Here is a 115,343-nt window from a genome sequence, read left to right on the forward strand (position 1 = left end):
CGGTTCATCCAGAGCGTCAAGGTCGAGTGGTGCATCCCATATTGGCTTAAGATCTCCCTACGGGGAACCCCCGATTCCATCATGCCCACTATCTTAATGATTTCCCGTTTGTCGAATGGAACATGTTTGTCCGTTCTTGACGACTTCCCCTTACTTCTTTTGTCTTGCATACACAGTTAATTTGTGTATAGCTTTTTTAGGAATGGACACTACAGCACCTCATCCACCATGCCAAACTCCTTGGCCTCCCGTGCGGTCATCCAGTGGTCGCGGTCGGATAACTTATCCACCAATTCATAATCCTGCCCACTGTGGGAAGCGATGATTTGGTATAGCTCCTCTTGTATCCGCAAGGTCTGCCGGATATTGATATCCATATCGGCTGCCGTGCCCTGCATGCCGCCCGAGGTCTGATGAATCATCACGCGGGCATGAGGCAGCGCCGCGCGCTTCCCTTTCGCACCGGCGCACAGGAGCACCGCACTCATGGACAGCGCAATGCCGGTACAGATGGTGGCCACATCCGGACCGATGTACTGCATGGTGTCATAAATGCCCAGTCCGGCATAGACCGACCCCCCGGGTGAATTGATGTACAGCTGGATATCCTTCTTCGGATCACTCGACTGCAAGAAAAGCAACTGGGCCTGAATGATGTTGGCCACGCGGTCATCCACCGGCTCGCCCAGGAAGATAATGCGATCGACCATCAGCCGGGAAAATACGTCCATCTGCGCCACGTTGAGCTGCCGCTCCTCGGTGATGTAGGGGGTCATGGCCATGGGTGCCGCATAAGCCGCCAATCGTGAGATATGGTGGTCTACGTACATGCCGTTGATACCGTGATGTTGCACGGCGTAGCGGCGAAATTCATTGCTGTTGGTATTCATATGGTTGTTTTTTTGATTAAACACGCTTGGCGGTTGAACATAGTTATCCCTGCACACCCTACCACGGGGGCGTGCCAATGCTTGTTTCTGAATAAAAATCAGTGGTTACTGACGGAAGAAGGCTAATACTTTCTCACGGAACGACCGATGCTGCAGCGTGGTGAACAGCTCACGGTGCACGTGTTCCAGCTCATGCCGCAGCTGTTGGCGGCCATGATCACGAATGATGCCATAGGTCTTGCGCTGCCAGCGGGCCGCTTCCTGAAACGCCGGATCTAACAACAGCTGGGCTTCAAAAAGTATCCGCTGCTCGCCGGAGACATGGCCCAACAGCCCATCTTCCATCCATTGCAGTTCATTCAACGAAGTCTTCATATTGGAGCGATTTTTCTTTGACCACCTGTTTCACCTTTTGCAGGCATTTGAATTTTTGGACGGTTGCCGAACGTTTGCCCGAAAAACCGAAGCGCGCTGCCACCTCATCCATATCGAGCTTTTCGTAGTAAAATGCCGTCAGCAGGTGCATGCATTTCTGCCCGGCGATCTGCAATATGCGTACAATACGTTCATTGATGGGGGTGATCTCCACCTGCAGATTATCTGCTGCCCACTCCCTAGCCGAGTCTTCGTCTCCATAACCGATCATCAACTGGTCGATCGATTCATATCGCCGGTTTTCGGTATACTTCTTGGTCCACAGATGCCGCGCTACACCAAAGATGTAAGCCTCTTCGCGCTGCTGCAAATGCAGGGATTGGCTGATCGTTTTTTCGTAGTAGACCACCAAGGCATCGTGGAATACATCTTTGGCTTCTTCAAATGTGCCGCCCCGTTTGGCCACATGACGGGCCACCACAGGGAACACCTGTTGATAAAGCGCCAGAAAACCGGCTTCACGACTTGTGTGCTCAGGTGATTTACCCCGTATTTTCATCGTCATGGCAATATCCTTTTATTACATGTGCTTTTTCTGCGCCTGATATCACCCAAATTTACCGTATATTTACGATATCCCACAATTGGTCAGCTTTTCTGACCAAACAATAATCCGGATTTGGCTGTTAGCATCTACGGTTAGGAGAGAAAGACACTGCGACCTGCGTAATGCATAATGATAATATATACAGCTGAATGAGAATAGCATATGTTTCCACCTGCCAGCCCCGGGAATGCGGTTTGGCCACATTTAACGAGAATTTGGTTCAAGCGGTCGATCGCCATATCCCGTTTTCCGCATCGGGTAGTTTTATGGTCGCACTCAATGACTCGGATGATAAACGTCAGTACGACTATGACCACCGGGTGAAATTCATCATCAATCAAGAGCAGCTAGCGGACTACCAATCTGCGGCGGCGTTCATCAACCGGAGCGGCGCAGACATGTGTTGCATTCAGCACGAATTTGGTATATTCGGCGGCAGCAGCGGCGCCTATCTATTGGCGTTGACCCGCGCCCTACAGATGCCTTACACGGTCATCTTCCACACGGTATTGGAGCGCCCTGATCCGATGCAGCTTTCAATCACCAAAACGCTTGCCGCCGGTGCCGCTCAAGCGGTGGTGATGAGTAACAAGGCCATCCAGCTGCTGCGCGACATTTATGGCATTCCGTTGAGCCAGATCAGGTCCATCCCCCATGGGGTGCCTGACTTTCAGAAGCCGGATGTAAAGACGATCAGGCAGTCGTTGAATCTGCCAACGGGCAAGACACTGCTGACTTTTGGTTTGCTAGGCCCCAACAAAGGGCTGGAAACCGCCATCAGCGCATTACCGGGCATCTGCGAGCACCATCCGGATGTGCGGTATGTGATCTTGGGAAAAACCCACCCCCGCATCCGGAAAGATTTTGGTGAGGGTTATCGGGATAGCCTGCAACGGTTGGCCCATCAATTGGGGGTTGAAGATCATTTGGTGTTCGTCTCCGAGTTCGTGAGCGAAAAGGACCTGCATGCTTATCTATCTGCCTGTGATATCTACCTGACCCCATACCCCAACGAAGCCCAAATCACCAGCGGTACGCTATCGTATGCGGTAGGCGCTGGCGCTGCGGTCGTTTCGACCCCTTATTGGCATGCCAGTGAACTGCTGAGTGGCAATCGCGGCAAGCTGTTTGATTTCAACAATCATGTGCAACTGTCGACCATCGTCAATGAGCTGCTAAGTAACCCGGGTGAACTGAATAAACTAAGGCAAAATGCCTTCCGTTTTGGTCAGTCGCTCCGCTGGCCGAAAATCGGAAAGCGGTACGCGCAGCTGTTTCAAGCGCATGCGCAACGTGCAGCGCCGTCTCTTCTTTCGGAAGGTACGTTGATGCAGGTCACCTCATCGTTGGGCCAACCTCTTTCTTGGAAAACCTATTAGGCGAACCCGATACAACAAAGCCCGCAACATTCGTCTGCGGGCGTGGTTAAACATTGATAATGCTTCGGATGGCTAGGGCGTTATCCGTTGTATCGTCGTGGTATCCGTCGGGTCCATGCTGTCACGCAACACCTTCGCCTCTTCGTGATGTTTTTTCAACGTGGGTAGGGTCTTCGTCGCGAAAGCCTTCAAGTCCGCGTTCGCTGCGTTAGAAGCGGCTTTCTCAAACAAGGAAACCACCTTGTCATGATCTTTTACCATCAGGTCGACGTATTCCCGGTCAAACTCGGTGCCTGACTTATCCCGGAGTTTCCGTTGTTTGTCAACATGCGCTTCGCTGATCACCGGAGGCAGCGTGATGTTGTGCCGGGTGGCAATGGTCATCAGCTCATCATTGGCTTTCTGATGGTCATCTGCCATTCGTTGGGCAAAGTCTTTGATGCGTTGATCGGTTGCTTTTTCTACCGCCAATTTCCCCAGTTCGACTTCAGCCAGGCCGGCATCTGCCGCCTTTACCGCAAAATCCGCATCGGCATCGTTGGTCATTGCAGTCGTATCATTCACATCTTGTGCCTGGTCTACGCTGTCGTCAGCCGCACGTTGATTGGCGCCATTGCACGCCGCCAAGGCTGTCGCGATGATTGCTATAAAATATAACCTTTTCATGATGTTTCCATTTGATAAGCTTGTAATGTATTAACCATTTAGCTGTCGCTATTGTTTATGGTTCTTTTACTAAACCGGCTACCAGGCTTTTCCATTGCGGATACGAAAGCCCCAGCTTGGCACCTGCGCCTACCATCGCATTCCGCGCGTTGTCCAGTGCCGAGTCGGTATCGGTATTGATTACCTCATTCCTGCCGTGATACCGCGCGATCACTTCGTTTCCACGCCGTTCGACAATCAAGGTGGAGCTGGCCACATCCTGAAAGAAATGAGCGGTATCGTCATTCAATTTCAGGGGATTGGCTGTTGGTCTTAACGTCATTGCGCATTGCTCACCTTCCAGGGTCTCTGCCTCGGTAATGTCTTCAACCTGCACCCAGTCGTATCCGTCGCCGACAGATGGACCGGGACCGGGAATGTCGATCCGTATGTGATCCCCTTCCTTTGGACGGGATTTCACCGCTTCGCCGCCATATTCATCGGTAAGTACAAAGGTAGACATCGGCATCTCCGCGATTTCGTACCAGTGGCTCACATCAAACAGGCGTCGCTTCGCTAAGGCGAAGAAATCACGTGCCCGGTCTTCATCCGGCAATGTTATTTGTGAATCTAAATCGACCTGTTTTCCCGTACGCTGGGGAGGAACGATAAGTGGATCCTCCGGTGTCTCTGCAAGCTGCGCATCGGTTTCATCCAACTGGGTCAAGCGATCATCCGTGACTTTAGCATCCAACTCTCCCAATTCACCGTTAAGCTCACGCTGTTTATCACGGTATTCATCGGGTGTATACTGATTCTCTTCGTCGTAGGTAGAGTTGTCATCTTCACCCTGGGGAGCAGCCGTATCATAGGGGTCGGGGTGCTGGTACTCGGCATCAGCTGTTTCCGAGTCTAATTCAAAGCTGTCTTGATTTTCATTGTACCGCAGATCCTCGCCTGTCGGTTCACGCGTTTCATCGGTATTCTCCACATCGAGTGGGATTTCCGGATGGTTTTTCTTATTGTCTAATACCATGCTTCTATTTTTTTTTATTCACAATTTATATACCCTGTAAATCACATATTGCGCCATTCATCAGAAATATCCAAACAATATAGCATGCCAGGGTTTTAGGTGATGTGGCTGGTCGATGCGTGATGTATTACATACAATGCTGTTCGCTTTTGTAGTGTAATTGTTTGCAAAAACGCACACCTCAGCTCAATGCCTTAATCGCTTGCAGTAACTTCTCCTGCACCGACAAACGGGTATCGGGATAATCCTTTTCGTCTACCCAGACACCAATCGATATCCGGTATCCGTCTGGCTCCAAAAGACTGATCCCGATGAGGTATTCCGTGCTTACGAATAAATCCTGCGTATCATGCAGGGCGTCAGTCAATACACGCTTCGCGTTTTCAAAATCTACTTGATAACTTACTTTCAGTTCCATATCAAGCCTGCGCTTGCCGGCTTGGCTCAGGTTGATGATGACCTCATTGGACAGTTTGCTGTTGGGCACGATGACCGTCCGATAGTCACGGGTCAAGATGACGGTATAAAACAATTGGATGGACATCACTTCTCCTTCTTGGCCTTGGGTAAGGATCTGGTCGCCTACCCGAAAAGGCTTGAGCATCAGGATGAGTACACCGCTGGCAAAATTCTGCAATGTACCCGATAACGCGAGTCCAGCTGCCACACCGAAAGCGCCCACCAATGCCGCAAACAGCGTCATCTGCAACCCCATCACCTGTATAACCAATAAGATCAGCAGCACCCGAAGGGCCATGACAACCAAGCTGGAAAGAAAGACTTCCAAGGTCGGATCCCAATCTTTCTGCATCACTTTCTTCCTGATCCAACCGGAGACGAGTTTAATCAACCACAATCCCACGATGAAGAGGAGGACGCCCAATAGGATGCGCGGTGCCTGGTGAATCAACCAGTCCGTGAGACGAGAATAGAACTTTTCGATATCCATGGTGTATGCTGCGTTTCAAACCTTATCCAGTTGATCCTGCAAAAAGTCTTCCGATGATTCCGGCACTGTCGGAATCGTGGCATCGTCTATGCAAGACATAGCGATACGATCTTGCAACTAATGGTTAAGCCAACACATACCAAGCAATTGAGCAATGTATTTCTCTTCCAGGGAGTCTATTTTTTAATTACAGGCATTTGGCCTTTGCTGGGTATGGAGAGTTTTATGGTGGCTACTGGCCCCAAACAGGACACGTGGTTGGTAGAGATGGTGGGGCTTTTGGCGGCATCCATTGGCCTCACCTTCATCGTATCGAGCCTGCGCAACCGCCACCTGCCGATCGTATTGGGTTATGCCACGGCATCAAGTTTCCTGCTGATGGATGTCGTGTATGTGGCTAAAGATGTCATCAGCCGCATTTACCTGCTGGATGCAGCTATCCAGTTTGCATTTATCACCGTGATGACCATCTTCGTGATCAAACAAAAACAACAGATCGAGGTGTCGAAGTAGTTCAGTTCGTCATGCTCCATGTACTAAAAACCATACTTCTTGTCTGTTTCTCAAAAGTATCTTAAAAAAACTAAAACCTTTCCAACCATTGAAACGTATATCTTAACGAATGAATGAAAAGAATCGCAGTTAAGATCGAAGGAAAGATTATGGAAAATTCAGCAAATATCATTTGGGCTTCACCTCGGACACTGGCCCGTGACGGCATTATAGCGCTTTTGGACCAAGAGCCCGATTTTACTTTTGCGGAAATCGTTTCCACTCGGGAGGATATCATACCGGCGCTGTCAGCCAAACCGGCAACCAACTTACTGGCCGTAGACCATGTATTTCTGGAAGATGACCGGTACTTGAGTACCGTAAAGCAACTCGCCCCGCAAATCCGGGTACTGGTGTTGTCGGGGATCGAATACAATGAGGATATCTTAAGTTTGGTAAAATCGGGTGCCGATGGATACATTGTCAATGAAGCAAACAAGGATGAGCTTGTCTTTGCGATCAAGCATATCCTCGCAGGCAATACCTACATCTGTACCGCGCTGTATTTAAAGGTATTGGAATCCATCGCCACCACGGATTTCGGCAGGAAAGGTCAGGCGGTGGAATTTTCGCCGCGGGAGGAGCAGATCCTGAAGCTCATTTTGGAAGGGTATTCCAACCAAGAGATCGCCTACCAATTATTCACCAACAAACGCACCATCCTGAAATATCGGGAAAGCCTGCTTCAAAAGACCGGCGCGCCGGATATCGGAACAGTCATACGCATCGCACTTCAACAGGGGGTATTAAACTGATCGTCAAAACGACTTATCATGGAAAAGTCTGGAGAAGTTTTCGAAATAAGCATAGACGGGTATTTTATGGAAAAACCCTTGCTGATCCAGCCGGAACAGACGACAGATGGTGTCCCCATCTACCATTGCTACTTAGAGGGGACCTCCGTAAGCCAACTTCGCCGGGAACCTTCCGGAGACTGGACACAGCTGTGGGGCGATTTGCCGAGGGACACGGTGCAGCGTCTCGGTGACGCCATCGCGAACCGTATGGAGTAGCGTCATTTGAAAACGGGCACCGTTCATATTGGCACATCGGGCTGGCACTATAAGCATTGGAAAGGTATTTTTTATCCTGACGGCCTAAAAGATGCGAGTCAATTGCAGTATTACGTACAATCTTTTGGCACGGTAGAAATCAACAACACCTTTTATCGCATACCTACGGAGGCTACCTTCGGCAAATGGGCAGCCACCGCATCGGATGGCTTCTTATTCGCAGTGAAAGCAAACCGCTACATCACCCACCTGAAGAAACTTCATGATGTGGATACCTATGCGGATGATTTTATCCAGAAGGCTTCCCTATTGGGGCCATCGCTAGGCCCTATCTTATTCCAGTTGCCCCCGTTCTGGAAGGTGGATACCCAGCGGTTAGCCGACTTTGTGAAGGCGCTGCCAAAAGGCCCCCGTTATGCGTTTGAATTCCGGAATCAAAGCTGGTATAGCGATGCGGTGTATGAGATACTCCACCGGCATCATTGCGCTTTTTGTATCTATGAACTGGCCGGCCACTTATCACCCATGGAGATAACCGCCCAGTTTGCGTATGTACGGCTGCATGGTCCCGGTGGCAAATACCAAGGCAAGTATACCGATGCCACGCTTTCGGAGTGGGCGGAGCGCTGCCGCCAGTGGCAACAACGCGGAAAAGATGTGTTCATTTACTTCGACAACGACCAGCACGCCTACGCGGTGGATAACGCCAAAGAGTTGACCGAGTTGGTTACCTGATCATTCGAAAAATTTCCACTGCAGATAGGCACAGAGTCCCTCCAATTCCGGAAAGATGCTGAACGCGTCGACCCCCAAACTATGCAAATCGTCCACAATGGATTCTACTTGAGCATGAGGTATTTTGATCTTGACCATTTTTGAGCGGTAATGCTCCATGTCTTCAAACCGTTGCCGATTTTCAAGCGCACCCGTTGAATGCACCGAAAAGACACCGGATTGGTTATTGATCCGTTGCTTAATGATCCGCGGCCGGAATAGCTTGCTCTCCCGGATATCAAAAGGATGTGTATGGTCGTCATTTTCCAGAAAGTCGCCTGCGGCGGCGACAAGCACCCACACGATGGCACAGGATTCAGCCCCTTCGTCGTTGAGGGCTGCGCTTGTTGCAAACCAAAGGGCCGCCAACGCATTGTCCGTCCAATCCAGAAAGCGCGTAGGGAGTCCGTAGTGCTGCCCCAAGGTCAGGCAATCCCAATCGTTTTTTACTTGGTAAGGGTCGATCAGCAAGGGATTGGCCCGCTTGAACTCCTCCAATAGTTCACGCTCGGCGCGCAGCAGATCGCCGTCGCGTGGGTCAAACCGTAAAATTTTTGGAATGAGCGGCGTGTCACTCGCCTGGCCGCGGTACAGGAAGTCGCCCCTCGCTTGCTCCGACCAGTGTCGTCGCTTGAGCTCCTTCACATAGTGTATGTAATCCTCCAATGTCGTAATGGTCTGTTCCATGCTGATATCACCGAGTAGAAATATACTGCCAAAACATTGGAGTGGGTTTGCCGACGAATGAAGAATGCGTATCAACCGCGACTGATCAAAAACAGGAAATCAAGTCGGCAGAAGCAGACAGCCATACCATGAAACAGGACACTAGCCACGCCCCTGTTTTTTCGCCATCCGGTCACTGCACTGCCAAGATGTGCCCATACGCGCTGCAATCAACTGCTGCTTTATTTCCCTGAAAATCCGTTGGCACGGACACCGATAGCGGCATAGAAAATGACGTATTCCTACTGAACCAACTATTTAAATATTATGGCAAATACAGCAAGAAATCATTCGAACATGCCAAATGGGCATTTACACGAACTATTTGTAGATGAGCTCCGGGATGTACTAGGTGCTGAAAAGCAGTTACTCAAAGGTCTAAAGAAAATGGCGGCCAAGGCGAACGGAGAAGGTTTGAGAGCCGCTTTCGAAGAACATCACGGGCAGACGGAGGAACATATTGAACGACTGAAAAAGGTATTCGCGTCGATTAGCATGTCGCCCAGGGCCAAGAAGTGCAAAGCCATGGTGGGCCTGTTGGATGAAGCTGATGAGATCATCGAAAGCTTTGAGGATGCCGAAATACTCGATGCCGCGCTCATTTCGGCGGCCCAAAAAGTGGAGCACTACGAGATTGCCAGTTATGGTTGCTTGGTCACCTATGCCAGTCTGATGGAACACCGAGAGGCGGCTGACTTATTGAACCAGACATTAGCGGAGGAAAAGGATACCGATGCACGATTGACGGAAATCGCCATGGCGGAAGCCAACGTGGCGGTATGACGACGGTTGATTAAAATCCCGCCCCTTTTGCGTCCTCTCCATTGAATACACACAGGAACATCATTACGCAAAGGGGGCTTTTTTATGCATCGACTAACCGCTCCACCTCCGATATCAATAGCTTGATATCAAACGGTTTGCTCACGAACCCTTCTGCTAAGCACGCATTTTTATGGCGCTTGTAATCCTCATAGGCTGACATCAGCAGTACGGGAATGTGGCTCGTAGCGGGGTGGTCTTTCCACGCTTGGCAAACGTCCAGGCCGCTGCCATCTGGCAGCATCACGTCAATCACCACTAATGCGGGCGACGGTTGGTCTGTCTGGTTACGAAACGATGCGATATTGCTGAATAACGATACCTCATAACCGTGTTCGGTCAATAAGAAAGCGACGAGTTCGCCGATATCAGCATCATCCTCTAAAACATAAATCGCCTTCTTCATCTGCGGAAAATTAAAAAAATCGATCAGTAATCACCATTTGGTTCTTGCACACGCGGAATAGAAAAATAAAAAGTGGATCCCTTTCCCAATTGGCTATTGACACCAATGTGGCCACCATGTCGCTCTACGATCTCCTTACTCAAGTACAAGCCGAGCCCGAGTCCTGTCATCTTCGAGGTCCCCTCTACCTGGTAAAAGCGGGTGAAGACTTTTTCCTGTTGATCGCGGCTCATGCCCAATCCTTCGTCGGTCACCTGCACATTCACTTCATTCGCGGACGATTCCAGTGTGACGTATACTTTATTGGCATCTGGCGAATATTTGATCGCATTGGTGATCAGATTGATAAAAACCTGTTCTATCCGCTGACGGTCTGCCTCCACGAGGTAATCTCCATGGATGTTATTCACCATAATGGTATGCGTTTGGCTGCTGAAATGAAATGTTTCTACGATGTCGAGCACCATCTCACTCATGTCAAATGTTTCGAAATGGAAACTCAGCTTGCCTGCTTCGATCTTCGAGATGTCGAGCAACTCGGCGATCAGGGAATTGATCCGTTCTAACTGCTTCAGTGCTTTGGTCAGAAACCGGCGCCCCAACTGGTCTATTTCCGACCGCTCTAAAATCTGCAGGTATCCCTTGACCGTCGTCAATGGCGTTTTCAGCTCATGGCTGGCCAATGCGATAAATTCATTCTTCTTCTGATTGAGGGTATTCACTTCTTCGAATAATCGAGCATTATCCAGTGTTACCGCCACTAACGAAGCGATGCTTCTCATCATGTCTTCGTCTGCCGTGTTGAACACGTCAGCATCGGCATATCCAAAAAACATCGCCCCGATCAATAGCTGATCTGCCGAGCGGATAGGGATGGCCAGGCAATGTTTTATCGGGGGCGCTTCGGAGCCTTTCGGCATATCGAACAGCGAACGGATATGGGGCTCCTCTTGCACGTTTTCGAACTTCACTACATTCCCCCTGACAAATATCGCATGGATGACGCCTTCTTCCAGGTGTCCAAGACATTCATTATTTGCTGAGTCTCCGGGCATGGCAACCGCAACCGATAAGTTGGTTTTCCCCTGTTCGTCCGCCATCCGGTAAAAGCAAAGGCCCACATCAGCGGCTGCCAAGTGGGTCGTTGAGTCGATGACCGTTTGGATAATGGACGGAGTGTCCAATTTTTCGGAGATCAGCTTTCCGATTACATGCAGCGTTTCCAGTTTTTGTTCATGGAACTGAATGGTTTGTTCGTGCTGAATTTTGTCTGAAATATCCCTGGCTATCTTAGAGGCGCCGATGATCTGGCCCTGTTTATTGCGCATGGGGGATATCGTGAGGGAAATCGGCACCTCCTTTCCGGATTTGGTCACCCGGATGGTTTGGTAGTGGTCTACCCGCTTGCCTGCTTTGATTTCCCTGATGATGTTATCCTCTTCGCCTCGCAGGTAAGAGGGTATCAGCATGTTGATCGATTTGCCGATAATTTCTTCTTCCGTATAGCCAAAGATGCGCGCCGCGCCGGCATTCCAGCTCATGATGATGCCATCCAGGTTTTTGCTGACAATCGCGTCATCCGATGACTCTACGATTTGCGAGAGCATGGTCTGCTTTTCTTCTTCCTGCCGATGGGGTGTCACATCGACCAAGGTGTTATAAGCCCCGGTGATCATTCCAGAGGTATCCCTGATCACTTTTGGAAACGCCAGCACATGCCGGCGAGTCCCGTCTGGCTGTCCAATGATGATCTCTTCGCCCCCGCTCACCTCCAATCCACGCATCACCCTGGCTAAGGGATATTCTTCCGGCGGCCTTCTTTTTCCGTTTTGATGATAAATGGCGAATGCTCCGGACCACCTGTCTTTACCGATCTCCGGCGTTCGCCCCCAAAGCGAAGCTGCTGCGTCATTAAACGCTATCAGATATCCCTCTTTATCGCAGACATAGCTTGCTATCGGCGATGCCAAAAACAGTTCCTCGAAAACGCGGTCGTTAACCTCGGCATGCAGTCCTTTCATTCAGATAGCTGGTTTCAACAAAGAAAGAACAGGCCATACTCCATCGCCCTTTCTTCGTGGCAAAACAAAGTTACGATTGTTTTATAAATTGACAATTTTTTTGGATGTCAATGTCGGCAGATGAAAGCAGCTTATTTAGGCAAGCTGGTGGTTTTTATACAATTGTTTATATTGGCGGTAAAAGGCCGTCAGCTCACGTCGTTGCAAGGCGATCAACTCCCTAGCCGATGGTATGATGTCGGATTGCTTCTGAGCAAACCGATAAGCCTTGAGCAACGCACGCTCCCCTTTATCAAAAAACTCGGTTGCCGATAGCGAACCCTTGTTGGAGAAAGCGGACTTGACGAGGTTCCACGCCCTCAGGATGATACCCGAGGGACTGCCTCTTGCCGGAAGATCATGCGCCAGCTCCACATATTTCAGTTCCAGCTCATCCTGCAGCCGTTGGCCCTGCGTGATCATTTGCTCAAATACCCCATTAAGCGCTGCATCGGTTTGGTCGCCGGGGCCTTCAAGCATCGCTTGATAACTCCATATGCGTTCTCCATTCACCTCAATCAGGTCGTTGAGTACTTCCAATGTCAATGCCTTCTGGTCCATGTCACTTCCCGTTTCAAATATTACAAACTAGCAGCCAACAGCTGTCCCGCGGATTTGTGGTCAAGCTCCTCAAAATGCGCAATCCAATCACGCGCAGCGATTACCTCCCGTTTTTGCCGGTTGACCAAAAGCCTGATGGACGGCGCCAGTCCATCTGTTCTTTCCACGCTGTGGTAGGCGATTAACAAGGCATTTTCACCCGACTTACATTTATCCAATGAGTAGCTGGGCATCCGGCTAGAAAAAACGGCCTTGACCATCGACCAAGCTAAACCCAATTTGCCGTGGTGTTCCAATGCTGACTGATCGATACCCCATAGCACCCCTAGTTGCGCCAGTTCTTCTTTCATCGTAGCGCTTTGCTTGATAAACGCGTCAAATAACGTGGCCAAACGCTGCTCTTCCGGCCGGAGCCGGGTGAGCAAGGCGTTATAGCCATTGATTCGCTCGGTATGGAATGCCGCCAGGTCCCGGAGGCATTCCATTGTTAAACTTAGGTTTTCCATATGTTGATTATTTCGACCGTTTGTTGCCTGCTAGACGACCCCTTCCCGATCTCTCAGTTGCTTTATGTGGTCGTGCGAAGCCAACAACTGCGTCTTTTGGCTGACAATCAGCGCTCTTGCACCTGTGGATATATCTTCTTCTTCCGCTGCTTGGCGATATGCCTTTTGCGCGGCATCTTCCCCGTATTCGCAGCTTTCCAACACCGCTTTTCGATCATCTATGGCGAATGTTTTTCTGACGTCCATCCATGCCCGGTATATCTTACCGGACGTGCTGGTCTCATCATCCACCTTGTTTTCCCATGCACCGATGTGCTGCTGCAGCTCGGTCTTCAACCGTTGGCTTTGTTCAATCAAGCTACTGAATAACGCTTTCAGGTCTACATCCGCTACAGGTAGCTCTGCTATTGCTTTTTCGTAGCCTGCTATTCGATCGTTGTTGATCCGAATCAAATCGTTCAGCACTTCGGCTGTTTTCCTTAAATCTTCCATAATTTTCCCTTTCTTATCACGGTATAACCAATTATTTATATACTAACTAATTCTTGAAAAGCATCCTTTGGAGTTGACAACTGATGCACCTCGTTTGTTTGAAAAATTAACTAAAACAACCCATCAAACAACATGCTTTTCAATGGAATACAATTCAATCCCGGTTATGTTTTTCTTGTTTCATATAAAAAGTGCCCAGGAAAAAAATGATGCGTAGGATCTTAAGTGCCAACCAATGCATAAGGCGATTCAGCGGCTTGTTTTTGGCCTCAAAATCACTTTCGTGTATACGTACACATTGATTATTCATAATGTGCTCGAGTTCACGGATGGTTCGCTGCACGAAGGAGCTGCCTTGCATATCCAGATTCAGTTCGACACTTACCCGCGCACTCAGATCATTGACGTTGAATGAGCCAAGGGTCATCCATTCTTCGTCGCAGGTAGCGAGTTTGCCATGAAGCATATTTCCGGAATACTCATAAATTTCGACCCCGTGGCGCAACAGCCAACCATACATGGAGCGCTCGGCGTCCTTCACCAAGGGGACGTCCATACGGCTGCAAATGATCAGCTGTATGCGCACACCGCGCTTGATGGCCGCGCTGATGTCGCGGCGGACAGCAGTACCCGGCAGGAAATAACTGGACAACAGCACCACGCGTGTGGTCGCCTTGCGGAAAATTTCCTTGTAAGTGCGCGTAATGTCGTATTTACGCCGCACCCAATCGTTGCGGCGTATGCGCACAGCACAGCGATCTTCATGTCCGAAATCGAACGTTGCGGACCCCGGTTTGCAGCGGACATCCGAAGGCTTGACACGTGGCACGCTTTTCCAGGTGGTCCAGCATAGTTCGCATAATTTTACAGCCGCCTCGCCCTCCAGGCAAAGGGCAAAATCCAGCCAAGCGGGTTGTCCCGGCTTATCATTGTACCGATCGCCGATATTTGCCCCGGTGACGATCGCATAGCGCGCATCGACAACCAATACTTTTTGATGCATACGGCGACCGATGTAAAAGCGCTTGCTCCTAAATAAGGGCTCAAATACCCGAAAGTGCACGCCGTTTTCCTTCAATTTGGAGATGAGCGATTTTTTGAGGGTCTGAGAGCCGTAGCCATCTACCAGCACATATACTGCCACGCCACGCCTCGCAGCGGCGATCAGCGCATCGGCAACCTGCTCACCCGTCTCATCCGACTCGTAGATATATACCTGCAAGTGGATGCTTTCTTGAGCATGCCCAATGAGCTGAATAAGCAAGGAAAAAAACGTCCGGCCACCGGTGAGCAACCTGACGGGATGATTGGGAAGGAAGACCACCAGCTAACCGTTAAAACCGATTGATAGAAGCTGCTCCGGTCTCCGAGGGCATTTTGTCTTTGGGTATAACCCATACATCGCCGCCATAGTGCAACACCAGCTCGGCTAAATCATTCAATAGGTCATCTGCGGGATGGTCTATGTTTTCGGCATGAACAATGACATTATTCCGGTCGACGACGCGCCCTGGGACCATCCGATTTTCCTCCAGTAGTAGCGTGGCTACCTTACCATCATAGGCATCCTTCACGATTTCATCGATTTGATCCGCTCCGAGCCGTTTCGTGGTAGCGTGTCTAAATTCACCGATTATCGCATTCAGCTGCGCGTCATACCGCGGCTGGAATACCTCCCACGCCAATTTTCGGAGTGCCTCCTTGGATAACGCCATTGCATTGATTTTGATCCCCTCGTCTAACAGCTGCTTATTGCGGGTGATGCGCTGGAATAGGTGGTGATGTTCGGGCAAGGCAGCCAGTATTAGCGGTAGCCGCGTTGGGATGGAATACTTGAGGATAATGCCCCGATCTACTGCCCTGAAAAATTGTTCAATATCATTGTCGATATCGGTCTTTTTTAGCCCGTGGTTTTGAGCAACATCCCATCGTTCGCCGGTGGTGGTGCGGTAGGCGGCCAGTGTCGCATGTAAATCCCGCAGTTCATGATCAAGTGCGTCAATCATCGCATCCGGAACATCCTGCTGCGTCAAGTCGATCTCGTCTAACTGATACCGATCGCCTTCATAGAGTTGGGCGGTGTCGGTGCTGAGCACCAATACGTGATATCGATCGCTGGCTTGCAGGTACTTCAATAATGGTTTGATATGGGCACTGTCTGCCACTATCGCCAACGGCTGAACGGGTCTCCGCAATCGGTACACGTCAAATGTAGCCCGAGTAGCAAAAACGGCCAACCCTTCCCGGTTGTGTTGCCAAAACTGATAATCATCCGATAACGCCTCAAACTTGGAGAAAATCGTTTGGATATCTTTGTCCTTCGCGTATTTTTCCCGCGCTGGTTCGAACTGCTGTACCAGCTTCCTGAAGATGTAAGGATCCTGCGCATTGTCCGGATGAGCGCGATAAGTAGGCATATATACCGAAAAAACAGGCGCTTCGTGATAGCCCAACACGGTATTCAGTTGTTTTGCAGTTAACGTTTCCATAAAACTCATGCTAAGCGTGAAACATATCTGAAGCCGACCGCGGCCCCTAACTGTTAAACAGTCTATCCGCTCAATTGTTGGGTGGTTGGGAGAAAACATTTCAACCGAATGGGTTGTATATGTAGGGTATCTCGATGGCGACATATATGGATTGGAAAAACATCTTCCTGCAAGACCTCGACAGCTCTTTTGCCCTGGAAATTATCTTCCGCACGGCATTGATGTTTATCTTCATCATGGTGGTTCTCCGGCTATCGGGCAAACGGGGCGTGCGTCAGCTGTCGATCTTTGAATTGGCCATCATCTTGAGTTTGGGCTCAGCGGCCGGCGATCCCATGTTCAACGAGGACGTCCCAATAGTGCCCGCCATACTGGTATGCATCACGGCGATTGGCATCTATCGCCTGGTCACGTGGTTGATGGCCAAGAACGAGCGATTTGAGCAACTGTTAGAAGGCGAGCCGGTATACATCGTGGTAGATAGCGTGATGACGATCAAAGACAATATCAAGAACAACCTAGCCAAAGACGAGTTTTTTGCCGAATTGCGCGAGAAAGGCGTCGAGCACCTCGGCCAGGTACGGGTAGCGATATTGGAAACAAGCGGCACGATGAGCGTGTTTTTCTATCCAGCAGATGAAATCAAGTACGGACTGCCCATCTTACCTCACGAATACAATAAACATTCGAACACGATCGCCCAACAGGGCCTGTACGCCTGCATTTACTGCGGAACACTGGCGCAATTGGAGTCCGGCCCCCACCAATGCGGCCGCTGCCAGCATCGTGAATGGGTGCCAGCCATCAACACCAAGCGCCTGAGGTGATCACAGCCTAATCGTCAATCCATCATGGGCACAGGGGTGGCTCTGGCTCACCTGATCGAGGTGTTGCAGCATCTCGGTGCCAAAGTGCGTCAGCAGCAACTGCTTATAGGCAAGTTGATCGTTATATGCTTGCAGGGTCTTATAGTTCAAATGACCATCTACCTCCGAATCAAAAAAATTGCACTCGCAGATAAACAGATCGGCATTCCTGGCCAACTCAATCAGTATGGGTGTCCAGGCCGTATCACCCGAATACGCGATAACCTTTCCCCCAATTGCTATTTGCAGTCCGTGCGGCAAGCTATCTACGGCATGCAGCACCGGGTATGCGGTGATCTCTAAATGATCTGCTTGCACGATGCCGTCCGGCATATAGGTCTTGAACATCAGGTTGAGCTTATCCAATACGCTGCTGCCCGGATACAGTTGGTCCAGAAGCCGTTCGATTCGATCCTTTCCCGTAGGTGGACTAATAATGGTGAGTGGTTCTTGCCGGTGCTGGATGGCTTCTTCCATCAGCAAAAAGGGTACGCCTCCGTAATGGTCGCCATGGAAATGGGTGATGACGATGGTATCGATATCCCGGATGGCCAGGCCTTGTTTCTTGATTCCATAGTACGCCGTCGCACCGCAGTCGAGCAGCAGGCTGGAATGGGGTGTCTGTATGTGAAAACACGTATGCAACCGTCCCCCGCTCGCAAAGGCGTCGCCGCAGCCGATAATGTTTATGGTGATGTTTTCCATCGGATTCACGTATTACGCACTTGATTGCCCTGCCGCTTTTTGCCAGCAATGCCAAAGATTATCCAAAAAGTATCAACAAACCGAGGTGCTAAGTGTTGGTACGAATAGTGAAAAATTGGAAAAACTTCATCAAGCGCTGGTTTACCATCCTGAAAAATACGTTTATCATATTCATGGATGTCAAGGGGCTCAAATTCAGCGCCTCTCTGGCATACTACACCGTGTTTTCGTTGGCTCCATTACTGGTGTTGACGATTTCACTGGCTGCCCTGGTTTTTGATCAAGAGGTCGCCGAAGGCAAGGTGTTTGATGAAATCAATGGATTGGTGGGCAATAACGTAGCCGCTCAGATACAGCAAATGCTCAGAAACGTACAGCTCAAAGAAGACAGCGCATTTGCCCTCATCGTCGGTATCGGCACGCTGCTCTTAGGCGCCACCACGGTATTCGGCGACATGCAACATTCCATTAACAAAATCTGGGCGATCAAACCGAAGCCCCGGCGGGGATGGGTCAAACTGATCATGGATCGGCTGCTTTCGTCGTCGCTGGTTCTCTCGTTGGGCTTTCTGCTGATTGTCTCCTTGATCATCAATGGTCTGTTGATGGTCTTCATGGACTATTTCAAACGGGTGTTTTCTGACGTTGCCGTCTACCTATCCGCCGCGCTGGATCTCGTGATCAGTTTTGCTGTCATCAGCACCCTGTTTGGTGTAATTTTCAAATTTTTGCCCGATGTGCACATCCGATGGAGGAATGTGCGTGCAGGTGCTTTTTTCACGGCCATATTGTTCATGATTGGTCGCTTTCTGATCGGCTTTTATATCCAGACGACGGGACAGGAATCGACGTATGGTGCTGCTGGTGCGATCATTGTATTGCTGCTTTGGGTGTATTATACGGCAGCCATTCTCTATATCGGCGCTTCGTTTACCCGAGCCTATGCGGAGTACCACGGTGCACACATTGTGCCGGCTGAATTTGCGGTACACGTAGAGGAGCGGGAAACGGAAATAGAAGTGAATGAACTACCTCCTGCAAAGGGCACTGAACAGCCGACGGACCAAGACAAATTAGAATCGGCCGATTAGACGCTATTTTTTTTCAAAAAAAGCAAACAAATTTCGGCCTGTGTTGTTCCTATTCTACAAGCGAACGCGGAAACAAACCAAACGGTTCATAACACGTTTTACGATAAACGCAATAAATTATGAATAAGATTGAGTTTAACACCAAAGTTGTACAGGAAGTCAACACGTTAAGCAATCACGCTTATTATTTCACACGTGATGAGGAAAATGCCAATGACTTGGTACAAGATACGATGTTAAAGGCGTTTTCTTATTATACCAAGTTTAGAGAAGGCACCAACCTGCGCGCATGGCTTTATACGATATTAAAAAACACCTTCATCAATTACTACAGGCGGAAAGTCCGCACCAACGCTGTCATCCTCAAATCGGATACCATTTCATCGTCAGACCTATTCAAAAGTGCCGAGCGTAATGGTGCCGAGGGAAAGTTCGTAATGGAAGATATCGAGCGTGCCTTGTCCAAGCTTTCCGGAGACTACTACCATCCATTCTCTATGTACTACGAAGGCTATAAGTACCATGAAATTGCCGATCATTTCCAAATCCCGATCGGCACGGTAAAGACCCGAATTCACGTAGCCCGGCAGCAGCTAAAGAAAAAGCTCAAGCCATATGCCAAAGGGAACTGAACGGATTCTACTGATCTTCGTATTATCGGTTGCCGGCTTGTACTTCGCCGCGCCCTTTCTCATCCCCATTGTCCTTGCGGCGTTACTCGCCATGTTGCTAAACGAGGGTAGCGAACGATTGGAAACCGTTGGGATCAACCGCGCGTTATCATCGCTCATTCCCGTATTATTATTTGTCGGCGTGCTCGTGCTCATGGGCGTTATTCTTTCTTGGCAACTCAATCGGCTGGCGGCGGATTTTGATCAAATGGAACGCGAGGTGAGCGCTAAAGTGGGGGTCCTTCGTGAATGGGTAAGCGACACGTTTGGCATTGCCGTCGACGAGCAGGAGAAAATGCTGAAAGCAGGAGAAGCTTCCGGCCAAGCAGGCAGTATGCTTTTCACCTTGGTCAATACCCTGGCCGGGGTGGGCATCAATACCATCCTGATCATCGTATATACCTACCTGCTGATCTATTATCGCTCCCATCTGAAAAAATTCATCCTCCACGTGGTACCCGAAAATAGGCGACAGCAAACCAACCGGATCATCCTCAAATCGGTCGCTGTTTCCGGCCGCTACCTGATCGGTCTATTCAACATGATCGGCATCCTGTGGATCATGTACAGCATTGGGTTCAGCATCGTCGGATTAAAGGGCGCGGTATTATTTGCCATTATCTGCGGGTTATTGGAGATCGTGCCTTTTTTTGGAAATTTCGTAGGCAACTTAATCGCCATTTTGGCGGTGCTTGCCCAAGGGGGTAGCTTACGCATGGTCATCGGTATCGTTGCCGTATACCTCACCATCCAGTTTCTGCAAACCTACGTATTGGAACCGCTCATCGTGGGGCAACGGGTAAACATCAATCCCCTGTTTACCATTATGGGATTGGTTGCCGGTGAGCTGCTCTGGGGGATTGCAGGCATGGCGCTGGCAATACCGCTGATCGGCATTATGAAGATTATCTGCGACAATGTACCCGCACTTCAAGCATATGGCGCGCTCTTCGGTCCCGCTGATCACCAAAAAGACCGGTCCACGGTGCTGCGATCGCTCAAAAAACGCCTTCAACGAAAATAAGCATTACACGGGGTGTGCGATGGCGCGCCGGAAGAACGCCAGCAGTTGGGTTTCGGCTTTTTTAGTAGCCGGTATCCCGCTACTGCTAAGGCTTTTACCCAGATAGGGCAGCAGCGCGCCACTCCTGTATGCGCAGATTAAACTGTCGGGCACATAATATTGTTTGCAGACCGCCCGTGTATTGCCCAAGCGCTGGGATACAGCATCCAATACCGATACGATGTTGGTTTGACACTCCTGCTCATTTTCGTAAACGGCCTGCTTCGCAAACAGGCGGAACGCCCACAGTCCGGCATACCACGTACGGAAGTCTTTCGACGAAAAGTTGGCCTGCGTGTACTGTTGGATGTAGGCATTGATGTCGGCGGCGTAAAGCCGGGAGCGTCCCCCTTCCCCGTTGCGGTATTGAAAAACATATGCCCCCGGCCATGCACACAGATCCGCCAACGTTGCCGCCAACTTCGCATCACGTACAGCGATTTCCTGCCACACCCCTTTTTTCCCACGGAAACGGAAGACCATCGTGCCTGCGGAGATGGTTACATGCTTTTTCTTTAACGTGGTTAAACCGTGACTGCCATACCGGCGAAGGTATTGCTCATTCCCGATCCGTATCAAGGTCTCCTCTGTTACCCTAAGGGCTACTGCTATCGCCTTTTCTTTTGTGAATGTCTCGCGGCGTAGGTCTTTGGCCACCTGCCGCCGGATCAGTGGCAAGGCCTGTCCAAAGGCAACCATCCGTTTCAGCTTCTCGTCCTGCCGTTCTTTCGTCCATTCCGGATGATAACGATATTGCTTCCGGCCGTCTTCATCGATGCCCGTGGCCTGGAGGTGACCTTTCTTGCTCGGACTTATCCAGACCTCCTTCCAAGCCGGTGGGATCACCAGTGCACGAAAGCGTTCCAACTGATCATGGTCGGTAACGCGGTTACCCTCGCTGTCTACGTAGCAATACCCCCTGCCGCGCCGTACACGCCGATAGCCCGGCACGACATCGGGCAAATAACGAAGCGTTGAGGTCTTCGCCTTCGTCATCCGTTTGGTTGATCGTTGTTCATTTGACCTTGGAGCCAACTAAAAAACAATGCCATTCTAAGATTTTGCAGCGCCCTGAAACTCAATACCTCCTTGGAGTTTTCATCCCCTGCTTTCGCCTCTTTGTCAAGAAGGAATCCTTGGTAAGGGGTGGATGGGATCGCTGTTCCCCGTTTTACTTTACTCCTTTTCATTGTTCATTGGTAAAATGCGTTAAGGTCCCATACCTGCCCGCCATAGGCGGGAACGTGTGTTTACTTGGTTAACATTACTATCTGGAATCGCGCCGATGCTTTTCTGCTTCCTCGGGCACCGTGTGAAGTTGTTCGTCTTGGGGGTCTATGCCGGCTTCGTAATTCTTTTGCTGCTTTTTATCCTTTAAATCGTGCCGCACGCGAATGAGGTCTTCGGCCTTTTTATCACGCAGCTTATTACTATTGGCAGAAACCTGTGCACTTTCTTTTTTGATTGCCATAACCGGGTTGAATTGTTCCTCGTCTTTATTACAATCGCCGCGCTGGAATGTTTAACAACCTGCCTATTTTTCTTTTTCCACGATTTGGCCGCTTTGTTTGTCCTTAAGAATGAGTTTCACGGCACCATAATGCGTTAACTCTTCTTTGATTAAGTAGTATTTTTCATCGTATTCCGTGAAAAGACTGTCTTTTCCAACGGCTGTTTGACCACGCCACTCCTCCAACACAACCGGTTCCCAACGCTTGGTGGTTGCCGACTCGTATGCGGCGTCCATCACGGCGTTGACGATGTAACCATCGTAGAACGTTTCTTCGGGTTTCGTGTGTTGTTCCATGGCGTCGAGCATATCGGTAAACATATGGCGGTAGCCCAATTCATGTACTTCGTCGCCAACGGGAAATAGCCATCCCTGATTGCTCTCCGCTTTCTCGGCCACGTATTGGCTGCCCTTGCCGGAACGATACATTTCAAAACCGGTGCGTAAAAAATTGTTGATCCAGATGGTTCCCTCTGATCCCATCACCTCGTCGCGCAGGTCGAGTCCGCCCCGAAAAGTCCAGCTGACCTCAAACTGGCTGATCGCCCCATTTTCATAGCGGATCAGCCCAATGGCATTATCCTCTGCTTCAATGGGTTTTACTAGCGTATCTGCCCAGCACATCACTTCCAGCGGGCGGATATCTTTACCAATATATCCCCGGCCTATTTCAATACAATGACAGGCCAGGTCAATGATGGCTCCACCCCCTGCGGTAGCCTTGTCCCAAAACCAGTCGCTATGTGGACCGGGATGTGCCTCGCGAGATCGGGTCCACAGCACCTTTCCGAGCGCTCCCTTTCTCACCTCGCTTATCGCTTTCAGGGTTTTGGGGGTGTAAAACAAGTCTTCCAGGTATCCGTGAAAAATACCGGCTTCTTCCACCGCACGGAGCATGCGCAACGCTTCTTGCGCGTTCCGGCCAAGCGGCTTGGTGCATAGCACGGGTTTCTTCGCCTGCACGCAGGCCATTACCGCCGCTTCATGCAGGTGGTTGGGCAGCGCAATAATGACAACTTCGGCTTCCGGATCGTTGACTGAATCATCAAGGGATGTGGTCCAGCGGGGCAGTCCGTACTCCCCGGCGAGTGCTTTTGCACTTTCTTCTTTGCGCGCATAGACGGTGCATATCCGGTCCCTGCTTCTCAATGATCGGATAGCATCTGCATAAAACCGCGCAATAAACCCCCCTCCCAATAACGCTATTTGTGCCATAAGTTATTGTTGTTAATTAGCTAACTCTTTGTCGTCTAGTGCAAGATAAGCACTTATATCGGCGACCTCCTGCTCCTTTAAGGGGAGGTGATGCGGAGGTGGCATAATACTGGTATTTAAGCGCCTTTTCGCGGCTACTGTAGCAGCATCCATGACATATTGTTTGCCGTAGGTGTCCATCACGGTGACAACCGGACCATCTGACAGCAGTAAACCGTAAAGCGCCGCGCCGTTTTTTAGGAGAATTAAATACGGTTCAGAACCGAATGCAACCGCCGCCGCCGGATGGATAATTCCGTCAAGTATCGCATTCCGGTCAAACCGGGTGTGGATGTTGGTCAGGTCGGGACCGATTTCCTGGCCCACGGCACCTATTTTATGGCATACTATGCAGTTTGCAATGAATAGGCTTTTTCCCCTATTGGGATCCGCGGGCAACTTTGCTACCTCATCCACACGGAAGGAAACGGTGTCAGCTGTATCAAAATAATGTGCCGCCAACGCCCTGAAATTCCGGTCATCGTCGGTCAGCATCCGTTCCTTTAGCGCTTTTTTCAAGGGTTCTTCTAACAGTCCGCTGGCAGCAAGCTCGATCAGGTATAGCCTTCCCGTTTTGCTTTCCGCTAGCCCTAATGCCGCAGTCCTTTTGGTATTTGCATTCGCGGTGCTGTCTTTGAATTGACCATAATACTTCAATGCTTCGGGCTGCCCTGCCAATGTCTTGTCGGCGGGCGATTGCCAGCCGCCGAGGTACGGTCCCCAATCATTTGTTTTTCGGAACTGTAGCCACCACTGCGCCGACCCCGCTATTTCTTGGTTGTCCGTGTTGAGCAAATCCAACATGGATACCGCTGCCTCCCTGGTGGGGATAAAGCCTAAGGCCACTAATGCCTTTTTGCGGTCATCCATATTCAGTTGTTCGTCCGTCACCCGTTTTTTCAGCGCCGTGGCGGCTTGGTGAGGATGCAATTCCCACATGATTCCAGCAAAAGCGTTGGACCATTTTTCCGGTGCTGGATTTCCGGCTTGACGGATCAACGCCGGATACGCTTCCTGCTCTTTACCTTCCAGGGCGATACCCAGTGCATTCAAATACGTGGGGTCCGTTCCGTTAAATCCTGCAGTCAGTTTCAGGATAACCGCCTTGCTTTGATCAAATGGTACATCCCGCAAGGCGATGGCCACTTCTCTTCTCACCGCGGGCGATTGATCGTCTGCTAGGTTGCTGGCATAGTCCATCAGGTGATACGGATCGGCTTGCCGCAATGCCCGGAAGGCCGTCAGTCTGATCTGTGGGTCCTCGTCATGCAGCAGTTCAGCCGTTTCGATGACTCCTTCCTGACCCAGTTGAGCCATCAGCCAAACGGTGCGGGCGCGGTGATAGGGATTTTCTGACGATAACAGCTTCGTCAATTCTGGCAGGATCTTCGGCCCCTGCGCCTTTAATCGCTCCATGCCCTGGTTCCTGATATGAATGGCTGGATTCAAAAACGCCTCAAGCTGACCTTCCGTCTGATCCAGGTCGATTTTCGGTACAGCAAGTTTCTTGTTTTTCGGTGCTATCCGATAGATGCGGCCATAACCGGTGGAGTCCATCATCTGGTGCCCGCCTACGATGGGATCATACCAATCTGCCACATAGATGGCCCCGTCCGTCCCGATAACGACGTCACTCGGCCGAAACCATTTTTCGGTATTTTCATCGACGTCGTTCCAACGGTAAGCTGCGTTGTCCGTGCGGGTTGAGGAAATGAACGGACTGCCGTCCGACAGGTCATACCCCGCTCCGTCCGGCTTTGGGCGATAGCCAAAAATCGTATTTCTCCCCGCGTCGGCGCTTAGCAGCATTCCCCGGTAGGCCTCTCCGAGTGCATCGCTCTCGTTCACTACAATTCCCGTGGGTGCCCCTGCCCCATAAATTTTGCTGACCGGCATGACCCCGGGGTCTTCCTGGTGCCAATGCGCGGTTTGAATAGGTTGGCCTGGCCTCCGCTCCGCACGCCAGGTGCGTATTCCTGTGCGGCTGAAAAACCCGGCGTTTCCGCCTTCCATGACCCAGCTGGTGCGGCAGGCATCCACCTCATCATCGTTATCGCTCTGCCACATATTCCCGTAAGAATCGACTGCTACCTCATACGAGTTTCGGAAATTATGCGCCAGCACTTCCATTCCCGTGCCGTCCGGATTGATCCGGAATACCAGTCCCCCTGTCCATACCTTCCCATCATCACTTTGTTGGGCAGGCGTATTGGTGTTGTTATGCGGCGACCCTCCGGTATATACGCTTCCCGCTCGGAGGGTCCATCCGCTTTTGTCTGTAACGATATGTGGACCCGCATTGCCGACGATAAAATACCACTTGCCATCCGGACCGGCTATTCCGGTATGCAAGCCGTGATCATGGTCCAATCCGCCGAATCCGGTAAGAAACAGTTCCTTGCTGTCGGGCTTATCATCTCCGTTATCATCTGTATAGATGATCACAGCAGGAGAACAGGACACGATGATTTTATTGCCGATCACCGAAATGCCCAGCGGGGATACGATGTCCTGATCCTGAACAAACACCTTGGAACTATCGGCAGCGCCATCGCCATCGGTGTCTTCCAGAATGATGATGCGGTCCCCGGCGGGATGCGAAAGATGTTTCGTCGAATCGTTGTTGAAGTTCCGGTAATTCACCGCTTCCGTCACCCAGATGCGCCCCCGGATGTCCACATCCATATTTGTCGGGTTGTAAAATTGGGGGGATTCGGCCCAAACCGTTGTTTCCAGATCATCCGGAACGAATAAGCGGGACTCCGTTTGTGGTTCCCGGCCCGAACGGCAGGAAGCCAACGCCCATGTCAACAGGAACAACTGGAGTCCAAAAAAACTTCTGTTTATCATCGTGAACTATTTTTCTTCATTTTGAAGCGATTGCACATACCCTCGCCTTAATCGAATACCGAGCGGATATACCGTGTATTCGCTAAATACGCGTCCTTCAAATCCATCCCGCTGGGCACACCGCCTTCCAAAACAATCCATCCGTCATAACCGATTTCATCGAGCGTATTTCGCACGTTTACAAAATCGATCTTTCCCTGGCCGAGCAAAACACCGTTTTCCTTCGCATGGACTTCACAGATATGTTTCTTGCCGAGCTGCCGCATCTCCTCATAGATATCATAGCCCATTTCGCTAGCATTTGCCACGTCGTAGTATACCTGCACCTGTTTTGAACCGACTTCGTCAATAATAGCCAGCAGTTCACCAGCGCTGAGCCAAGATTCTATTCCTAGAATAACGCCTTCTTTCTCCGCTTTCGGCACAATTTTTTTGAGCCGCTTTATCACTTCCCTGATACCCGCCGCATCACCTTTGATATCTCCCTTGCTGAAAAAAGCAAGCAATACAACCCGGCATCCCATTGCCCGTGCCACGTCTATGCTGTCACTCACCCATGCTTCCGTTTCAGGAGCCGATTTATAAGGGACGTTGTTCAGCTCGCCGATCGCCAGGCTGGATATCGTCACCCCATGTGCTGCGGCTTCTTGCAAGTATACATCCTGCACAGCTTTTTTACGCAGGTGCATGTCGTTTTGTACCGTGCCCAGGCTTACCTGCACACCGTCCAAGCCCAGGGTCTTTGCCAGTGCTAACGCCGCCGTGTCGCATGGCTTGCCGATCGACCAGTCGCATGCGCTGATTTGATACCGCCGTTTGCTGCTCGACATCGCGGGCACCCACGAGATATGCACGGCCGCCAAACCCGCCAGCGCAGCGAGTCCTTTTAGTATATTCCTTCTGCTGTATGGATGATTATTCACCGTTCTTTTCAATTGGTTTGCTACCCTCAAATATATGAAAGCGGCAAACCTTGTTTTGATACTTTTTGATCGGTTCGTGCAAATATTTTAACTTATGTAGCCGGTTATCGGAGAATGTGTTATTTTAGTGGTGAATACCAATTATGAGACGGCTATGAAACCGAGGCATGAAAAATTGATTCTGGATCCGAATTACTCGTTTGTACTGCAAAAGGACGTTTATCCTTATTACCCAACACCTTGGCATTGCCATCCGGAATATGAGCTGGTACTGGTCGTCAAAAGCACGGGTAAACGGACGGTCGGAAATCACGAAGAGGCATTTATCGATGGCGATCTCGTCTTGCTGGGTCCCAACCTGCCCCATTGCTATCAAAATGATCCCGAATATTACGAAAACAACCCCTCGCTTACGGCCGAAGCCATTGTCATTCACTTCAGTGAAGACTTTTTGGGGAGGGATTTTTTCAATATCCCCGAGATGTCACCCGTCAGAAAGTTGTTCAATAATTCGAGGTTTGGTTTAAAAATTCTTGGGGATACCCGGCAACGCGTGACCGATATCATGCATGAAATGCTCGGCATGAATGGGTACAAGCGAATCTTGCAATTGTTGAATATACTGGAAATACTTGCGCTAAGCGATGAAACCACCGTATTGGCAAGTGCGGGTTATGTGCAGCAGCATGCGGTGACACATAATGACCGCATCACGAAAGTTCATGAATACATCATAGCCAACTTCAGAAGAAATATCGGGCTGGCCGATGCAGCCAAAGTAGCTAACATGTCCGTTCCCACCTTTTGCCGGTTTTTTAAATCGTGTACCCGGAAGGCATTTTCCAGTTTCCTGAATGAAGTCCGGATTGGTTACGCCTGCAAACTATTGGTGGAGGAGAATTATAATATTTCTCAAATTTGCTACGAAAGCGGATTCAACAACATGTCCAACTTCAATAGGCAGTTCAAGCGAATAACTGACAAGTCTCCCCTGCAATACAAACAGGATGCACTCACGGACATTACGTATCTGACCAGTGCCTAGCGCCGGCAAGTGCCGTCAGTCCTCTTTAATCAGGATATCCTTGAATAGCACATTCATCTCCATGTTGCCGTGCAGCTGCAACCCGATCAGGCCTTTCGTTCTCCCTGGATCATCATGAAGCTCCGCAGTTTTGAAACCATTGAGGTAAACAGTAACGTCCTTGCCCTTACAGATGATCACCATTTCATTCCATTCATTGGGTTTATACCATTTCTTCACGTTTTCAGGCGTAGGCTGAACCACCCAGTTGCGCCCTCCCGTTTCATAGAGACCGCCCGCATCTTTCTCCGGATCTATTTCTGCCTGGAGTCCGTAAACATGAACCGGATCGTCTACCTCGTCAACCCGAAAATATACTCCGCTATTTCCTTTTATAGCCTTGTAAACCACCTTCAGTTCAAAATCATCGTACACACCGTCGTGCAACAGAATCCCGTGCAACGGCTCATCTGCTGGACTGGTGCCGACAATGTATCCATCCGATACCTTCCAGTTCCCTCCTGGCGAAGCATGCCATCCTTCGAGGTTCTGATGATTGAAAAGCGGTTTCCAGCCAGAAGGCGTGTCGCCTCCTGTTTGCTGACCGCACGCATACGATACCAGTAGCGCGGCGATCGAAAAAAAGACCCTAAATTTCTGCATGATATTCTTCATTTTGTACATTTTTCTAATCAGTTAACGAAGGTGTAGAGCTGCGCAGGATTCCGGACAAATAGCTGCTCATAGTACCGCCCCAGACCCATGGCCTCCAAATCCCGCTTAAATACCGTAAGCAAAAAATCCAGTCCGGGTGCACCACCGTAAGACCTCCAGTAGGTGGTTTTCGCGGCATCCATTCCCATGGTGATCTGATCGGGAAAGTCGGCAAGCAGGACTTCCAACAGTTTATACGTCCAATTGGGCTTTTCTTTCCACCGAAACGCACTGTCATATTCCACCCTCACGCCGGTTTCGAGCACGGCCCTGTTGTATCCGATGTCCTGATACCGGTCTACATGAGAGATCACCACATGTGTCAGGTCTGCACCCAGCTTTTCAAACATCACTGCCTGGTCGATCGCGTGTTTTCCGGCATTGGTATGTGTCAGTATCGGCACACCGGTTTCGCGGTGCGTATTGACCACGGCATGAACTATTTTTTCCTGATGTGCGGTGATGTTCTCGTCCCCGGTAGCCAGTTTGATCATGCCCGCTTTATGCGGCGTGCGCTCCACGAAGGGACCGTTGTAGTCGTGCACATCAATGCCCAGCATGACATCATCTATAAAAAGCTGGGTCAGCTGCTCCTCGGTATAGCTGTACCGCCAATGATTTGGCAGGTAATACATCTCCAGGTGGATGCCGGTTGCGGCAATGATGTGCACGCCAGTGTTGCGGGATATGGCGGCGAGTTTTGCGACGTTCCTGCCGCAATCTGCCGGCATCGTGTCAACCATCGTTCTCCCCCCGGCGTTATAAAAAGTTTTCAGCTCCGTCGAAATCCGATCCACATCACGCAGCAAAAACAACGGGTTCTGCACCGTGGGAAAACTCTCATCGATCACAATATGTTCATGCGAATAGGTAAGTCCCATGTTTTCAGGAGCGATATCACCCAGTACCGTCCGGACAAAACGTTGCGTTTTCATATGCGATCTGCTATTTATTATTAGCCCAGCCATTGCGGGTCGTATCGGCCATTTTCTCCGGCATTTCCAGTATCGCCCCCAGTTCAAGCAGCTTCTCTCGCAGCACGGATATATCCATTTCATTTGCCGCGATATCCCGATCCAGCGCGATCGTAGCAGCCAGACCAGCGGCCTGCCCCATGGACATCGTCTGCGCCATGGAGCGGCATGATGCGTGAGCATCATGGGTGGCCGAAAAGCAACGCCCCACAACCCATACCTGTTCGCTTCCCAGGGGCACGATGGTGCCATAGGGAACACCATAGACGCCGCTATCCGGGATATACTGCCAGCGTGTTTCCGCTTCGCCCTGGTCACTCTTTCGGTGATCTTCGATGGGCGCGCCACACAAGAAAATACTGTCATTTGGGACGCGTGCGGCCATGCAGTCCGCTTTGGTGAGACGGGCTTCCCCATAAACACGCCGGGTTTCCCGCACACCGATCTGATGGGATAATCCGATGATGTTGGATGCCTCATAACCCGGAATCTCATTCCTGAAAAAATCCTCGTAAATAAAGGCCTGTGCCCTTCCGGCAATTTCGGCCAGGGTCAGTTCTTCCGCATTCAGCGCCCGTAAATCGGACACTTTTACAGCAACGGTCGATACACAGCCTTTCTGGCACATTTCATGTGCCGATCCTTCTTTCCTGGGCAGCCGGTACGTCCCTGATTCATAGGCCGCTTTCATCCGTTCATTCAGCAGCTGTTTGCCCCCATGCTGTTTGAATTTATCGAGGTCCACATTGCTCATGCGAAAGGTCGTCGTCATGCTTTGTGCGGGTTCTTGTTCTCCGGCCATTTCATAAGCAAATCCAGCTAGGTGGCAGAAGTCCGCATCGCCCGAAGCATCAATAACCTTTTTCGCGCCAACCTTACAAAAGCCGCCCTTGTTCCAAAGGATACATAGGTACTGCTCGGGTCCTGCTCTCGCTACATCGACCAACGTGGTGTGCAGTAACAGCCGGATACCTGCTCCCGTTATCTTTTTATCCCATACATACTTTAGTCGTTCAGGATTGTACGTCACGCCGGTTCCTGCGCCGTACGTATTCGGTCGCAAAAAAACATCGCCCGTCAACGACAGTTCATCCACAACCCCATCCGGCAATCCGGAAACAATCTTTTTGGGTGTTTCTCCCGGTGTAAAAAATCCATAAAAGGTATCCAGCATCTGCGTGGACGTGCCACCGGCAAATCCATACCGCTCGACCAGCATCACCTGGTATTTGCCGGATGAGCGTGCCGCCAGGGCCGCCATGCATCCTGCTGAACCCGCGCCGATGACCAACACATCGGTATCGGCCACCAGGGGGATGTATTGATGATTGATGAGTGTTTTCATAGCCCTACCGATTGGTATAATCGCGCCAAGCGGTGTGCATGCTCGTCATATGCCTTTTCAAACAGCCGCACAGATTCCGCTGCACCCACGGTGTTGGCTCCGGTCAACACCGTGGGTGGATGCCCTGCTTCGGTCAGTAAACGGGCTACTTCGGCCTTAATGGCATTGATCATCACCGCTCCTCCGACCGTGGAGCCGGGTGACACCGGTGTTTTCAAACCCGGAATTTTCACCATCGCATCGCCCGCTGGCGCGCCCGAATCGAGGATCAGATCAGCAAAATCGGTTAGTTTTTTTCCGTCCGCCCGTTTGCTCTTGCTTTCCTGTGCATGTTTTTTGGTGACGAGCGCCACCACGCGTATACCTTGTGCTTTGAAACCCTCCGCCATTTCGATCGGAACCACATTGCAGCCACTGGAAGAAATGATCAACGCAGTGTCCTGCGTGGTGAGGTCAAAGTTGCGGAGTATCCTCGCAGCCAGTCCGGACACGTTCTCCAAAAACATGGCCTGCCGCTGGCCATTGGCCCCCACTACCGGGTTGTGGAAGGTCAGCGAGAGTTCCACAATTGGATTAAATCCCGGGAATGAACCGTACCGGGGCCACATTTCCTCGGCCATCATGCGGCTGTGGCCGGAGCCAAATACATGCACCATACGCCCCGCCATGATGGTTTCGGCAAACCAGGTTGCGGCCTGCCGGATTTCATCCTTTTGTTTTTCAACGGTGCCCACTATTTCCCGGCACTTTTCGATATACGCTTGTATCACATCCATACGCTATAAATTATCATCCCTGAATCCCTCGATGCCCGCTCTTGCGAGGGCAAATCCGGCAGCACCCACCGCACCCGCCATATCCGAATAATGGGCTTGTAGCACCGGTGGCGTCTTACCGGAGTTTTTCCATTCGTATACCTTCATAAAATCGGCCAATGGCTCGTACAATGCATCGCCGGTATTGGTGATGCCCCCGCCCAAAATGAATAGTTCAGGTGAAAGCAGGTTACTTAGCGAACACAGGCTCAATGCCAGTTTGCGCACGGTATTCAGCCATACATAGGTGGCAAAATGATCGCCCTTCCGGTAGGCGTCTACCAGGTCATGGGTGGACGTGAACCTTCCGAAAGATCTTTTTCCGACAGTCGCATTTCCGACAGCGTCCTCCAATGTTCCGGGCATACCCGTAATACCGGCGTTTTCATTGTCCGCGTCTAGCGTCATATGTCCCAAGTGGCCGGCCAGCTGGCCGTTCCCCTGATACAGCTTTCCATCAATCAGAATACCACCGCCCACACCCGTTCCAAGCGTCAGCATGACGATATTTTTCAAGCCTTTTCCCACACCGAATGTTGCTTCGGCGATCAGTGCCGCATGCGCATCGTTCAATACCCAAACCGACTTTTCTTTCAGGTAATCAGCCCAGACAAAGTGCTCCAATCCATCGAGCCGCTCAGGCATTAACCGGATGGCCGAATTGGCATCGTTGGGCAAACCCGGTGCGGCTATACCAATTGCCGCTACCGGTGCTCCTCGTTCTTTCAGTGCTGACACCATCTGCAGGATTGTTTTTTTCCACTGATCGTCGGCACTTCCCGCCATGGCGCATTCGGTGGATTTGATGACCTGATCGACGATCTGCCCCACTGTGTTCACCAATACGCCTTTGATATTGGTCCCCCCTAAATCAATACCTATTGCAGTAGTCATTTTCATGGTTAATAACCGGTTGATTATAGCTGACCATCACTTATTGCCCACCCGCCATCAACGGCCAGCACCTGTCCGGTCGTAAAACCAGCGAGATCCGATAGGAGATAACACGCGGCTCCGTCCAGATCTGTAGGCTTGGCGATTCTCCCCCCGTCGAGCGGTTGTTTTGTCCGGACGAAACGCATGATATCAGCATCGCCCGCTGCCCGTTGTGCCATCGGTGTTTCCACTAAGCCCGGGGCGATCACATTAATCCGGATATTCGATCTCGCGTAATAGGCCGCCGCCGCGCGGGAAAGCCCGATGATCGCGGCTTTGGCCGCTGCATAGGCGTGGGTGGAAAAATAGTGGGAAGCGGGTGAATAAGCCAGCACGGATCCCATATTTAAAATGGTGCCCCCTGTTTTTTCATGAAGAAACGCATTGATCGCCGCTTTGTTGGAGAGCATCATCGACGTGAGGTTCAATTCCAGCGTCCGTTGCCATCCGTCCAGCGTCATTTCATGCAACGGCCCGTCACCCATTTTCCGGCCGCTACCTCCCGCGATGTGGTAGAGCCCGTCAAAGCTGCCCCAGGTTCGGATGCACAGATCAATGGCGTCCGGAGCGGTAGTTTCTGCTGTGGCATCTCCCGAAAAAACCAATCCTGAGTCTCCCAGTTCATCCTGAGCCCTTTGCGTATTGAGCTGATCCCTTCCAACGGAGATGACCTTTGCCCCTTGGCGGATAAACGCTTTTGCAGCGGATAGGCCGATGCCCGTGGTACCGCCTATAATGACGATATGTTTATCGAGCAACATGGAATGGTTATTTTCTGGATTTTGCTGCATCATCAAAAGATTGTATTCTCAATGGGGATTCGTATAGCAAAAATAGGGAGGTTTGCCTCAGGATTTCGATACTTTCTGATCGGTTTTTGCGCATATTTTGCCCCCATCCGGACCGCCCTCTTTTTCAACGATCAATAAAAACAAAACCAACAGGATGACGGATTGTTAGCTACACAAGTGAGATGTAAGAAAACGCTAAATATTGCGCTATGGCACTGGAAAAAACTCCTTATCAATCAAACGGCAATCCGGCCGATAAGTATCCGAAACCGCCGTTCCCGAAGGCACCGCAGGAAGTTCCCGGCACCGAAAGTGCGATGACACCTCAGGCCGATCACGGTGAGCACTCTTATGTCGGCAAAAACAGACTGCAGGACAAGGTCGCCGTGATCACCGGCGGCGACTCGGGCATCGGCAAGGCCATCGCCATTGCATTTGCCCGTGAGGGGGCAGACGTCGTGATCAGCTACCTGGACGATGTGGAGGACCGGGACGCGCAAGATACCGCCGACTATGTGACCGAGGCGGGCCGAAAAGCCGTACAGATAAAGGGCGACATCAGTTCGGAAAAACATTGCCGGCACCTGATCGAAACAGTGGTCAAGGAATTTGGCAAAATTGATATCTTGGTCAATAATGCTGCCTATCAAATGTCGCGAGAGACGCTGCAGGACATTCCGGCTTGGGAATGGGAAAAAACGTTTGCGGTGAACATCCACAGCATGTTTTACCTGTGTAAAGCAGCTGAACCGCACATGCCTCCGGGTTCCAGCATCATTAATACAACATCCGTCAATGCTTATGAACCGAATCCCACGCTGTTGCCATATGCGGCGACCAAAGCCGCTATCCAAAACTTTACCGCAAATTTGAACCAGATTCTGCTGGAGCAGGGAAAAGGCATCCGCGTGAATGCCGTGGCACCGGGACCCATATGGACGCCGTTGATTCCATCGACCATTCCCGACCATGAGCATTTTGGCGAAAACACCCCTTTTGAGCGCCCGGGCCAGCCCGTGGAGGTCGCACCCGCTTATGTTTTTCTGGCTTCTGACGAGGCCAACTACATCTCCGGCGCCACCCTCCCCGTCACAGGAGGGCGCATTACTATATAACATGCTTTCACTTAAAAACCATGATGATGAAGATGTTCAAACGACTGATGGCCTGCACGATCATGATTGGTGCCGTATCCTGCGGCAATCCCGGGGGAAACCAGGATGACATGGACGATGCGGATTCGATACTCACCGATTCCATTGCTGATGACTCGCTGGCGACGGACACGACGACTGACTCACTCGCTAGCCCATCGTTTCCCTGATTAGGTGTACGACAAAAATCCGTTATTGCTCGCGAAGCGAGCCTTTGCGTCTTAAAAGTATCACGCAAAGTCGCCAAGACGCTAAGAAAGCCGCTTCGCGACTCCGCGCCTTTGCGAGAAAAATAGAAAAACGGAAATCTGTCGTGCGCCCCCTTGATTGGTGAAAGACAAGGAGAAAGAGACGAACCATGACGTCAAGGCAGTAGAGTACTCCCATCAAAACATAACGCTTTCCCAATATGTTATAACGAATGCAGGTCGTTCATGATGTAGTTTTGTGCTATCTAATTTCAATGTCATGAACGCGATAAGACCATTTCTGATCATTGCCGCAGTGCTGGGTTATATAGGGATTGCCCTTGGCCAGCATGAGCACCACCACGATACCACGCGCACGATGGCGCACCAGCAGGATACCGTGCACCATGCGCATACCCAACACGGCATGTCGCACGCGTTTTCCAGAAACCTGCCGATGAACCGCAATGGATCAGGGACCGGCTGGCTACCCGACAACAGTCCCATGTATGGGTATATGCTACATCATAAACAGTGGATGTATATGTTCCATGGCAACCTGTTTTTACGGTACAACCACCAGGACGTCTTCGGTCAGGGAAGCCGTGGCGACAGCAAGGTGGATGCACCCAATTGGCTAATGGCCATGGGCCAGCGCAATGTGGGTCAGCGCGGACTGTTCCGCTTTAGCGCGATGCTTACGTTAGACCCCCTGACGGTGGGTGGCTCAGGATATCCGCTGCTCTACCAATCGGGCGAAACGTGGAAGGGCATGCCTTTGGTCGACCGGCAACATCCTCACGACCTCTTTTCTGAACTTTCCGTGGCTTACACACACCAATTGGACACGCTTACCGATGCGTTTATCTACCTGGCCTATCCCGGTGAGCCTGCATTGGGACCGGTAGCGTTTATGCACCGGGTATCCAGTCTATACAATCCCGACGCACCACTGGGACATCATTGGCAAGACGCCACACACATCACCTTCGGAGTAGCCACACTGGGCATACGGCATCGCAATGTCAAATTCGAAGGATCGGTTTTCACCGGCCGCGAACCGAACGAGGAGCGATATGGGTTTGACAAACCTCGCTTCAACTCCTATTCCCTGCGGCTGTCGTATAATCCCAACCGATCACTTGCGTTACAGGCCTCGCATGCCTGGATAAACGACGTTCACGAATTTGGTCCACGTGAAGATATCCGCAAAATGACGGCATCGGCTATTCACGCCTATCCACTGGCTGACGGCAAATTCCTGAACACAGCGATCGTGTGGGGCCACAATAAAGCCGACGGACATGCCGGCGCCCATTCGGTACTTGCCGAAAGTGCCCTTACCCTGCATCGGACCACCGTGTATGGCAAATACGAGTGGGTGCAGAAATCGGCAGATGACCTGTTGCTCGGCGAGGCGTTTGATCATGATCGGCTATTCGGCGTGAATGCCGTCACCTTAGGTGTGCAGCAAATATTCGCTACGGCGCGGAAAACGCATCTAGCCATCGGGGCTCAGGGTAGCTGGTACCCCGCAGCGGATGATCTGTCCCCCATCTATGGCGCAAATCCTGTTGCTGCGCAGGTCTATATCCGGCTGTTTCCAGGCATGATGAACATGGGGCAATGATGACTTCCGGGCGTACGTTTCCCACTTTGTATTTCGCACTTCAAATAGCTACCTTTGCGGAAAACGAAATTCAGTATGGCTTTATCACCACTTACCGCCGTGTCGCCCATAGACGGCCGTTATCATCACGCAACCCATGAGTTAGCGGCCTATTTCTCGGAATATGCGCTCATTAAATACCGTGTATTCGTAGAGGTGGAGTACTTCATCAGCCTATGTGGATGTGGTATTCCGCAGTTGCGGCATTTCGATGGTAGCCTTAATAATAAGCTCAGGGATATTTACAACCATTTCTCCATGGCGGACGCCCAATGGATCAAGGAAAAGGAGAAAGAAACAAACCATGATGTAAAAGCCGTGGAATACTTTCTTAAGGACAGGTTTGAAACCTTAGGGCTGATAGACTCGTTGGAATTCATCCACTTTGGCTTGACATCGCAAGATATCAACAATACGGCCATTCCTTATTCATGGAAGGAGGCGCTTTCCAAGATATACCTACCTGAGCTCAACGCCCTCATTACAGCGCTCGAACAGCGCATTGCTGAATGGATAGCCGTACCCATGCTTGCACATACCCACGGGCAACCTGCCTCTCCTACCCGACTGGGCAAGGAAATCCGGGTGTTTACCGAACGGTTACGCAACCAGCTGCAACTCCTTGAACATATTCCCCATGCTGCCAAATTTGGTGGCGCCACCGGCAATTTCAATGCGCACAAAGTCGCCTATCCGCAGACGGATTGGGTAGCGTTTGGCAATGCATTCGTGAATGATACATTGGGCTTACATCGCTCGCAAACGACTACGCAAATCGAGCATTACGATTACTTTGCCGCACAATGCGATGCCATGAAACGCATCAACAACATCCTGATCGACCTGTGCCGGGATATCTGGACGTATATCTCGATGGATTATTTCAAGCAGAAAATCACCAAGGGCCAGATCGGCTCGTCGGCCATGCCCCACAAAGTGAATCCAATCGATTTTGAAAATGCCGAGGGAAACCTGGGCATTGCCAATGCCTTGTTCGAGCACCTGGCAGCCAAGCTGCCAATTTCTCGCTTGCAGCGCGACCTTACGGATTCCACCGTTCTGCGCAATATCGGAGTACCGATGGCCCACACCTTGATTGCCCTCAGGTCTGCCACGCGGGGCTTACAGAAACTCATCCTCAATGAAGCAGCGTTAAAGGCCGATCTGGCCCAAAATTGGGCAGTGGTAGCAGAGGCCATCCAAACCATCCTGCGGCGGGAAGGGTATCCTAAACCGTACGAAACGCTGAAAGCGCTAACCCGCACCAATGAGACCGTAACACAGGAGACCATTGCGTCATTTGTAGAAACGCTGAATGTGAGCAATGAGGTGAAAAGCGAGTTGAAGGCGATAACCCCCTGGAATTATACAGGCGTGTAAACACCCTAACCCAACACAATCAACCCATGAGCGTAAAATATACTATCGTAAAGCAACATAACATTAACCAGCCGGATACACCGCGGTACATCGCCCAATACAAGAGCCGCGGGGAGCGTGACATCCACGCTATCGCCGACGATATTTCAAATGCCACCTCGCTGAATGCCGCAGACGTAGCAGCGATGACAGAGGCCCTGCTACAGATACTGAGCAGGGATCTTGCCGCTGGCTATATCGTCAAGCTCGGTGATTTTGGGTCATTCAGTCTCGCGCTGTCGGTAGCGCCTCAACCGGACCCCAAATCGGTGAATCCGGATAGCATCAAGGCATGCAAAATAAAGTTCAGACCCGGAAAACGGCTGATAAAACAGCTTGCGAGCATCCGGTATGCAAAAAAATAAGAAACCGGCTGGCAAGAATCAGCGAACCACCTGAACTGCTTTACCCCGTTGATGCGGCACAAAGCCCACGGGCAACTCACAAAAAGCCCGCGGGGTCCTGACAAAAAGCCCGCGGGCTTTTTGTAACATCAACGAATTGCAACGCGGTTACGAATATACCCGTTCAAAGCCGACAGCGGCAATATTGTGTGTAACACTTATTTTTAATGATCAAATACCGAGATATTCCATCTCTTTTCGATACTTTTGGCGTGTCAATACCTAACGACACTATTGTATGGAACTGGATTTCTACAAAGAAGCCCGGACAATATGGAACCATATCGCCGGTGACAGCCAACTTGACAAACTGACCTTTGAACTGGAAGTACATAAGAAACTGCTCAACATTTTCCAGGTAGGCGATTTTTATTACTATATTTTTAACATAAAAAATGCAGCGTTCGAGTTTATAAGTCCGGAAATCGCTGATGTAATGGGATATCATCCGAAAGCAGTTACAGTCAGTTTTTACATGAGCAAAATTCATCCCGATGACCGGCCCTATTTTCTTAATTTTGAAAACACGTTAAGCACTTTTTTCAAGAAGTTACCCATTGAAAAGATTTATAAGTACAAAGTTCGTTATGATTTCAGGGTAAAAAACAGTAAAAACGAATACGTAAGGCTACTGCACCAAGCGGTGACAATACAGCATGACCAGGGGAATCTGATATACTCGCTTTGTGTGCATACCGACATTTCCCATTTAAAACCGTCCGGAACTCCGGTATTGTCATTTATCGGTATGGAAGGGGAACCTTCTTTTATCAATGTTGGTATAAAAGAATTATTTAAGCCAACAAAAAATGTGCTTACCCCACGTGAACTAAGCGTCCTGAAATTATTGATTTCAGGACACACCAGCCAGCAAATTGCCTATTATTTGCACATCACCAAATCCACAGCGGCCACGCACCGGAAGAATATCTTAAGGAAAACGAAGTGTCAGTCTACGTATGAATTAATTTCAAAATCCATCAACGAAGGCTGGGTATAATGAACGCCTCCAATCGTTTCCAGGACGAAAATCTTTCGGTTTCCGATTTCTATAACGAAGTTTGGGTGGTTTGCCCGGCCTGTACACAAAAGGCTATAGCCACCACGAATTACGACACTAAAAAAGCCCGTTTAGGATGCTTGCATTGCGGCCATACGAAGGAAGTATCTACGGCCGTTGGCAAAAGTGGTACGCTCCGAATGGAAGCTCATGCTTTTTTTGGGGCCGAATTGTGGTTACAGACTGCTTTTAAAAACGAGGTTCTTTGGGCCTATAACGATCGGCACCTCGATTACCTCCAGCACTATATCGGAGCCGGGCTGCGGGAACACAAAAATAGGACGCATTTCACCATGCTCGAAAAACTCCCGAAGTTTATGCAGCTGGCCAAACATCGGGCGGGGTTATTAAAACTAATCCGCAAACTGAAAGAGAAGGGATGAGGCAGCTTTCCGCTTTGCTCTATCCTCTGGCTTATCTCACCAAAGTAGCCAAATATTCTATACGTTCCGGACAAAACGCAACCTCGCGCAAGCCAACTGAAATGTGTCCCCCGGCACAGGAAAGACAGATTTCTATATAACCGAAAATCAGATTATTCGCAGTATAGAAGAGCAACAGATGGCGGGGTTCATAACACAACGCGATTATATTCTCTTCGCAAAATTGCGTTACATAAAGCGCGTTCTGCCATTTCGCTACCGCAGATGAATTCAATTGCACCCTTGAATGGATGCTATCCGCCGGCATATTAAGCATTCCATTTTTCAAAAGAGGTTTGTCTCGTCCGTCATCGCCAGACCACCAATCCATCCGATTGCTGTACGTCACTAGCTCCACACGTGCGGCCACGGTAAATGGATCGATTCCCGAGGTATCGCGTTTCTCGACAATTCGGCCTGCTTTCTTAGCTTTTTCGTTGTACAATTGCGCTTGTGCCAATACGCTTGTGCAACATAGCATGGCAATACTGTACAGGAGTATAATTTTGTGCATGAACATGTATTATTTTACCAAATCAACACCTTTCATCCATACCCAGTGAGTTAACGCTTCCAGCAATTTGTCCTTTTCGGATTGGGGAGTATCATCTTTCAGAAAATATGCCATGCTAGGTATATAAGAAGATTTACCATTATTGAGATTTAACAACTTAACTTTTCCCGTAAAAATAATCTGATTACCATTAATCGCTATACTTTTTAGATTTTCATATTCCAAATTGACTATTTCACTAACTTTATCGGGGTCATCAAACTGCCAAGTAAGATTCATCAAAATGTTCGCATCAGCTAGGCTGAATTTTCTGTCGTATTTTGCATCTGTACCGTTATACACATGCAATTTAGAAAGAATGTATTCTTCTGTTTCAGATCTGTTGGGCAGCGGCTTTAAAGCGTCTAGCGGGATGCTCACCGCCAGCAAAGGACTAGCTTTTGATTTCGCCAGTTGCGCCAACCTATTTGCTGCAATTTCCAGTTCTTTGATTTTAGGTTGCTGTGCCACCGGGATCGAGAAATTAAAAGTATTCGGAATGTCCGAAGATCGATAGACCGGCCTCCCCTCGTATTGAACTTCCCAAAACCTAGAAATCGGACGATCAAAATCAAAAGAGATGTTGATCGCTCCGCCTCCGGAAGGGTTATTTGAGACTTCTGTGAATTTCGCCCAATCTATATGTTGATATTGATCTTTGGTGATGGTATGCTCATCAATCTTGTTCGTTTCAATCAAAACAGTTCCATTAAAGCTGTAACTATAACCACCATCATCAGCAGCTCTTGTATTAGCCAGCTGCTCAATAAAGGCAATGCACGCTTCTGCCGTAGCGGTAGAAAGAGCGCTTTTCTGCGTGCATGAAGAAAATGGCAGTCCAAACAAGCATAATAAGGTTATTAATCGTTGTTTCAATTTTTTTGAATTTGATAAATTGTAGGGTTCACTCACCAAACAGGTCGTCTTTTACCAAATCAGCACCCTTCATCCATGCCCAATGCTTTAGGGCTTTTAGTAATTTGTCTTTCTCAGATTGTGGCATATCTGATTTTACAAAATATCTCATAACATTTCCGGTAATTGATGTATAGGTCATGGGCTCAGCTGCTATGCTCTCAACTTTTGTTGTTCCTAAAAACAAAAATTCATCGCCGACAATATTTATAGCTTTTACGTCCTTATACTCTAATACCATACTTTTTATTGGCTCCATGTTAGCGGTATTCCAACTACTATTCATTTCGAACCCCGAATATCCCAATTCAAAACCGAGATCAAATCCGACCAATTCCGTTGAACTCCGATAAGCGCTTAATTTAGCAAGTATATAATCCTCTGTATCTGATCTAGTAGGCAGCGGCTTTAATGCGTCTGGCGGGACGCTCACCTCCAATAGAGGACTGGCTTTTGATTTTGCCAGTTGCGCCAATCGGTTGGCTGCCATTTCCAGTTCTTTGATTTTACTTTGCTGAGCCACTGGGAGCGAGATAGGAAAACCATTCATAATGTGCAAAACTCTATAGGACATCCTTTCATTATCTCCCATTTCCATAAGCAGCGAGATAGGACTACTAAAACCAAAATAGACACCTACCCGTTCTTCAGAAGTCTCACTTGAGAACTTAGTGAATTTCTCCCAATCTATATATTGACGTTTGTACATGCTCGTAGATTCGCCAGATTTCTTTTTGTTCGTCTCAATAAATGTTGTTCCATCAAAGCTGTAACTATAAGTTTTGTCATCATCGTCAGGTCTTGTATTTGCCATCTGCTCTATAAAGGCAATGCACGCTTCTGCAGTAGAAGTGGCAGAAATCGATTGTTGCGCACATACGGGAAATTGTAGTGCAAACAAGCATAATAGGGTAAACAGTAATTGTTTCATTTTTTTGTTATAAATGACTATTATAGACGATATAAATTCACATAGTGTATCACCGCCTTATTCTTGTAATGTGATTCTTGCCAGCTCTTGAAGGATTTGACATATTCTGCTCTTTCAATTTTGACATCATCAATACTATATGCTAATCCTTTCTGTTCGATACCATACGTCGAAACCTCGCTATAACCAGCCGCTTCGGCTTTGAATTTTTTCTTAATTTCGATAGCATTTTCTTCCCAGTCCGAATATAACAGCGGATCTGACACAATTAAATAGGCTGTTTTTTTATTTACATCGATATAATCATATGATAGGTAGATATAAAGTTCTTCGGCCTTATTTTCAATGGGCTTAAACCCGCTCAATGTATTGATCATACATACCGCCATCAAGGCTAGTGCAATTGCTCTAATTGTTTTCATGATTAAATTTTTAAGTTTCAGTGCCTACTCTTTTCCGGATTTTCAGCTTGCTCCGCCTTAATTCTTGTAGCTGGAAAATGGGGTTAATCAAAGGATATAGGTTCCGGTGCGCCGCAAAGCTTGCGGAGATGGTTGAAGGCTTTGTAGATTTGGAGGTTCACTATCTCATCGAAATCTTCGTCAGTTCTTGTGAATGGCAAATCCGGTTCTCTGCTGTCAGGACTGTTTTTTTCGTTAAAAACTAAACCATAGACAAAGTACTGCTCACCTTTTCGCTTTAGGGATATTGATTCAACTTCGCTTAGATCAATGTAATTTGTAAAATTTTCTGTTTGAGGCCGTCCTCCAGTGCCCGCCCCAATTAGATCTGATGTGATCTTATAGCTAAAACGTAGAATACACCCCATAATATTAACATCAGTGATTGTTATCAGACGTTGCATATAAAGGGATTCCCCTGGGGAATAACCAGCATCAAACCGTTCACCATTAGTAAAAAAGTCGTTTTTAAAATAATTCTCTATATATTCAATCGTTTCTTCTTTAGTGGGCTTTTCGTCTTGCGCCTTAATAAACTGTACTGCTCCTAGCAATAAAATAATTGTAAATACTAATGTTTTCATTGTTTTCATTCTAGTTTTTATTGTTTTTGTTTCTTTTATTGGTAATCCTCAGTTCAAAACCGATATCGTGTACTAAAATTTGGGATGGGATTTTTTAAATTAACTTTACACTTAATCAATGTTAGGAATAGTTCCTTCACTTGTATTGTTTTGATAATTTGCAGCACCAGATCCTTACCATATATTTCTAATCATTGATTTAGCATCTTTTGTTAAACTATAAGTAATTGATGCAAAAACGCCCACTTTATATCGGTCCTTCATAAATGAGGACAGATCGCTGGTGTTAGGTACTATTGTGCCTACGGGGGCGCTGGCACGAAGCTGTTTCACATTGCGTAAAGAGGGACCAAGTGAAACGAAAATCCGCTCCCTTTTACCCAACAGAATTGTCGGCCCTATATAGAAGTTGCCTAATTGTATTTTACCGTTATCTACACCTATACCTATTCCTGCACTAGCTCCATATGCTAAATAGCCGGTTTTTCTTCTGCTCATAGTCACCATTCCCACTATAGAAGGAACGGCTATTCCATCTGCATCCGATTCGGCAATTTTCGAGACGGTATCTAATTCATACGTATTTACGCCCCAATAATAGCTGGCCGCCAATCCTAAACTAAAATCGACCCGGGTCCCTCCGAAAGTAGGTTGTCTATACACAAAATTTCGTTCACTGTGGTGCGCATCCGAAATCCCGTCACCTCTCTTTTTAATATGCGCATGGAACTCTAACAGATCATTTTCGGGTTGAATAGGAATGGATCGAACACTATATCGCGAAGAATCTTGCAAAACTGATAACACCCATTGCGCTTGTCGAAGAAGGTTCTCTACCGGATACTTCGCCAACCAATCCGCTAATTGATCGGATTTCATTTTTAAAAATTGGGGATAAGCCTGGGCCTTAGAAATACCACTGGGACTCATAAAATCATCCAACAACGGAGAATAAATAACCTTAAAGTATGAATTTGTAAGTTCAGAATAGCTTCTCTTATAATTGTCAATGGTGGTTACGCTTTTAAAAAGCTTAAATACATACTGTTTTAATTCCTGCTCATATTGTCTTTTAAAAAGTGTGTAGCTGAGCTGGGGATTGTCTGCCATGGTATTTATAGCTTTCGCATACCGCAACATCATAAACACATGCCGACTATCAGCCATGAAGTCATCGTATTTCGCATAAAAATCGTTAGCCAAGAGGTAGTAGCTTTTTACACTTTCATTCATTTGCTTTTCAAGACTATCTTTTCTTGTACTATCCTTCTTGATCTTATGTTCCAAATTTGTCCATTCATTGAGCTTGCCCTTAATAACTTCCAAATGCTTCCGTGCATCCTTTACAGCTACCGAATCGGTGGCAGTCAATAGTTCTTGTCTTTCTTCGGCGATCAGGGTATCCAATATACCTTTTAGCCGTTGCGCATTAACAGAATCAAGAATACGGAAACCGTTGGCACCTTTTTCATGTAGTACTAAACTATCTAGATCCGACAAGACAGCAATACTATCCTGCCTTCCTTTTTCGTCACGAATCTTCTCATCCAACTTAAGGAGTTCATTCACAATATTAAAGGCTTTCTGATTCTGCTGAGCCGTAGCTTTTACTTTGCCGTCAGCCTTACTTTCCTTAAAATCACCTGCTATCAATGACGATGTCTGACTGGCGATATTCTTGCTCAGATCATTTTGCGACGTTGCTAATTTTCCTTCAGCTTCCTGGATATCCCATTTTGCGATAATCTGAAGAAGTTCCTTATCAAAGGAAGAGGCAGCTAATATGGAGTCTTTCGGTGTTAATGTCACCTTATAGGCAAACGGATTAATATTTCTAACCTCGAACACAACAGGTGTATGTACTTTAACCCGTTTTAGTGGATAAACATACTTCCCAGTTCTGAAATCGTAGGAAATAATGCGCGTGGTCGTATCGACGAAATTTTTCTGTTTACCTGTTTTCCCTCCGTTCTTCGATCCACCAGCCGTACATATTTCTTTCTTTTTACTGTTATTAATCCCTTTCTCCACGTCAGTCTCCTGCCCCCAAGCCACCGATACCAAACAGCATAAAAATAATACTAACAACCTCGTTCTCATAGTTTAGGATTCAAATTGTTCATGATTTTGGTTTAATCTTCCTCACACAAATATTTGAAATGTTGTAAGATAAGAGGTCTCCATTTTTGGTTATAGTCCGCGATGTCTTTTCGACGAGCCTTTTCCGCCTCGTCCCAAGTATCGTAAGGACCAAATGCGATGGTCCTATTCAAACTCCTAACTCCCCTTTGTTTGGCATGGTACGCTTCGTAGTATTCCACAAGTTGATTATCAACCCCTAATGAAGAATTGGAGGTATATCCATTACAGTTGATACGGACTACATTGCTAACAACGGGTTGGGTATTTAATTTAGCGGCCTCAGTTTGCGGAAGCCACTCCCAGCCAACAGCGTAAAAATATACGGTTTCACTTTTTTCCTGTGCAAATGTAATAGCGCTTTGCGCCAGCAAAAATGCCACGAATGCCAATTTCAATTTTTTCATTTTGATAATTTTTCACTATTATCCGACTAAAGTCGGCGTTATTTACATTTATTGCTTTCCGGCCCATTGGGGTTGTTCTCATACTTTATTTTATTCGGTGAAGGTTATTTTCAAGCAAAGTAAACTAATATTCAAATCGTAAAAAATACCCTAAAGTGGGTATGCCTGCCACCTCACCAGCCTATCCGAAAACTACACCGTCGTGTAACCTTTGACGAAACGCTGACCCTTATTCTTAGGGAATATTAATATCTTTGTAAAAACAGTATATCAGATGGCTACTATTAACGTGTATACCGAATATACGCCGAATCCGGCGACCATGAAGTTTTTGGTCAATAAGCTCTTAGTCAATGGCAGTTTGGACTTCCCAGACCGGGAAAAGGCGCAATCGTCCCCGTTTGCACGGGAGCTTTTCAAATTCAACTTTGTGAATGGTGTTTTCTTCGCCAGTAATTTTGTGACCATCACCAAAACTGACGATGCCGAGTGGGAAGATATTGAGGCTATTCTCAAAGACTTCGTAAAAGGTGCCGTGGAGTCGGAGCTGAAAGTGCAGGAAGTGGCGGTAGACGAAGATGTCAACTTTGAAGGTTCCGAAACCGAGATCAAGATCCAGCAAATCCTGCACGACTATGTGCGGCCCGCCGTTGAGCAAGATGGGGGTGCCATCAGCTATAAGTCATTTGACGAGGGTACCGTATTTGTCGAACTCCGCGGATCGTGCAGCGGCTGCCCCTCCTCTACCATTACCCTGAAAGCCGGTATAGAAGGACTGCTGAAACGCATGGTGCCCGAGGTACAAGAAGTGGTAGCCGAAGCCATGTAACGGTATGTTTAATCCGCCGATGCGCACATACAGTTGGTTGGTTCTCTGCTTGATCATGGCTTGTGGGTCTCCGCAGCCCAAGACCGAAGATGATCGTGCGGCCGACACCACCGCAACAAAGACCCCCTCAACAGCAAAACCCGCAAACATTCTTTTTTTCGGCACTAGCCTTACCGCCGGGCATGGCCTGGAAGATTCGGATTTGGCCTTTCCCGGACTGATCCAACAGCGAATCGATTCCTTGGGGCTCCCTTATCGGGTAATCAACGGCGGCCTGAGCGGCGAAACATCGGCAGCGGGTAATGAGCGTATTGATTGGTTACTCAATGAACCGTTAACCATCTTTGTGCTCGAACTGGGTGCTAACGACGGCCTTCGGGGCATCCCGACCGAAGAGACGTACAAAAATCTGCAAAGCATCATTGACAAGGTCAAACAACGATATCCCGATTGCCGGTTGATACTTGCGGGAATGATGGTTCCGCCGAGCATGGGCGGCACATATGGGCGTTCTTTTTCTGCCATGTTTCCGAAGTTGGCCGAAGCCAATGATATGGCCTTTGTACCTTTTCTCCTCGACCGGGTAGCCGGTGAAACAGACCTCAATCTGGAAGACGGCATCCACCCGAATGAGCAGGGGCATCAAATCGTTGCCAATACCGTTTGGCAAACCCTGCAACCCATGCTTTAGCAACCCGCCATTTCCAAATTCATTCCATTATCATCGGTAAAATCCTTAACTTTAGCACCAAAATCGATAATAACCATATTGTAATGAGCGAAGACATCACGAAATTAGAGAAAATTGCATCACAGGTCAGGCGAGACATCGTACGGATGGTTCATGCCTGTCAATCCGGCCACCCCGGTGGATCACTGGGCTGTACGGATTTTTTTGTAGCACTGTATTTCAGTGCAATGGAGCGAAAATCGGGATTCGATATCGATGGTATCGGAGAAGACATCTTTTTCTTATCAAATGGCCACATTTCTCCTGTATTTTACAGTGCGCTTGCCCGTGCAGGCTATTTTGAGGTAAGCGAACTGGCGACATTTCGCCAGATCAATTCACGCCTCCAAGGACACCCCACCACCCACGAAGGGCTACCGGGCATACGCATCGCTTCCGGATCACTGGGGCAAGGGCTTTCTGTCGCCATCGGCGCCGCCCGTGCCAAAAAGCTGAACAATGATGACCACTTGGTATATGTGTTGATGGGAGATGGTGAACAGCAGGAGGGACAAATTTGGGAGGCGGCTATGTATGCACCTTACAATAAGGTAGACAATCTCATCGCAACCATTGATTACAACGGGCAGCAGATCGATGGGGCGACCGAAGACGTATTATCCCTCGGCAATCTCCGTGCAAAATGGGAAGCTTTTGGTTGGGATGTGCTCGAAATGAATGGCAACGTGATGGGCGAGGTACTGGCCGGATTGACAACGGCCAAGTCACGCACCGGAAAAGGAAAGCCTGTACTCATCCTCATGAAAACCGGAATGGGCTATGGCGTGGACTTTATGATGGGCTCTCATAAATGGCATGGGGTAGCGCCCAATGATGAGCAGTTGGCTTCCGCGCTGGCACAATTGGAAGAAACGCTTGGGGATTATTAGATACGAGACGTTAGACAAGAGACGTTAGACAAGAGACGTTAGACGTTAGACAAGAGACATTAGACACTGGGCATTAGCGATTAGATTAAAATGAAAAAATACACCTATACAGATAAAAAAGATACGCGTTCGGGTTTTGGTGCGGGTTTGCTGGAAGTCGGCCGGAAAAATGAAAACGTGGTGGCGCTCTGCGCTGACTTGGTGGGTTCGCTCAAGATGAATGATTTCATCAAGGAATTTCCTGAGCGTTTTTTCCAGATCGGTATCGCCGAAGCCAATATGATGGGCATCGCTGCCGGACTAACCATTGGCGGCAAGATCCCGTATACGGGTACCTTTGCCAATTTCTCCACAGGACGCGTTTATGATCAGATCCGGCAGTCCATCGCCTATTCGGACAAAAATGTTAAGATCTGTGCCTCCCATGCAGGCCTGACACTCGGAGAGGATGGCGCAACCCATCAGATTTTAGAAGATATCGGACTGATGAAGATGTTGCCGGGCATGACCGTCATCAACCCCTGTGATTATAATCAAACAAAAGCGGCCACCATCGCGATCGCCGACCACCACGGACCGGTATACCTGCGCTTCGGTCGGCCGGTGGTCCCCATTTTCACCGATCCGAACCAAAAATTCGAAATCGGCAAAGCTTGGATGGTCAATGAAGGCAGCGATGTGAGTATTTTCGCTACCGGCCACCTGGTATGGGAGGCGATATTGGCCGGCGAGCAACTGGCCGAAATGGGCATCGACGCGGAGATCATCAACATTCACACCATCAAACCGCTGGATGAAGAAGCCATCTTGAAATCCGTGGCGAAAACCGGCTGTGTGGTTACCGCAGAAGAGCATAACCGACTCGGCGGACTTGGAGATAGCGTCGCGCAGGTACTCGCCAGAAACAATCCCACTCCGCAAGAATACGTCGCAGTAAACGACAGCTTCGGAGAAAGCGGCACGCCGGCGCAACTGATGGAAAAATATGGACTGAATGCCGCCAATATCATCGCGGCGGTCCAACGCGTAATCAAACGGAAATAATCGCCGGGACAGGTTCAGCGCATGATGGAAGACGCCCAGATACTGGAGAAATTTGCGGATAGCCGTACACGGGACGAGGCGTTTGCGCTGTTGCTGAAAAAATACCAGCAAAAAATCTATTGGCATGTGCGGCGCTTGGTCATTGACCATGACGATGCGGATGACCTGGTGCAGGACATCTTCATTAAAGTGTGGAAAAATCTGGAGAATTTCAGGGAAGATGCCCAGTTGTATACCTGGCTTTACCGCATTGCTACCAATGAATGCATCACGTTCCTGAACAAAAAAAAGCAGCGGCAGAATGTTTCGTTGGATGATGAAAGTTCAGCTTATCTGGCCGATTCGCTGACCGATACGCCTTATTTCAACGGAAATCAAGCACAATTGAAATTACAGCAAGCCATCCTGACACTTCCGGAGAAACAGCGCATGGTTTTTAACATGAAATACTTTGATGATTTGAAGTACGAAGAAATATCAGATATCGTGGGTACCAGCGTGGGCGCATTAAAAGCATCTTATCATTTGGCAGTAAAGAAGATCGCTCAATTTTTCGAGGCAAACGATTAAACCTTCGCGTAACAAAAACATCTAAGGAGTACCATGAAGGAAAAACACACATATCATCCTGTTGATGCGGCCCACGAGTTGCCAGACGCGTTGCGTGTGAATCCATTTACGGTTCCTGATGGTTATTTTGATGGACTGCATCAACGTATCCTTCGGCGGCAACGCGACGGGGAAGGTGCGCAGACGGCATGGGTGGTACCTTCCGGTTATTTCGATCAGCTAACGGACCGCATAACCGCTCAGATTGCCGAACAAAAACTCAGGGATGCCGTCAGTGAACCTGGTTTTACCACTCCCGAAGGGTATTTTGGTCAACTGGAAGAGCAGCTATTGCTTGGCGCAACCCTTCGCAGGCAGGCGGAGGAAACCGGATTTACCGTTCCGGCTGCTTACTTCGATGGCTTGCAAAGCACCCTTGCTGAGCGGACAGCCGATCAGGCAACCCCCATCCGCAGCATCCGTCAGCCGAAATGGGTGGCATACGCCGCCGCGGCGTGCATCGCCTTGGCGGCAAGCGCTGTTTTGTTTTTCAATTCAGCAAACGACACGGCAAATAGCAGCCAATTGGGTTCGGTGCCTGACCAAGAAATACTCAATTACTTGGAGCTTTATGGAACAGCAAATGATATGATCTATATCACTGAACATTTGGATGATTTCGATGAAGGTAGTATCGGTGAAGGGTTGAGTGAAGATGATATTGAAGCATACCTTAATCATACGCTGTAAAAAATGATCGTCATAAAACAGTATCTTACCGCTATCATACTATTGTTTGCCGCCGCCTTCGCAACGGCACAGGAGAGCAGGGCGCAGCGTTTCGAACGGATCGAGGCAGAGAAAATTGCATTCATTACCAAAGAATTGAACCTGACACCGTCCGAAGCTCAGGCGTTTTTTCCGATATACAATCAGTATTATAAAGAGATATCGACGCTGAAGCACGAACGGCGTAGCAGAGGCTTACAGGGCAAGCAATCCCTGGGGAGTCAAAAGGTTCCCAGCAGTACCCTCAATCCGGCCAACCGGGATGTCCTGGCATTTGATGCCAAGGAGCTGGAAGTAAAGAAAATCTACCGGAAGCGGTTCGCTAATGTTGTTGGGCAAGCCCGGGCTTCGCGCTTTTTTGCGGTGGAAGAAGAATTCCGCAACTACCTGATGCGTGAACTGCAGCAGCGGCGGCGCGATCATTAACAGCAACAAATCCCTACCCGTATCCATGCTTAGTAATCGGCAGCTTTTTTTGTTGAATACCGCCCAAACTTCGCATTCGCCCCGACTGATCGAAGTCGAGCGCGCGGAGGGCATTTACCTTTACGGACCCAACGGTGAGCGGTACATGGATCTGGTCTCCGGCTTTGCGGTGAGCAACATCGGACATCGACACCCCAAGGTGCTTGAGGCCATTTCTAAGCAGCTCGATCACTACCTGCATGTGACGGTATATGGCGAATTTGTGCAGGTGCCTCAGGTAGCCTTGGCCACTAAGCTCCTCTCCGTGCTCCCTGATTCGCTCCATTCGGTTTATTTCACTAATTCAGGAACGGAAGCCACTGAGGGCGCGATGAAAATCGCCAAAAAGTTTACCGGGCGGCGCGAAATCATCGCGGCCGAAAACGCCTACCACGGTAGTACGCAGGGAGCTTTGAGCCTGATCGGCAACCCCGAATACCATCGGGCATATGCCCCGCTCCTACCCGATATTACGTTCATCCGTTATAACGAACTGGCCGATATCGACAAGATCACCACATCCACTGCGGCAGTTATTCTGGAGGCGGTACAGGGCGAGGCGGGCATCCGCGTTCCGGATGTGTCTTATATGCAGGCCATACGCAAACGCTGCGACGAAACGGGCACCTTGCTTATTTTTGATGAGATACAAACCGCCTTCGGCCGTACCGGCAAGCTGTTTGCCTTTGAACATGACGGTGTCGTGCCAGACATCCTGCTACTGGCCAAAGGGATGGGCGGGGGCATGCCCATTGGGGCGTTCGTGGCCAGCAAAGCGGTAATGGATGTCATCAAGGAAAACCCCATACTGGGGCACATCACTACCTTTGGCGGCCATCCGGTGAGTTGCGCCGCAGCCCTCGCATCACTCAACGTGATATTGGATGAGCACCTGGTAGACGGAGTCGAACGGAAAGCCCAATTATTCCGCCAATACCTACAACATCCCGCTATCCGCGAAATACGGGGTATCGGGCTGATGTTATGCGTGCAATTGGACAATTTCGAGCAAGTAGAACGCGTCAGCAGGTACTGTGCGGACCACGGCATCATCATTGACTGGTTTCTTCACTGCGAAACGGCGTTGCGCATCGCCCCCCCACTGACCATCAGCGACGAAGAAATAATCAGCGCTTGCCAAGTAATACTCGCGGCCATCGATGCCGTAGTCAAATAACCCGACACAATAGGCCTTTCAAATACTCCCCTTCGGGGAAAGACGCCCGTACCGGATGGTCTTCGGGCTGGGTGAATTGATGGATAAACTGGATTTCCTTGCCGGCATCCAATGCCGCCCAGGCCAGTACCTGCTTGAAGGTAGCCATATCCATTGCCGCAGAGCAGGAAAACGTCGCGAGCAGTCCGCCGCGCTCCAACAGCAGCAGTCCCCGTCTATTCAACTCTTTATAAGCCCGGGCAGCCTTGTCGAGGCTTGAACGCGAGGGCGCGTATTTGGGCGGGTCCAAGATCACCAGGTCAAACCGCTCTCCGGTATCGGCAAATGCGCGGAGCTGTTTATTGACATCAGCCTGTATGCTGATGTGCTTTGCGGCATCCAAATCATTCAATGCTTTATTCATCTGCAGGGTTTCCATCGCTAGTGCTGAACTGTCTACGCTGACCACTTCGGCTGCACCATGGGCAAGGGCGTTTAGCGAAAAGCCTCCTGAATAGCAAAAACAATCGAGTACGCGCTTACCCCTTGCGTATCGTGCCGTCAGCAAGCGGTTATCGCGCTGATCGCAGTAAAAGCCCGACTTCTGCCCTTCGGCAATGTTGACCCCATAGCGAAGACCGTTTTCTACGATCTCCACCCATTCCGGCGGATGAACGCCCGATAGCAGCCCGTTTGTCAGGGACAATCCTTCATGCGCGCGCGCATTGGCATCGCTGCGTTCGTAAATGCCAGCAGGCCGGAGCACATTGTTGAGCTCATCCACGACGATCGCTTTCACCTGTTCGATACCGGCAGCATGTACTTGCAGCGAAAGGAAATCGGCGTATTTATCGACGATTAACCCCGGCAAGAAATCTGCCTCGGCAAAAATAAGCCGCAACGCATTGGTGTCAGGTGCGTCTAACAGGTGTTTTCTGGACTGTACCGCCCCGCGAATCCGGGCACGCCACCACTGTTCGTCCGGAAACCGCTCGGCATCCCATTCGACCAGCCGCACGGCTACGCGCGATTGCCCATTGAACAGTCCATAGGCCACAAATTCATGCGCATCATTGATCACTTGCACGATATCACCATTTTGAGGGGTACCCACCGTGCCCGCAACGGCTCCGGAAAACACCCAAGGATGGAGCTGCCATGCGGCTTTGTCCTTGCCTTTTTTGAGTTGTATGGTATGCATTTGCTGCAAAAATACCCTTTTTGCAAAATAATGATTATTTTTTCTTTCCCGGGTGCAACGCGTGCTACATTAGCCGCGTCTATTCATCAAACGGTTGGTGAATGGAAAAACGGGCTAATGGAATGACGAGATTGTAGAACCATAGAAATAAGCAATTAATTGGAAGCCTCATTCAATGACAAGCATCATGAGTTGATAACGGCCTGTAAGCGCGGCGACCGCCAGTCTCAATTCAAACTATACCATTTATATGCGAAAGCGATGTACAATACAGCGCTCCGCATCGTACAGGATGAGGCCGAAGCCGCAGATGTATTGCAGGAAGCATTCGTCGATGCATTCACCCGCTTGGAAAGTTTCCGGCAAGACAGTACGTTCGGGCTATGGATGAAGCAAATCGTGGTCAATAAAGCGATATCTAGCCTACGCAAACGGAAACTAGCCCTGCAACCGCTTACAGCGGAGCATGATTTGGCGGAGGAACCATTCGACGAGAACGACGTCGCATGGCGAGTAGAGGCGATCAAAAATGCCATCAACGAACTGCCGGATGGCTATCGGATCGTGCTCACTTTATACTTATTGGAGGGATACGATCACGAAGAAATAGCACACATTTTGCAGATCAGTGAGGCGACTTCCCGCAGTCAATTTCTACGGGGAAAGCGAAAACTGCTTGATTGTTTGGCAAATTGACAGGCGTCATAACAGGAGAAAAAATGAAGAAGGATTTGAAAGCATTCATGACAGAAAACAAGGCTGCATTTGACCAGGTAGACCCACCGGTGGACCTTTGGCAGCGAATCGAAAAGGAGCTGGACCAACGGGAATCGGCGCCGCATCCAAGCCGCATCCGGAAGATATGGGTCATGCAAGTACTCAAGGTCGCGGCGGTTACCCTACTCATCGGCACAGCGGGTATCGTCATCTATTTTTACGGCAAACGGCATGCATACGAAGACTACAGCCGCATCAATCCGCAGCTCGCCGCCGAACAACGGGCTTACGCGGCCTTGGTCGACCAGAAAAAGGATTCAATCGCATACATCGCCGCGTCAGATCCCGCACTGCATGGTGAATTTTCGAAAACACTCAGCCAAATGGAAGTCAGCTACGAAACGCTGAAACAGGAATTTGCGAAAAGCCCCAATAAGGAGCTGACGTTAGAAGCCATGATCCGCAACCTTCAAGCACAGATCGACGTGCTCAGTCAGCAAATGGAAATATTGAACTACATGAATCAAACCAAAACGAAGCAAACCCAGCATGAACAGATTTAACCGCATTGCATTTGTCATGATGTCCCTGTCGCCCATCACGGCGGCATGGGCGCAAACAACCCCGCACCGTGTCAAACACATCACCCAATTGGCCGCGGGCATCAGCGAGGAAGTGACCAGTGCCATGAAAGGCATCGATTGGGAAGCCATCGGTCGCGATACAGAAAACCTAGTCGCCTTATCGGAAGCGGAGGTACAAAAAGTCGCACGCCAAAGTGAGGCCATTGCCGCGACAGTGGCAGGCAAAGTCTCCCAGATCGATTGGGAACAGCTCTGGGAAGCGCGCAGTAACGATGATGCTTTCACCGTCCAAAAGGAAAAAGTAATCGAGAAAGCGTATCCCGTAAACAGCAACCACAAAGTCAGTATCGATAATCGCTATGGCAAAATCACCATACACAATTGGAACCGCAATGAGGTAAAAGTAACCGTGCGGATACAAACCGCTGAAAAGTCAGAAAGCGACGCACAGGCAGCACTTGACCGTGTCCGCATCAACGAGTCCGTTTCCGCGGGCAACATCTCCTTTAAGACACATATCGCCCCCGGCGATTCCAATTGGTGGTCTTCCCTGGTCGGCGGCAGTACGAACCGCGCACTGCGGATCGACTACGAAGTGTACATGCCAACAGCAAATGAGCTGGCGCTTGCCAACCGTTATGGACTCATCGAGGTGGGCGACCGTGATGGCAAGGTGGCTATCGCCGTAAATTACGGCAGTTTGAATGCCGGCCGGTTGAATGCACGCGATAATTCGTTAGCGATTGCCTATTCCAAAGCCAATATTGCGTACCTCAACGAAGGCGATGTATCGGTAGAATACGGCGGGTTTACCCTCGCGGAGGCCGAAAGGCTTCAGTTGACCCTCAGCTATACCAGCGGAAGTGAAATCGGGAAAGTGAACCGGGAGGCCAACGTTGACCTGGAATACAGTGGCGGATTTAACATGGGACTTGGCGCGGCCATCCAACGAGCCAATATATCGGCTTCTTATTCCGGTGTGCACATCAAACCGGCCGCTGATGCCGCATTCCGTTTCCGCGTAGCGATCGAATACGGCGGATTTGACTATGATCAAAGCCGCATCAAAATAGCGAATAAGGTGGAGGACAACACCACGAAAAGCTACACCGGCCACTGGAATAGCGGCAGCGATAACTCGCTGAACATCAGCACTGAATACGGAAGCGTCACGCTGAAATAGCGTTATCCAAACCGCTTCCGCATGATCGCATACAGCTTATCTACCGTCGTTTGCTTATCGGCCCAATTGTTTTTGCTGGCATAATTCGCCTGCAAAAAGGCATCGGCCGATGCAAAATCGTCATAGCGGTTGAGCAATTCGATCGCTTCGCTGTAGGCTAAGCTATAACCGTTGAACAGGTCCTTGATAAACAGTAGTTTGTCATTGAGACTGATGGCTGATTTGATGTCGGCAACGCGTTCACCATCATCGCTTCGGGCTGCAAAAAGTGAACTGGCGCCGCTCGTTCCCGCTTTCCGCTGCGCAGAAATGAGCTCATTAAGACTAAGTGGGCGCGTGGGTTTCTCGGGTTCTTCAGCCGTTGGAGTGTCCGCAGGTTGCGGTGTCGGCTGTGGTAAATCATCCGGCGGCAACGTTACTTCCTTCTCGGCGATGTTCACCTCATGGACCACTTCGTTATAAACGGTGTCATCTCCTTCACCCGTTGATTCAACGAGATCTTCCTCCGTATCATCTTGATCGAATGCTTCGTCCGTTTGGTCTTCTTCCTCCGGTTCGGCCTCATCTTGGCGCATATCGTCGGCAACCTCCTCTTCAGCGTCGATATCCGCCTCATCGTCTTCATAACCTTCCACTTCAGCCGCCTCGTCGTGCACCTCCTCCGCTACGGTCATGTCGCCTTCTTCATCCGTCATGCCGATCTCTTCGGGAGCAGTTTCTGCCTCATCGTCCGCACTTACCTCTTCGATTTGTGCCGCATGCGACGCCTGTTCCGCTTCCGCTTCAATCGGCGGGGTGAAGGTTATGGTGTCTGCGCCTGGCTCATCCCATTGCGAAACCGGAGCGTCGTCTTCCGTTTCTATGTCATCTACCGATGTGGCCGCGACAGCTGCCTCCGTTTCCGGAGCAGCGAGGGCCGCTGCCTGTACAGGTGCATCACGTTTGAGCAGCTTGTTGTACAAGGTCGCATGTGCCGCAAAATAATTCACTGTGGCTTCAAACAGGTCCCCCTTCAGGTCATCAGCCTGCTCGCCCCCTTCACTTTCCAACTGCCGATACTGGTCATTGATATCGTTAAGTAACTCCGTTATTTTTGCTAAAATCTGCTTTTTTGTCGCCATATCAAGAAAAGTATTTTGTGCTATTAGAACGGGTGATTCAGCCCCTAAAGGCATCCCATAATAATTAGTCAAACTTAGCTAAAATGCCATTGATATACAAATAATAAGTATATTGCCGGAGTTTCCATCCCAAACGCGTCGATTCCACACCTCGAAATCAACATTAAATACGGATATTTGCCTATGTTATTTTCGGAAGACCGGTTAGTACGTCGTGATGCGTCATACGGAAGCATCGAAGTCATCTGCGGATCCATGTTTTCGGGGAAGACCGAAGAACTTATTCGCAGGCTGCGCCGCGCACAATTTGCCAAGCTCGATGTCAACATCTTTAAGCCAGCGATTGACACCCGATACCACACTAGTGTCATTGTCTCACATGATAGCAACAGCATTCCCTCGATGCCGGTGGCGCACTCATCAGCCATTCTGCAATTGGGCAGCACGACAAAAGTTGTCGGTATTGATGAGGCGCAGTTCTTTGACGACGAGCTTCCAGCGGTTTGCAACGAACTGGCCAACCGGGGGGTCCGTGTCATCGTGGCCGGTCTCGACATGGATTTCAAGGGGCGGCCATTCGGGCCAGTTCCCGCGTTGATGGCCATCGCCGAGCATGTCACCAAAGTACATGCGGTGTGTGTGCGCTGCGGGGCGCCCGCAAATTATTCATACCGCATCGCGAAAGATGAGCAAAAACTGCTGTTGGGCGAAAAGGAAAGCTATGAACCGCGGTGCCGAACCTGCTTTTATGGGCAAAACAATCAACCCTGAACAACGTGAACGAGATTAATACCCTACTTTTCGCCGACCGATAGACTATACCTGTTTTTTTTGCGTTTAAGAGAATATATAACCTGGGAAATCAGGTCAAATAGGTTTAGGTTCGACTTTTCATAATTAGGTTTATAATTGGTTAGTTTTGAAAGCCTCCCGCTCATCGGGAGGCTTTTATTTACAGCTTGCTGATCAGCTCATCGCTCATCGGCTCCACTTTTGACCGGAATCGGTGAACAAGGTTGCCTTCCTCATCAATCAGGAATTTCTCAAAATTCCACTTAATTTCCCCCGTAAAGTCGGGGTTCTCGCCACTCGTCAAGTATTTGAATAGCGGGGATATATCATCTCCTTTTACACTGCTCTTCTCCGCCAGCGGAAAGGTCACCCCAAAATTTTTCTCGCAAAAACCCTGGATCTCCTCATTGCTGCCCGGCTCCTGTCCGCCAAAATTATTGGCGGGAAACCCGATGACCACCACCTTATCCCCATATTTTTCCGATAATTCCTGCAAACCAGCATACTGCTTGGTAAACCCGCATTCGGAGGCGGTATTGACGATCAACAGTTTCTTTCCCTTGAATTGCGAAAGGCTCACCTCTTTACCATCTATTGACGCAAAGGCAAATTGATGCACGTTATCGGCTGGCATGGTCATCACCGCTGCCCCGAACATTAACATTAGTATTGTTTTCATAACCCAATTTATTTGATGTTATACTAAATTTCACTTTTTACTCTTTACTCTTTACTCTTTACTTTTCACCCGACTCACAACTGGATCTCATAATTCTTTTCACGCTGGATGATGTAATCAAACAATTCTTCAATTGGACGACTCAGTACCTTACCGATCTTGACCCCCTGCTGTTCGCCCACCTCACGCAACTGCGCCAAAAAATGAAATGCAATGGATCCGACGAAATGGTACACATAATCCCGGTAGTCCGGAAAAAGCTTGATGTTGGTCGCGATAAATTCCCTAAAACCGGTCTTAAGCAATTCGTCTACAAACGGGTGGTCTACATGGTCGCTCATAAATGGCACGAATGAAGCCAGGTACACATTAGGGGAGGCCCGCTGATACACGTTTTTGATGACAATTTCCTTGTTTATGCGGTATTTTGTCTGAAACAGCTCCGAAAGATCGTCGGGCATCGTCCCATATAAGAATTTGGTGACCAATTGCTTTCCAAACCAAACACCCGACCCCTCATCGCCAAGCACATACCCGATTCCCTGCCGTGTGGGGAATACTTCCTGGCCGTCAAAGAAGCTCACGTCAGAACCGGTACCTAGCGTAGCGATATACCCCTTGTGACGGCCACAGGTCGCATAAGCCGCGCCCACCAGGTCCGTTTCCACCGAAATAAACGCATTCACAAAAAGCTGTGACAGTGCGTTGGACACGATCTCCCGCCTATCGGGACTGGTACAGCCGGACCCGAAAAAGTAAACTTCGGTTATCCGATCCGCATAAGGCATGATTTCCTTCGCATTCTGGATTATTTTTGCAATATCCCGTTCGTTGACAAAGAACGGGTTGAGCCCTTTGGTCGTAAATCCCAACCGCTGGCCGTCAGGCAGGGCCAACATCCAATCCGACTGAGAAGAACCGCTATCTGCTACTAATATCATTGAATCGTATTTATACGCCAGCTTCCTTCAAGGAGATCAAACTTAGCTAAAATTGCAGTGTTATGCAAGTTTTCTTCGCTCACTCCATTTTCAATGCGCCGGCGATTTGGTTCAACGTTATTTCGGCCAATTTTGCTTGGTATTGAGCGGTACTGTATCGGGCACTGGCGTCCACAAAGTTACGCTGAGCTTCGCGAAATTCCAACGGGGCGATGCTGCCCAGTTTGAATTTTTCCAGTGTGATATTCATATTTTCCTCGGCAATATCCTTGTTCCGCTCTTCAAGCCGCACGAGGTCCAAATTCATCAGATAGGTCTGATAAGCGGCAAGCAGCTGGGCCTCGATATTTTTAGTGACCCGGTCCACCTCGATTTCGGCGGCCTCCATCGCAAATTCAGCATTCTGTTCATTCCTGCGCTGCAAAAATCCATTGAAGATATTCATGGACGCCGCAATGCCATAATTAAACCCATTGTTTCTGGATCGCGTAGAAAATCCCAGTTCCGTGCTCGATTGCGAGCGGGTATAAGCAGACGAGAGGCTCACCACCGGGTACCGCTCGCCTTTAACCCGTTTCAGTTCTAACTGACTGACCCGATGGCTGACGATCGCCGACTGCAGCGTCGGGTTGAGTTCTTTTGCCAATCGGGATAGCGTTTCATAATGGAGGTCGTTTGCGATGATAATGGTATCCAAAACATCAAAATCCGCATTTACATCACGCGCCAGCAACTCATTCAGCCGGATCTGCGTCGTTCGGTATTGGTCGCGCTGCCGAAGCAAGTTGGTCGTGTCGGTATTGAGGTCTACACTGGCCGTCAACACCTCCAATTTAGATGCGCGGCCGATCTGATAGCGGTTTTCCGCGGTCTGGTAGCGGAAAGCGGACAACTCCAATGCGGTTCTTGTGGCATTGATTAGTTGTTTTTGCTGCACCAGGTCAAAGTAGTTGCTGATGACCTGATACACCGTAGCCAATACGGCGGCCTTTAAATTGGCATCGCCCAGTGCTTTTAATTCTTTGAGTTGCTCATATCGGGTAAACATTTGGAGTCCGTCAAAGATGGTCCAATCCAGCGTAGCTCCATAAGCCATCGAACGGTTCCTTGCCCCGCGCAATGCGCGGACCTCCCCATCCAGCAGGGTCTGCGTCGTATTTTGTATACCCGCTGCCGCAGACACGTCTCCACTGATGACCGGCAGCATGCCGGCATTTCCGATGTTCACGTTATTTTCCGCTATGGCGACATCTTTAGCCACCAGGCGAATATCAAAATTATTTTCCAGCGCGATCGCGATGGCTTCTTCCAAGGTCAGTTCAGGTTGCGCCATTCCAAGACAGGGAATAGCCAAAAAAACAATATAAATAAGTCTCTTCATAAAATTAATGGACCCCCGCCATCACTTCTTCCTCGATACGTTTGGCTTCTTCTAATTCCGGGTTAGCTTTATGCTCCCTTGACCACATCATGTACACCGCCGGAATAATATACAAGGTGAGGATCAATGAAAACATCGTACCACCGACGATCACCACCCCCATCCCGATGCGGCTTGTCGCCGCCGCCCCGAACGCCATGGCAATGGGCAATGCGCCCAATGAAATGGCTAGACTGGTCATCAAAATAGGCCGCAAGCGGGCTTCGGCCGCTTCGATAATCGCCTGCCGTACGGGTTTCCCCTGTTCCTTCAACTGATTGGCAAACTCCACAATGAGGATACCGTTCTTGGTGACCAGCCCGATGAGCATCACCGTACCGATCTGGCTGAAGATATTCCATGATTCGCCGACAACCCAAAGAGACAGCATCGCACCTGCCACCGCCATCGGTACTGTCAGGATGATGATAAACGGATCCAAGAAACTCTCAAACTGCGCCGCCAAAATAAGGTACACCAACAGCAATGCCAAGCCAAAGGCAAACATGGTGTTGGAACCGCTTTCTCTGAAATCCCGGGATTCACCGCCCAAATCGACAGAATAGCTATCATCCAGCACCTCATCGGCGATACGGTCCATCGCGGTGATCCCCTCATCGATGGTTTTTCCACGGGCCAACGCCGCCGACACCGTGGCCGACATAAAGCGGTTGTTGTGATATAACTGCGGTGGGCTGCTTCGCTCCTCCATATTCACGACATTGTCGAGCTGGATCAATTCACCCGTGCTGCTGCGCACAAAAATGGTCGCCAAATCCAAGGGCGAGCTTCGGTCTACATCGGAGAACTGGCCAACCACCTGATACTGTTTACCGTTCATCAGAAAATATGCAAACCGCTGTCCACTCAACGAAAGCTGCAAGGTTTGCGCCACGTCCAACACCGATACCCCGAGGCTCTGCGCCTTATCCCGATCAATGCTGATATTCAGCTCTGGCCGATTAAATTTAAGATCGACATCCACATTGACAAACGTCGGATCGGCAGTGGCACGGTTCATAAACTCCGGTATCTTCTCTTCCAGCTTGGCGAAGTTGGGTGCTTGAATGATGTATTGAATAGGCATGCCCCCCCTTCTGCTGACCGAGATCGTAGGCTGTTGGGATACAAACGTACGGGCCTCGGTAAACCTGCTGGTCTGTCTCGATAACGCTTCTGCAATTTCCTCCTGAGATCGTTCGCGATCTTCCGGAGGCACAAGGCCTAAACGCATCATCCCCGTGTTTGCCGATCCTGTTCCGGAGAAACCGGGCGATGTGTTCACCATATTCACCGTTTTTTCGGGCACCGAGTCATTGACCAATTGCGTGAGCTCCAGCATGAAGCGATCCATATATTCAAACGTACTCCCCTCGGGGGCGGTTACCCGTGCCATCAGCAGGCTACGGTCTTCGTAGGGCGCGGTTTCCTTCCGTAGGTTAACCCAAAACCAGGCGATCAGCCCAAAACAAACAACCAAGATCGGGAAGCTTACCCATTTTATCCGCATAAAACGGCGCAGCGAGTCGGCATAACCAGTGGTCATCCGCACGAAATACGGTTCCGTAACGGTATAGAATTTGGAATGTTTAGCTCCGCTGCGCATCAGGTAAGCGTTGAGCATGGGTGTAAGCGACAGGGATACAAAAGCCGAGATCAACACCGCGGCCGCAATGACCACCCCAAACTCCCTGAATAGCCGCCCCACAAATCCTTCCATGAACATCACCGGCAGAAATACCGCCGCCAAGGTGACGGAGATGGAGATGACCGCAAAGAAAATTTCGTTTGCCCCTTTGATGGCAGCCATGATCGGCGACATGCCCTCCTCTACTTTCTTATAAATATTTTCCGTGACCACGATACCATCATCCACCACCAAACCGGTGGCCAATACAATGGCCAAGAGCGTCAACACATTAATGGAAAACCCAAACAGGTACATCACGAAAAAGGTGGCAATCAAGGATACCGGTATATCAATCAATGGGCGGAATGCGATGCCCCAATCGCGGAAGAAAACAAAGATGATGAGGATCACCAGGATCAGTGCGATGATAATGGTTTCTGCCACTTCGGTCACGGACCGTTTGATAAACAGCGTATTGTCTATGGCCACCTCCATCTTGATATCACTCGGCACTTCATTTTTGAGCTGATCAAACCGGTCATAAAAGGCATTGGCAATATCGATATAGTTGGTGCCGGGCTGCGGCACGATGGCCATAGCGGCCATCACGGCACCCGATTCGCGGAATTCGCTTTCCAGATTCTCCGGACCCAACACGGCATTGCCAATATCCCCAAACCGGATGATCCGATCCCCTTCAGACCGGATGATCAAATTATTAAACTCTTCTTCCGTCGTCAGGTTACCGATGGTTTTGATGGCCAACTCGGTGTTTTCTCCCGTAATTTTTCCAGAGGGCAGTTCCACGTTTTGCCGGTTCAGCGCGTCGCGCACATCCAGCGGGGTGAGCCCATAGGCTGATAGGCGCATGGGGTCGATCCATAACCGCATGGCATAGCGCTTCTCGCCCCAAATCTGTACGGAGCTTACACCCGGCAACGTTTGCAAACGCTGGGCAATAACGTTATCGGCGATGTCACCGAGGTCAAGCGGCGAACGCGATTCGCTCTGCACGGTCATCACGATGATCGGCTCGGAGTCGGCATCTGCCTTGGATACGACCGGTGGGGCATCGATATCCTGCGGCAGGCTCCGCATCGCCTGCGACACCTTATCGCGCACATCGTTCGTAGCCTCCTCCAGGTCTTTGCTTAAGAGAAATTCAATATTGATCCGGCTCGAACCCTGGCTGCTCGACGATGAGATGTTGCGGATACCGTCAATCTGATTGATCGAGCGTTCCAGCGGTTCGGTGATCTGCGATTCAATGATATCGGGGTTTGCCCCCGCATAGCTGGTCCGCACCGATACGATCGGCGGATCTATTGAGGGAAACTCTCGGACGCCCAGAAACGTGTATCCGATGATGCCGAACAAAATCAGCATCAGGTTCATGACGATGGTCAGAACCGGTCTTTTGATACTAGTGGTGGAGAGACTCATGAGCGTGGGATTTAATCCTGTTCAACTACCTGCGCACGTACGGCCATACCGTCCTTGAGCGACATAATACCCGAAATCAATACGGTATCGCCGATGCTTACCCCATCCGTGATCAATACCGCCGTTGAGGTACGGTTCTCCGCTTCCACATCAGTGGCCGTGGCGACACCATTCTTCAATAAAAACACCTGTTTGCCGTTTTGCACAGGGATCACCGACTCGGTCGGCACCAATATCGCATCCGTTATCCGATTCAATGACAGCTCAATGCGGGCAAAAGAACCCGGAAAAAGCTGCTCTCCCGGATTTTCGGCCACCGCGCGGATGCTAATGGTTCGCGTGGCCGCATCGACGCCCGGCTCAACGGCGTAAATCGAAGCGCGGTAATCCGTTTCGGAGCCACTGACGTTGAAAGTCAATTCTTGTCCGATCTTGATCTGACTGCTGTATTTCTCGGGCACCGAAAACAAGATCTTTACCGGATTGATGCTTAGCAAATTCGCCACCACCGTGGTCGGCGTCAGGTACTCGCCCTGTGAAATGGAGCGAAGCCCGATCTTCCCGCTAAACGGCGCGTATACCTTGGTCTTCGCGATTTGGGCACGGATCAATGCGGTTTGGGCCTTAGCTGATTCATGATCGGCATGGGCTACATCATATTCCTGTTGGCTGATGGCCTCCTTTTCCAACAATAAGCGCGCGCGGTTTTCATTATCTTCCGCCAGCTTTTCGCTCGTCTGTGCCTGCATCAGCTGCGCTTGCAACTCCGAATCATCAATGCGCAATAACAGCTGTCCCTTTTTTACCATTGCCCCCTCGCTGAAAGCCAATTCCTTGAGCACACCGGATACCTCACTGCGTATTTGCACTTGTTCATTCGGTTCAATGGACCCCGACAGCGTAATGGTATTGGCAAACGTACGCGGCGTCACCACGATGCCATTCACTTCCATCACCGCCCCGGGTGCTGCCGATGTGGGCGCTGCTACCTTAGCCTTGTCTGGACGGGTCAATCGGTAACTCACAAAGGCCACGGCAGCAACAGCTATCGCAATATATAGGTATTTCTTCTTCATTTTAAGTATCTGCAATATAGGCGTCGGGCATCCCTCCCTTCGCTAAGACATAAAAATACGCCTTTTTGTTCGCCAAAGCTACGCTAATCGGTAACTATTTTGACGCTGTATCACTATTTTTACCGAGCTACTCTTGGCTCATACGTAGATATCCAACACCAATACGCCCAACAGCCCAACAACAGATACAATGCTTTCCATCATCGACCATGATAACATGGTATCCTTAATGGTCAAGCCGAAGTATTCTTTAAACATCCAAAAACCCGTATCGTTGACATGCGAAAACATCAGCGAACCGGCCCCGGTGGCCAATACCATCAATTCAGGACTCGCATGGGTCGATTCGATCAGCGGCAGCACAATACCTGCGGCCATCAGGCCCGCCACCGTCGCCGACCCAAGCGCCACCCGGATGGCCGCAGCGATCGCCCATACCAATACCAACGGCGAAAGTGACAGATCGCCCGCCCACTTGGCAATATCCTCGCCCACTCCGCTATCCACCAGCACCTCCTTAAAGGCGCCCGCCGCACCGATAATAAATAAGATCATGGCGATGCTCTGCACGGCATCTTCCAAGCTTTCCATCACGGCTTTCATCGTCTTTCCGCGCATGATCCCCATGGTAAAAATGGCCACAAACACCGATATCAGCAGGGCAATCACGGGGTTTCCAACGAAAGACACTACCGCAGCCACTCCTGTATTGGGTGGAAGTGCAAATGACAGCACCGAGGCAACAGCGATCAGCAGCACCGGCAGCAATCCGGTGAGCAGGCTCACCCAAAAACCCGGAATCGTTTCTTCAGCCGGTGTGGTCAGTGTTGTAAACTGGACAGGCGGATTAGGTTTGATTCCTTTCAACGCCCGCGAAAAAGCAACACCCCCTAGGAGGATCGCCGGAATGGCAACGGCTACTCCATAAATAAGGGTGAGCCCCATATCCGCGTGGTATAAGGTGCCGATCGCCGTGGGACCAGGATGCGGGGGCAAATAACCGTGTGTCACCGATAGCGAGGCCAGCATCGGCAACCCCACAAAGATCAGCGGCAAACCTGTCTGTGCGGCAATCGCAAAGACAAATGGCACCAAGATCACGAAACCGACGTTGTAAAACATCGGAATACCCACCGCAAACCCAATGACTACGACCGCCCACTGCACGTATTTTCGTCCGAACGCGCTGATCAGGCTGGTCGAAATCCGGTATACGCCACCGCCATCCGATATCAACTTGCCCAGCATCACGCCGAAGCCCAATATCATCAACAGCGAGCCCAGCGTGCTGCCCATCCCCTGTTCGATCGAAAGGACCACCTCCGAAGCAGGCATTCCCAACGCAATACCGACGACCAGGGATGTAATGATCAGTGAAAAAAAAGCATTAAGCTTGAAGACGATGACAAGCAGCAGCAGTAATAATACGGCGCACGCAACAATAACAATAGGCATCATAATTTGATTTAATGATATAATTGATTAAAACTCATCTTTGACCTTCTCATACAATCGTTCAAAAAGGCCAAAATTCTCCATATACACATCATGTTTCTGCCGGTCGGGATCATACCGCCGTGCGATCGACCCCTTCGGCTCCAGCTCCTCAAAATCCGCTAATAGTCCCAACGCCTTCAAAACGGCAATATAAGCCCCCCGGGCTGCGCCTTCCACATTTTCCGCCACATGCACCTCTTTATTGAATACATCGGCCAGCAGCTGCACCCATAGTGGGGCGCGTGCAAAACCACCGTTGGCCCGGATGGTACCGATCGGTCCCGCGATTTCCTCCAACACCTTGGCCACCCCATACAGGCCATAGATGACCCCCTCGAATACCGCCCGTGTAAAGTGCGCTTTGCCATGATGCAGCTGCACCCCATAAAATAGCCCTTTCGCGTCGGCATTCCAATGGGGAGCGCGCTCGCCGGTAAGGTATGGCAAGAACACCAATCCCTCCGCGCCCGCTGGAATGGTAGATGCCTCTTCGGCAAGTAGTCGGTAGGCTTCGTCTTCGGTGGCCGCTGCCGGACCGAAATGATCGTTGTACCATCGGAGCACCACCCCGCCGTTGTTGACCGCACCGCCCAGCACGAATAACCGCTCGGTGAGCACATAGCAGAAGGTACGCGCTTTTTGATCGGTTTTCGGCTGTCGCGATAGCACCCTTATCGCGCCGCTTGTGCCGATGGTCACCACCGTATCGCCCGGCTTCGCCGCATCAGCGCCCAAATTGGCCAGGCAGCCATCGCTACCCCCGACGATGAAAGGCGTCTCTGCCGGGATGTGCATCGCTCCGGCAAACGATGCTTCCATGCCCGAAAGCACGTGGGTAATGGGTACCGGTGTTGAAAGCTGCGCGGCGGACACCCCCGCCCAGTCCAAGGCCGGCGCATACCAGTCTAACGTATGGATATCAAAAAGGCCCGTAGCCGAAGCGATTGATTCGTCCACCACATAACAGCCGAAGAGCTTGAAGAAGACATACTCCTTGATAGATATAAATTTCGCTGCCCGGTTAAAGACCGCGGGAAGCTGCTGCCGCATCCATGCCAATTTGCACAAGGGCGACATGGGATGAATGGGTGTGCCGGTCTTTAAATAGATATCAAGCCCTGCGGATGTCCCTTTGAGCGGCGTGGCAAACGATTCGCTTCGTGTATCCGCCCAAATGATGCAATTGGTCAGGGGCTGGTGCTGCTCGTCCATCGCGATCAGACCATGCATGGCGCTGCTAAAACCCACACCCAGCAACTGTGCTTCACCGGCGCCATTGACCAGCTGCACGACCTGGGCAATTGACTCCACGGCGGCAGCGAATAAGATTTCCGGATCCTGCTCTACATACCCCGGCTGCGGGTTCAAGATGGAGTAGGTGACCTGGTGTTCGGCAACCACCTCGCCGGTCACCCGAAATGCAACCGCCTTGGTGCCGGAAGTACCGATGTCTACGCCGATGATGTAGTTCATTAATAATTGGTAATCAATTTTCCGCGGTATGCCGCGGATTCATCATACTTTTGATCGCAAAAGTATGCAAAACTCGTCGCTTGGATCTCCTGCTACAACGGTAGTGCATCCCATTGCAAGCCGCAGGATCTCCTAGGCGACATCCGAAGCGATACGGGGAGTCTGTGCTGCCTACTTGGTCGACAGGACACACCTACCCCGTCACAAATATAGAAAAATACCTAACTTTAGCGTTTTTTCGTTAACATTGCACCATCCAATATCCACTCGGGGCATGCAAAAATTCCTTTACTTGTTGACCATCCTATCCATACCTGCGCTGTTGTGGGCACAGGGTGACCGTGATATTAATCACTTTATCCTAAAGGAAAACCTCATCAAGAATGGCAAATTGGCGGTCATTGCCACGGATGCCGAAGAAACCCCGATAGAATCCATCTCAGGCACCTATTCGTTTGTGATCAATGGCTTCAAACAAGAACTTGAGTTCAATGATGGGGTTGCGATTACCCCTAACGCGATCGAGACGTCGGCGTTCGTATTCATCAAACACCGCAACCAGCAGGGGTCGCATGGGCGGTTATATTTCGTACTGAAAAACGAAAAAGGCCTCAACCCCATCGCCATCAGCTGGTATTACCTCATCCTGATCCCTGCGGCGATTCTCCTGATTGCTTACCTGTTCAAACGGCTGATGATACTGGCCGTCCTGATCCTGGTGGGACTGTTTATCTTCAATTACAGCAAGGGGCTGGATCTGGAAAACATCTTCGAGACCATCGTGCACGGCATTAAAGAATGGTCGGCGATCGGGGGTGGGTGATGGGGGTGAGTCACAGGCCAGCGGTCACTAAAAAGGCATCCCGATACCAAAGTTATACTGCACAAAATTATAGCGGTCGGGCGCGTTGGTGATCCGGTACTGCTGTTTAAATTCACGGCTGTCGAAAAATTCCGAGATCACCCATTGTTTCCCGCCCGTGAATTGCGGATCGCGCACTTTGATCCCCGCGTCCAGCCGGATGACAAAATAATCAAGATCGAATCGCAATCCGGCACCCGCCCCGATGGCCAATTGATTCAGAAACTGATCGACCTTAAATTCGCCTCCCGGGTTGAGCTCATTCTCCCGGATGCGCCAAATATTGCCGAAATCGGCGAAGGTGGCCGCCTTCAATTTCGCGCCGAACACATCGTTTACCAACTTAAAGCGGTATTCCACGTTCCCTTCCAGCTTAATTTCGCCTAGCTGATCGAGATTGCGGAGATTCAGGCGCAGGCTCGGGTCCAGCACCTCGCGGTTATAATTACCGGGTCCCAGCGTTCGGGCCTGCCAGGCCCGGATCCCGTTCATCCCCCCGCCGAAAAAGCTTTTCTCGAAAATCAACAGACTCGAATTATTGCCGTACGGGATCGCCACACCGGGGTTCAGCCGGATCACCAACTGCCGGTCGCCGCCGAAATGCCAATAACGCCGCAGATCCGTCTCCACTTTGGCATATTGCAGATAAGGCACGCCCAGCACCTCCTTTTCGCCATCCTCGTTTTCATTCAGATCCACCACCTCGCTCACCAGTCCCAATAGGTTGCCGCTGAGGTCCACCGCGCCCCGGAAATACAGGAAATCCTCCAGCCGTGACAGCCTAGCCGCATTCACCGTGTACATATACTGCGAGCCCAGTCCGAAGTACGCCCGATTATTACTGCGCACATACAGCAGAAACCCCTCGTCGATCAAATTTTGCGCAAATTCGTCATTCAACCGCCCGTACCGGTACTCCAACACGAGCGGCGTCAGGTTATGCTGCTTGTACCGCGTATCAAACCAGTTATACGAAAACGTTCCGCTGAAATAACGGTTGGAGTAGGTCCGGAACTGATCGAATGCCTGCACATTAGCCGAAAAGATGGTTCGGGGCAACCCGTTTTTGCCGGTCGGCGGAATGGGAAAAGGGGTAATCAAGCGCGGCACCGTGACGTTGACCCCGATCTGGAAATCGTTGTTGAATACCCGATCGAACAGGTTGCCCGATAAACGGGAATCGAACAACACGCCATACCGCAGCTTCACTTCCAGCTGCTCCAAGCCCCCAAAGAGATTGCGGTGGGTGAACGTGTTTCCGATGTTAAAACCACTCATGCCCGCGTTGAAGGTGTACTCCCCCTCGGTTTGGTTGCCCATATACGGCCGAGGTACCAGCTCATAGCGCACATGGAGCCTATTGGAGTCGGGTTTGCTATACGCGATCTTCACGCTGCGGAACCCATTTAACTCATAAAGCCGGTCGTACGTCAGGTTTTCCATATCCACATCGTAGGTATCCCCCTGTCGATGGAAGAGGTAGCGCACAATGGGTGCAGGCCGGAATCGGCCGGTATGGTCTTCAAACGACACGTTTCCGGGCAGTCCGGCGCGCTTAGGCACCGGCCGGTTGAGGTCAGCACGGTCATGCCGGATCACCACGATGCTGCTATCGATCGTAAACTGGGTATGCGCCTGCTGCCCCTGCGGATTATCCACGATCAGGTTCAGATCCGCCTGGTTTCGATGGAGGCCCGTATCCACGTCGACACGCATATACTGCCTCAAGTAATCGAAGTAACCCTGTTGACGCATGAGATGATACACCCCCTCCCGTTCGGCTACAAGCGAATCGGCATCGTATCGCATCCCCGGTTTTATTTTACTAAAATCGCCTTGATGGTCATCGTACAGCTTTTTCAATTGCGGATCTGCAAAATTAACCGCTACCTGCCGTACCGTAAACGGCTCGCCGGGTGTCGCGTGGAAAAACACCTGTGCCCGCTTCCCCTTGATCACGATTTCGTTGCGCACCGTTGCATTGAAATACCCCTTGGCCGCCAGGTAACGATTGATCTGCTGGGTTGAAAAATCAACCAACGCGCTGTCCAGCAGGTGCGGCGGCTCGCCTACATTCCGGATACGCTCCGTGCGATACCCGCCATTTTGAGCATTGGCGAGGTTATAAACAAACAAATTGATGCGCGAATTCGGACGGATATCGGGCGGTATATACGCGTTGGCTTGCTCTTTCAGTTGCGGATCGATTCCGGTTATTTCCGTTTTGGTGACCAATGCCTGCCCCTCTTCCAGCAACCGCGTAGAACGGCACGATGCGAATAATACCAGCAAAAGCATTATACTTGCATACGCAAAAAGACGACTCTTTTTATCCATTAACAATGCTTTCAAAATCACAAATCCGAACCATCACCTCGCTCCAGCATAAAAAATTCCGCCGGGAACATAGCCTGTTCATCGTAGAGGGCATTAAATCGGTAACGGAATTTCTCCGGTCGGATTATCACGTGCAACACCTCTTTTACACCCCCCAGGCGGCCGCAAAATTGATTAAAATCCCGCACAATATAAAATCGGAAGAAACCGCCGTGCAAGAAATCAGCGAAGAAGACCTTAAACGCATCAGTTCATTGACGACACCCCAGGGCATCCTGGCGCTGGTCGGCATCCCTTCCTACCCTTCGCTGACAGGCGCTTCGCTTCGCGGCGGCTTCCAATTGGTATTGGACGACATCCAGGACCCGGGCAACCTGGGCACCATTATCCGCACCGCCGAATGGTTTGGAGTCAGCCGCATCATCTGCTCGCTGGGGTCCGTAGATGCCTATAATCCCAAAGTGGTGCAAGCCAGCATGGGCTCCCTTGCCCGGATACAGGTACACTACACCGACATCGTGGCACTCACCACCAGCGCAGCGGTGCCCGTCTTTGGCGCCGTGCTGGAGGGGGCCCCGCTATACGATGCCGATTTTGGCCGCGAAGGACTGGTGGTGCTTGGCAACGAAGGCAACGGCATCAGCGTCGACGTATTGGCCAATATTCAACATCCCATCACCATCCCGCGGATAGGGCAAGCCGAGTCGCTCAATGTCGCCGTTTCCGCTGCGCTTTTTTGTGCGGAGTTGGTGCGGAAAAAATAGTTTTTTTGTTTATTTTTATGGTCGTCATCCCGTAACAGGAGTTCCGCGAAAACAATGCTTTAGGACGCCATTACGTAATCTATTATTGCCATGCATCACTTAAAATATCCAATCGGCAAGTTTATCAAACCGGATATATTGGATGAGCATGTCCTCGCTTCGGCCATCGCAACCATTGAGGCTTTCCCCCAAAAACTCCGGGCAGCCGTAGCGCATTTAGGCGAAGAACAGCTTGACACCCCATATCGGCCGGGTGGTTGGACCGTCCGGCAGGTCGTGCACCATTGTGCGGATAGCCACATGAACAGCCTGATCCGTTTCAAGCTTGCCCTGACGGAAGATAACCCGACCATCAAACCCTATTACGAAGACCGCTGGGCCGAACTTGCCGATGCCAAGGCAATGGATATCACCCCTTCCTTGAGCCTATTGGACGGACTGCATAGCCGATGGGTAACCTTGCTCAGATCCATCACGCCAACTGAATTAAAGCGGGTTTTCATCCACCCCGAACAAGGCAAACATATTGAGCTCGGCGAATGCATCGCCCACTATGCATGGCATTGCAACCATCATTTGGCACACATTATTACGTTGAAAAAATCAACGCATTGGATATAGCGCGGGAAGCGAGCAGATCATACACCAACACGTAAGGATTATGGAACAGGCCGAAAAAACGATGATTGAAAACCTGTACAAGAACACAGGCAAGACGTTCGAACACTGGATAGCCCTAGTGAAACAGGGAAATTTCGAAAAGCATGGGCAAATCGTCAAATTCCTGAAAGAGCAGCACGGCTTCACCCACGGGTTTGCCAACTTCGTGGCGCTCAAGGCAAAGGCAGCGGATGCAGGCTCCGTGGAAAACAAGGATGAATTGATTGAAAAGCAATACAAAGGGAAAGAGCACTTCCGCCCCATCTACGATAAGCTGATTGCGGAAATCAAACGTTTTGGCAACGCTGTGGAAATCGCCCCCAAGAATGCCTATGTGAGTCTACGTCGCAAGAAGCAGTTTGCCATCCTCCAACCGGCCACGAAGACCCGATTTGAAATCAGCTTGAACCTCAAGGGGGAGCCCCCCAAGGGTAAGCTTGAAGCCATCACCGCAGCTAATGCCATGTGCTCGCATAAAATCAACCTCGGCGCCGAGGTTGAAATAGACCAAGAGACGCTCGGCTGGCTTAAAACCGCTTATGAGCGGGCTGGGTAACCGATTATGAGCACTGATACGTTCCCGAAAATTTCGTTGACATCCACCCATAGGATACAATCCGTTGACCTTCTGCGCGGATTGGTTATTGTACTGATGGCCATTGACCATGTGCGTGTCTATTCAGGCGTTCCGGCTGGCAACCGTTGCAGACGGTTGCCTATGATTAGCCGCCATGAAAGAAAGCGATCGCCAAGAGATTTGGAATTATTACAGCAACTCATCACCGTTCTAGCTGAACACGGCCATCGAGGTCTTGGCAGAAAGTACAAACCGCATAAACTCGCAGGAAATCCGCTTATCCCGCTTTCAATATACCAGCAAAACCAAACTGTCCGAATCCGAACACCAGATGTCCGAATCCGAACACCCCCGCAGCCATAACCGCTCAATCTGCCAGCCCTATGGCTTTTTTTAGCATTGGCAGGTTTGTTGCCCCGACAAACGATGACTGATGAATTAACACTAGCGGCAAACGGCTATGATCAAAACCCACCTCAAAACCGCCTGGCGAAACCTGATTCGCCATCGGCTGAATAGTTTCATTTACATCGCCGGACTGGCCATTGCACTGCTCTGCGTGGTGTTCATTGGCATATATATCGAAGATGAGCGTAGCTTCGACCGCTTCCTGCCCGATGCCGACCGGATCTACCGGGTAAACCTGGATGGCAAGATGGGCCCCGAGGAGTTTGTCGCGGGCAATACCCCTCCCCCTGTTGGCAAGGCTTTGTCAGACAATTTTCCTGAGGTAACGGACTATACTCGCCTTTATCTATGCAACCCTGAAAATATCAGCTATACGGGCAACGCTCAAAAAAAAATGTTTACGGAAACACGGTTGTTTTCCGTGGATTCCAATTTCCTTAGTTTTTTTCAGTACCGGCTATTGGAAGGGGACGCGACAACAAGCCTTCAACATCCCTATTCGGTGGTGCTCACTGCGCGTACGGCAAAAAAGTACTTTGGGAATGAGCCAGCCATCGGCAAGCGGCTTCAGTTCGATGAATGGAGCGAACCCTTCGTCGTCACCGGCGTGCTCGAAGACCTCCCGTCCAATTCCTCTTTGCAATTTGATCTGCTGATGCCCAATAGTGCCATGCCTCCCGTGGAGCGCTTTTCCTGGAGCTGGGTATGGTTGCAGATGAACACATTTGTGAAGCTGAATGCTCCATCAGCGAATCCGGAAACCGTCGCCAATATGGAGCGTAAATTCCCAAGTATGGTGCGGCAGCTCGCTGCGGGTGCTTTTGAACGTATAGGTAAACCATTTGATGAATTTCTGAAAAACGGCGGGCGATGGAATTTATTGTTACAACCGCTAACAGACGTTCATTTGGGCTCAACGGACATCTACAGCAGCCATATCACGCATGGCAACCCTACCGCCGTCCGTATATTCGCTGCCACAGCCTTGTTGATATTGGTATTGGCCTGTATCAACGCTATGAATCTTGCCACCGCCCAGGCGTTACGCAGAAGCAAGGAGGTGGGTGTGAAAAAAGTGCTCGGCTCGGCACGGAAGCAGCTTATGATGCAGTTTCTCGTCGAATCGGCGTTATTCAGCTTGCTGGCTATCGTCATTGCCGTGTTACTGGTTTGCGGCCTATTACCGTCATTCAACCAATTGACAGGCAAATCCTTTTCCATGGCCAGTATACTGACCATGCAGCATGTATGGGCATTGTTGACGCTCCTGATTGTTACGGCGTTACTTTCCGGCTTATATCCCGCTGTATACCTAACCCGTTTCAAGCCGGCGGCCATTTTCAAGAGCAACGCTAATCCCGCCAGCATTTTCAGTGAGCGGCTGATCAGGGATGGGCTGGTCGTATTCCAATTTGCCATATCCACTACCCTGATCATTGCCTCCATTATCATCTACCAGCAATTACGCTACACCAATGAGGCGGATCTAGGCTTCGATAAGGAACATGTGCTGCTCCTTAACCAAGTAGAGAAAATAGGTCCGGCCAACCAACCACTGACAGCGGAACTGCGGGGCATCCCCGGTATACAGTCGGCAAGCTTGTCCACCGGTGTTCCTTCAAAATCGTCTTTTGGTGATTTTTATGTGCCCGAACCGACAGCCCAAGCACCCGATGTCGTAAAAGATATCCCGCTGAATTCCTTTATGGCTGATGAGCATTTTACAGCCACCATGGGAATGGATATGGTATTTGGGCGGGCCTTTTCACCCGACTTCAACGATTCTACTTCGGTTATCCTGAATGAAACAGCGGTGCGACAGATTGGGTGGACGCCCGAGACGGCCGTAAGCAAGCATCTCCAGTATCCGGGCAACGGCAACCAACGGTTTGAGGTCATCGGTGTCGTTCGGGATTTCAATAGTGAGTCGCTCCATACATCCATCATGCCCTTCGCGTTGTTTCATTTTTCATCCAAGACATTTTATCCCCGGCAGCTGTACATCGCAGTGCGCTTGGAGGCCGGGCAATACCAACAAACGCTGCAACACCTAAAAGATCGCTGGCAGGCGTTTACGACAGCGGTACCGTATAATGCCACTTTCATGGATGATGAACTTGAGGCGCTTTACCGGGCTGATCAACAAGCGGGATTTACGTTTGGTATATTTACCCTCCTTTCGGTGTTGATCGGGTGCATCGGCCTGTTTGGTTTGGTGACCGCTACCACGGCGCGGCGCGTCAAGGAAATCGGTATCCGCAAGGTGTTGGGAGCATCGGTGTCCAGCGTGGTGACCCTGCTGTCCAAAGATTTTGTTAAGCTCGTGCTGATCGCCATCGTCATTGCTTCTCCCGTAGCATGGTGGGCCATGAACCAATGGCTGGCCGATTTCGCGTACCGCATCGACATCGAATGGTGGACGTTTGTCGTGGCCGGATTAGGCGCCATAACCATCGCACTGCTCACCGTGGGCTGGCAGGCCATCCGAGTGGCAATCGCAAATCCAGTCGAGTCGTTACGCGATGAATAATCTTATTGGCTAAATACGAATATCATGTGGAAGAATTATTTTAAAATCGGTATCCGGAACATCCTTAAGTACAAGGTTTTCTCTTTGATTAATATCTTTGGTTTGGCATTGGGCATGTCCGTTTGCATGTTGATTATCCTCATGCTGGCAGATCAAAAAAACATGGACCGCTTCCATGTGCATAAAGACCGGATATACCGTATTATTTCTGACGAGGATGATTCAAAGGCCCCGAATGCCGCTACGGCCTTCCCATTGGCCAACGCCCTGAAAACGGATTATCCCGTTGTGGAGACGACCACCCACTTGATCAAGGGAATCGGGGGAGAGGCCCGGTTTGACGGAAACATGGCCGAAATGAAAGGCTATTTTGCCGATGCTTCTTTTTTCAAGGTATTCGGGTTTACGTTGGCGCATGGCGATAAGGACAAGGCGCTGACGCTGCCGAATTCCATGGTGATTGGCCAAGAAATGGCTGAAAAGCTCTTTGGCGATGACGACCCGATTGGGAAAACCGTTGAATTCTTCGACAGGGGCGGCGCGCTGGATGACGAACCTGTTAACTGGGGGCTTTACACCATCACGGGTGTCATGGCTGAACATCCTAAATCCCACCTGGAATTTGATGTGCTGGTAGCGGCTTCTTCTGCAGCCCTGCTTATTCAGGAAAACAAAATGGCGGATTTTACAGCCGCTTGGAACGATTATCAAAGTTATACCTACGTGTTGCTTGCGCCCGGAAAGCACGCTGCGGACCTGGCCGGGGCGTTGAACGACCTGGCGTCTCACCAATATGCCGGAGAAGATACCCCAAAAGGCTACAGGCTCATGGCGCAACCCCTCTTGGATATCAATCCCGGAATCATCGTGCGCAACCCGCCCAGTGAAAGCCTGCCGATGCTGGTGTACTATTTTTTGGCCGTCCTGGGGCTGTTAATCCTTTTTTCGGCTTGTCTTAATTACATCAATCTGTCCATTGCCCGGGCGCTTACCCGTGCCAAGGAAATCGGTGTCCGCAAGGTAAACGGCGCGCACAGAAAAGACCTGATCTTCCAATTCATCGGCGAATCTGTTTTGACCGCGTTATTGGCGCTGGTTTTTTCCTTCGTTTTCCTGTTTTTCATCAAACAGGGCTTTGAAGGGCTTTGGATCAATCAAGATCTGAAGCTGGATTTACAACCAACCGTCGCCGTGTACCTCATTTTCGTTGTTTTTGCGTTGCTTATCGGATTTGTTTCCGGCGCCTACCCGGCGTTGTATATTTCCAAATTTTCGCCAACGAAGGCCCTTAATAATTTGTACAAAGACACGCCGGGCAAATTGGGTTTCCAAAAAGTGTTGAGTACTTCGCAGTTTGTCATTTCCCTCTTTTTCATCATCACCTCCATTTTGATTTACAATCAGGGAAAGCATTACCTCGAATTTGAATACGGGTTTAATTCCAACGGCATCATTAACATTGCACTGCAGGGGAATGACCACCAGCGGGTCGTCCATGAATTAAATGCCATGCCGGAGGTCGCCCTCGTCTCTGCGTCGGATATTATCCCGGCTACTAATGTAGAAAACGGCATCAGTCTCCGAGCCGCAGGGCGTGAGGAAGAGCCTACGCAGTTCAACATCCTGAATACCGATGAGCATTTTATCGCTAACATCGGCGTCAACCTCGTGGCCGGCAAGGGGTTGCCTCCCGAGGGCGTATCATCCGACCGGTATATTTTAGTCAATGAGGCAACCGTCCACGCATTGGGTTACCAACACCCCGATGAACTCATCGGGCAAGTACTCCAAACAACCGATAGCGCCGCATCATTGGAAGTCATTGGGGTCGTGGCCGATTTCAGGTATAAAATGCTGATGAACCAGCATGCGATCGGGCCGCTGGTATTACGGAATAAACCGGATGAATTTAATTATGTCAATGTCCGCCTGGCCGCTGGGAATTCCATCGAACAGATAACCAAACTGGAAGAAAAATGGGAATCCATTGATCCCGTTCACCCGCTTGAGTACCATTTTTTTGATGATCAGCTGAATGCCATGTACCGGTCCATTTTTGATATCGTTACCATTTTGGGATATATCGCCTTTTTGGCGGTCACCATCGCTTGTTTGGGGATGTTTGCCATGGCCACCTATACGACGGAGCGCCGGACCAAAGAAGTGGGTATCCGGAAGGTGTTGGGTGCCGGCAACCTGAGCATCGTCTTACTGCTGTCCAGGGGGTTCATCCGCATCCTGCTGATCGCCGTACTGATCGGCACACCGATTAGCTATTTGGTCAACAACCTCTGGCTGCATAATTTTGCCAACCGGGTCGATTTTGGTTTCGGTACCATGATGCTCGGCGTCGCGGTTTTAGTGACGCTGGGGTTGATCACCATTGGCGCACAGACCATTGCCGTGTCGTTAAAAAGCCCTGTCGATACCCTGAGGAGCGAATAGGGCATATCTTTAACAAATTTTAACGATTTTATACCGTAACTTTACGGCCCATGAATAACACCTACGCACTGATCACCGGCGCTAGCCAAGGGCTAGGGAAAGCCTTTGCATTGGAGTTGGCCAACAGGCAGATCAATACCATACTGGTCAGTCTCCCGGGCGAAGGCATTGACTTTATCGCCGCCCAAGTAACGGCATTGGGCGTGGAGGCACACTGCTATGAAACGGACCTTACCTCCAAAGAGAATATTGTAGCCTTGGCCGCCTGGACGAATGAGCGGTTTCCCTTATCTATCTTGATCAACAATGCGGGCTGTGGGGGCACGCAAAGTTTTCAAGACGTCACGGTGGACTACCTCGACCGCATTATCCAGCTCAACGTCAAAGCCACGTCCCTCCTCACCCACCAGCTATTGCCCAACCTGATGAAGCGCGACAAGGCCTATGTGCTCAATGTGGGCAGCGTGGCCGCTTACAGTCCCATCGGCTATAAGACCGTCTACCCCGCGTCCAAGGCCTTTGTCTACAGTTTCACCCGCGGACTCTATCAGGAGTTTGCCGACAGCAATGTCTTCTTCAGCATCGTCAATCCCGGTCCGATGATGACCAATCCCGACTCGTCGGCCCGGCTTCAGCAACAGGGGTTCTTTGCCACCATGGGATTGCTCACGCCCGAACAGGTTGCCGCCGTATCCATCAAGCAGCTCTTCAAGCGCGATACGCTGATCATGCTCAACTGGGTGAATAAACTTACCTGGGCGGTGATGAAATTCCTGCCGGTGTACATCCGGCTTCCCCTGCTGACCAACGCCATCAAAAAGGAAATCAACCGCACATGAATGTATTGGTCACCGGGGCCAATGGGTTACTGGCCACCAACACCATCCTGGCGCTCTTGGCTCGGGGGTACGGGGTCAGCGGACTGATCCGAAACCCCAACAAATTTCTGCTCCCCCCGCAAGATGGCCTGCAACTGGTGGTGGGCGACATCACCGATCCCAATGCCTTGGAGCGGGCCATGGAACATTGCGATTACGTCATCCATTGCGCGGCTACGACCGAGCAAAGCCTGTTGCATTATGAAGATTACCACCGCATCAACGTAGCCGGTACCGAGCACGTCATCCAAGCAGCGTTGAAGCATCAGGTCAAGAAGATCGTCTACGTCAGCACGGCAAACACGTGCGGCTATGGCTCGTTGGATCAACTGGGCGATGAGACGACCCCCATGAAATCCCCTTTCAAACAGGCCTGGTATGCCAAAAGCAAGCGCGAAGGCGAAAACCGGATATTGGCCGCCAGGGGGCAGATCGACGTCACGGTGGTCAACCCCACTTTCATGCTCGGCCCCTACGACGGCAAGCCCAGTTCAGGCGCCATCATCCGATTGGGCTACGGCAAGCGGCTGGTCTTCCACCCCCCCGGCGGCAAAAACTTCGTCAACGTTGCCGATGCGGCGCTGGGCGTGGTCAACGCCCTTGAGCAAGGCAAAAATGGCGAAGTGTACCTGCTTGCGGGCGAAAACCTCAGCTACCGCGAGTTCTTCAGGAAGTTGGCGCAGCAAACCGGTAGCCGCCCGGTGCTGATCGCACTACCGAAGGCACTCCTGTTACCCTTGGGCTACCTGGGTGATCTCCTCCGGGCAGTCGGCATCAAGACCGCCCTCTCCGCCACCAACATGAAAATCCTGTGTGTCCAAAATTATTACACCAACCACAAGGCCCAGCGCGAACTGGGAGTTACCTTCCACCCCATTGATCAGGGGATTGCCTCTGCCGTCGATTGGTTTAAGGCGCATCAGATGCTCTAGGGCCGTCGGCTCATGTTAGCCCAGGCTTGCTCTCAGCTGTTCCAGCAGGTCGTCCGATTTCGTACGTTTTACCTTGATCTTACGGATGGTTGGGCGTTTACCCTTGGCCTTCGCGCGGATGATCTTCATCAGCTCGTTACTGTATTCGTCTTTATAGTCGCCAATATTGAAATCGCCCGCATGCCGCTTGATCAATTGCAGGGCCATATCCATCTCCTGCTTCGCAATATTGATTTTATCGGGTACGTTCAGCTCATCCACCGGCCGTACCTCTTCTTGAAACCGCAGCTTATTGAGCATCAGCACCTGCTCATACGGGCGGATCACCGCCAGGTTTTCCGCATTCCGCATCACAAAGGTCGACAGACCCGCCATTTTAGTTTTCTCCAGCGCCTTCAGCAGCAGCATATACGCCTTTTCGCCCCCTTTTTGCGGCTGTAGGTAATATGGCGTATCAAAATAAACGCTTTCGATATCCGCTTCTTTCACAAAAGATTGCAAGTTGATCATCTTGGTTTTTTCCGGACTGGCCTCTTCAAAATCAGCGTCATCCAGTACGATGTAATCGTCATTCAGCAGAAAACCCCGCACAATATTATCCCAATCCACCTCCTTGCCCGTCCGTTCATTCACCCGTTTATACCGTATCCGCGCTAGATCTTTACGATCAAGCATGTCAAAATCCGGGCGGCTATGTGTGGTCGCGCTATACAGCTTCACCGGGATATTGACCAGTCCGAATCCGATGGCACCTGTCCAAATCGCTTTCATGGTAATCCTGTTGGTTTATACCGTCAACAACCGAGCGACTATATTGTTGGTGTCTATCCATCGCTTTGGTATGACCTTTGCACTTGTGTGGGTATGAAACAAAACTACATAACAATGAAAGCGCGATTTTTTGCAGTGATCATCGCCATGGCAATCACTGCCGGCGCGTCTGCACAGCAAACGGTCGAAGACATCAATCCGCGAAATTCGTGGATCAAAGCCGGGATCAACGTGGGCTTGCCCATCGGCACATTGGCCGATCAGAGCAGTGTCGCCTTGGGTGCCGAAGTAAAGGGGCAGCTGATGTCGACCCCCAACTGGGGATTGGGACTTACCACCGGGTATACCCATTTCCTTCCCAAAGAGGGGTATGAACACTTCGGGTCCATCCCAGCAGGCGTTTTTGCCCGCTATTATCCCACCAGCCAAGGATTTTTCGCCGGCACCGATGTCGGCTACAGCTTCCAAACGGGCAGTGGTTCAAATGCAAACGGTGGCGTGTATGTCCGGCCGCAGGTGGGCTATCACAACCGGCTTTGGAACATCTTCGGTTTTTACAACGGTGTGTTCAGGGGCGAGTCTAACGGCGGTCACCTGCAACACGTAGGCATCGGCACTACCTTTAACATCATGTTTAATTAAGCGGTTCTTCCGCAGATTCATTCTTATCGATAGGCGCCAAAAAAAATTGGCGCCTATTTTTTTATTAATATTGTTGTGTTAATGGATATCGTATGTTAAGTTTGTCTGTTCAGGCAGAATATCAACCATGGCAAAAAAAATTCTTTATGCGGAAGACGACGGCGATATGCTCGAAGTCGTATCAGAATTTATGCAATTTGAAGAATATGAGGTGATCACGGACAACGGCAAGTCGATCAAGAAAAAATTGAAACAACACCCGATCGGCCTGATCCTATTAGACGAAAATCTAAATTGGGGCTGGGGAAGTGATCTTTGCAGGGAGCTCAAAGCGGACGATGAGACCGCAAACATCCCCGTTATACTCATTTCTGCGATGCGCAACATCGACGAGATTGCCCAAGAATGCGGAGCCGACGCGTACATCCGCAAGCCCTTTGACATCTACGATGTCATTGATGTGGTCAATGAACACTTTCTGCCGCAATAGCAAGGTAGGACAAAAGGCGAAAATCAGTAGGTTACATGAGCGAAGAAACAAACGCGACACCCGAAGAAAACCAACACAACAGTTCCGAAGATACCCAATTGGATAGCCAAACCATCCCGCTGTCGGGATTATACGAAAACTGGTTTTTGGACTATGCCTCCTATGTCATCCTCGATCGGGCCGTGCCGCACATCAATGACGGATTCAAGCCTGTACAGCGCCGTATCCTCCATTCCTTGAAAGAGATGGACGACGGGCGGTTCAATAAAGCCGCCAATGTCATTGGCAATACGATGAAATACCATCCCCATGGGGATGCCTCCATCGGCGATGCCATGGTACAGCTCGGGCAGAAAAATCTGCTGATCGACTGCCAGGGCAACTGGGGCGACCCCGTCACGGGCGACTCGTCCGCGGCACCGCGCTACATCGAGGGCCGCCTTTCCAAGTTTGCCAACGAGGTGGTGTTCAATCCGGATACGACCGAATGGCAGCAGAGCTATGACGGTCGCAACCGCGAGCCGGTGACGTTGCCGGTCAAGTTTCCACTGCTGCTGGCCCAGGGTGCCGAAGGGATCGCCGTAGGCCTGGCCACGAAGATCATGCCCCATAACTTCATCGAGCTGATCGATGCTTCCATCGACGTGCTGCGCGGTGGTCGGCCTCACCTGCTCCCCGATTTTCCCACCGGGGGTTTCGCGGACTGCTCCGCGTATAACGAAGGGCAGCGCGGCGGCAAGATACGGGTGCGCGCTAAAATCGAGGAGCGCGATAAGAAGACCCTCGCCATCACCGAAATCCCTTATGGCACCACCACCGGCGGGCTCATCGAGAGCGTGGTGGCAGCCAATGAAAAAGGCAAGATCAAGATCAAAAAAATCGAAGACAATACGGCGCAGCACGTCGAGATCATGATCCACCTGGCCCCGGGTATCTCGCCCGATGTCACCATCGATGCGCTCTATGCCTTCACCGCGTGTGAAGTGTCCATTTCACCGAATACCTGCGTGATCCGCAATGATAGGCCGCACTTCATGAGCGTCAACGACGTGCTGATCGAAAACACCAAGCAGACCCGAAGCCTGCTCAAGCAGGAGCTCGAGATCCGGCTCAGTGAGCTGCAGGAGCGGATCTTTTTCAGCAGCCTGCTCAAGATCTTCATCCAAGAGGGGATGTATAAGCATCCCGACTATGAAAATTCCGGCGATTTCGATACCGTCGTGCAGGTGCTCAACCGCTTGTTCACGCCCTTCTTCGGCCAATTTTACCGCGAGATCTTGCCCGAAGATTATAAGAAGCTCATTGATAAACCCATGAGCAGCATCACCCGCTTCGACGTGAAAAAGGCTGACGAGCAGATGGCCGCGCTGGAAGAAGAGATCAAAAAAGTGCGGCATCACCTCCGCCACCTGACAGACTATGCCATCGCCTGGTTTGAGCGGCTCAAAGAGAAATACGGCAAGGGGCGCGAGCGCAAAACGGAAATCCGGGCATTCGACCGCGTAGAAGCTGCCCAGGTGGCGCTCGCCAATGTCAAACTATACGTCAATCGACTGGATGGCTTCATCGGTACCGGCATGCGCAAAGACGAATACGTGGGCGACTGCTCAGACTTGGATGATATCATCGTCTTTCGGGCCGATGGCAAATGCCTCGTCTCCAAAGTGCAGGATAAAGTGTTCGTCGGCAAGGACATCATCCACGTAGCGGTATTCAAAAAGAACGACGACCGCACCGTATACAACCTCATCTACCGCGACGGCAAATCCGGCATGGCTTATGTCAAGCGCTTCTCGGTAGTGGGTGTCACGCGCGATAAGGAGTACGACCTCACCAAGGGCGAAAAAGGGTCTAAGGTAGTATACTTCACCGCCAACCCGAATGGCGAAGCCGAAGTGGTCAATGTGCAGCTCAAGCCCCACTCGAAGCTCCGCAAGCTGCAATTCGACCTCGATTTGGCCGAGATCGCCATCAAGGGGCGTAGTTCACAGGGCAATATCGTCACCAAATACCCCATCAAAAAGATCCTCCTCCGAAGCAAGGGCGTATCCACCCTGGCGGGCCGGAAAATCTGGTTCGACGGCGTACTCAAGCGGCTCAATGCTGATGGTCGCGGCCAATACCTTGGCGAGTTTGACGGCGACGACAAGATCCTCACCGTCATGGCCGACGGCGCCTATGAGCTGTGCAGTTTCGACCTGAGCAACCATTTTGATGAAAAGCTCATTCATATCGAAAAATACCAGCCCGAGCAGGTCTACAGTGCGGTGCACCGCGATGGCAGATCGGGCATTCATTATGTCAAACGGTTTGCATTCGAAGACACCCCGATAGGCAAACGCACGTCCATTATCAGCGATGAGCCGGGGTCTAAGCTGCTGCTGCTCACGAAAGCCGCGGTACCGTTGGTGCGCATCGGGGTCTTGAAAGGCAAAACCCAGACGGCCGATACGCTGGAGCAGAACCTGGCGGATGTCGTTGATGTCAAAGGTGTGAAGGCTCAGGGCAACCGGCTGAGCCCGCATCAGGTTACATCGGTGGAGCTGATCGACGCACCGGTAGCGGAAACCACCGATATACCTGTGGAAGCGACGGATGCGCCAGCGGAAACGGCTGATGTGCCAGCGGAAACTGCCGTGGAAACTGCGGATGTGCCGGGGGACGCGGGGGATGCAGCGCCAGCAGATGCAGCGCCGGAAACCACCAGTGAGCAGCAGGCGACAACCAACAAACCGGCAGATGCCGCGCCGGACAAGGCAGATGCCCCGCCTAAACCGCAAGTGGATTTTGAGATTACGAATCCGGATGATATCCAGATGGATGAGAATGGGCAAATGGGGTTGTTTTAAGGAACTAAGGTATTGCGTCGCGGCAGGGATCTGCTGCGCGTTGCTTGCATCTCCAAGGCCGCTTACGCAATACCTTAGTTCGATACGGGGGTTATAGGGTCGCGGCAGGGATCTGCTGCGCGTTGCTTGCATCTCCAAGGCCGCTCACGCAAATACCTTAGTTCGATACGGGGGTTATAGGGTCGCGGCAGGGATCTGCTGCGCGTTGCTGGCATCTCCAAGGCCGCTTACGCAAATACCTTAGTTCGATGTGGGGGTTATAGGGTCGCGGCGGGGATCTGCTGCGCATTGCTTGCATCTCCAAGGCCGCTTATGCAATACCTTAGTTCTGTGCCGGGTTTATAGGGCGCAGCTCCGACCGTAATTCCGTGCGGCTCTGGCCGCCCCACTACGCTGCCCGCAGGCCCCCTCGTACCGCTGAAAATCCCGCCTTAGCCAGCTGCGGCACGCAGTGGGATGCACTACCAACCGTAGCAGCTGGGTACAGCGGGGAGTCTTTGGTTACTTTCTGCGGAAGAATTGCGTAGCAATCATCCATACCGATGAAAGCAGGCGTGAAATGGATAACGTAACATGCCCGGCTGGCATAGAGACCAAAAGCCAGTCGCGGCAGCGACAAAAGCCTCGCGCAGCGGAATTGCGTAGCAATCATCCGTAAAGAGCCCCCCTCCGGCTTGAGGCGGAAACTGGTACGCAATTTGCCATTGCCATGGCATGTCCTTGAAAAGCAAAACGATCACCTTGGCGTTTGCGCTTTTAAATTTGCTCTCAGCACACGCGCAACGCTCTTTTGACTTCAGCGAAAATCCAGCATACAAGCCCTCCTTGGGCGGCCTTGTCGGCACCACCGGTGTCGGGTTAGCGTTCTATCACCCTTTGGGTGTCCAGTTCGGTCTACAGGCGGGCGTTTCCCTCATGCCTTACAATACACAGATCGTCGCCCAATACGGCGAGCACGAAACAAGGTCGGAAGCCAGGGCGCGGCTGCACAATGCACACCTCCTACTCGGTTGGGTTCCATTCTACCGTGCTGAAAACGGTTTTCGCCACCTGGCCATCAACGTCGGCGTGGGTTACCTGTTTCAAGCCCAAGGCACCATCGATACGCGCTTGAATGAATCCTATTACTATGGCGACATCGAGCTGCCTCCAGCAGACATCGGCACCATGCACACCACCATCTCGTGGGATGAGGCTGTAGTCCCCTATGGGGGACTTAGTTTCGGCGATGTCCGTATTGACGATCACTTTGGCCTGAACTTTGCCTTAGGAGGTTATCTGCTTTCGCAACCTCGTGTAGAGGTGGTTGGTACGGGGCTGCTCCAGGGCAATGAGGCCAACCAACCTATCATCGAGCGAAACATCAAAAATTACCGGTATTTACCCAATCTACAATTGGGTATTGCCTATAGTTTTAACGCGTATTGATATGAAAATCCACCAACATCTGATTGCTTCGTTGACAGTCGCTGTACTATTTACCATACAGAGCTGTGAAAACCCACTAAAAGATGTCAGTGTGGTTGTCGATACCGAGGCTGTCCAATACGGCACGGCCATCCAAATCATCGATGAGCAGGGCAATACGGTGAGCGACCTGACGGTGGCCATCAGCGGTGAGGATGCCGAATACATTTACGGCATGGAAGGCCGGCAGCAATTCGAGATCACCGACGGCCTGCTTGGTCTAGGTGTACACCCCCTCCATGCACCCACGGAGAGCGACCCTGTCAGCTTCGCAGTACAGTTAAGCGGCGAGGGCTACGTCAGCGAGACGGTGCCCATCACCATCACTGTATCGCAGCACACCAGCGCGCACGTTGTACAAATCCGACGGGAAACGGCCTAGGAGGCGAAAAATAGCGATTGAAACAGGGAATTTAACATACGAAAGTGGTTTTCGGTCAATAGCTTAACATAAAATTCAAAACAATTTAATAACAATTGAGTCTTTTGGTATATTTTTTGAAATATCAGCAACAGAATTTATTCAATTTTTACGTTTTCTCAGGAAAAAAGCGTAATTTTACTAAAATTTTCAATCAACTTCTTGTGTTGATTAGCAAAAAACGGTTGTTCCAAGCACCATCTATCTATTAAAGAAATGCAAACACGTTACAGTTATCTTCTCAAGTTTGTATTGACCTTCTCCGACTTGATATTACTCAATGGGGCGTTCGTTGTGGCCAGCATCACGACCGACTATTTCCAGTTTTTGGACGAGCACCTCGTCTATCGGTATTACCTACCCATCGCCAACCTGATGTGGCTATTGTCCGCTGGTGTGTTCCGGCTGTATACGCAGTCCACCGTGATTGATCTGGACGGCATTTACCGGGCCACGTACCGGAGCGCTGCCCTTCACGTATTGCTCTTCTCACTATATGTATACTTGGCCGATATCGGCGCCACCCATACCGTATTATTCCTCAGCACATTCCACCTGTTGTTTGGCGTACTGCTCGTCCTCAGCCGGCTGATCGGCACCTATGCTCAGCGTGTGCTCATCCGCTATTTCCAGATCCGCAAGACCGTGGCCATCATCGGTAAGAATGAAGGCAGCAGGCGGCTCGCCCGGTATTTCCGTGCCCACGAAAAGGATTATGCCTTTGAAGGCTACCTTTCCGAGAGCCAAAGTTCACTGATCAATGACCTGGGTGAAGTCACCAAGACCGCATTGCGGCAATTTCAGCGCGCCGTAGACCGGGGTATCCAGGAGGTATACGTTTCGCTCCCCCCGCATCAGATTGCGCTGGCATCCAACCTGTTGGAGACCGCCGAGCAGTTCTGCCTGCGGGTCAAGCTCGTACCCGACCTTACGCGGCAAGACAGCCTGCCCTATGAGTTCAGCGTATTGGGGCCTGTACCGGTGGTCAGCATCCGGCAAGAACCCGCTTATGATATGGAAGGCAGGTTCAAAAAACGGGTGTTTGATCTGGCCTTCAGCGCCGCCGTCATCCTTTTTGTACTCAGCTGGCTGTACCCCATCATCGCGTTGCTCATCCGGTTAGAGAGCCGCGGCCCCATCTTATTCAAACAACTGCGCAGCGGTCGCGACAATAAGCCTTTCCTCTGCTATAAATTCCGCAGCATGCGGGTCAATTCCGATAGTGATAAGGTACAGGCTACACGCGATGACAACCGCATCACCCGCATCGGTCGTTTCCTGCGCAAAACAAGTCTTGACGAATTACCACAATTTTTCAACGTATGGCAGGGTCATATGAGCGTAGTGGGCCCTCGCCCGCACATGCTCAAGCACACCGAGCAATACAGCGCGATGATTGATCACTATATGGCCAGGCAGTTTCTCAAACCCGGCATCACGGGTTGGGCCCAGGTCAACGGATACCGTGGCGAAACCACCGAACCACGTATGATGGAACGGCGCGTGGCCCACGATCTCTGGTACCTGGAAAACTGGACGACAATGCTCGACGTACGCATTGTCTTTCTGACCGTCATTAATGTGCTTATCGGTGAGGAAAACGCCTATTAAATTAAAACGATCTTTTTCCTCATCCGTTTACGTAACAACACACAAGCAACAAAATTTCGTTTTACCCAACGATCGGGATGTTTACGTTTTTGAATAAAGCAAAGAATCACACGAGTTTGGAATGGTTGGGCGTGGATATCCACTCCCACCTATTGCCCGGCCTTGACGACGGCAGTCCGGATGTAGAAACGTCTGTTGCCTACATTAATCGCTTGGAGGCATTGGGATTGCGGCATTTCTATGCGACCCCCCATATCTACATGGAAATGTACCCCAATACCACCGACACCATTCTACCGGCCTTGGATCGCCTACGCGAGGCACTACCAGCAGGTATCCAATTGGAGGCGGCTGCCGAATACATGGTAGATGATGCCTTCGGTACGCTCTTTGCCAATGGGAAGAAACTCTTGACGCTGCCTGGCAACCACGTACTCATCGAGATGTCTTACGTGGCTGAGAGCGCACCGATTGAGCGGGTCATCTTTGAGTTGCAAGTGCAGGGCTACAAGCCCATATTGGCCCATCCCGAGCGGTATGTCTTTTATCATGGCCGTTCGGCGCGCTACGAGCAGCTCAAACACCTCGGTTGCCAGTTTCAGATGAACATCCTTTCGCCCACAGGCTATTACAATCCCCAGGTCAAGAAAGCCGCGCAAAACCTCTTGAAGCGAGGCATGATCGATTTCGTGGGCACGGACCTGCATCACCAAAAACACCTCGCGTCCATCGAGAAGTTCGTCCTCAGCGGAGATGCGCACGGTGTCTTTAAGAAAAATCCAATAAAAAATAGCAATTTACAAACATGACAAAAATAAGCAAAACGATCTTCCTTTTCCTGTTAGCGGTCTTTTGTTTGGGTGGTTGCGTAACTACCAAAAACACGGTCTATTTCGGTGATATCCCAACAGACAGTCCAAATGTCAAACTTCCCGAATATAAGGAGCCTGTTGTGCTGGTAGACGACATCTTGCACATCACCATTCAGACCATCGATGGGGGGACTACCACGGCCATCAATCAATTATCAGGAGGCATCGCCAATGCGGGCAACCCAGCCGCGCCAACCGCTGTCAACAGTTCGGCACCTAGCGGATATTTGGTGGATAAAGAGGGGCAGATTTCGATGCCTATGCTCGGAACCCTGAAAGTCGTTGGATTGACTACCTCGGAAGTGCGGACACTTGTCAGCGAAGAAGCCGCTAGGTATTTCAAAGACCCCACTGTACAGGTGCGATTCGCCAACTTCAAAATCACGGTTATCGGCGAGGTCACCCGCCCTGCTACCTACACGGTGGCAAGCGAAAAAATTAACTTACTTGATGCGTTAGGCATGGCTGGCGATCTGACCATCTTTGGCAAACGTGAAAACGTCATGCTCATACGAGACAATAATGGTGAAAAGGAATTTGTCCGCTTTAACTTAAACTCGTATGATACCTTTACCTCTCCTTATTTCTACCTAAAACAAGGCGATGTTATTTACGTAGAACCTGGAAAAGGCAAGGTCGCCCAAAACAACGCTGCGCGCACACAGATGGTTTCCATCCTTGCGAGCGCGGTTTCCATTATCACGGTGATTATGACTCGCGTACTATAATTTTCACATTCCTAACACTGTATATATGAAGGATTGGCAAGAAACGGATTTTGAGCCGGAAGCAAAGGAAGATAATAAAGGCTTAATAGAGCTGCTGCGCAAGGTACTGACCAACTGGTATTGGTTTGTCATCTGCGCCATTCTCGGCATCAGTATAGCCTACTTGAATTTGCGTTACAGCACCCCCGAATACAAGATCAACGCTAAAGTGTTGATTACAGACCAACAAAAAGGGGCCACCGGTGCCAGTCCGGCGGAATTTATGGGTGACTTTACCAGTCTGTTCGGAGGGGTCAACTCGGTTGACAATGAAGCTGAGATTCTCAAAACCCGATACCTGATGGAGCAAGTGATCCAAAAGCTCAATGCTCAGGTTGCCTATTTTATTCCCGGCAATATTCGTGATGTTGAAATTCAAAAAGTTCCATTCCATATCAACATCCTAAATACAGATTCGCTGACCGGACGTTCCTATCAGCTCACGTTAAAAGACTCGCTCAGCTGTTTGATTACCGCGGAAAATTTTGAACAAGAGGTTTTTTTTGATCACCCAACCACATTGCCTGGATTAGGCACCCTTCTTTTCACCAAAAATCCCGAGGTCTCTTTTACCGAAAAAACATACAAATTCGAGATCGCCCCCTTCGACAGTCGGGTTAGCCAGTATATGGGCCGCTTGGCCGTTGGTGTGACCAATAAGCAGGTTTCGATCATAGACTTGTCATTTGACCATCCGTTAAGAACGAAAGGCGAAGATATTTTACGCACTGTTATCGAAACGTATACCGAAAATAATCTGAAGGATAAAAATACGATTGCCGATAGCACCATTTCTTTTATTGAGAATCGATTGCGATTGGTTACCGAAGAGCTGGGCGATGTCGAAGACACCATTCAAACCTTCCGACAAAGTCAACAATTGGCAGATATCACCGCTCAGTCTCAACTTTTGTTAGAAAACACTTCTGAAAGCTTCAATGAATTAGCCAATGTAGAAACTCAATTGACTATTCTTTCGAGTCTACGCGAATATCTGCAAGATGAGAACAATCGGCGGGTGCTTCCCAGCGCGATCCTGCCTGGAGATGTCGTATTCAGTACCTTAATTGAGCGATATAACTCCTTGCTCTTAGAACGGGATAGACAACTATTAAGTGCGACGCCGGATAACCCGACCGTTCAAAACCTCGATGGACAATTGAGCAACCTTCGGGCTGATATATTGGAAAACGTGAATGGCACTCAGCGCACATTAGAAATTACGCGTAATCGCCTTCGTCAGAAAACCGATGCATTCGAATCGCAGGTGAGGACCGTTCCTGCTACCGAACGTCAATATTTGGCGCTTGCTCGTCAACAACAGATTAAGCAAGAATTATATGTTTACCTCTTACAAAAACGGGAAGAGACGGCTATTAGTAAAACAGCCAACATCCCAAGCATCAGAGTTATCGATCCACCAAAAGCAGATGTACTCCCTTTTAGTCCCCGCCGAGCTAGAACACTGTTCGCTGGGTTGCTCATCGGCCTCATCATTCCGGCTGCCATTATTTACCTAAGAAGTCAATTAAACACCCGTATTCGACGCAAGGAGGACATCAGTCGATATACACAGGTACCTGTGATAGGCGAAATCAGCCATAACACAAAAAAGGAGACACTAGTCGTCAGCCCAGAGTCCCGTTCAGCCATCGCTGAGCAGTTCCGCGCATTGCGCACCAACCTTTCATTTTACCTACCACGGTCAGACCAAAAGACCATTTTGCTGACCTCCAGCATGAGCGGAGAAGGGAAATCATTTGTCGCACTCAACATGGCTATGATTTTCGCCGTTTCGGGCAAACGCGTGGTGCTCATGGAAATGGACCTCCGCAAACCGAATATATCTGCAAAATTGGATAAACCCAATGAAGTCGGGTTTACCAATTTCGTCATTGATTCCGATTTAACACCGAGGGAAATCCTTGCGCCTTCCGGCATACATGAAAATCTGCTTCTAATCGGATCAGGCCCCATCCCGCCCAACCCCGCCGAGACCATCCTCAGCCACCGCCTGGATGAATTGATGCAACACTTGAATGATCGATTTGACTGCATTATTATCGACGCGCCTCCTGTTGGGTTGGTGACCGATGCGCAATTGCTGGGCAAATATGCAGATCTCTCGTTGTACCTCGTACGGCAAGGATACACGTATAAAAACCAATTGCAGATCGTGGAGGATCTACACCGCACGCAAAAGATGAAACAATTGGCTATCTTGGTGAATGATATCGACCCGAAGAGCGGATATGGATACGGATATGGCCAAGGATACGGTTACGGTTATTATGATAATGGACATTCAGACAAACCCTGGTGGAAATTTTGGGCGAAAAGTTAACAACCGCACTAAAACATGCTATGAACAAAAACAGTAAAATATACATCGCAGGTCACCGCGGCATGGTGGGCGGCGCCATTACACGCTACCTGAAAGACGAGGGCTACACCAATCTCATCTTGCGGACATCGGCTGAGCTCGATTTGCGCAGCCAACAAGCTGTAGATGACTTCTTTGCTACCGAGCGTCCCGACTACGTATTCCTCGCAGCAGCCAAAGTAGGCGGCATCATGGCGAACAATACCTATCGGGCAGATTTCATCTATGATAACCTGATCATGGAGGCTAATATCATCCATGCGGCCCACAAATACGAAGTGAAGAAGTTACTTTTCCTGGGAAGTAGCTGCATCTACCCGAAAATGGCGCCTCAGCCGTTGAAGGAAGATTACCTATTGACCGGTACGTTGGAATCGACCAACGAGCCTTATGCCATCGCTAAGATTGCCGGCATCAAATTATGCGAGGCCTACCGCGATCAGTATGGCCGCGATTTCATCAGCGTCATGCCCACCAATCTTTACGGCATCGGCGACAACTACCACCCCGAAAATTCACACGTATTGCCTGCGCTCATTCGCCGCTTCCATGAAGCCAAAGAAGAAAGTAAGCCGAGCGTAACGATATGGGGCAGCGGCACCCCGAAACGCGAGTTTCTGTATGCCGATGACTTGGCGGAAGCCACCGTGTACCTGATGAATAACTATAGCGAACGTCAGCTCATTAATGTCGGCACCGGGGAAGATCTGACCATCCGGGAGTTGGCGGAGTTGATCAAAGAAGTGGTCGGATACGAGGGCGAACTATTATTTGACGCCAGCAAGCCCGACGGCACGCCCCGTAAACTCATGGATGTCGGCAAGCTGCATCGCTTGGGTTGGGAACACAAAACAACGCTTAAAGAAGGAATCGCTAAGGCGTATCAAGATTTTCTGCAAAACACCTATGCAGAACGATAAACAACGAATCAACAAACAGAAGCATAAAATCAAGACAATGAAAACCGCACTCGTTACCGGAATCAATGGCCAAGACGGCGCATACTTAGCAGAATTACTGCTTGAAAAGGGATATATGGTACACGGCGTCAAACGCCGCTCTTCACTCATTAACACCCATCGTATTGACCACCTTTATCAGGACCCGCACGACGCAAACGTACGGTTCAAGCTGCACTATGGGGATATGACGGATAGTACGAACCTCATCCGCATCATCCAAGAGACCCAACCCGACGAGATCTACAACCTCGCGGCCATGAGTCACGTAAAGGTGAGCTTTGATACACCTGAATATACGGCTAACGCAGATGGTATCGGTACGCTACGGCTATTGGAAGCTATCCGGATACTTGGACTGGAAAAAAAGACCCGTATCTACCAAGCGTCTACTTCTGAGCTCTATGGCCTGGTACAAGCTGTGCCCCAAAGCGAGAGCACGCCCTTTTACCCCCGTAGCCCCTATGCAGTAGCCAAGCTCTATGCCTATTGGATTACCGTTAACTATCGGGAAGCTTATAATATGTACGCCTGCAACGGCATCTTGTTTAATCACGAGAGCCCGCTACGCGGTGAAACCTTCGTGACGCGTAAAATCACCCGGGCGGTGGCGGCCATCGCGCTCGGCTTGCAGAAGAAGATGTTTTTAGGCAATCTGGATGCTCGCCGCGATTGGGGTCATGCCAAAGACTATGTACGTGCCATGTGGCTCATCTTACAGCAGGAAACCCCGGAAGATTACGTCATCGCCACCGGCATCACCACACCGGTACGCGACTTCGTCAAGATGGCCTTTGCCGAGGTTGGGGCCGAAGTGGAATTCAGCGGCACGGGCATAGAGGAAAAGGGTGTAATTAAGTCCGTTTCGAACCCCGAGTTTTCGCTTTCCGTTGGACAGGAGGTCGTGTCTGTAGACGCTGCCTATTTCCGACCTACGGAAGTCGAGTTACTGATCGGCGACCCGACCAAATCCAAGACCAAGCTCGGCTGGGAACCGGAATATGACCTGCCCGCGCTTTGCAAGGAAATGGTGGCATCCGACGTCGAGATCTTCCGCAAGGACAATAAGACACAATGGGAACACTTGGCGGGATAAAACGTTGAAATATACAAGCATTTAGTCAATGTCAACTTAAAATATCTTCGTCTGCGAGAAACGATTGAAAGAAATTTAGTACAAAATCATCTTGAATTTGAGCAAATTAACAGAAAAAGGTAACGATTACTCATGCAGAATTTATAGACTTTAACTAGGAAGCCAAAGAAATCTTAAACTCAACATCGTGTCTGTCTATAAATCCATCGCAAAAAATTACGCAGCTAACTTATTTGGAATGGGGGTTAATTTCCTCAATCAAATTGGCATGGTACCTCTTTTTATTTCAATGTGGGGAGTAGACAAATATGCTGACTGGATTTTAATAACCGCACTCTCGACTTTCTTTACCATGAGTAACATGGGCTTAAACCAAGCCACAAATAATGCATTTGCTATCAAGTACCAACAAAAAGACTTTGTGGCCTGTAGAAAATTACTTACAAATTCGTTTCTTTTTGTTTTAGCTGTAGGTGGCTTGTTCATGTTGGTCGTTCTTGTTATAGGTTTCTTGGTCGGTTTTAAAAGTATTTTAAACACAACAGTTTTTACGGAAACAGAGACCTCTATAGTGTTTATTTTATTGCTGTTTAATGTTTTTGTAAAAATGTACGGTGGTGTTTACGCAGGCATTTACCGCGTCAAATCCTATGCACATGTAAGTGCAATGATTGATAATATAATTCAATTGTCAGGGCTGCTTATACTGTTCTTAGGAATTTTGTTACAAACAAACATCATTATAGTGATTATTGCCTATAACATACCGGCACTAATTGGGATTGTTTATCGTCATTATCGTTCGCAAAAATGGTTTAAAATTTCATTTCATTTTCAGCATTTCGATTGGATTACTTTCAAATCCCTAGTAAAACCCTCTCTGGCATTTATGCTTGTGCCATTGGGCTTTGCAGTTACAAATCAAGGGATGATATTTGTTGTTAACGCATTGCTTGGGTCAACGATTCTTGTGGCCTTTACCACAACCCGTACCCTGGTTAATTTTTTGCGTTCTCTTATAAATGCTTTCGGAAATTCCATTTATCCTGAAATATCAAATGCTTACGGGCGACAAGACAAGAACACCATAAGCAAAGTATATTACCGTTCATTTATTATTACCATATTAACCAGTCTAGCAGCGGTAATTTTACTGTTGTTTGCAGGAAAGTTAATTTTTATGATGTGGACAAATCATGCGGTTGTATTTTACAGCGATTTCTTCACGAGTATGTTGGCCGTATTGTTTGTTTCCTGTCTATGGGGACTGTCAAGTGTTATTTTATTGGCAACCAATAAACATGGCTTATTTACATTGGTATTCCTTTTAACGCAAGTTGCAGGAGTAATATTTTCGTACATCTCTTTAGTGATTTATTCAAAAATTGAGGTGGTTCCTATTGTTTTATTAATTACAGAATTGTCGTTATTAATATTCACAATGAAGGAAGTCAATAAGTTATTAGAGTCCAATTTCAAGGGAATTTTCCAAGAAATTTTAGTTGAAACAAAATATATGTTAAAAAAATTTGAAAAAAGTAATCATTTATGAAAAAAATAGGAGTAGCTACATTAGGCAATGCTAAGGAAAATTACGGACAACTATTGCAAGCATACGCGCTGCAGACCTTCTTAAGAAAATCAGGCTATGATGCGTTTTTGATCCAATATAAAAGAGCTTTTACATTGCAAGATGAAAAAGGACTAAGAAAAATAGCGAAGGCAATTTATTTGTTTTTTCGAAAATTATCTCCGTCAAAAGCAGACAATGTAAAAACAACTAACTTGTCGGTGGAGCGTCGCGATTTCGAAAATTTCTATAAAGAACACTTTGAGTTTTCAGAAGAGTTATATACAACCATTGAACAATTGGAAAAAAGACCCCCTACCGCGGACGTTTATATTGCAGGTAGCGACCAAATATGGAATTGGGGAGGAAGATATGGTTACGATAAAGTATATTTTCTTCAGTTTGGAGAAAACAACATTAAGCGTATTTCCTATGCGGCTGGTATGTCAAAAATTCCTGACGACCCTAGACTAGTAAAGGAATTGGAAATCTATTTGAAAAGGTTTAATAGTGTTTCTCTTCGAGAACCAACAGGGATTCCTCTGTTGAAACAAGCAGGTTGTCTAAATCCACAAGTCGTTTTAGATCCAACATTATTATTGGAAAAAGAGGACTATACAAAGCTCACTGAATCGATCCCACCCCCCTCAAAAGAATATATCCTTGGTTATCTCATAAATTTCAATACCGTAGAAGATATTGCATGGCCTCAAATTGAAACATATCTATCCGAAACAGATATAGATTTTAAGTATGTTTCTTCTGAAGGTTACGAAGGTGCGGTTAACAAATTAGGAATCTATGAAAATCATTACTATACAACACCGGAATGGATTGCTGCAATACAGCATGCAATATTTGTATTGACATCAAGTTATCATGGACTTTTGTTTTCCATCATTATGGAAAAACCATTCCTTTTCTTCTTTATCGACAATCAACACTCCTATGGACGAAATAGGGCTCTACACATTCTTAAGGAATTGGAATTAGAATCAAGGGTGTATCAGAAAAATGACTCGTTAACCTTTAAAGAACAGTTGCACGATCCAATTGATTGGAATAGAGTCAGGAATAAGCTTGAAAAGTTAAAAAAATCTTCTGTCGATTTTTTAATAAGCGCAATAGAAAACTAATGTCCTCGAACACTATTTAACAATTGGCAATAGCTTTATTGTCATTATTAAGATGAGTAAAACATTGCCTTAAAAAAATAGCCATATGATTCCCAAAATAATTCATTACTCTTGGTTTAGCGGCGAACCTATACCCACCCATATTCAAGAGTTAATGGCGACATGGAAAAAATTTATGCCCGATTATGAATATGTATTATGGGATGGAAAAAAATTAGCCGAAATTAACAACACCTTTGCCAACGAAGCAGTCAGCGTACGCAAATGGGCTTTTGCTTCTGATTTTATACGACTTTACGCGGTCTATCACCATGGGGGAATTTGGTTCGACACAGACATAGAAGTATTTAAATCGTTTGATTCGGTGTTGGACAACCGTATGTTTATAGCAAATGAAGCAGGTGCGAAAGGCCATGGCAATAAATATCATTGGCTAACCGCCCATTGTTTTGGCGCCGAAAAGAAACACCCTTTTATAAAAGATTGTCTTGATTTTTATACCGAACGGCATTTTATACGAACAACGAGTAAAAATTTCCCTCCTAATTTTCAATTCGATTTGACAATAAGTCCGGAAATTATGGCTACAGTCGCTCGTAATTACGGTTATGATTGTGACGGCTTTCGTGATGATGAACAACTTCTGAAGGAAGGCATTCATGTATATCCTTCTGATTACTTTGATTCTCCCCAATATAGATCAATGAAGCGTGTTTACAGCATTCACCGCGAAGCGGGGGGCTGGCGTCCGGGGAATGAGGGGAAAATGCCTAACTATAAAGGGACAAATCCAAAGAAAGGAAAACTTTTACATGTTTTAAAGACTTCATCACAAAAGTTTTTAGCGAAGTTTCACCTTGCTATAATCCACGTAAAATGACTGATCAATGAAAATCCTCTCAGTCGGAAATATGTCTGGTTTAAGTAACACTTGCCTGCACCGCCACTGGGCGTTGGAGAAAGTTGCCGATATCATAGACGTGGTCAATACTTCGGAAAAGTCCACATCCCTAGGATATCGGATTGCTTACCATTTGTTTTGGAGGTTAAAACTGCCAATCCGTTTACCAGATATTTCAGGCGCAAACATGAAAATAAGAGAATTGGTCAGGAAAGCAAATGTTCAACAACCATATGACATTGTTTGGATAGACAAGGGAATTACTATAAATCCCGAAACCTTACAGGATATCAAACAACTCTCGCCCAAAACAAAGATCGTGAGTTATTCGCCCGACAATATGGCGCTTAGGCATAACCAGAGTCAAAATTATCTAAATTGTCTTCCATTGTATGACCATATTTTCACAAACAAGTCGTACATCCTAGACGATATGCGCAGATTGGGAGCAAAAGATATTAAGTTTGAAAACAATAGCTACGAATCAAAATTTCATTATCCACATGTACTTACAAATGAAGAGGTAAAACGTTTGGGTGGAGACGTAGGATTTATTGGTATGTGGGAAAAAGAACGGGGTGAGAGCATTTCATATCTAGCAAAAAACGGAATCAAAGTAAAGGTTTTTGGCGATGGACGGTGGAATAAATATAAAGGCGCACCCAATTTCGAAATTCTCCCTGGAGTTTTTTCCGAGGACTATTCCAAAGCATTGCAGGCGTTTAAAATATCGTTATGTTTTTTACGCAAACTGAACTTTGATCAACAAACGACCCGAACAATGGAAATCCCGGCGTGTGGGGGTTTTATGCTTGCTGAGCGTACCGAGGAACATTTGGCATTGTTTGAGGAAGGAAAGGAAGCCGCTTTTTTTTCATCTGATGAGGAGTTATTGGAAAAGTGTATTTATTATCTTGCTCACGATGACGACCGAAAAAAAATAGCAAAAGCAGGTACATTACGATGCGAAACCTCGGGCTATTCAAACGAAAAGACGATTAAAAGACTGATAGAAGTAGTGATGAGAGATGCAAGCAATTAAAACAATGCCTAAAGATGATATTATCAGTTTATCCAGGAAATGGTTGGGTATTCTATTATACTTTGCCATTGCTATCGAACTAATCGTATTTCCATCGTGGGAAAATCTATGCGGTTGCATTATGGAATTGATAGTATGGGCGATATTCCGCACATACTTTTTAAAACGCAGTATTATTCTGATGCACCCGTTTGCTTTCCTGATGTTTCTATCAATGTTTTTGTACAGGTACATACCATTAATAGCCACGTTGATTGAAGGCAAGCCGATAGCCTACGAATTCGGAATGGCTTACGAAACTTTTTTTCACGAAACATTGTTATTTATTGTTTCTTCGCTGGCCTTTTATACGGCTGTGGTCCAAAAGAAAAAAAGCAACAACGCAATACAACGAGCGTTGTATAAATTGGGTTTTTTTGAAACAGACGCCCGAATTTTGTGGTTGCTGGGATTGGTGGGCTTAGCGATACGCGTACAGCAGTTGTCAGTAGCGGGTGAGGTAGAATATGGAGATGTAGGCAATAAACTTCTAGCGGGGCTGACTTATCTGCAATATGCACCTCTAATTATGCTTTTTCCTACATTATCGGGCATAGCTTACAATCGTCGGCGTAATATATTTATTTGGGTATATGTAGTCGTACTATTTCTGGTGAGCTTTGCTACCAATAGTCGGTTGGCAATGCTATTCCCCATATTGACCATTATATTGTTATACTTTCTCTTTCTGTTAAAACATAATATTTCCATTTTTCGCCACTTTTCACTTATAAGAATCGTCGTTTTAGGGATCGTTATTGTTTTCGGATTAAATTTAGTATCCGATATTTCTCTAGCAATGTTGGCAACCCGTGGAGTACGTGGGAATGTTGGTCGTTTTGAGTTATTCAATAAAACCATAGAAACATTACAGAATGAAGAACTCATGCAACGGTTGCGTTCCGTTTCACTTGAAGAAAAAAATGAAGTAATCTCTTATAATGAAGGATGGGACGAAATGTATTTAGATAATTTCATGCTAAATAGATTTGGGAATCTGCGGATTTCCGACAGAACTATTTATTATGCCGATAAGATAGGCTATGGAAATAAGGTGATGCTTGATGATTTTACGCAGAAGGCTCTTGCAACATATCCTACGTCCATATTGAACCTCCTGGGTATTCAAATCGACAAAACCAAGTTGGAATACTCACGTGGTGACATGTTATATCAAATAGTGGATGGAAAATCACTATTGGGATCCTTTCGGGTGACCAGCCACGTTGGTGATGGTTTAGCCACCTTTGGTTATCTATATTTTCTCATACAGTACATCTTTTTCTTTTTGGTATTCAAGCTATTGGATTGCTATGTATGGTATGGCTCACAGGGCATAGTATATTCCACATTAGGCTTAATAAATGTATTTGGATTTTTAGGAATGTTTCGCAATGCAAATGGTTGCTTAACTGATCTTAGTTACATTATGAGGGGTTTTTGGCAGGATTGCTTTACGTTTTGGATAGTCATTTTCGTCTTAAAAATATTTATACGGAGTAAATGAAAATACCGACATATAGCCCTACACGTAACGATAATATCAAATTTCAGAACGACCACTGGATATGGTTGTCTCTATGGCCGAGATGAGGAACAGGTATATTGTCAAATTGTCAAACAAGTTTTTTACAGGACCCGAATGAAAATCACTTTCCTCACGCATCCTCGTTTCCTTCCATCCCAAAGCATGCCACGCTACACCAATTGGCTTGCTAACAGCATGAAAAATCGTGGGCATGAAGTCACTGTATGGGCACCAAAAGCAGTGTTTTATCGCTTTCCTATCCCACGCGCACTAAAGAAATGGATGGGATACATTGACCAATATGTGCTTTTCCCATTATGGATTAAGAAACAACTAAAAAAAAGCAACTCAGACACCTTGTATGTCTTTACTGATCATGCTTTAGGTCCCTGGGTCCCCTATTTAGTGCAATTCCCGCATGTTATTCATTGTCACGACTTTTTAGCACAACGCAGCGCGCTAGGTGAAATCCCCGAAAACCCAACCGGTGCGTCTGGAAAAGCTTATCAAGCATTTATTAGAAGAGGGTACCGGAAAGGCAAAAATTTTATTTCCATTTCACAAAAAACAAAAAGGGATCTTCATCGATTCTTAATATCCAAACCACAATTATCTGAAGTAGTTTATAATGGTCTCAACCGAAAGTTTCAACCCGCAACAGACCTTACAATAGTAAGAAAAGCGCTTGAAAAAGAATTTAATCTTAAGCTATCGGCAGGTTTTCTGCTGCATGTCGGCGGCAATCAATGGTACAAAAACCGTCCGGGAGTCATCGAAATATATACGGCCTGGCGTCGCCAATCCTCATTAACATTACCCTTGGTTTTAATTGGAGCCCTACCAAACGAATCGCTCAATAAAGCCCACCAAAAGTCCGAGTATCAACAAGACATTTTTCCCCTGACAGACGTAAGCGACTCGCAGGTCCAGGATTTTTACGCAACCGCAAACGTTCTTTTATTTCCTTCATTTGCAGAAGGATTCGGATGGCCAATTATAGAAGCCATGGCTTCGGGATGTCCGGTAGTCACAACCAATGACGCACCCATGAATGAGGTAGGAGGCAACGCCGCAACATACATCGATAGGCGGCCGAATGGAAATCTTGAAGATGTAGCGCGATGGGCGCAGACGTCTGCAAATGTACTGGAAAGTGTTCTCAACAATCCGCATCGACAACAACTGATTGATCAGGGTTTTCTAAATGTTAAACGATTCGATGCCGAAAACGCATTGAATAACATAGAAAAGATTTATAACGAAATTCTTCCGGAATGAAGGTACTCCGCGTCATCGCCAGCATGAACCCCGCACACGGGGGGCCTTCACAGGGTATACGGAATAGCATTCCTGCTTTGGAGCTACTCGGTGTATCCAACGAGGTGGTTTGCTTTGATATGCCCGACGCACCGTATTTGGGCGGTGATACGTTCACGATCCATGCCATCGGCCCCGCCAAAGGGCCATATGCCTACTGTCCGCGGTTGCGCGCTTGGTTGCTGGACAACCTGCACCGCTTTGATACCGTCATCATCCATGGCCTGTGGCTGCATAACGGCTATGGCACTTACAGGGCATTAAAACAATACAAAACCCAACACAAAAACGCGCCGAAGTTATTCGTGATGCCCCACGGCATGTTAGATCCCTATTTCCAAAAAGCCCCTGGCCGCAAACTGAAGGCTTTGCGCAACTGGCTTTTTTGGCGTCTATTTGAACGGTATCTTGTCAACAATGCGGATGGGATATTGTTTACATGCGAACAGGAATTGCTGCTCGCCCGTGAAACGTTCCGCTTATACCATCCAAAAAAAGAGATGAATGTCGGCTATGGTATACAGCCGCCTCCCTCCTATTCGGTCAAGCTCACGCATGACTTCCAAGTCACCTGTCCCATTACGTTCGATCAGTCCTATTGGTTATTCTTAAGTCGGGTCCACGAAAAAAAGGGGGTAGATCTCCTGATCAAAGCCTACCAAAAACTGCTTAGCGAAGCAGGCACACTCCCATCGCTGATTATTGCGGGTCCGGGGTTGGATACTCCCTACGGCAGGGAAATAGTCGCGCTTGCACAAACGACTCCTCAAATTTTATTTACGGGCATGCTGACTGGCAATGCCAAGTGGGGGGCACTATATGGATGTGAGGTATTTATACTCCCCAGCCATCAGGAAAACTTCGGTATTGCCATTGTGGAAGCCATGGCTTGCGGCAAACCGGTATTGATCAGCAACAAAGTGAATATCTGGCGGGAAATAACGAGTAGCGGGGGCGGGTTGGTAGCTGACGATACAGAGCAAGGGGTTTATTCCCTGTTAAAAAATTGGCATGAAATGAGCCGAAATCAACACGATGGCATGGCCTTGGCTACGAAGATGACGTATGAAAAACAATTTACCGTGGAACGTGCTGCCGATAATCTGATAAATGCACTAAAATAAACAGATCGCTAAAACAACTAGATGAATGACCTATAATACCGACACCTACACAGGAGCATCATTTTCGCTAAGTAACCGCATCATGAGAGCGGTTTGGGGCTTAGTATATCTTGTTCTTTTCCGATATTCTCCCCGCCCCTTCCACGGGTGGCGTACGCTGCTATTACGCTTATTCGGCGCCAAAATCGGCCGAGGGGTACATGTCTATCCGAGGGTAAAAATCTGGGCCCCATGGAATCTGGAGATCGGGGATGAAAGCGGCGTGGCCAACGGCGTCAACCTATACAGCCAAGGCAAGATCACCATCGGCAAACGGGCGGTTCTTTCACAGGGGGCCTACATTTGTGCAGGTACACACGATTACACCAAGAAAGGTTTCCCCTTAGTCACCAAGCCCATCGTCATTGAAGACCATGCTTGGATCGCGGCGGAAGCATTTATCCACCCAGGAGTGACTATCGGCGAGGGATCCGTGGTCGGAGCGCGCTCCGTGGTCACCAAAGACACACCGCCTTGGATGGTTTGTTCGGGTTTCCCTGCCAAACCCTTGATGCCGCGTGAACTGGAATAAATCGCTTAATAAGAGCTTATGACATTAGATTTAACCATTGTTATTCCCGCCAAAAACGAAGAAAAAAATCTTCCGGGATGCCTTGAAGCAATAGGCAACGATTTTGCGAAGCAGATTGTCGTGGTCGATTCGGGAAGTACAGACCAAACAAGGGTCATCACCGAACGGTTCGGAGCGGTATTCGTCGACTTTCAATGGAACGGGCAGTTTCCTAAAAAACGCAACTGGTACCTTCGCAACCATACACCGGATACTCAATGGGTACTGTTTATTGACGCAGACGAATACGTTACGCCCGCCTTCAAGCAGGCGGTTGCAAGAGCGTTATCCGATCAGACAAAAGTAGGCTATTGGTTGAATTACTCGATCTATTTCATGGGAAAAAAGTTAAAAGGAGGCTATCCATTGAAGAAACTGGCCTTGTTCAAGGTTGGCGCCGGTGAATACGAATACATCGATGAAAAACAATGGAGCCACTTGGATATGGAAATTCATGAACATCCAATACTAACAGGCGAAGTAGGCTTCATTGATGAGAAGATCGACCATCGGGACTTCCGAGGGGTAGCCCACTATGTCAATAAACATAACGAGTACTCCAGCTGGGAAGCTTCCCGATACCTGAAGATGATGGAGACGGCTGAAAAAGCTGACCTAACGTGGAAACAGCGTATCAAGTATAAGCTGATGCGGACGCCGCTTATCGGTCCTGTTTTTTTTCTGGGCAGTTTTTTCCTCATGGGCGGTTTTCGCGACGGTGCAATCGGATTCGCGTTCGCGATATTGAAGATGGCCTATTTCACGGAAATCTATTGCAAAATTAATGAGCTAGTAAAAAAAGAAAAAGAATAAAACTTTGGATAGCAGTGGATATCCGTTGCCCAACGGTTTGACCGAAATTAAACGATAGATTAAGGAACCAGGTAATGGTAGCAACAGAAAAGAAGAAAAAGAACAGGGCTCTTGATATTTTCAAGTTAATCGCTGCATTTGGAGTAATTGCCGCCCATGTGAACCATGATACCGTTGCAGCGTCCACTTTTGCATCCTTATTCACTCCATTTCGGGTTCCTTATTTCATATTGGTTTCGATGGCTTTTTTTCTGATCGGGATTTCCAGTCCTAGGCCGGTGAATCATTTTAGCAAAATCTTCCACCGATTGGTCGTTCCGTACCTTTCGTGGACACTCATCTATACGGTTATCTTGCATCTCCGCAACCAGTCTCCCTCCCCAGTATTGACGCTAGATAATTGGTGGGAACTTCTGTTGTATGGCAAAACGACCCCACAGATGTATTTTATTCCCTTGTTAATCAGCTACCAGCTCATCTTATACGGCTTGTTTCACGCCATAAAACGAAGGTTGACATGGATAGCTGTAGGGTGTCTAGCGGCTGGGCTCCTTCATTTTTTCATCGGGGTGAAATACGAGGAATTCGCACATTCCCTTGGAGGACTGTTGGTTTTTTGTGTTTTCGTATTAGTGGTATGGTGGACGAAGGACAAGATTACCAAACCCGCATTCAATGTGTGGCTATTAATACTGGGACTGGTTGCTTTTGTAGTGACATTGTACTGTAGTTTTTATACAGTCAAATTGACTTTTTTGGATTACCATATGATTAATGCCCTGGGCGGGATCAGCGTATTCCTCATCTGCATAGGTCGGCCGATATTCTCGGTCAGCCAAAAAATCATTCAGGCGAGTACCACCTCCTACGGCATTTATCTCTCACATTTCCTTTTTATTTGGTTATGGCGAGTTATAGTTGGTAAGGTGTTAAAGATTACCATCACATACGACCTGTTTTTCATGGTCGCCATGACAAGTTTTGTCTTCATATGCTCTTATCTGTTCGTCGTTGGCCTCCAGCGCCAGAAATGGTTGGCTAGGCTCCTATTGGGCGTGAAAGAAAATTAATTGGACGAAAATCGCTTACCTCAGAAAACATTAACACGCTGGTGTTAAGTGTGCATAACAATTACTGAAACGATGCGTATACTCATTTTTGGTATCAATTATTCCCCAGAACTCACCGGCATCGGCAAATATACCGGTGAGATGGGTGCCTGGTTTGCCGCCCAGGGGCATGAAGTGGCAGCCGTCACGGCCAAACCCTACTATCCCGAATGGGAGATACACCAAGCATACAAGGGCAAAGGATGGATCACCGAGCAAGTCGACGGCGTGACGGTACATCGTGTACCGCTGTATGTGCCCAAGGAAGTGACGTCGAAAAAACGCATCCTGCATGAATTTTCCTTCCTCGGCGGGGTATTCCCAAAATGGTTTGGCCTATTGCTGAAAAAGAAATATGACGTGGTCATCGATATCACCCCACCCTTCCACTTGGGCTTTTTTGCCATGCTTTACGCGAAGCTAAAACGAGCCAAACTGGTCACCCACATCCAGGATCTGCAGGTAGACGCTGCGAAAGAATTGGGCATGATCAGCAACGAACGCCTGCTCAATGCGATGTTCAAAGCGGAAAAATACCTGCTTGACCAAAGCGATGCGGTGTCTTCCATCAGCTTGGGCATGAAGAAGAAGATCCTGGCCAAAGGTGTTTCTGAAACGAAATACATCATGTTCCCCAACTGGGTCGATGAGCAGGCTATCAAACCCCTCCCCAAAGAACAGTCGCTGAGAAGCGAATGGGGTATACCCATGGACGACAAGGTGATCCTGTACTCCGGCAACCTCGGCGAAAAACAGGGGATAGAGATCATCATCGATGCTGCTAAATCGTTCAGCGATAAGCCTGACGTGCACTTCGTCATCTGCGGTTCAGGCGGTGCGCGCGACCGACTCAAGACGATGGCCGAGCAAGCCGGATTGCCGCAAGTACGGTTTTATCCCTTGCAGCCCTATGAAAAACTGTCGGCCTTGCTGGCCGCAGCAGACGTGCACCTGGTGCTGCAAAAGAAATCGGCATCCGACCTGGTGATGCCCAGCAAACTTACCGGCATCCTTGCTGCGGGAGGGTGCGCCATCGTCTCCGCAATGCCGGGCACCGCTTTGTATGAGGTGGTCGATCACCATCAATTGGGCATTCTCATCGAACCAGAATCAGCAGCAGCACTCGTAAACGGCTTGCAACAAGCACTTCATACTGACCTAAACGCACCCCGGGAGCGTGCCCGGCAATATGCGGAACGCTTTTTGAGTAAAGAACAGTTATTAAAGGAATTTGAACAGAACTTGGTAACGTTGACAACTCATGAAAAACACGCTTAGTCTTTCTCTCCTACTCCTAACGACAATTGCCCATGCGCAAGAAACAGACTCATTAACACAGCGAACCGATTCGTTGAAGGTACAGGTGGGAACCATGGCAACCTTTGCTTCCAAGGGTTTTCAACCCCTCTGGATCGAATCCAACCGTTTCGGAATGCTCAGTGAGGAGGGTATGGACCTGTCCACCCACATCGGGGCATGGGGCGCTCACACCTATCCAGCCGGAAAACATAATTTCCGCTTGGAATACGGCGCAAATATCGTCAACAATCAGCACTTCAATCGGGTGGTGATCCAGCAGGGATACTTGAAAGCGCGGTATGGGGCGTTAGAGTTTCGCGGCGGACGGTTTCAAGAAATATTAGGCGAGGTAGACCCCTTGCTATCCACCGGTTCTCTGGGGCTCAGCGGCAATGCCTTACCCATCCCGAAAATCGGCTTTGCCTTTCCAGATTACACGCCGGTGCCCTATACCAACGGCTGGCTGCAAATCAAGGGATCGATCAGCCACGGCTGGATGGGCGAGGAACAATCCATGAAACGTGCTTGGCTGCACGAGAAGTCTTTTTATGCGAAATTGGGCAATGGACCCTTTAAAGTATTTGGCGGCGTGCAACACTTTGCCGTGTGGGCTGGCGAACGGGGCGATTTTAAACTGGATCGATCTTGGGCAGGCTTCTTCGACGTCCTCTTCGTAAGAGAAGCGAATGACGGCAGCGATCCCGATGGGATACGGCCCAACCGTGCCGGCGATCAACGGGGTGTAATCGAATTCGGCGGTGATTTAGAAATGAACGATATTCTATGGCACATGTACTTCCAAGTGCCGTTTGAGAGTGGTATGGGCATTGATATGCGTAACATCGACCGCGTTGGCGGCCTAAACGTAACCTTGAAAGACCATCATTGGTTGGATCGATTGATGTTTGAGTTTATCTATACCAAGCAGATGGAAAGTTTTCAAAGTGCTGAACTACAAAGTTATTACAATAATGGCGTCTATGCTACCGGTTGGGAATACCAGTATCGGAGCATTGGAACACCGCTATTCCTCAACCTGCATCGCGGAGCTAATTTTCTTCCCGTCGAGGCGGTGGATTGGAAGAACGGCAGCACAGGAAATCTTGGCAACCGAAACTTCATCAATAACCGCATTGTGGGCGGACACATCGGCATGCTGCACCGGTACGCGCCCGGCATTTCCGGAAGAACGATGCTGACCTATACCCGCAATTTCGGTACACATGATAATTTTATCACGGCCTCACCTCAAAATCAGTTCTACAGCCTGCATGAGGTCTCTGTTGATCTGCAAACTGTGCCCGGCTTGCAATTGTCCGGCGGAGTGGCCGTGGATGCCGGCGGGTTTTATAATAATATAGGTGGGTTGCTGGGGATTAAATATGATATCGTGAATAGGTGATGTGTTATAGGTCAAGCAAACCTGCTGCCCGCATTTTAGTTTTAAGATCTCTTAATTCATCGAGTATAGCCTGTACTTCCGTTTGGTTGTATGCAGCGCTTGGGGCCGTTGCAGTATCGGCAGATGCTACGGATGGGGTCCCTGCCGCTAATATTGCCGCCGTTTGGTTAGTTATGAGGCCGTACGCGGAAAGTGTTGTTAACAGATTTGATATGGCCTGCCCCGCAGTCGTCGCCGTTATTGATTGTTTGGCGATCCTTGAACCATTGAAAAAGGATATGGTCTGCCTTGAACCTTGATTAAGTGTATCAAACAGATTACCCATCATGTATGGACTTTCCAAGCCATTTAAATCGGTAGTTGCTCCTATCACAATATTCTCGGTTATTATCGAATTTGGTGACGCAGCGCCGGAGGACCAAAATCGGACGGGACCGCCGCCTGAAGTTACGGCATTCCCGTTTATGAAATTATTGGTGATGACGCAATACTCGGAACTGAAACTGATGGCGGATTGCTGGAAATTACCTCCTGTATCGGAATGGAACACAATAGAATTGCCAGAAATTATAACCTTCGTGGTCGTTCCAGTGACTATCCTCAGCCCTATCCTCGCCCCTACGGTATCCGGTCCTTTGTAATACACGCTATTCCCGACTATCATTGCCGATGTACTGTTACTCGTAAGAGACTCTATCGTTATTCCATTTCTACAATTATTCAGCACGTTTGAAGTGATAGTTACAGAAGCGTCGTACACATTCCCGAACATCCTGATGCCGTAGGTAGGCCCTTCTATGGAATTGGAACAGATCACCATATTCCCGTAAGGCCTTTCTATATTCTGCATATCGATGGTCAGGTTGGCTATGATGCCTATCCCAGCGGTGCCAGTTATAATATTCCCAGTCACTACATTTCCCGAGTTACCGGCGTTCTCTATCCCATATTCCGTGAATCCGCTCAATATATTGCCTGAAACTATCGATTTGTTACCAACGGCGGATATACACATACTGTGTTCGAGGACGCCAACATTATCAATAACATTACCGGTTATGATCGTACCCAGAACATCACCATAATCCTCTATCCCCATCCGGTTGCAGTTACGGAGGGTATTATCTTTAAGGATATGTCCCGTAACCGGTTCTGCGGCGTTACCATTAGCTGTCATACCATTAGCAGACGCATTAATTATGAGGCACCTTTCCACCAAAGTCCCGATAGCCCCGCTGGCAGTGTACCTTATCCCGGCACCGTAAATCCGACAATCCGTTATTTTGTTGTCAATACAGCCTGAATTCACATCTATAGCCTGATTGTATTCTGTTGTAGGGGTAAGCTCGTCATTGACGAAAACATCTATATGGGATACCTGATTCTCGGTAGCCCCCATCATCCTAATGACATATTTACTTGTCTGCGACTGCGTGAGGCCCCTTACATCTATCTTTATCCCGCTTATTATATTCTTCCCGCCGGACAACCTAATGACCGTCCCCCAAGTAGCCAGATCACCGATTGCGGATACACCGGGTTTCAACGTAGGCCCTTCACCGATAAGTTCCTTCCCGCCCTCTACCAAAATAGGTGAATTGACAATATAAGTCCCCGATTCCAAGAACAAGCTACCTGCCGGTGACGACAAGGCCAAATTTATCGCATCGGTATCGTCAGCAATGCCGTCCCCTCTGGCGCCGAACCACTTCACGTTTGCAGGACCGGTATAAGTGCGCTTTGCATAGCCACCGCCAATACCAGTATCGACCTTGAAATACATCACATTGTCAACCTTGGAATCATCCATTATTGTGCCATCAGCCCAAACAGTCACTTTCTCCGCATTAAACGGCTCACCCGTGAATCTGTCGAAATTATTAACGATGGTATTACCTACTAAATTCGCCATAGTTAAACCATTATAAATGTTTCATCCGATGGGGTAGGCGGCAAATCGCCAACAATACCTAAGTCAGCCCATGTGCCGCTTAATTTTTGCCAAATATGCGTTCCGTCTGGCGCTGTCTGATAGTACAGATCGCCGTCGATACCATCCCCCGACGTTGGGGCTACTGGGGATATGAATACCGTTGCCATAGCCTGATTATTTATTTCTTATACTCGTCTTTCAACGATTGGATGCCTACAATGGGCAGGGAACCTCGGAAGTCATCACTGACTAAGATAGCTGTCAATATTTAATATAAAGTTACGGAAATAAAAAGTTATCGAGCGACACATCGAACAGATAAATATTGCCAAATACCCATTGATTATTACTTTCAGTTACTATATTTGTTAACTGAAAAGTAACATCGTTCCTTTACCTACCTAAACTACAAAACCACAGCCATGAGATTGTCAGTCAATCAATCTATGCTCATCAGAGTAGATGCAAAACAACCTTGGAATCCAACTGGTTTGGTCGTCATTACCGAAGAGACCTACGAATTTGTCTCCAAGGGACGCTGGAAGGAGTTCGTTATCAAAACAGATGCGGCTGGCCATTCAAGTTTTTTTAAGCGCCCCTTCAATCGGTATAAACGCTACCGGCAAGCAAAATGGCTTTCGCTGATCGGGTCGATCGATAAAACGCACGATTTCGAGATCGGGAAATCCAAAGTCATAACCATGCCATTTACGGGGGTACTATACCTATTTGCAAATGACATACCCAACTGGTACTTCAACAACTCGGGAAAAATATCATTGCTGATCAAGCGGCTCAAATGACGGAAGGCAATGAGGCAAGGCAAAAAATAAACGGAAAAACTTATATTTGCCATCATGCCTAAGAAAAGAAATAAGACCAACAATAAACCACCCAAGCAGAATGATGAATTTTTGAAAGGTGCGTTCGAGGAGAACTTTACTGACTTTCTCCGTTTCCTTTATCCCAATGCGGATGAACTGTTTGATTTTGAACATGGATTCATGTTTATGGATAAGGAATTGCTTGAAATCATCCCCGACAGGGAGCGCAAGCAAGGCAAGCGTGTGGCAGACCTATTGGTGAAAGTTTACCTAAAGGACGGTGCCGAACGGCATATCCTGCTCAACACAGAGATAGAGGGTGGTGACGATACGACTTTTGCGGAGCGCATCTATGGGTACAATTACCGTATATGGGACAGATATCGCATTGCAGTGGCTACCATCGCGGTTTTCACAGGCGGCCGTAGCCAGTCCAAGCCGGAGGAATACCGGAGAGAAGTGTTAGATACCACCATCAGTTTCCGTTACCGCACATACCACATCTTCGATCACACCGAGGAAGAACTGCTGACTATGGACAATGCCTTTGCGCTTATTGTACTGGCTTGCCAAAAGGCATTGCTGGAGGGTAAGGTGCCGGAAAAGGAGCTTGGCGAGGACCGCAGCACCATCGCAAGGGCTTTGATTGCTTCCGATAAATATGATAAAGACCGTATAATTAATTTCTTGGTGTTTCTGAAAAACTTTATTTTCATTGATGATGAGAAAATAAATCGTAACTTTGATAAGTTCATTTATGAAGTGACAGGAGGCGCTATTGAAATGGGTGTTATAGAAGTACTCAAAAAACAAGAACGGCAGCAGGGCTTACAACAGGGCTTACAACAGGGCTTACAGCAAAAAAGCTATGATGTAGTCGAAAACCTCATCCTTGATTTTGGCTTTACTGATGAACAGGCAGCAAGTGCCGCCGAGGTCTCCGTTGCTTTCGTGCGCAAAGTCCGCTCTGAATTGGCCAAAAAGAAGAAATAGCCAGGATGTGAAAGTGCTTAAAGAAACCCTGAAGTACTTTGACGTAGATTATGCCATTGAGGAATCAGCTGAGGATTACGTTTAAAAGACAGAAAACGAAAGCCAAGCTCATCGCTTGACTCCCGCCCGACCGGGGACACCCCAATCCATTTTAACGCCCTCTCCCCTTCCACCTTTGTAGCAGCAGGGTGACCGCGAAACTCACCACCGCGCCGATGGCGGCAAGCACGGCTGTTTTGAGCACATCGTGCATGCCGAGCTGGCCGATGACACCCAGTAGCGTGCCGCCCGTGGTGCCGATGCCGAGCTGTTGGTTAGCCTTCATCATCTTCCTCCTTTCGGGTGGCGCCTTCCACCGCCTCAAGCACGCCCAGCGCCAGTGCGAGGTACTTGGCTACGGCCACCACCTTGGGCGGCAGCTTCATCGGGGAGGCAATTATCAGCTGGCTCGCTACGGCCAGCCCTTCCTTGATGCGTTCGTATAAGGTCGGCTTCCCCGCTTCGGGATGTCCGACGGCTTTTTTGTTATCGTTCATATTTTCTCCTTTCTTTTTGTGATTAATAAATGTGATTGGGGGCAGCTATGAATGTGCGACGCAACTGGAACGCTCGCTGCGCTCACGCCCCTAGGTTGCTTACGCACATTCATAGCTGCTTGGTGTAGAGGGCTGTGGAGTACTTTGGGTGTGCGACGCAACTGGAACGAATGGGGTCGCTGTTAGAAAGCCCAACGAAACTGCAACGCTCCCTGCGGTCCGCGTCACTAGGTTTCTTTTGGGCTTTCTAAGCTGCTGGGTTATGGGGAGACGGAAGCGAAGCCCCAATTCCACCCCTACCGGTTTTACGCCTGCTGCAGAGCCAGCCTAGGAGATCCTAGCGTAGCGACGGAGATCCAGCTGGCGAGCAGCAGGCTACCCCCTCCAATCACCAACCAACCATCCCCATCTGTTTTACGCCTGCTGCAGAGCCAGCCTAGGAGATCCTAGCGTAGCGACGGAGATCCAGCTGGCGAGCAGCAGGCTAAAACCCCAATCACCAACCCCCGGATCCAGACGTGGAGCACCGGTTTAAAACCACCAACCGATCATTCCCCTTATCAATCTGCTCCAGCAGCAGCGGATACACATACTTGTACGCCGCGGCCGAGTGCATCACCTGATAATCACCGTCCAGCCGCTGCCAGTACGATCCCGCGAGCGGGCAGCCCAGTGTCTGCGTGTGGTAGTTGCCGATGTGGATGAACACCAGGCTGAAATCAGGGATGCCGGTGATCTCCACCATGCCCCGGTGCACCTTCGGATACTTCACACCGTACTGCGCATTCATCCCCGCCCAGGGATTGAGCCGCAGGCGGTATGTTCCTTCGGGGATGCAGGTAAGGCCCTGTATCTTCTCCTTGCGGATGCTGTCTTCCAGCAGGTAGCAGCAGAACAGGCCGTCGATATAGAGGTGGCTCAGGGTACTGTCCTTCCCCTGCGCCACGCGGATGATTTTTATGGTATTGTCCATTTGATATTGGGTTAAGATTACCGTTCTATTTCGCCCAGGTATTGACTATCCGAAAACCGTTTGTGGTCGCGTTCAGCGGTACAGGCGTATACCAACAGTCGGCTGCCGAGGGGTTCAGCCGAAATGTCCACAGCTACTTCCCCTGCATCGCGCGTAGCCTCACCCGTGAGCAGCACACCCTCCTTCGCTTGGTAGATCAGCATGTACACCACGTCATCGGCAAAGGCATTGCCGAAGTGGTCGACATTCGGCGTCCAAGCCAGCTTCAGCAGTGTGCCGACAGTGGTCACCGAAGGCTTCAACAACCGGCGTAGGGTACCCCTTGTCAGTTGAACATGGGCGGCGTCGATGTACAGATCAGGATATTCGCCCGCCACCGCGTGTGTGATGGCCAGTGCCGTTGCCCGGCTCAGGGCTCCGGTTTTGGATCCACGGTCTGTAGGCGACGCAAAGCCGCGGTAAATAATTTCGCGCAGCGGACTGAGAAACCGCATCACCATTGTCATTCTTGCCCGCGTTTCCAGCTGCCGTGCCGTGGGCGGTTTCGCCGATTTTTTCGGGCGCTTGCGCAGATAGAACCCCGTAGGTCCCATGCAGCCCACCATATCACCTACCCTTCCTGAAAAAGTCAGTAAATCAATTAATTTAGCCATTGTTGCATGATTTAATGAACCGGAGCACGAAGCTCCAGTCCAAGGTTTATGATATCCTGAGCATCAAATGAGTACGTGTGACCCAGCGTGCACGGTGTTAGCGATCTTTTTTCCATCCCGGCTGATCGCAAATAGCCAGACGTCTGCTGTATGACCCGCCGTGTCGGTATCCAACGGGATGGCCACCTCACCGGCTGACCGCGCCACGATTTCGTCCGAGGTGTAGAACAGGTTCAGCTCATGGTCATGCAGCAGTACCAAGACCTCATCGTCCGCGTTGCCGCTATACCTGTTGGCCACCGGATTCCAGGTTACGTTGGCTACGCCCGCTTCCGGGGTCACGGACACCCCACGCAGCGGTTGCAGCGATCCTTTGCTCAATTGTACAGCAGTGTAGTCAATAGTGAAGTCTGGATACATGCCCGTCACCGCAGGCAGGTTGAGTGCCATAGCCCGATTGAAGAGCGTGGCCGTCGATTCATCCATGTTGG

114 protein-coding genes (1 of these 114 running past the window's edge) are annotated in these 115,343 nt (G+C 49.3%); 63 read left to right on the forward strand and 51 right to left on the reverse strand.

Annotation, left to right across the window (positions count from 1 at the left end; translation table 11 throughout):
* Window positions 1-209: 209 nt before the first annotated feature.
* The 3 genes from ACMGDE_RS09155 to ACMGDE_RS09165 all read right to left on the reverse strand — a co-directional run bounded on the left by ACMGDE_RS09155 (window position 210) and on the right by ACMGDE_RS09165 (window position 1,830).
* Window positions 210-890 carry an ATP-dependent Clp protease proteolytic subunit gene (locus ACMGDE_RS09155; RefSeq protein ID WP_436832481.1) on the reverse strand — a complete coding sequence of 227 codons (681 nt, stop codon included), beginning with the start codon at window positions 888-890 and terminating at the stop codon, window positions 210-212.
* 105 nt (window positions 891-995) lie between these two features.
* The gene (locus ACMGDE_RS09160; RefSeq protein WP_436832482.1) at window positions 996-1,265 is read right to left on the reverse strand and encodes a hypothetical protein; all 270 of its coding nucleotides are present in this window, start codon (window positions 1,263-1,265) and stop codon (window positions 996-998) included.
* Window positions 1,246-1,830: an RNA polymerase sigma factor gene (locus ACMGDE_RS09165; protein WP_436832483.1), complete on the reverse strand. Its 585-nt coding sequence runs from the start codon at window positions 1,828-1,830 to the stop codon at window positions 1,246-1,248. The genes ACMGDE_RS09160 and ACMGDE_RS09165 overlap by 20 nt, the downstream gene beginning before the upstream one ends.
* Window positions 1,831-2,021: 191 nt before the next feature.
* Here ACMGDE_RS09165 and ACMGDE_RS09170 point away from each other — a divergent pair, with 191 nt between their 5' ends.
* Window positions 2,022-3,251, forward strand: a complete 1,230-nt coding sequence (locus ACMGDE_RS09170; RefSeq protein ID WP_436832484.1) for a glycosyltransferase family 4 protein — start codon at window positions 2,022-2,024, stop codon at window positions 3,249-3,251.
* Window positions 3,252-3,323: 72 nt separating this feature from the next.
* On the opposite strand, the gene ACMGDE_RS09175 is transcribed toward ACMGDE_RS09170, so the two are convergent.
* The 3 genes from ACMGDE_RS09175 to ACMGDE_RS09185 form a co-directional block, all read right to left on the reverse strand.
* Complete coding sequence (locus tag ACMGDE_RS09175; RefSeq protein ID WP_436832485.1) at window positions 3,324-3,917, reverse strand: DUF4142 domain-containing protein; 594 nt, start codon at window positions 3,915-3,917, stop codon at window positions 3,324-3,326.
* Between the two features lie 55 nt (window positions 3,918-3,972).
* The gene (locus ACMGDE_RS09180; protein WP_436832486.1) at window positions 3,973-4,932 is read right to left on the reverse strand and encodes a hypothetical protein; all 960 of its coding nucleotides are present in this window, start codon (window positions 4,930-4,932) and stop codon (window positions 3,973-3,975) included.
* A gap of 181 nt (window positions 4,933-5,113) precedes the next feature.
* The gene (locus ACMGDE_RS09185) at window positions 5,114-5,881 is read right to left on the reverse strand and encodes a mechanosensitive ion channel family protein (RefSeq protein WP_436832487.1); all 768 of its coding nucleotides are present in this window, start codon (window positions 5,879-5,881) and stop codon (window positions 5,114-5,116) included.
* Window positions 5,882-6,001: 120 nt separating this feature from the next.
* Between ACMGDE_RS09185 and ACMGDE_RS09190 the strand changes: the two genes are divergently transcribed.
* The 4 genes from ACMGDE_RS09190 (at window position 6,002) to ACMGDE_RS09205 (ending at window position 8,181) form a co-directional block, all read left to right on the forward strand.
* Window positions 6,002-6,394, forward strand: a complete 393-nt coding sequence (locus ACMGDE_RS09190) for a hypothetical protein (RefSeq protein WP_436832488.1) — start codon at window positions 6,002-6,004, stop codon at window positions 6,392-6,394.
* Between the two features lie 149 nt (window positions 6,395-6,543).
* Window positions 6,544-7,188 carry a LuxR C-terminal-related transcriptional regulator gene (locus ACMGDE_RS09195; protein WP_436832489.1) on the forward strand — a complete coding sequence of 215 codons (645 nt, stop codon included), beginning with the start codon at window positions 6,544-6,546 and terminating at the stop codon, window positions 7,186-7,188.
* A gap of 18 nt (window positions 7,189-7,206) precedes the next feature.
* The gene (locus tag ACMGDE_RS09200) at window positions 7,207-7,446 is read left to right on the forward strand and encodes a hypothetical protein (RefSeq protein WP_436832490.1); all 240 of its coding nucleotides are present in this window, start codon (window positions 7,207-7,209) and stop codon (window positions 7,444-7,446) included.
* Window positions 7,447-7,452: 6 nt separating this feature from the next.
* Entirely contained in the window at window positions 7,453-8,181 is a 729-nt protein-coding gene (locus tag ACMGDE_RS09205; RefSeq protein WP_436832491.1) for a DUF72 domain-containing protein, read from the forward strand.
* Here ACMGDE_RS09205 and ACMGDE_RS09210 read toward each other — a convergent pair whose 3' ends face one another.
* Window positions 8,182-8,907: an FRG domain-containing protein gene (locus ACMGDE_RS09210; RefSeq protein ID WP_436832492.1), complete on the reverse strand. Its 726-nt coding sequence runs from the start codon at window positions 8,905-8,907 to the stop codon at window positions 8,182-8,184.
* Between the two features lie 306 nt (window positions 8,908-9,213).
* Between ACMGDE_RS09210 and ACMGDE_RS09215 the strand changes: the two genes are divergently transcribed.
* Complete coding sequence (locus ACMGDE_RS09215) at window positions 9,214-9,729, forward strand: ferritin-like domain-containing protein (RefSeq protein WP_436832493.1); 516 nt, start codon at window positions 9,214-9,216, stop codon at window positions 9,727-9,729.
* Window positions 9,730-9,811: 82 nt separating this feature from the next.
* On the opposite strand, the gene ACMGDE_RS09220 is transcribed toward ACMGDE_RS09215, so the two are convergent.
* From ACMGDE_RS09220 to ACMGDE_RS09250, 7 genes are all read right to left on the reverse strand, one after another.
* A complete protein-coding gene (locus tag ACMGDE_RS09220; RefSeq protein WP_436832494.1) occupies window positions 9,812-10,174 on the reverse strand; it encodes a response regulator transcription factor in 363 nt (120 codons plus the stop codon).
* Window positions 10,175-10,197: 23 nt separating this feature from the next.
* Window positions 10,198-12,195 (reverse strand): PAS domain S-box protein, encoded by a 1,998-nt coding sequence (locus ACMGDE_RS09225; protein ID WP_436832495.1) that lies wholly within the window; start codon window positions 12,193-12,195, stop codon window positions 10,198-10,200.
* 135 nt (window positions 12,196-12,330) lie between these two features.
* Complete coding sequence (locus ACMGDE_RS09230) at window positions 12,331-12,795, reverse strand: DUF2383 domain-containing protein (RefSeq protein WP_436832496.1); 465 nt, start codon at window positions 12,793-12,795, stop codon at window positions 12,331-12,333.
* Between the two features lie 20 nt (window positions 12,796-12,815).
* Window positions 12,816-13,301, reverse strand: a complete 486-nt coding sequence (locus ACMGDE_RS09235) for a ferritin family protein (protein ID WP_436832497.1) — start codon at window positions 13,299-13,301, stop codon at window positions 12,816-12,818.
* A gap of 30 nt (window positions 13,302-13,331) precedes the next feature.
* Entirely contained in the window at window positions 13,332-13,793 is a 462-nt protein-coding gene (locus tag ACMGDE_RS09240; protein WP_436832498.1) for a PA2169 family four-helix-bundle protein, read from the reverse strand.
* A 154-nt stretch (window positions 13,794-13,947) separates the two neighbouring features.
* Window positions 13,948-15,117: a phospholipase D-like domain-containing protein gene (locus ACMGDE_RS09245; RefSeq protein ID WP_436832499.1), complete on the reverse strand. Its 1,170-nt coding sequence runs from the start codon at window positions 15,115-15,117 to the stop codon at window positions 13,948-13,950.
* Between the two features lie 10 nt (window positions 15,118-15,127).
* Complete coding sequence (locus ACMGDE_RS09250; protein ID WP_436832500.1) at window positions 15,128-16,282, reverse strand: baeRF3 domain-containing protein; 1,155 nt, start codon at window positions 16,280-16,282, stop codon at window positions 15,128-15,130.
* Window positions 16,283-16,416: 134 nt separating this feature from the next.
* Between ACMGDE_RS09250 and ACMGDE_RS09255 the strand changes: the two genes are divergently transcribed.
* A complete protein-coding gene (locus tag ACMGDE_RS09255) occupies window positions 16,417-17,109 on the forward strand; it encodes a DUF421 domain-containing protein (RefSeq protein ID WP_436832501.1) in 693 nt (230 codons plus the stop codon).
* On the opposite strand, the gene ACMGDE_RS09260 is transcribed toward ACMGDE_RS09255, so the two are convergent.
* On the reverse strand, window positions 17,110-17,853 hold the full coding sequence (locus tag ACMGDE_RS09260; protein WP_436832502.1) for an MBL fold metallo-hydrolase: 744 nt from the start codon (window positions 17,851-17,853) through the stop codon (window positions 17,110-17,112).
* Window positions 17,854-17,960: 107 nt separating this feature from the next.
* Here ACMGDE_RS09260 and ACMGDE_RS09265 point away from each other — a divergent pair, with 107 nt between their 5' ends.
* From ACMGDE_RS09265 to ACMGDE_RS09275, 3 genes are all read left to right on the forward strand, one after another.
* Window positions 17,961-18,944, forward strand: a complete 984-nt coding sequence (locus tag ACMGDE_RS09265) for a YihY/virulence factor BrkB family protein (RefSeq protein WP_436832503.1) — start codon at window positions 17,961-17,963, stop codon at window positions 18,942-18,944.
* A gap of 119 nt (window positions 18,945-19,063) precedes the next feature.
* Window positions 19,064-19,576: an RNA polymerase sigma factor gene (locus ACMGDE_RS09270; protein ID WP_436832504.1), complete on the forward strand. Its 513-nt coding sequence runs from the start codon at window positions 19,064-19,066 to the stop codon at window positions 19,574-19,576.
* Window positions 19,560-20,639 (forward strand): AI-2E family transporter, encoded by a 1,080-nt coding sequence (locus ACMGDE_RS09275; RefSeq protein WP_436832505.1) that lies wholly within the window; start codon window positions 19,560-19,562, stop codon window positions 20,637-20,639. The genes ACMGDE_RS09270 and ACMGDE_RS09275 overlap by 17 nt, the downstream gene beginning before the upstream one ends.
* A gap of 3 nt (window positions 20,640-20,642) precedes the next feature.
* Here the strand turns inward: ACMGDE_RS09275 and ACMGDE_RS09280 are convergent, their stop codons facing one another.
* The 6 genes from ACMGDE_RS09280 to ACMGDE_RS09305 form a co-directional block, all read right to left on the reverse strand.
* Entirely contained in the window at window positions 20,643-21,674 is a 1,032-nt protein-coding gene (locus ACMGDE_RS09280) for a DNA topoisomerase IB (RefSeq protein ID WP_436832506.1), read from the reverse strand.
* Entirely contained in the window at window positions 21,671-21,868 is a 198-nt protein-coding gene (locus ACMGDE_RS09285; RefSeq protein WP_436832507.1) for a hypothetical protein, read from the reverse strand. Before ACMGDE_RS09285 ends, ACMGDE_RS09280 begins: the two co-directional genes overlap by 4 nt.
* Window positions 21,869-21,945: 77 nt before the next feature.
* Window positions 21,946-22,149 carry a hypothetical protein gene (locus ACMGDE_RS09290; protein WP_436832508.1) on the reverse strand — a complete coding sequence of 68 codons (204 nt, stop codon included), beginning with the start codon at window positions 22,147-22,149 and terminating at the stop codon, window positions 21,946-21,948.
* A 63-nt stretch (window positions 22,150-22,212) separates the two neighbouring features.
* Window positions 22,213-23,403, reverse strand: a complete 1,191-nt coding sequence (locus ACMGDE_RS09295) for a Gfo/Idh/MocA family protein (RefSeq protein ID WP_436832509.1) — start codon at window positions 23,401-23,403, stop codon at window positions 22,213-22,215.
* A 12-nt stretch (window positions 23,404-23,415) separates the two neighbouring features.
* Window positions 23,416-26,292, reverse strand: coding sequence for a PVC-type heme-binding CxxCH protein (locus ACMGDE_RS09300; protein ID WP_436832510.1), 2,877 nt, complete (start codon window positions 26,290-26,292; stop codon window positions 23,416-23,418).
* Window positions 26,293-26,339: 47 nt separating this feature from the next.
* Window positions 26,340-27,215: a sugar phosphate isomerase/epimerase family protein gene (locus ACMGDE_RS09305; RefSeq protein ID WP_436832511.1), complete on the reverse strand. Its 876-nt coding sequence runs from the start codon at window positions 27,213-27,215 to the stop codon at window positions 26,340-26,342.
* A gap of 154 nt (window positions 27,216-27,369) precedes the next feature.
* Between ACMGDE_RS09305 and ACMGDE_RS09310 the strand changes: the two genes are divergently transcribed.
* Window positions 27,370-28,260, forward strand: a complete 891-nt coding sequence (locus ACMGDE_RS09310; protein WP_436832512.1) for an AraC family transcriptional regulator — start codon at window positions 27,370-27,372, stop codon at window positions 28,258-28,260.
* A gap of 15 nt (window positions 28,261-28,275) precedes the next feature.
* Here the strand turns inward: ACMGDE_RS09310 and ACMGDE_RS09315 are convergent, their stop codons facing one another.
* The 6 genes from ACMGDE_RS09315 to ACMGDE_RS09340 are packed head-to-tail and all read right to left on the reverse strand — an operon-like array spanning window position 28,276 to window position 33,784.
* Window positions 28,276-28,902 (reverse strand): 3-keto-disaccharide hydrolase, encoded by a 627-nt coding sequence (locus tag ACMGDE_RS09315; RefSeq protein WP_436832513.1) that lies wholly within the window; start codon window positions 28,900-28,902, stop codon window positions 28,276-28,278.
* Between the two features lie 29 nt (window positions 28,903-28,931).
* A complete protein-coding gene (locus tag ACMGDE_RS09320) occupies window positions 28,932-29,888 on the reverse strand; it encodes a phosphotriesterase family protein (RefSeq protein ID WP_436832514.1) in 957 nt (318 codons plus the stop codon).
* 10 nt (window positions 29,889-29,898) lie between these two features.
* Complete coding sequence (locus tag ACMGDE_RS09325) at window positions 29,899-31,272, reverse strand: FAD-dependent oxidoreductase (RefSeq protein WP_436832515.1); 1,374 nt, start codon at window positions 31,270-31,272, stop codon at window positions 29,899-29,901.
* The gene (locus tag ACMGDE_RS09330; protein ID WP_436832516.1) at window positions 31,269-32,048 is read right to left on the reverse strand and encodes a sugar isomerase domain-containing protein; all 780 of its coding nucleotides are present in this window, start codon (window positions 32,046-32,048) and stop codon (window positions 31,269-31,271) included. Before ACMGDE_RS09330 ends, ACMGDE_RS09325 begins: the two co-directional genes overlap by 4 nt.
* 3 nt (window positions 32,049-32,051) lie before the next feature.
* Window positions 32,052-32,987: an ROK family protein gene (locus tag ACMGDE_RS09335; protein WP_436832517.1), complete on the reverse strand. Its 936-nt coding sequence runs from the start codon at window positions 32,985-32,987 to the stop codon at window positions 32,052-32,054.
* A 17-nt stretch (window positions 32,988-33,004) separates the two neighbouring features.
* Window positions 33,005-33,784, reverse strand: a complete 780-nt coding sequence (locus tag ACMGDE_RS09340) for an SDR family NAD(P)-dependent oxidoreductase (RefSeq protein ID WP_436832518.1) — start codon at window positions 33,782-33,784, stop codon at window positions 33,005-33,007.
* A 239-nt stretch (window positions 33,785-34,023) separates the two neighbouring features.
* Between ACMGDE_RS09340 and ACMGDE_RS09345 the strand changes: the two genes are divergently transcribed.
* The 7 genes from ACMGDE_RS09345 to ACMGDE_RS09375 all read left to right on the forward strand — a co-directional run bounded on the left by ACMGDE_RS09345 (window position 34,024) and on the right by ACMGDE_RS09375 (window position 40,091).
* Window positions 34,024-34,929, forward strand: a complete 906-nt coding sequence (locus tag ACMGDE_RS09345) for an SDR family oxidoreductase (protein ID WP_436832519.1) — start codon at window positions 34,024-34,026, stop codon at window positions 34,927-34,929.
* A 26-nt stretch (window positions 34,930-34,955) separates the two neighbouring features.
* Window positions 34,956-35,138, forward strand: coding sequence for a hypothetical protein (locus tag ACMGDE_RS09350; RefSeq protein WP_436832520.1), 183 nt, complete (start codon window positions 34,956-34,958; stop codon window positions 35,136-35,138).
* A 298-nt stretch (window positions 35,139-35,436) separates the two neighbouring features.
* Window positions 35,437-36,786 (forward strand): hypothetical protein, encoded by a 1,350-nt coding sequence (locus ACMGDE_RS09355; protein WP_436832521.1) that lies wholly within the window; start codon window positions 35,437-35,439, stop codon window positions 36,784-36,786.
* Window positions 36,787-36,861: 75 nt separating this feature from the next.
* Window positions 36,862-38,205, forward strand: a complete 1,344-nt coding sequence (gene purB, locus ACMGDE_RS09360) for an adenylosuccinate lyase (protein WP_436832522.1) — start codon at window positions 36,862-36,864, stop codon at window positions 38,203-38,205.
* Window positions 38,206-38,231: 26 nt separating this feature from the next.
* A complete protein-coding gene (locus ACMGDE_RS09365; RefSeq protein WP_436832523.1) occupies window positions 38,232-38,609 on the forward strand; it encodes an HU family DNA-binding protein in 378 nt (125 codons plus the stop codon).
* Window positions 38,610-38,886: 277 nt separating this feature from the next.
* Window positions 38,887-39,648, forward strand: a complete 762-nt coding sequence (locus ACMGDE_RS09370) for a LuxR C-terminal-related transcriptional regulator (RefSeq protein ID WP_436832524.1) — start codon at window positions 38,887-38,889, stop codon at window positions 39,646-39,648.
* Window positions 39,648-40,091 (forward strand): hypothetical protein, encoded by a 444-nt coding sequence (locus ACMGDE_RS09375; protein ID WP_436832525.1) that lies wholly within the window; start codon window positions 39,648-39,650, stop codon window positions 40,089-40,091. The genes ACMGDE_RS09370 and ACMGDE_RS09375 overlap by 1 nt, the downstream gene beginning before the upstream one ends.
* Before the next feature lie 31 nt (window positions 40,092-40,122).
* Here ACMGDE_RS09375 and ACMGDE_RS09380 read toward each other — a convergent pair whose 3' ends face one another.
* From ACMGDE_RS09380 to ACMGDE_RS09410, 7 genes are all read right to left on the reverse strand, one after another.
* On the reverse strand, window positions 40,123-40,644 hold the full coding sequence (locus ACMGDE_RS09380; protein ID WP_436832526.1) for a hypothetical protein: 522 nt from the start codon (window positions 40,642-40,644) through the stop codon (window positions 40,123-40,125).
* A 9-nt stretch (window positions 40,645-40,653) separates the two neighbouring features.
* Entirely contained in the window at window positions 40,654-41,559 is a 906-nt protein-coding gene (locus tag ACMGDE_RS09385) for a hypothetical protein (protein ID WP_436832527.1), read from the reverse strand.
* 28 nt (window positions 41,560-41,587) lie between these two features.
* Window positions 41,588-42,529, reverse strand: a complete 942-nt coding sequence (locus tag ACMGDE_RS09390; protein ID WP_436832528.1) for a hypothetical protein — start codon at window positions 42,527-42,529, stop codon at window positions 41,588-41,590.
* A 20-nt stretch (window positions 42,530-42,549) separates the two neighbouring features.
* Window positions 42,550-42,951, reverse strand: coding sequence for a hypothetical protein (locus ACMGDE_RS09395; RefSeq protein ID WP_436832529.1), 402 nt, complete (start codon window positions 42,949-42,951; stop codon window positions 42,550-42,552).
* Window positions 42,952-43,034: 83 nt separating this feature from the next.
* Window positions 43,035-43,574 (reverse strand): hypothetical protein, encoded by a 540-nt coding sequence (locus ACMGDE_RS09400; RefSeq protein ID WP_436832530.1) that lies wholly within the window; start codon window positions 43,572-43,574, stop codon window positions 43,035-43,037.
* Between the two features lie 174 nt (window positions 43,575-43,748).
* Window positions 43,749-45,605: a hypothetical protein gene (locus ACMGDE_RS09405; protein ID WP_436832531.1), complete on the reverse strand. Its 1,857-nt coding sequence runs from the start codon at window positions 45,603-45,605 to the stop codon at window positions 43,749-43,751.
* 101 nt (window positions 45,606-45,706) lie between these two features.
* Window positions 45,707-46,120 (reverse strand): hypothetical protein, encoded by a 414-nt coding sequence (locus ACMGDE_RS09410; RefSeq protein ID WP_436832532.1) that lies wholly within the window; start codon window positions 46,118-46,120, stop codon window positions 45,707-45,709.
* A 274-nt stretch (window positions 46,121-46,394) separates the two neighbouring features.
* Between ACMGDE_RS09410 and ACMGDE_RS09415 the strand changes: the two genes are divergently transcribed.
* The 8 genes from ACMGDE_RS09415 to ACMGDE_RS09450 all read left to right on the forward strand — a co-directional run bounded on the left by ACMGDE_RS09415 (window position 46,395) and on the right by ACMGDE_RS09450 (window position 52,593).
* A complete protein-coding gene (locus ACMGDE_RS09415; RefSeq protein ID WP_436832533.1) occupies window positions 46,395-46,949 on the forward strand; it encodes a NifU family protein in 555 nt (184 codons plus the stop codon).
* A 19-nt stretch (window positions 46,950-46,968) separates the two neighbouring features.
* Window positions 46,969-47,640, forward strand: coding sequence for an arylesterase (locus ACMGDE_RS09420; RefSeq protein ID WP_436832534.1), 672 nt, complete (start codon window positions 46,969-46,971; stop codon window positions 47,638-47,640).
* An 83-nt stretch (window positions 47,641-47,723) separates the two neighbouring features.
* Entirely contained in the window at window positions 47,724-48,569 is an 846-nt protein-coding gene (locus tag ACMGDE_RS09425) for a transketolase (protein ID WP_436832535.1), read from the forward strand.
* 90 nt (window positions 48,570-48,659) lie between these two features.
* Window positions 48,660-49,613, forward strand: coding sequence for a transketolase family protein (locus tag ACMGDE_RS09430; protein WP_436832536.1), 954 nt, complete (start codon window positions 48,660-48,662; stop codon window positions 49,611-49,613).
* A gap of 24 nt (window positions 49,614-49,637) precedes the next feature.
* Window positions 49,638-50,183 carry an RNA polymerase sigma factor gene (locus ACMGDE_RS09435; RefSeq protein WP_436833109.1) on the forward strand — a complete coding sequence of 182 codons (546 nt, stop codon included), beginning with the start codon at window positions 49,638-49,640 and terminating at the stop codon, window positions 50,181-50,183.
* 33 nt (window positions 50,184-50,216) lie between these two features.
* On the forward strand, window positions 50,217-50,912 hold the full coding sequence (locus tag ACMGDE_RS09440; protein WP_436832537.1) for a hypothetical protein: 696 nt from the start codon (window positions 50,217-50,219) through the stop codon (window positions 50,910-50,912).
* Between the two features lie 3 nt (window positions 50,913-50,915).
* A complete protein-coding gene (locus ACMGDE_RS09445; protein ID WP_436832538.1) occupies window positions 50,916-51,377 on the forward strand; it encodes a hypothetical protein in 462 nt (153 codons plus the stop codon).
* Between the two features lie 25 nt (window positions 51,378-51,402).
* A complete protein-coding gene (locus ACMGDE_RS09450; RefSeq protein ID WP_436833110.1) occupies window positions 51,403-52,593 on the forward strand; it encodes an aspartate aminotransferase family protein in 1,191 nt (396 codons plus the stop codon).
* On the opposite strand, the gene ACMGDE_RS09455 is transcribed toward ACMGDE_RS09450, so the two are convergent.
* Window positions 52,586-53,773 carry a class I SAM-dependent rRNA methyltransferase gene (locus ACMGDE_RS09455; protein WP_436832539.1) on the reverse strand — a complete coding sequence of 396 codons (1,188 nt, stop codon included), beginning with the start codon at window positions 53,771-53,773 and terminating at the stop codon, window positions 52,586-52,588. The two genes, ACMGDE_RS09450 and ACMGDE_RS09455, sit on opposite strands and share 8 nt — an antisense overlap.
* Before the next feature lie 159 nt (window positions 53,774-53,932).
* Here ACMGDE_RS09455 and ACMGDE_RS09460 point away from each other — a divergent pair, with 159 nt between their 5' ends.
* From ACMGDE_RS09460 to ACMGDE_RS09470, 3 genes are read left to right on the forward strand one after another with little or no spacing between them, the layout of a single operon-like run.
* Window positions 53,933-54,469: an RNA polymerase sigma factor gene (locus ACMGDE_RS09460; RefSeq protein ID WP_436832540.1), complete on the forward strand. Its 537-nt coding sequence runs from the start codon at window positions 53,933-53,935 to the stop codon at window positions 54,467-54,469.
* A gap of 23 nt (window positions 54,470-54,492) precedes the next feature.
* Entirely contained in the window at window positions 54,493-55,053 is a 561-nt protein-coding gene (locus tag ACMGDE_RS09465; protein WP_436832541.1) for a hypothetical protein, read from the forward strand.
* Window positions 55,040-56,257, forward strand: coding sequence for a hypothetical protein (locus tag ACMGDE_RS09470; protein ID WP_436832542.1), 1,218 nt, complete (start codon window positions 55,040-55,042; stop codon window positions 56,255-56,257). Before ACMGDE_RS09465 ends, ACMGDE_RS09470 begins: the two co-directional genes overlap by 14 nt.
* Before the next feature lie 2 nt (window positions 56,258-56,259).
* Here the strand turns inward: ACMGDE_RS09470 and ACMGDE_RS09475 are convergent, their stop codons facing one another.
* Entirely contained in the window at window positions 56,260-57,378 is a 1,119-nt protein-coding gene (locus ACMGDE_RS09475) for a DUF8457 domain-containing protein (RefSeq protein WP_436832543.1), read from the reverse strand.
* 183 nt (window positions 57,379-57,561) lie between these two features.
* On the opposite strand from ACMGDE_RS09475, the gene ACMGDE_RS09480 reads away from it, so the two are divergent.
* Entirely contained in the window at window positions 57,562-58,149 is a 588-nt protein-coding gene (locus tag ACMGDE_RS09480; protein WP_436832544.1) for a thymidine kinase, read from the forward strand.
* Between the two features lie 181 nt (window positions 58,150-58,330).
* Here the strand turns inward: ACMGDE_RS09480 and ACMGDE_RS09485 are convergent, their stop codons facing one another.
* The 7 genes from ACMGDE_RS09485 to ACMGDE_RS09515 form a co-directional block, all read right to left on the reverse strand.
* Entirely contained in the window at window positions 58,331-58,849 is a 519-nt protein-coding gene (locus tag ACMGDE_RS09485; protein WP_436832545.1) for a glutathione peroxidase, read from the reverse strand.
* Window positions 58,850-58,923: 74 nt separating this feature from the next.
* Window positions 58,924-59,790, reverse strand: a complete 867-nt coding sequence (locus ACMGDE_RS09490) for an N-acetylglucosamine kinase (protein WP_436832546.1) — start codon at window positions 59,788-59,790, stop codon at window positions 58,924-58,926.
* Window positions 59,791-59,869: 79 nt separating this feature from the next.
* Complete coding sequence (locus tag ACMGDE_RS09495; RefSeq protein ID WP_436832547.1) at window positions 59,870-61,171, reverse strand: TolC family protein; 1,302 nt, start codon at window positions 61,169-61,171, stop codon at window positions 59,870-59,872.
* Window positions 61,172-61,175: 4 nt separating this feature from the next.
* Window positions 61,176-64,283, reverse strand: a complete 3,108-nt coding sequence (locus ACMGDE_RS09500; protein ID WP_436832548.1) for an efflux RND transporter permease subunit — start codon at window positions 64,281-64,283, stop codon at window positions 61,176-61,178.
* A gap of 11 nt (window positions 64,284-64,294) precedes the next feature.
* Window positions 64,295-65,359 carry an efflux RND transporter periplasmic adaptor subunit gene (locus ACMGDE_RS09505; RefSeq protein ID WP_436832549.1) on the reverse strand — a complete coding sequence of 355 codons (1,065 nt, stop codon included), beginning with the start codon at window positions 65,357-65,359 and terminating at the stop codon, window positions 64,295-64,297.
* A gap of 138 nt (window positions 65,360-65,497) precedes the next feature.
* A complete protein-coding gene (locus tag ACMGDE_RS09510; protein WP_436832550.1) occupies window positions 65,498-66,814 on the reverse strand; it encodes a gluconate:H+ symporter in 1,317 nt (438 codons plus the stop codon).
* A gap of 27 nt (window positions 66,815-66,841) precedes the next feature.
* Window positions 66,842-68,329: a gluconokinase gene (locus ACMGDE_RS09515; protein WP_436832551.1), complete on the reverse strand. Its 1,488-nt coding sequence runs from the start codon at window positions 68,327-68,329 to the stop codon at window positions 66,842-66,844.
* 274 nt (window positions 68,330-68,603) lie between these two features.
* Between ACMGDE_RS09515 and ACMGDE_RS09520 the strand changes: the two genes are divergently transcribed.
* Window positions 68,604-69,152, forward strand: coding sequence for a hypothetical protein (locus ACMGDE_RS09520; protein WP_436832552.1), 549 nt, complete (start codon window positions 68,604-68,606; stop codon window positions 69,150-69,152).
* Between the two features lie 27 nt (window positions 69,153-69,179).
* On the opposite strand, the gene tamL is transcribed toward ACMGDE_RS09520, so the two are convergent.
* Window positions 69,180-71,489: a translocation and assembly module lipoprotein TamL gene (gene tamL / locus ACMGDE_RS09525; protein WP_436833111.1), complete on the reverse strand. Its 2,310-nt coding sequence runs from the start codon at window positions 71,487-71,489 to the stop codon at window positions 69,180-69,182.
* A gap of 44 nt (window positions 71,490-71,533) precedes the next feature.
* Between tamL and ACMGDE_RS09530 the strand changes: the two genes are divergently transcribed.
* From ACMGDE_RS09530 to ACMGDE_RS09560, 7 genes are all read left to right on the forward strand, one after another.
* Complete coding sequence (locus ACMGDE_RS09530; protein WP_436832553.1) at window positions 71,534-72,292, forward strand: TrmH family RNA methyltransferase; 759 nt, start codon at window positions 71,534-71,536, stop codon at window positions 72,290-72,292.
* A gap of 90 nt (window positions 72,293-72,382) precedes the next feature.
* Window positions 72,383-72,913 carry a YfiT family bacillithiol transferase gene (locus tag ACMGDE_RS09535; RefSeq protein WP_436832554.1) on the forward strand — a complete coding sequence of 177 codons (531 nt, stop codon included), beginning with the start codon at window positions 72,383-72,385 and terminating at the stop codon, window positions 72,911-72,913.
* 40 nt (window positions 72,914-72,953) lie between these two features.
* Window positions 72,954-73,508: a DUF5655 domain-containing protein gene (locus tag ACMGDE_RS09540; protein ID WP_436832555.1), complete on the forward strand. Its 555-nt coding sequence runs from the start codon at window positions 72,954-72,956 to the stop codon at window positions 73,506-73,508.
* Between the two features lie 481 nt (window positions 73,509-73,989).
* Window positions 73,990-76,467, forward strand: a complete 2,478-nt coding sequence (locus ACMGDE_RS09545) for an ABC transporter permease (RefSeq protein ID WP_436832556.1) — start codon at window positions 73,990-73,992, stop codon at window positions 76,465-76,467.
* A gap of 24 nt (window positions 76,468-76,491) precedes the next feature.
* On the forward strand, window positions 76,492-78,912 hold the full coding sequence (locus ACMGDE_RS09550) for an ABC transporter permease (protein WP_436832557.1): 2,421 nt from the start codon (window positions 76,492-76,494) through the stop codon (window positions 78,910-78,912).
* 50 nt (window positions 78,913-78,962) lie between these two features.
* On the forward strand, window positions 78,963-79,751 hold the full coding sequence (locus ACMGDE_RS09555; protein ID WP_436832558.1) for an SDR family NAD(P)-dependent oxidoreductase: 789 nt from the start codon (window positions 78,963-78,965) through the stop codon (window positions 79,749-79,751).
* A complete protein-coding gene (locus ACMGDE_RS09560) occupies window positions 79,748-80,722 on the forward strand; it encodes an NAD-dependent epimerase/dehydratase family protein (RefSeq protein ID WP_436832559.1) in 975 nt (324 codons plus the stop codon). Before ACMGDE_RS09555 ends, ACMGDE_RS09560 begins: the two co-directional genes overlap by 4 nt.
* A 15-nt stretch (window positions 80,723-80,737) precedes the next feature.
* Here ACMGDE_RS09560 and ku read toward each other — a convergent pair whose 3' ends face one another.
* Window positions 80,738-81,493, reverse strand: coding sequence for a non-homologous end joining protein Ku (gene ku / locus ACMGDE_RS09565; RefSeq protein WP_436832560.1), 756 nt, complete (start codon window positions 81,491-81,493; stop codon window positions 80,738-80,740).
* Between the two features lie 114 nt (window positions 81,494-81,607).
* Here ku and ACMGDE_RS09570 point away from each other — a divergent pair, with 114 nt between their 5' ends.
* The 23 genes from ACMGDE_RS09570 to ACMGDE_RS09680 all read left to right on the forward strand — a co-directional run bounded on the left by ACMGDE_RS09570 (window position 81,608) and on the right by ACMGDE_RS09680 (window position 108,940).
* Window positions 81,608-82,135: a hypothetical protein gene (locus tag ACMGDE_RS09570; protein ID WP_436832561.1), complete on the forward strand. Its 528-nt coding sequence runs from the start codon at window positions 81,608-81,610 to the stop codon at window positions 82,133-82,135.
* Between the two features lie 127 nt (window positions 82,136-82,262).
* A complete protein-coding gene (locus ACMGDE_RS09575; RefSeq protein WP_436832562.1) occupies window positions 82,263-82,625 on the forward strand; it encodes a response regulator in 363 nt (120 codons plus the stop codon).
* 35 nt (window positions 82,626-82,660) lie between these two features.
* On the forward strand, window positions 82,661-85,474 hold the full coding sequence (locus tag ACMGDE_RS09580) for a DNA gyrase/topoisomerase IV subunit A (RefSeq protein WP_436832563.1): 2,814 nt from the start codon (window positions 82,661-82,663) through the stop codon (window positions 85,472-85,474).
* 720 nt (window positions 85,475-86,194) lie between these two features.
* Window positions 86,195-86,902 carry a hypothetical protein gene (locus ACMGDE_RS09585; RefSeq protein WP_436832564.1) on the forward strand — a complete coding sequence of 236 codons (708 nt, stop codon included), beginning with the start codon at window positions 86,195-86,197 and terminating at the stop codon, window positions 86,900-86,902.
* A 1-nt stretch (window position 86,903) separates the two neighbouring features.
* Window positions 86,904-87,323: a hypothetical protein gene (locus ACMGDE_RS09590; protein WP_436832565.1), complete on the forward strand. Its 420-nt coding sequence runs from the start codon at window positions 86,904-86,906 to the stop codon at window positions 87,321-87,323.
* A 255-nt stretch (window positions 87,324-87,578) separates the two neighbouring features.
* A complete protein-coding gene (locus ACMGDE_RS09595) occupies window positions 87,579-88,973 on the forward strand; it encodes an undecaprenyl-phosphate glucose phosphotransferase (protein WP_436832566.1) in 1,395 nt (464 codons plus the stop codon).
* Window positions 88,974-89,050: 77 nt separating this feature from the next.
* Window positions 89,051-89,782: a tyrosine-protein phosphatase gene (locus ACMGDE_RS09600; RefSeq protein ID WP_436832567.1), complete on the forward strand. Its 732-nt coding sequence runs from the start codon at window positions 89,051-89,053 to the stop codon at window positions 89,780-89,782.
* Window positions 89,779-90,573 carry a polysaccharide biosynthesis/export family protein gene (locus ACMGDE_RS09605; protein WP_436832568.1) on the forward strand — a complete coding sequence of 265 codons (795 nt, stop codon included), beginning with the start codon at window positions 89,779-89,781 and terminating at the stop codon, window positions 90,571-90,573. Before ACMGDE_RS09600 ends, ACMGDE_RS09605 begins: the two co-directional genes overlap by 4 nt.
* Window positions 90,574-90,598: 25 nt before the next feature.
* The gene (locus ACMGDE_RS09610; RefSeq protein WP_436832569.1) at window positions 90,599-92,956 is read left to right on the forward strand and encodes a GumC family protein; all 2,358 of its coding nucleotides are present in this window, start codon (window positions 90,599-90,601) and stop codon (window positions 92,954-92,956) included.
* A 20-nt stretch (window positions 92,957-92,976) separates the two neighbouring features.
* The gene (gene fcl / locus ACMGDE_RS09615) at window positions 92,977-93,915 is read left to right on the forward strand and encodes a GDP-L-fucose synthase (protein ID WP_436832570.1); all 939 of its coding nucleotides are present in this window, start codon (window positions 92,977-92,979) and stop codon (window positions 93,913-93,915) included.
* Window positions 93,916-93,952: 37 nt separating this feature from the next.
* Entirely contained in the window at window positions 93,953-95,050 is a 1,098-nt protein-coding gene (gmd, locus tag ACMGDE_RS09620; RefSeq protein WP_436832571.1) for a GDP-mannose 4,6-dehydratase, read from the forward strand.
* Between the two features lie 187 nt (window positions 95,051-95,237).
* Window positions 95,238-96,602 carry a lipopolysaccharide biosynthesis protein gene (locus tag ACMGDE_RS09625; protein ID WP_436832572.1) on the forward strand — a complete coding sequence of 455 codons (1,365 nt, stop codon included), beginning with the start codon at window positions 95,238-95,240 and terminating at the stop codon, window positions 96,600-96,602.
* Window positions 96,599-97,756, forward strand: coding sequence for a polysaccharide pyruvyl transferase family protein (locus ACMGDE_RS09630; protein WP_436832573.1), 1,158 nt, complete (start codon window positions 96,599-96,601; stop codon window positions 97,754-97,756). The genes ACMGDE_RS09625 and ACMGDE_RS09630 overlap by 4 nt, the downstream gene beginning before the upstream one ends.
* Before the next feature lie 85 nt (window positions 97,757-97,841).
* Window positions 97,842-98,636: a glycosyltransferase family 32 protein gene (locus tag ACMGDE_RS09635; RefSeq protein ID WP_436832574.1), complete on the forward strand. Its 795-nt coding sequence runs from the start codon at window positions 97,842-97,844 to the stop codon at window positions 98,634-98,636.
* A gap of 7 nt (window positions 98,637-98,643) precedes the next feature.
* Entirely contained in the window at window positions 98,644-99,699 is a 1,056-nt protein-coding gene (locus tag ACMGDE_RS09640; protein ID WP_436832575.1) for a CgeB family protein, read from the forward strand.
* Complete coding sequence (locus tag ACMGDE_RS09645) at window positions 99,686-101,245, forward strand: hypothetical protein (protein WP_436832576.1); 1,560 nt, start codon at window positions 99,686-99,688, stop codon at window positions 101,243-101,245. Before ACMGDE_RS09640 ends, ACMGDE_RS09645 begins: the two co-directional genes overlap by 14 nt.
* 135 nt (window positions 101,246-101,380) lie before the next feature.
* On the forward strand, window positions 101,381-102,544 hold the full coding sequence (locus ACMGDE_RS09650) for a glycosyltransferase family 4 protein (RefSeq protein WP_436832577.1): 1,164 nt from the start codon (window positions 101,381-101,383) through the stop codon (window positions 102,542-102,544).
* Window positions 102,541-103,707 carry a glycosyltransferase gene (locus ACMGDE_RS09655; RefSeq protein ID WP_436832578.1) on the forward strand — a complete coding sequence of 389 codons (1,167 nt, stop codon included), beginning with the start codon at window positions 102,541-102,543 and terminating at the stop codon, window positions 103,705-103,707. The genes ACMGDE_RS09650 and ACMGDE_RS09655 overlap by 4 nt, the downstream gene beginning before the upstream one ends.
* 25 nt (window positions 103,708-103,732) lie before the next feature.
* A complete protein-coding gene (locus ACMGDE_RS09660) occupies window positions 103,733-104,278 on the forward strand; it encodes a WcaF family extracellular polysaccharide biosynthesis acetyltransferase (protein WP_436832579.1) in 546 nt (181 codons plus the stop codon).
* A gap of 18 nt (window positions 104,279-104,296) precedes the next feature.
* Complete coding sequence (locus ACMGDE_RS09665; RefSeq protein WP_436832580.1) at window positions 104,297-105,130, forward strand: glycosyltransferase family 2 protein; 834 nt, start codon at window positions 104,297-104,299, stop codon at window positions 105,128-105,130.
* Window positions 105,131-105,204: 74 nt separating this feature from the next.
* Entirely contained in the window at window positions 105,205-106,200 is a 996-nt protein-coding gene (locus tag ACMGDE_RS09670) for an acyltransferase family protein (protein WP_436832581.1), read from the forward strand.
* Window positions 106,201-106,272: 72 nt separating this feature from the next.
* Window positions 106,273-107,517, forward strand: a complete 1,245-nt coding sequence (locus tag ACMGDE_RS09675; protein ID WP_436832582.1) for a WcaI family glycosyltransferase — start codon at window positions 106,273-106,275, stop codon at window positions 107,515-107,517.
* The gene (locus tag ACMGDE_RS09680) at window positions 107,501-108,940 is read left to right on the forward strand and encodes a capsule assembly Wzi family protein (RefSeq protein ID WP_436832583.1); all 1,440 of its coding nucleotides are present in this window, start codon (window positions 107,501-107,503) and stop codon (window positions 108,938-108,940) included. The genes ACMGDE_RS09675 and ACMGDE_RS09680 overlap by 17 nt, the downstream gene beginning before the upstream one ends.
* Window positions 108,941-108,944: 4 nt before the next feature.
* On the opposite strand, the gene ACMGDE_RS09685 is transcribed toward ACMGDE_RS09680, so the two are convergent.
* Window positions 108,945-110,852, reverse strand: coding sequence for a glycosyl hydrolase family 28-related protein (locus tag ACMGDE_RS09685; protein WP_436832584.1), 1,908 nt, complete (start codon window positions 110,850-110,852; stop codon window positions 108,945-108,947).
* A gap of 443 nt (window positions 110,853-111,295) precedes the next feature.
* Here ACMGDE_RS09685 and ACMGDE_RS09690 point away from each other — a divergent pair, with 443 nt between their 5' ends.
* Entirely contained in the window at window positions 111,296-111,676 is a 381-nt protein-coding gene (locus tag ACMGDE_RS09690) for a hypothetical protein (RefSeq protein WP_436832585.1), read from the forward strand.
* Between the two features lie 54 nt (window positions 111,677-111,730).
* A complete protein-coding gene (locus tag ACMGDE_RS09695) occupies window positions 111,731-112,690 on the forward strand; it encodes an RpnC/YadD family protein (RefSeq protein WP_436832586.1) in 960 nt (319 codons plus the stop codon).
* Between the two features lie 151 nt (window positions 112,691-112,841).
* Here the strand turns inward: ACMGDE_RS09695 and ACMGDE_RS09700 are convergent, their stop codons facing one another.
* From ACMGDE_RS09700 to ACMGDE_RS09720, 5 genes are all read right to left on the reverse strand, one after another.
* Entirely contained in the window at window positions 112,842-113,015 is a 174-nt protein-coding gene (locus ACMGDE_RS09700; protein WP_436832587.1) for a hypothetical protein, read from the reverse strand.
* Complete coding sequence (locus tag ACMGDE_RS09705) at window positions 113,005-113,226, reverse strand: hypothetical protein (RefSeq protein WP_436832588.1); 222 nt, start codon at window positions 113,224-113,226, stop codon at window positions 113,005-113,007. Before ACMGDE_RS09705 ends, ACMGDE_RS09700 begins: the two co-directional genes overlap by 11 nt.
* 496 nt (window positions 113,227-113,722) lie before the next feature.
* Window positions 113,723-114,199, reverse strand: coding sequence for a DUF5675 family protein (locus ACMGDE_RS09710; RefSeq protein ID WP_436832589.1), 477 nt, complete (start codon window positions 114,197-114,199; stop codon window positions 113,723-113,725).
* A gap of 17 nt (window positions 114,200-114,216) precedes the next feature.
* Complete coding sequence (locus ACMGDE_RS09715; RefSeq protein WP_436832590.1) at window positions 114,217-114,852, reverse strand: DUF6266 family protein; 636 nt, start codon at window positions 114,850-114,852, stop codon at window positions 114,217-114,219.
* 63 nt (window positions 114,853-114,915) lie between these two features.
* Window positions 114,916-115,343, reverse strand: the 3' portion of a protein-coding gene (locus ACMGDE_RS09720) for a DUF6266 family protein (protein WP_436832591.1). Its footprint extends 211 nt past the window's final position; the window shows 428 of its 639 coding nt (coding positions 212-639); its start codon lies beyond the right edge, outside the window; the stop codon is at window positions 114,916-114,918.

Origin of the sequence: Parapedobacter brassicae (assembly GCF_051400755.1) — a bacterium.
Lineage (GTDB): Bacteria > Bacteroidota > Bacteroidia > Sphingobacteriales > Sphingobacteriaceae > Parapedobacter.

Coding starts and splice junctions, on each gene's coding strand:
- ACMGDE_RS09155 (WP_436832481.1), bottom strand. CDS start 890: ATGAATACCAACAGCAATGAATTTCGCCGCTACGCCGTGCAACATCAC.
- ACMGDE_RS09160 (WP_436832482.1), bottom strand. CDS start 1,265: ATGAAGACTTCGTTGAATGAACTGCAATGGATGGAAGATGGGCTGTTG.
- ACMGDE_RS09165 (WP_436832483.1), bottom strand. CDS start 1,830: ATGACGATGAAAATACGGGGTAAATCACCTGAGCACACAAGTCGTGAA.
- ACMGDE_RS09170 (WP_436832484.1), top strand. CDS start 2,022: ATGAGAATAGCATATGTTTCCACCTGCCAGCCCCGGGAATGCGGTTTG.
- ACMGDE_RS09175 (WP_436832485.1), bottom strand. CDS start 3,917: ATGAAAAGGTTATATTTTATAGCAATCATCGCGACAGCCTTGGCGGCG.
- ACMGDE_RS09180 (WP_436832486.1), bottom strand. CDS start 4,932: ATGGTATTAGACAATAAGAAAAACCATCCGGAAATCCCACTCGATGTG.
- ACMGDE_RS09185 (WP_436832487.1), bottom strand. CDS start 5,881: ATGGATATCGAAAAGTTCTATTCTCGTCTCACGGACTGGTTGATTCAC.
- ACMGDE_RS09190 (WP_436832488.1), top strand. CDS start 6,002: ATGGTTAAGCCAACACATACCAAGCAATTGAGCAATGTATTTCTCTTC.
- ACMGDE_RS09195 (WP_436832489.1), top strand. CDS start 6,544: ATGGAAAATTCAGCAAATATCATTTGGGCTTCACCTCGGACACTGGCC.
- ACMGDE_RS09200 (WP_436832490.1), top strand. CDS start 7,207: ATGGAAAAGTCTGGAGAAGTTTTCGAAATAAGCATAGACGGGTATTTT.
- ACMGDE_RS09210 (WP_436832492.1), bottom strand. CDS start 8,907: ATGGAACAGACCATTACGACATTGGAGGATTACATACACTATGTGAAG.
- ACMGDE_RS09215 (WP_436832493.1), top strand. CDS start 9,214: ATGGCAAATACAGCAAGAAATCATTCGAACATGCCAAATGGGCATTTA.
- ACMGDE_RS09220 (WP_436832494.1), bottom strand. CDS start 10,174: ATGAAGAAGGCGATTTATGTTTTAGAGGATGATGCTGATATCGGCGAA.
- ACMGDE_RS09225 (WP_436832495.1), bottom strand. CDS start 12,195: ATGAAAGGACTGCATGCCGAGGTTAACGACCGCGTTTTCGAGGAACTG.
- ACMGDE_RS09230 (WP_436832496.1), bottom strand. CDS start 12,795: ATGGACCAGAAGGCATTGACATTGGAAGTACTCAACGACCTGATTGAG.
- ACMGDE_RS09235 (WP_436832497.1), bottom strand. CDS start 13,301: ATGGAAAACCTAAGTTTAACAATGGAATGCCTCCGGGACCTGGCGGCA.
- ACMGDE_RS09240 (WP_436832498.1), bottom strand. CDS start 13,793: ATGGAAGATTTAAGGAAAACAGCCGAAGTGCTGAACGATTTGATTCGG.
- ACMGDE_RS09250 (WP_436832500.1), bottom strand. CDS start 16,282: ATGGAAACGTTAACTGCAAAACAACTGAATACCGTGTTGGGCTATCAC.
- ACMGDE_RS09255 (WP_436832501.1), top strand. CDS start 16,417: ATGGCGACATATATGGATTGGAAAAACATCTTCCTGCAAGACCTCGAC.
- ACMGDE_RS09260 (WP_436832502.1), bottom strand. CDS start 17,853: ATGGAAAACATCACCATAAACATTATCGGCTGCGGCGACGCCTTTGCG.
- ACMGDE_RS09270 (WP_436832504.1), top strand. CDS start 19,064: ATGAATAAGATTGAGTTTAACACCAAAGTTGTACAGGAAGTCAACACG.
- ACMGDE_RS09275 (WP_436832505.1), top strand. CDS start 19,560: ATGCCAAAGGGAACTGAACGGATTCTACTGATCTTCGTATTATCGGTT.
- ACMGDE_RS09280 (WP_436832506.1), bottom strand. CDS start 21,674: ATGACGAAGGCGAAGACCTCAACGCTTCGTTATTTGCCCGATGTCGTG.
- ACMGDE_RS09285 (WP_436832507.1), bottom strand. CDS start 21,868: ATGAAAAGGAGTAAAGTAAAACGGGGAACAGCGATCCCATCCACCCCT.
- ACMGDE_RS09290 (WP_436832508.1), bottom strand. CDS start 22,149: ATGGCAATCAAAAAAGAAAGTGCACAGGTTTCTGCCAATAGTAATAAG.
- ACMGDE_RS09295 (WP_436832509.1), bottom strand. CDS start 23,403: ATGGCACAAATAGCGTTATTGGGAGGGGGGTTTATTGCGCGGTTTTAT.
- ACMGDE_RS09300 (WP_436832510.1), bottom strand. CDS start 26,292: ATGATAAACAGAAGTTTTTTTGGACTCCAGTTGTTCCTGTTGACATGG.
- ACMGDE_RS09310 (WP_436832512.1), top strand. CDS start 27,370: ATGAAACCGAGGCATGAAAAATTGATTCTGGATCCGAATTACTCGTTT.
- ACMGDE_RS09315 (WP_436832513.1), bottom strand. CDS start 28,902: ATGCAGAAATTTAGGGTCTTTTTTTCGATCGCCGCGCTACTGGTATCG.
- ACMGDE_RS09320 (WP_436832514.1), bottom strand. CDS start 29,888: ATGAAAACGCAACGTTTTGTCCGGACGGTACTGGGTGATATCGCTCCT.
- ACMGDE_RS09325 (WP_436832515.1), bottom strand. CDS start 31,272: ATGAAAACACTCATCAATCATCAATACATCCCCCTGGTGGCCGATACC.
- ACMGDE_RS09330 (WP_436832516.1), bottom strand. CDS start 32,048: ATGGATGTGATACAAGCGTATATCGAAAAGTGCCGGGAAATAGTGGGC.
- ACMGDE_RS09335 (WP_436832517.1), bottom strand. CDS start 32,987: ATGAAAATGACTACTGCAATAGGTATTGATTTAGGGGGGACCAATATC.
- ACMGDE_RS09340 (WP_436832518.1), bottom strand. CDS start 33,784: ATGTTGCTCGATAAACATATCGTCATTATAGGCGGTACCACGGGCATC.
- ACMGDE_RS09345 (WP_436832519.1), top strand. CDS start 34,024: ATGGCACTGGAAAAAACTCCTTATCAATCAAACGGCAATCCGGCCGAT.
- ACMGDE_RS09350 (WP_436832520.1), top strand. CDS start 34,956: ATGAAGATGTTCAAACGACTGATGGCCTGCACGATCATGATTGGTGCC.
- ACMGDE_RS09355 (WP_436832521.1), top strand. CDS start 35,437: ATGAACGCGATAAGACCATTTCTGATCATTGCCGCAGTGCTGGGTTAT.
- purB (WP_436832522.1), top strand. CDS start 36,862: ATGGCTTTATCACCACTTACCGCCGTGTCGCCCATAGACGGCCGTTAT.
- ACMGDE_RS09365 (WP_436832523.1), top strand. CDS start 38,232: ATGAGCGTAAAATATACTATCGTAAAGCAACATAACATTAACCAGCCG.
- ACMGDE_RS09370 (WP_436832524.1), top strand. CDS start 38,887: ATGGAACTGGATTTCTACAAAGAAGCCCGGACAATATGGAACCATATC.
- ACMGDE_RS09375 (WP_436832525.1), top strand. CDS start 39,648: ATGAACGCCTCCAATCGTTTCCAGGACGAAAATCTTTCGGTTTCCGAT.
- ACMGDE_RS09380 (WP_436832526.1), bottom strand. CDS start 40,644: ATGCACAAAATTATACTCCTGTACAGTATTGCCATGCTATGTTGCACA.
- ACMGDE_RS09390 (WP_436832528.1), bottom strand. CDS start 42,529: ATGAAACAATTACTGTTTACCCTATTATGCTTGTTTGCACTACAATTT.
- ACMGDE_RS09395 (WP_436832529.1), bottom strand. CDS start 42,951: ATGAAAACAATTAGAGCAATTGCACTAGCCTTGATGGCGGTATGTATG.
- ACMGDE_RS09400 (WP_436832530.1), bottom strand. CDS start 43,574: ATGAAAACATTAGTATTTACAATTATTTTATTGCTAGGAGCAGTACAG.
- ACMGDE_RS09410 (WP_436832532.1), bottom strand. CDS start 46,120: ATGAAAAAATTGAAATTGGCATTCGTGGCATTTTTGCTGGCGCAAAGC.
- ACMGDE_RS09415 (WP_436832533.1), top strand. CDS start 46,395: ATGGCTACTATTAACGTGTATACCGAATATACGCCGAATCCGGCGACC.
- ACMGDE_RS09420 (WP_436832534.1), top strand. CDS start 46,969: ATGCGCACATACAGTTGGTTGGTTCTCTGCTTGATCATGGCTTGTGGG.
- ACMGDE_RS09425 (WP_436832535.1), top strand. CDS start 47,724: ATGAGCGAAGACATCACGAAATTAGAGAAAATTGCATCACAGGTCAGG.
- ACMGDE_RS09430 (WP_436832536.1), top strand. CDS start 48,660: ATGAAAAAATACACCTATACAGATAAAAAAGATACGCGTTCGGGTTTT.
- ACMGDE_RS09435 (WP_436833109.1), top strand. CDS start 49,638: ATGGAAGACGCCCAGATACTGGAGAAATTTGCGGATAGCCGTACACGG.
- ACMGDE_RS09440 (WP_436832537.1), top strand. CDS start 50,217: ATGAAGGAAAAACACACATATCATCCTGTTGATGCGGCCCACGAGTTG.
- ACMGDE_RS09445 (WP_436832538.1), top strand. CDS start 50,916: ATGATCGTCATAAAACAGTATCTTACCGCTATCATACTATTGTTTGCC.
- ACMGDE_RS09450 (WP_436833110.1), top strand. CDS start 51,403: ATGCTTAGTAATCGGCAGCTTTTTTTGTTGAATACCGCCCAAACTTCG.
- ACMGDE_RS09455 (WP_436832539.1), bottom strand. CDS start 53,773: ATGCATACCATACAACTCAAAAAAGGCAAGGACAAAGCCGCATGGCAG.
- ACMGDE_RS09465 (WP_436832541.1), top strand. CDS start 54,493: ATGAAGAAGGATTTGAAAGCATTCATGACAGAAAACAAGGCTGCATTT.
- ACMGDE_RS09470 (WP_436832542.1), top strand. CDS start 55,040: ATGAACAGATTTAACCGCATTGCATTTGTCATGATGTCCCTGTCGCCC.
- ACMGDE_RS09475 (WP_436832543.1), bottom strand. CDS start 57,378: ATGGCGACAAAAAAGCAGATTTTAGCAAAAATAACGGAGTTACTTAAC.
- ACMGDE_RS09480 (WP_436832544.1), top strand. CDS start 57,562: ATGTTATTTTCGGAAGACCGGTTAGTACGTCGTGATGCGTCATACGGA.
- ACMGDE_RS09485 (WP_436832545.1), bottom strand. CDS start 58,849: ATGAAAACAATACTAATGTTAATGTTCGGGGCAGCGGTGATGACCATG.
- ACMGDE_RS09490 (WP_436832546.1), bottom strand. CDS start 59,790: ATGATATTAGTAGCAGATAGCGGTTCTTCTCAGTCGGATTGGATGTTG.
- ACMGDE_RS09495 (WP_436832547.1), bottom strand. CDS start 61,171: ATGAAGAGACTTATTTATATTGTTTTTTTGGCTATTCCCTGTCTTGGA.
- ACMGDE_RS09500 (WP_436832548.1), bottom strand. CDS start 64,283: ATGAGTCTCTCCACCACTAGTATCAAAAGACCGGTTCTGACCATCGTC.
- ACMGDE_RS09505 (WP_436832549.1), bottom strand. CDS start 65,359: ATGAAGAAGAAATACCTATATATTGCGATAGCTGTTGCTGCCGTGGCC.
- ACMGDE_RS09510 (WP_436832550.1), bottom strand. CDS start 66,814: ATGCCTATTGTTATTGTTGCGTGCGCCGTATTATTACTGCTGCTGCTT.
- ACMGDE_RS09515 (WP_436832551.1), bottom strand. CDS start 68,329: ATGAACTACATCATCGGCGTAGACATCGGTACTTCCGGCACCAAGGCG.
- ACMGDE_RS09520 (WP_436832552.1), top strand. CDS start 68,604: ATGCAAAAATTCCTTTACTTGTTGACCATCCTATCCATACCTGCGCTG.
- tamL (WP_436833111.1), bottom strand. CDS start 71,489: ATGCTTTTGCTGGTATTATTCGCATCGTGCCGTTCTACGCGGTTGCTG.
- ACMGDE_RS09530 (WP_436832553.1), top strand. CDS start 71,534: ATGCTTTCAAAATCACAAATCCGAACCATCACCTCGCTCCAGCATAAA.
- ACMGDE_RS09535 (WP_436832554.1), top strand. CDS start 72,383: ATGCATCACTTAAAATATCCAATCGGCAAGTTTATCAAACCGGATATA.
- ACMGDE_RS09540 (WP_436832555.1), top strand. CDS start 72,954: ATGGAACAGGCCGAAAAAACGATGATTGAAAACCTGTACAAGAACACA.
- ACMGDE_RS09545 (WP_436832556.1), top strand. CDS start 73,990: ATGATCAAAACCCACCTCAAAACCGCCTGGCGAAACCTGATTCGCCAT.
- ACMGDE_RS09550 (WP_436832557.1), top strand. CDS start 76,492: ATGTGGAAGAATTATTTTAAAATCGGTATCCGGAACATCCTTAAGTAC.
- ACMGDE_RS09555 (WP_436832558.1), top strand. CDS start 78,963: ATGAATAACACCTACGCACTGATCACCGGCGCTAGCCAAGGGCTAGGG.
- ACMGDE_RS09560 (WP_436832559.1), top strand. CDS start 79,748: ATGAATGTATTGGTCACCGGGGCCAATGGGTTACTGGCCACCAACACC.
- ku (WP_436832560.1), bottom strand. CDS start 81,493: ATGAAAGCGATTTGGACAGGTGCCATCGGATTCGGACTGGTCAATATC.
- ACMGDE_RS09570 (WP_436832561.1), top strand. CDS start 81,608: ATGAAAGCGCGATTTTTTGCAGTGATCATCGCCATGGCAATCACTGCC.
- ACMGDE_RS09575 (WP_436832562.1), top strand. CDS start 82,263: ATGGCAAAAAAAATTCTTTATGCGGAAGACGACGGCGATATGCTCGAA.
- ACMGDE_RS09580 (WP_436832563.1), top strand. CDS start 82,661: ATGAGCGAAGAAACAAACGCGACACCCGAAGAAAACCAACACAACAGT.
- ACMGDE_RS09590 (WP_436832565.1), top strand. CDS start 86,904: ATGAAAATCCACCAACATCTGATTGCTTCGTTGACAGTCGCTGTACTA.
- ACMGDE_RS09595 (WP_436832566.1), top strand. CDS start 87,579: ATGCAAACACGTTACAGTTATCTTCTCAAGTTTGTATTGACCTTCTCC.
- ACMGDE_RS09600 (WP_436832567.1), top strand. CDS start 89,051: ATGTTTACGTTTTTGAATAAAGCAAAGAATCACACGAGTTTGGAATGG.
- ACMGDE_RS09605 (WP_436832568.1), top strand. CDS start 89,779: ATGACAAAAATAAGCAAAACGATCTTCCTTTTCCTGTTAGCGGTCTTT.
- ACMGDE_RS09610 (WP_436832569.1), top strand. CDS start 90,599: ATGAAGGATTGGCAAGAAACGGATTTTGAGCCGGAAGCAAAGGAAGAT.
- fcl (WP_436832570.1), top strand. CDS start 92,977: ATGAACAAAAACAGTAAAATATACATCGCAGGTCACCGCGGCATGGTG.
- gmd (WP_436832571.1), top strand. CDS start 93,953: ATGAAAACCGCACTCGTTACCGGAATCAATGGCCAAGACGGCGCATAC.
- ACMGDE_RS09630 (WP_436832573.1), top strand. CDS start 96,599: ATGAAAAAAATAGGAGTAGCTACATTAGGCAATGCTAAGGAAAATTAC.
- ACMGDE_RS09635 (WP_436832574.1), top strand. CDS start 97,842: ATGATTCCCAAAATAATTCATTACTCTTGGTTTAGCGGCGAACCTATA.
- ACMGDE_RS09640 (WP_436832575.1), top strand. CDS start 98,644: ATGAAAATCCTCTCAGTCGGAAATATGTCTGGTTTAAGTAACACTTGC.
- ACMGDE_RS09645 (WP_436832576.1), top strand. CDS start 99,686: ATGCAAGCAATTAAAACAATGCCTAAAGATGATATTATCAGTTTATCC.
- ACMGDE_RS09650 (WP_436832577.1), top strand. CDS start 101,381: ATGAAAATCACTTTCCTCACGCATCCTCGTTTCCTTCCATCCCAAAGC.
- ACMGDE_RS09655 (WP_436832578.1), top strand. CDS start 102,541: ATGAAGGTACTCCGCGTCATCGCCAGCATGAACCCCGCACACGGGGGG.
- ACMGDE_RS09660 (WP_436832579.1), top strand. CDS start 103,733: ATGACCTATAATACCGACACCTACACAGGAGCATCATTTTCGCTAAGT.
- ACMGDE_RS09665 (WP_436832580.1), top strand. CDS start 104,297: ATGACATTAGATTTAACCATTGTTATTCCCGCCAAAAACGAAGAAAAA.
- ACMGDE_RS09670 (WP_436832581.1), top strand. CDS start 105,205: ATGGTAGCAACAGAAAAGAAGAAAAAGAACAGGGCTCTTGATATTTTC.
- ACMGDE_RS09675 (WP_436832582.1), top strand. CDS start 106,273: ATGCGTATACTCATTTTTGGTATCAATTATTCCCCAGAACTCACCGGC.
- ACMGDE_RS09680 (WP_436832583.1), top strand. CDS start 107,501: ATGAAAAACACGCTTAGTCTTTCTCTCCTACTCCTAACGACAATTGCC.
- ACMGDE_RS09685 (WP_436832584.1), bottom strand. CDS start 110,852: ATGGCGAATTTAGTAGGTAATACCATCGTTAATAATTTCGACAGATTC.
- ACMGDE_RS09690 (WP_436832585.1), top strand. CDS start 111,296: ATGAGATTGTCAGTCAATCAATCTATGCTCATCAGAGTAGATGCAAAA.
- ACMGDE_RS09695 (WP_436832586.1), top strand. CDS start 111,731: ATGCCTAAGAAAAGAAATAAGACCAACAATAAACCACCCAAGCAGAAT.
- ACMGDE_RS09700 (WP_436832587.1), bottom strand. CDS start 113,015: ATGAAGGCTAACCAACAGCTCGGCATCGGCACCACGGGCGGCACGCTA.
- ACMGDE_RS09705 (WP_436832588.1), bottom strand. CDS start 113,226: ATGAACGATAACAAAAAAGCCGTCGGACATCCCGAAGCGGGGAAGCCG.
- ACMGDE_RS09710 (WP_436832589.1), bottom strand. CDS start 114,199: ATGGACAATACCATAAAAATCATCCGCGTGGCGCAGGGGAAGGACAGT.
- ACMGDE_RS09715 (WP_436832590.1), bottom strand. CDS start 114,852: ATGGCTAAATTAATTGATTTACTGACTTTTTCAGGAAGGGTAGGTGAT.